Here is a 115343-nt window from a genome sequence, read left to right on the forward strand (position 1 = left end):
CGGGACCGAGGCCGCCATGAAGGCCTTCGCCACCGGGTTCGACAGGACCGGCCACGAGCACGAGGAGGCGGCCACCCACGGGGAGCAGGGAGAGCCCACCCCCGAGATGGCGGAGGAGATGGCGCGGATGGAGAAGAACACGGAGTTCTTCATCGGCTACGAGGTGCCGCCGTTCGTCAGCTACCTTCCCGACGTCGAAGCGCTCCGGGCCTCCTCGGCGCGCGTGGTGATGGTGGCGGGCGAGGAGTCTGAGGGGCAGCCCCCCTACCGGGCCTCCTTCGTCGTCGCCGAGCAGATCGAGGGGCGGCACGTGATGTTCCCCGGTGACCACGGGGCCTTCGGCACCCAGCACGAGGCGTTCGCCGCCAAGCTCGACGAGGTGCTGTCCGATCCCTGAGGTGACCGGCGAGGTGCTTCCCAGCCCCTGAGGTGACGCGGCCCGGCGAGATCCGCACACGGCCGTCTCCTGGCGACCCGGCCCGGGAGACGGCCGTGACCGCGCCGGCCTCCCGTCTGCCGACCTTTCCGGAGAGCCGGTCTTCCGGCCTTTCCCGGCCTTTCCTGGCCTCTTCGCCTGGCCCTTCCGGAGATTCGACGGAGGCGAGGCCGCCTACACCCGGGTGCGGGCCTCCTCGATCTGGCGCGCGATGTTCCTCGCGCCACCGGCCTCGGCGAGGGCACTCGCCTCCTCGGCCAGCGCGAGCGCGTCGTCACGGCGGCCCTGCGCGGCGGCGATGTAGATCAGCCCGACCAGGTTCGCGGCGACACCCGGCAGGAAACCGAGTTCCCGGCGGAGCCGCACCGACTCCTCCAGCCGTTCCCGCGCCGCCTCCAGCCGTCCGGCGGCGTGCGCCGCGGTCCCCAGGTGCCGGAGCGCGTACGACATCAGCAGCTTGTCACCGGCCCGCGCCGCGAGCTCGTGCGACCGTTCGAGAAACGGAACCGCGGTCTCGTCGTCCCCGCGGACGACCTGGTGCAGGAGGCCGACCCAGAGCAGCGACTCGCTCTCGCCGCGCGGGTCGCCGAGCGCCTGATAGAGCTCCGTCGCGCGCTCGAACAGCGCCAGCTCGCGCGGGTCCTCCTTCCCGTCCTCGAAGAAGCGCGCGTGCATGATCCGGCCGCGGGCCAGGGCCAGACCGGCCTCGACCGCGTCCAGCTCCCGGTCGGCCACCTCCAGCACCCCGGCCTCACCGTCGAAGACCGCGCGTTCGTAGAGCAACCTGGCCCGTTCGAGCCTTTCCTCCGCACTCATCCGCCGCATCCTCGTTTTTCGGTAGGTGCGAATGATTGTTCCGGATTCTGTGATTGATGAGACCCCGCGACGAACGCGAGGATGTGGCGACACACCGACGATCACAGGGGGAACGATGGCGGACACGAGCGTGGCGAACAGACCGGCACCCACGGGCGGGCACGGGACCGCGCCGATCGAGGGTCTCACCGCCGGGCACCTCGCCCACCGGGTCGGCGGCCGGTGACCGGCATGTGGGAGACGGTTCCCCGGCTGCTCGGCGACAGCCGTTACCTCGTGCTCGCCACCGCCGATCCCCAGGGGCGGCCGTGGGCCACCCCCGTCTTCTTCGCCGCCCGCGACGAGGACCGGCTCTTCTGGGTGTCGGCACCGGACAGCAGGCATTCCCTTAACATCGCCGAACGCCCGGACGTGGCCATCACGGTCTTCGACTCCCACGCGCCCGTGGGCGGTGCCGAGGCGCTCTACCTTGAGGCGACCGCCGGCCTCGCCGACGACCCCGTCGCGGCCGTGGCGACACTCAACGCCCGCCTCCCCGCGGGCAAGGAGCTCACCGGCGACGACCTCGCGCCGTCCGGCCCCTTGCCGGCCTACAGCGCCGACGTGCGAAGGCACTTCGTCCTGGTCCGGGGCGGGGACTCGCGCTTCGACAACGTCACCGACGCGCGGCTCCGCGTCACACGCCCCCGGTAGGGGACCCCGGCCGTGGCGGCGAGCGTCCCGCGCGGATCGCCGACGGCAGCGATCACCGGCCAGCGCGTCGTTCATGGTGCAACGAGTTGTTGACGCCGTGCGCCGCTACCGGAGGTGCTCGCGCAGGAGGGCTTCGGCGACCTGCCGGGCGTCCTCGACGGCCTGTCTCGGGGAGCTGCTCGCCGGGCGGCGCGACCGCTTCACGCTCGCCACCAAGTTCGCCAACGGTGTCGGCCCGGCCGCCGGGGTGATGGGCATGGCAACAGCCGCAAGAGCATGGTCCAGGCGGTCGAGGGGAGCCTGAGGCGGCTGCGGACCGACCGGATAGACCTGCTGTGGGTGCACCTCCCCGACTCGGTCAGCCCCATCGAGGAGATCGCGTGCGGCCTGGACGACCTGACCCGCGCGGGCAAGATCCTCTACGGCGGTCTCTCCAACTTCCCGGCCTGGCGTACCTCCCGCGCCGTCACCCTCTCCGAGCTCCGCGGCCACGCGCCGATCGCGGCCGTACAGTTCGAGTACAGCCCTGTGGAGCGCACGGCCGACCGGGAGATCCTGCCCATGGCCGAGGCGCTCGGCCTGGGAGCGGCCCTGTGGTCACCGCTCGCCGGTGGGCCGCTCATGGGCCAGCCACACGACGTGGCCGCCGCGCAGACCCAGCACGTCCTCGGCGGCCCGGACATAGACTTCCGCCGCCCGCCGATCCCCGTGGCCTGACCCGCGACACGATTCGCACGAGACCACAGCCACGCCGGTCCCCAAGGGGCCGCGCGGGGTCGCTGCCGGGCCGGGGCTTTCACACGAAGCGGCGTAGGGCGAAGCGGGGGTGGGGGGCGGTGTGGCCGAGGGCGAGGTCCGCGGTCATCCGGCCGATCAGGGGGGCGAACTTGGCGCCGTGGCCCGAGCAGGGGGAGGCGATGACGAAGGGGCCGACGCGGTCGAGGACGAAGTCCTCGTCGGGGGTGATGGTGTAGAGGCAGCTCGCCTCGGTCAGCGGGGCGGGGTCGAGGCCGGGCAGCCACTTCCTGACGTGGGAGGTCACCACGTCGCGGGAGGCCGGATCGACGACGCCGTCCCTGGTGGTGGCGGTGACGGGTCTGCCCGCGTCGTGCTGGGCGACCTTGACCGCGGGCAGGGAGCCGCCGTCGCCGCCCGAGGGGAGCCCGTAGATCTGCGGGCCGTCGGTGTGGACGAAGACGGGCCAGCGGGCCTCCGGGTCGTGCGAGAGGAAGTGGAAGACCTGCTGCTGGGTCACCCGCAGCGGGGGCAGCTCCACCGGCACGCCGAGCAGTCCGGCGAGTTCCGGCAGCCAGGGGCCGGCGGCGACGACGACCGTGGCGGCGGTCACTTCGGGCCCCTCGGTGCGCGGCCGGACGCCCGCGGTCACCTCCGGGCCCTCGGTGCGCAGCCGGACGCGCCCGTCGGGCAGAGGCTCCGCACCGGTGAACCGTACGCCGGTGATCACCTGGGCGCCCAGCTCGGCCGCCCGGGTCACCGCGGCGGCCACCGTCGCGTCGGCGTCGGCCGTGCCCGCCTCCGGGTGGTGCAGCACCGGTCCTTCGAAGCGCATGAACGGCCACCGCTCGGCCGCGGCGCCGGGGGAGAGCAGCTCGTGCGGCACACCCGCCTCCGCCAGCAGGCGGGCGAGCCCCTCGGGGTCGCGTTCCGCGCCGAGGTCGAGGCCGCCGGTGACGCGGAGCAGTGACGTTCCGGTGTCGTTCTCCAGCTCGCGCCAGAGCTCCCCGGACAGGCCGGTGAGGCGCACGTACTCCGGGTCGGCGTAGGCCCGGCGGTAGATCCGCGAGGTGCCGTGCGAGCTGCCGCGCCGGTGGCCGACGTCGTACGCCTCGATGAGGGTGACGGCGTGCCCGCGGCGGGCGAGCTCCCACGCCGTGGCCGAGCCCATCAGCCCCGCGCCGATCACCGCGACCTCTGTCTCGATCCGGTCAGGGGTGTTCATCGGCGGTCTCCCTTCGAGCACCGTCGTCGTCCTCGGCGGCGGGGTTCTCCACGGGGGCGATCCTAGGTGAACGCGCGAGAACCGCCCCGGCCGGGGCGGTACGCGCTCGCGTGCCCGGTCCTTACCGGCCCTTCTCGCCGCCCTCGACGAGGGCACGGACGTGGTCGGTCTCGGGTGCGCCGATGTCGGTGAAGATGGCGAGCGCCTCCCGCCAGTGACGCAGGCCGACATGACCTCCCGAGATGTGGCGCGACGCGGTACCGAGGTGCGTCAGGGCGCGGGCCTCGCCGAGCCGGTGGCCGCTGTCGCGGTGAAGGTCGATCGCCTGCCGGGCACGGTCGATCGTCTCGGCGAGCTCGTCCCGGTTGAGGTGGATCTCCGCGAGCGTCGTCAGCGCCTGGCCCTCCCGGACGCGAAAGTGGGAGTTCCTGGCCATGGCGAGGGCGTCGTGGCCGAAAGCCCTCGCCTCGTCGTGGTTGCCGAGGTGTGAGTTCACGCTGGACAAACCGATGAGCGCTTCCGTCTCGGCGTAACGCATGCTCGCCTTCCGCGCCAGGAGGAGCCCTCGCGTGTAGAGGTCGACGGCCTCCTGGTGACGCCCGAGGCTGTCGTAGGACGCGGCGAGGGCGTTGCAGGAAACGGTTTCCCAGTGGTGGTGGCCGACGTCCTCGCTCAGGCGGAAGGCGGTGCGGGCGAAGTCCAGGGACTCGGTGACCCGGCCCGCGTCGCGGTGGAGTCTGCTGAGGGAGGCGAGCGAGTCGACCTCGCCCGCGTGGTCCCCGGTCCGGCGGGCCAGGTTCATGGCCTCGTACAGGTAGTCGGCGCCGTGGGAGAATCTCCCGAGGTCGTGGTAGACCTGGCCAATGGTGCACAGGGTCATGCACGGCGCGTTTCCGGAGCCTATTCGCCGCGAGACGTCGAGTGCGCGGATGAGATAGCCGGCGGCCTCCTCCAGCCGCCCGCGGATCCGCTCGGTGTCTCCTAGGTTGTTCAGAATGATGACCTGATGGTGTGAAAGCGGGCCGATCCGCTGCCTGAGGTCGAGCGCGCGAAGCAGGTTCTCGGTCGCGTCCTCCAGCTGTCCCAGGTCCCCGTACACGGCCCCGGTGTTGAGGAACGCCGTGACCTGGCCCTCCTCCCAGCCGGCCCGCCGGCTGAAGTCCGCCACGTGGCCCAGGTGCACGATCGCCTGCCGGCGGCGGCCCAGGGTGTGGTACGCGTGAGCGGTACTGAGGTGTAAGGCCGCCTGCCCGTACAGGTCGCCCTCGGCCCGGGCGGCGTCCAGGCCCGCCTCGGTGACGGTCAGCCACTGGATGGAGTGCTGACGTCGTGCGAGGTAACCGCGCAGGGTGTCGGCGAGGAACCACGCGGCCGGGCGCGGCCCGTGCTGTGCCGCGTGGGTGACGGCGGCGACGAGGTTGACGTGTTCGGCGTCCAGCCAGGCCAGCGCGCCGCCGGGCTCGCCGGGCTCGTCGGGACCGGCGGGGGCCGGTTCCGGCGGTGGCGCGTTCCGAGGCAGCCGTATCAGGTGCGGGTACAGCAGTTGCGCGGCCGCGATGGCGGTGCGCAGATAGTGGTCGTACAGCCGCCCGGTCGCGGCGCCGCGCTCGTCGTCGCTGTCCTCGTCGCGGTCGCGCTCGGCGGCGTACAGACGCAGCAGATCGTGGAAGGCGTACCGGCCGGCGGTGTGCTCGCTGATCAGATGCGCGCCGACCAGTTCGGCCAGGAGCGACCGTACCCGTCCCTCGGGGAGGTCGGCCAGACGCGCCGCGGCGCCGATGCCGATGTCGGGTCCCGGATGGATGGCCAGCAGCCGGAACAGGCGCGCCGCCTCGCCGCCGAGGGTGCGGTAGGACCAGGAGAAGACCACCCGTACCTGGGTGGCGGGGTCGCTGCCGTGGAAGGCGTCCAGGCCGCCGGACGCCTGGTGCAACTCGTTGGCGAGGGTGGCCAGGGAGAAGCGGGGGTTCATGATGGCGCGGGCCGTCACGATGGCCAGCGCCAGGGGGAGGCGGGAGCACCGGGCGATGATGGCGTCCACCGCCTCCGGTTCGGCGGCGACCCGCTCGGCGCCGACGCGGCGAGCCAGCAGTTCGCGTCCCTCGTCGGCCGACAGCAGGTCCAGGGCCAGGGAGTGGGCGCCCTCGGTGGCCACCAGGCCGGACAGCTGATTCCGGCTGGTCACCACGACAAGGCAGCTCGCCGTGCCGGGCAGCAGCGGGCGGACCTGCTCGACGTCCCTGGCGTTGTCCAGTACCACCAGGATCCGGCGACCGGCCAGCAGGCTGCGGTACAGGGCCGTCTGCGCCTCGAAGGTCGGGGGGATCCGCTGCGTGGGCACCTGCAGCGCGTCCAGGAAACTCCGGACCGCCTCGGCCGGTTCCATCGCCGAACCGGTCGCGTCGAATCCCCGCAGGTTCACGTAGAGCTGCCCGTCGGGAAACCGGTCGCGAACGCGATGGGCCCAGTGCACCGCCAGCGTGGTCTTGCCGACACCGGCGGTACCCGACACGGCCATGACCGTCAGCGCGGCGGGCTGTTCGGTGGCGGCGGCCCAGAAGGCGTCCAGCTGGGCGAGCTCCCGCAACCGGCCGGCGAAGCCGCGGGCGTCGAGGGGGAGCTGCGCCGGAGCGGCCTCCCGCGTGTTCGCGTCCGAAACCGGCGCGGGTGGGGAGGGGGCCGCCGCGTCCGGTGAGGGCGCCTGGTGCGGTGCCGGTGGCGTGGGCCCGGTATCGGAGCCCGGGGTATCGTCAGGGCGGGCCGAGGCGGGATCGGAGCCCGGGGCATCGTCAGGGCGGGCCGAGGCGGGATCGGAGCCGTTGCCCCCGGAAGCCATGAGAGCCGTGTCCCGTTCACCCGATCCGGGGCCGGGGAACTGCTGGCGGAGCACTTGCAGGTGCGCGGCCGTCAGTTCGTGTCCGGGCTCGACGCCCAGCTCGGCGGCGAGTCTCGCGCGGACGGTGTCGAACAGCCGCAGCGCGGCGGCCTGCTCACCGCCGCCGGCCATCGCCAGGACGAGGCGGGCCTGCAGCCCCTCGTGCATCGGTTCGTCGCCGGCGAGTACGCGCAACTGCGCGGCGGCGCTCCGGTAGTGACCGCTCGCGAACGCGAGGTCGGCGAAGGTCAGTCCGGCGGCTGTCCGGCGCTGGTTGAGCGCCACGGTGGCGGGGTGGTGACGCAGCCGGGAACCGGTGTTGGCCAGCACGGGACCTCGCCAGCACCGCAGGGCCTGGCCGAACAGCTCCCTCGCCGACGTCAGGTGTCCTTCGTCCTGCGCGGTCCTGGCGCGTTCCCAGAGCTCGTCGAAGCGGGTGAGGTCGAGCCGGCCGGCTCCGAGCTCCAGGGTGTACCCGCCCTGGGTCAGCACGATGACGCCGGCCGGTGGGTGGTGCCGTGGCTGGAGCAGCCTGCGAAGGGATCCGATGTGGCTCTGCACCAGGCTCAGGTATGTCTTGGGCGGCCGATCCTCCCACAACACGTCGACGATCTCCTCGCGGGACACCTGCCGCGACGGCTGCACCGCCAGCAGCCCGAGCAGCTCCCGCTGCATGGCGGATCTGATGTCGTGGGGAGCGCCGCCCCTTCGAACGGAAAGTGGTCCCAGCACATCGATGTGGACCGGATCCGCGGTCGCCGGCGTGGTGGCCGCCCGGGCGGTGGTCAGCAATGTCCTGAGGTCGTCGTCGGTGATCCCCAACGCCTTGGCCAGGCGATGTAGCGAGGACGCCCGTGGCCGATTGACACGGTCCGCCTCGATGTCGCGCAACGAGCGCTCGCTCACGCCCGCGAGATCCGCCAATTCCCTCTGGCCGAGGCCCGCGCTCAGACGACGGTCACGGATCTGTATCCCGACTGTGTACCGCACTGGTTCCATAGCAATCACACCCACCATGTTCATGCGCTGCCGGACGGGAGTCTGCCGCTGATTCTGCCGGTTTCTGCCGGTCCCTGTGTGCGACCCCGAGGTCAGGGCGCCGCCTTCGTGACATCGGCCCACGTCACAGCGGAAATGGCCGGGCGGTCATTGTCGCCGGTGCGGGTCGCGCGGATTCATGCCTTCACCACGGCGTCTCCGACGTGCCCCTCTCTTATCGTCTTCCTCAGCGGACGCCGCGACCCATGGAGAAAAGAGAAGGGTGGTCAGTCATATATCACCGGCACCTGCATGAAAGAGACCGAATGGCCGTCGCGTATCACACGTCGTGGCCGGTCATCGGGGACGGCCCGGCGGCCCGTCGCTTCTCTCAATTGCTTCTGTCAATTGTGAACGTGTTACCCGTTGAACGTTGATGCGGGAAGGTGGGGGACTTTCTTACATGACACGGCCCAACGAATTGTCCGCCGGTGAGCGTCGCGATTGGCGGGAGATGATCGCGCGATCGGTGGCCTCGGTGGCCTCGGTGGACGGCCTCCGTCCCGAAACCGGCGGCCTCCGGGCCGAGGCGCATCTCGTCGACCTCGGTATCACCCGGCTGTCGCGGGTGCGATGCGCGTCGTTCGAGGCACGATGCGCCCAGCACCGGATTCGCCGATCCGATCCCGGCCCGTACCAGCTCGCGCTGACCCTCCACGGCCGGTCGGGAACACGGTGGCAGGGCGGTGAGGCCGACCTCGGGGCGGCGGAGTTGCTCCTGTACGACACCTCCCGGCCTTCGCACGCCTGGACGCGGTCCGACGGTCCCGGGGCCCCCATCCAGGGCGGACGCCCGGACGGCCCGGCCGACGGCCTGGTCCTGCAGTTCTCCCGCGAGGTCCTTCCGGTTTCCGACGCCGAGGTCGAACGCCTCCTGGGGGTACGGCTGCCGGCGCGGCAGGGGGTCGGCGCGCTGCTGTCCGATCTCCTGCTCCGGCTGGCCGAGCAACGTGAGCCGTTCCCGCCCCAGGAGGGCGTCCGGATCTCCCTGATCATCCTCGACCTCCTGGCGACCCTGCTGACCCAGGACCTCGGCACGTGCTCGGCGATGTCGCCGAACGATTCGCGCGGGCTGATGGTCATGCGCGTCCAGGCGTTCATCGAGCGGAACCTGGGAGACGCCGACCTGTCTCCATCGATGATCGCCTCCGCCCACCACATCTCCACCCGGCACCTGCAGCGGCTGTTCGAGGAGCAGAACCTCAGCGTGGCGCGCTGGATCCGCCAGCGCCAGCTCGAACGCTGCCGGCGCGACCTGGCGGACCCCCTGCGGGACACCCTGCCGGTCCGCGCCGTCGCCGCCCGGTGGGGGTTCAGCAGCGAGTCGCACTTCAACAGGGCGTTCCGCGCCGCCTACGGCGTGCCCCCCGCGGCCTACCGGCGCGGCCTGCGAGATTCGGCGGACACGGCCACCGCGTGCCGGTTGGCCTCGTTCCCCTTCCACAACGGGCGGGCGGGGGACGCGGCCGGGGGCCCACGACCGGTTCGCGGTGCCGGTGCTCAAGCGGGCGTCAGGCCCTGACCCGGATACATTGACCGCCCGCGCCGTTCTCCTCCATCGGACGAAGGGCGCGAAGTGCTCGTTTCCAAAGTGATCATCCATCGTGGGGGCGGGTTCTCGGGTGAGGCGGCGCGGAGCGGAGCGCGGCGATCCCGGACGAACGAGCGAAAAGGCTCCGGCCGGACCCTTCCGGGTCCGGCCGGAGCCGGTTTTTCCTCGGGGACGCCGATCAGGGGAAGTTGATCGGGCGATGGTGATCACGGGGAACGGTGATCACAGGGTGATGGTCAGAGGGCGCGGGCGGAGTGGCGGTGATCACAGGGGACGGTGGTCACCGGCGCGGTTGTCATGAGCTTCCTGCTTCGTCTGTTCTCTCCTGGGCGGGGAGGGCCTGGGTAATTACGTACAGTAATTACTTGTCGCGCTGCGTGTCCAGCCTTGATTTTGTCACCGCCGCGCCAGTTGTGCCCTTCCTGGCGATCGGGCGTGCGCGGCCCCGGGGGCTCTCGCGTGACGGCCGACCTTCGCCGGTGGCGTCCGAGGGCGGGGGCGGGCACCGCCAAGAAGTCGACCGGTGGTTGAAGCCGATCAACGGAGAGAGCGCTCTCAGATCAGGATAGATCCATTTCTTGATCGTTGGCCGGGAATCGGTGCGGTGTGTGTGGCTCCAGGGTGGCATCACCGCGCGGCGGAACGCCCTATTTTCTGTGCTTACGCCCTCTCGCCTGCATCTCTGTACTTTACCTATTCGTTACCAACGTGAAACATTGACTGCCGTGACGCAGCCCGTTACTTTTCGGTGAGAGAGCGCTCTCTCGTATCGGTCAGCTTCAGAGCCCGATTCCTCTCCCCGGAGGCACCCCCCAATGGATCCCTCGATCCGGACCACGGGTCCGGACAGCGCGCACCCCCGTGAAGGACGACTCGCCCAGACAGCGGCCCGCGTCAGGACTCGCCGCCGCACCCTCGCCGCCGGTGTGGTCGTCGCGATGGTGGCCGGCCTGCTCGGCCTCGGCGCCGCCCGCTCGGCCGAGGCCGCCACGGTCGGCGCGGGCAGCTACGCCGACACCCTCCCGGCCGGCCGCTCGCTGCCGGCCGGCTGCGGCTCCATCTCCACCAACCCCCGTCAGTGGGTGACGTCGAACGCCCCCACGGGGGCCGTGCCCACCAACGACTGGTGGTCGTCGCTCCTCTACAAGAAGACCGACTGCGCGTACAGCGAGCCGCTCCACGCGCACCCGATCTCGTACGACACCTTCGGCAACGGTCTCGGCTTCTCCTACAACACCACCCCGGCCATCAGCGGCACCGCGACGGGCGTCGGCGAGTACCACTACCCGTACGTCGAGAACATCCGCGTCGGCGTCGCGGGGCTGAGCTCGCCGGACGTCAAGGTCGACGGCTGGAGCGACTGGACCGTCACCCCGTACTGGAGTGGCGCGGGCCGGACCATGAAGGCCACCATCGGCCACGGCCTGCCGTTCGCGTACTTCCAGGTCACCGGCGGCGACGCGCAGATCACCACCGCGGGCACCCCCACGGTGTGGTCCAACAGCGGCGCCACCATCGGCTTCACCGCCGGGGGCCGTGACTACGTCGCCTACGCGCCGACCGGCGCGACCTGGTCGGTGAGCGGCACGACGATCAGCTCCGCCCTGGCGGGCAGGGGCTTCTTCTCCGTGGCCGCGCTCCCCGCGGGCGGCGACCGCGCGGCCCTGGCCACCACCTACGGCCAGTACGCGCACGCGCACGTCACCGGCACCCGTGTCTCGTACGCCTACAACCAGGCCGCGAGCTCGCTCACCACGACGTACGCCTTCACCACCACGGCCAGGCAGGGCAGCCAGACCGGCACGGTCATCGCGCTCTACCCGCACCAGTGGAACTACCTGACCGGTTCCACGCCGCTGGCGCAGACGTACGTGTCGGCGCGCGGGCAGATGAAGATCGTCACCGGGACGCAGTTCCAGACGTCGATGAAGTACACCGGCGTGCTGCCCGAGATCCCCGCGGTGGCCGACAGCTCGGGCGCGGACCTCACGACGGTCACCAACCAGCTGAACGCCGAGCTCGGCAACCCGATGGACATCCGGGGCGACGACACCTACTGGACAGGCAAGGGCCTGGGCAGGGCCGCCCGCATCGCGGAGATCGCCGACCAGCTCAACCTGACGTCGGTGCGCACCGCCGCGCTGAACGCCATCCGCGCCCGCCTCAACGACTGGTTCACCGCCTCGGCGGGCAAGACCAGCCGCGTCTTCTACTACAACCCGAGCTGGGGAACCCTGCTCGGCTACCCGGCCTCGTACGGCTCCGACCTGGAGCTCAACGACCACCACTTCCACTACGGCTACTACATCGCCGCAGCCGCGACCCTCGCCAAGTTCGACCCCAACTGGGCGAGGACGAGCCAGTACGGCGGCATGGTGGACCTGCTGATCCGCGACGCCAACAACTACGACCGCAACGACACCCGCTTCCCGTACCTGCGTGACTTCGACATCTACGCGGGCCACGACTGGGCGGCCGGGCACGGCTCGTTCGGCTCAGGCAACAACCAGGAGTCGTCCTCTGAGGGCATGAACTTCGCCAACGCCCTCATCCAGTGGGGACAGGCCACCGGCAACACCGCCGTCCGCGACGCGGGCATCTTCATCTACACGACCCAGAACGCGGCGATCCAGGAGTACTGGTTCGACGTGCGGAACCAGAACTTCCCCTCCGCCTTCGGCCACAGCACGGTCGGCATGGTCTGGGGCAGCGGCGGCGCGTACGCCACCTGGTTCAGCGGCGAGCCGGAGATGATCCAGGGCATCAACATGCTCCCGGTCACCGGCGGGCACTTCTACCTGGGCGACAACCCCGCGTACGTGAACACCAACTACGCCGAGCTGGTACGCAACAACGGCGGGCCGCCCACGGTGTGGCGGGACATCCTCTGGCAGTTCCAGGCGCTGGGCAACGGTGACGCGGCCCTGGCGAACCTGCGCGCCGCAGGCGCCTACACCCCGGAGGAGGGGGAGAGCAGGGCGCACACCTTCCACTGGATCCGCAACCTGGCCGCCCTCGGCACGGTGGACACCACCGTCACCGCCAACCACCCGCTCGCCAAGGTGTTCAGCAAGAACGGGGCCCGTACCTACGTCGCCTCCAACATCACCGCCAGCGCGCTCACGGTGAACTTCTCCAACGGGACCGTGCTCAACGTCCCGGCGGGCAAGACGGTCACCTCCGGCGCCTTCACCTGGAGCGGCGGCAACGCGGGCGGCGGCACCACCAACCCCGACCCGACTCCCACGCCCACCCCGACCCCGACTCCCACGCCGACCCCGGACCCGGGTGGCTTCGCCGCGACGCGCTACCTGCAGAGCGGCGGCGGCCTGCCGGGCACGGCCGGTGCGGCGGGCAGCCTCGCGGTGGCCGCCGCGAACGGCAACCACGACGGCGTGCCGACCAACGCCCGGGTCTTCACGGCGACCGGTCTCACCGCCGCCCACAACGGCGGCACCACCGCGTTCGACCTCTTCGTGGACGCGGGCACCTCGGTCGCGAACGGCACCCAGGTCCGGGTCTCCTACGACCTGACCGGCAACGGGAGCTGGGACAGGGTGGAGACCTACGGGTACTTCGCCACCGACCCGGTGACGGGCTGGGAGCACTACACGCAGGGAACCGGCCCGCAGTCCTCCTCGGGGGCGCTCGGCAACCTGGCGAACGGCCAGGTGAGGGTCGAGGTCTGGAACGCCATCGGCAACGGTGCCGTCAACCTCGGCGTCGGCAACCAGTCGATCGTGAGGCTGCCGTTCGGCTGATCCCCCTCAGCTGATCGGTGAAGGGACGGCCGGGAGCGTGAGCCCCCGGCCGTTCTCGCCGTCCCCGGGGGGCGGCAGGCCGATCGGGTTGGCGGGCGGCATCACGCCCGACTCCAGGACGGCCATGGTCAGCGGGTACAGCAGCAGGGCGAGCTCGGCGGTGCGCTCGTCGCCCAGGGCCCGCCAGGGAACGGCCGCGGCCTCGTCGGTCAGCCGCTCGATCCGCGTGCGCTCCCGCGCGCCCTCGGCCGTCAGCACGCCGGAGTCGTCGACCCAGCCGCGCCCGCGCAGCGCGGCGGCACCGGCCTCCCACTCCTCGTCGTCCCAGCGCCGCGCCAGGCGCAACTGGTCGATGTCCGTCTCGCCCGCCGCGACCTTGAGCAGGTGGGACTGGACGGGGGAGACGCCGTGGGCGACGAGGGCGGCCACGTGCCCGTCGCCCCGGTGCTCGCGCAGCGTGGTCGCGGCCTGCCAGAGCAGCAGGTGCGGCTCGTCGGGCGCGGGCAGCGCCTGGTTGGCCGCGCCGAGCACCCGGCCCGCGGTGTCGGCGTGCCCGGCCGCCTCCCAGGCGAGCCCGGCCGCCGCGCGCAGGTCGTCGGAGCCGGTCACCTTGTCGGTGAGCAGGGTCCGCAGAGCCGCCCCCGCCCCGTCGAGCCGGGCGCGCAGCACGTCGCCGGGGGTCGCGAACGTCCACGCGTCGGGGAGCGCCCTGGCGACCCTGGCCGGGGGGAAGCCGTGGAAGGCCGCCGTGACGACACCGGGGCCGACCGGCCCGAGGGGGGCCGCCCTGCCCGCGAAGTAGCCCATCCAGAAGCCGCGCATGCCGACCGCGTCGGCCGCGGCCCTGGCCTCGGGGGCGAAGTAGGTGACGGCGTGCAGGGGCTCCAGCAACTGCCACATGACACGCGGAACGTTCGGTTCGGGTTCCGGCACGGTCTCACACCCCGTCTCGTGGATCCTGGCGGATCGGCTGCGCATGTTCATACGGTACTCGGCGGAACGACCGGACGATCTCCTGACGAGAGAGCCGCCATCTGGTCGGACCCCTGACCTGATCTGGGAAGACGAAGTCATCTCACCCGTCAGGTTGGGTCTTTTCAAGGGGGGACGGGCGGGTTATCAAGAGCTCAGGACGAACTGTGATTCCAGACATTCCCACTCGCTGGTGACACGGTCGCGTCCGCTCGCCCCACCCCCCTGAACCAATGGAGTACGGCATGCGGCAGTTACGAAGAGTCACTTTCCACATCCTGTGTGTCATCGCGACGCTCACCGCGAGCGTCATCGCGACGGCCACGGGAGCGCAGGCCTCCGTACCCAACCGGTGGGGCTTCGCGGTGGTCAACGTGACCTCCGGCATCCCCGACCCCAACCACCAGGCGGGCAGCTGGGGGCCGGGCTTCAACGTCAGCGTCACCCCGGGCGGGGTCGGGCAGACGTTCGTGCGGTTCCCGCAGATCGCGATCACCGGTGGCGTGGTCCACGTCACGGCGATCTCCGACAACGCCTACTGGTGCCAGGCGCAGAACTGGGGCCCCTCGGGCACCGACGTGGTGGTGGCGGTGCAGTGCTACCGGTACGGAGGGGCCCCGGTCTTCACCCCGTACAGCATCGTCTTCGAGCAGAGCACCGGCACCCTGCCGGCGCCGCAGGCGTTCGGCTACGTGCACTACAACGGCGGCGGCATCACCTCCCAGTTCAACTCGGCCGGGGCCGTGAACACCGTCGGCGGAGGCGGTGGCGTCTGGACGGTCACCCTGCCCGGCCTGGGTTCCTCGGGCTTCGCCGGCAACCTCCAGGTCACCGCGGTCAACCCCAGCCAGCCCGCCCGCTGCAAGGTCGGCGCCTGGGCTCCCGGCGTGGGCGCGCAGGCGGTCCAGGTGCGCTGCCACAACGCGACGAACGTGCCGCTCAACACCGGATGGACGCTGACCTACCACCGTGAGCGCGCCATCACCGGCGCGGCGATCCCGCCGAAGAACTTCGCCTACACCTTCGACAACACCCCGGCCAACCCCGGCCCGTACTCGCCGGTGCCCCCGGCCCTGAACTACAACTCGCAGGCGGGCGTGAACACGGTCCAGAACTCGGGGGTCGGCCAGCGTCTGGTGCTCTTCCCGAGGGTCGGGGTCCTGCAGGACCAGGTCCAGGCCACCGCGTACGGTCCCGGCCCCGAGTTCTGCAACCTGCAGACCATCTGGAACACGAGTGGCGGCAACGCGATCGTCCGCAACGTCGTCTGCTACAGCGCCGCCACCCGCGTCGCCCAGCCCTCGCTGGTCACCTACACCTCGGCCTTCTGACACCTCGGTTTTCTGAAGGCCCCGCGCGGTACCACCCGGTGTCTCCCGGGTGGTACCGCGCCGCTCGTCCGAATGGACGCCCCTCTCCCGGGTAGCCGGAGACGATGGCGACTTATGGCTTTCATTCCTCACACGAGCAGATCCATCCGGCAGAGCTGCTGAAGGCGGTCACACGGGCCGAGCAGGCGGGGTTCGGGGCGGCGATGTCGTCGGACCACTTCTCCCCGTGGAGCGAGCGTCAGGGGCAGTCGGGGTTCGCCTGGTCCTGGCTGGGCGCGGCGCTCCAGGCCACGAACCTGCCGTTCGGCGTGGTCAACGCCCCCGGCCAGCGCTACCACCCGGCGATCATCGCCCAGGCGATCGGCACCCTCGGCGCGATGTACCCCGGGCGCTTCTGGGCCGCCCTCGGCACGGGCGAGGCGAGCAACGAGCACATCACCGGCGACCACTGGCCGCGCAAGGAGCTTCGCAAGCAGCGACTGCGGGAGTGCGTCGACGTCATCAGGGCGATGCTGGCGGGGGAGGAGGTCAGCCACGACGGCCTGGTGACCGTCGACCGCGCCCGGCTGTGGACCCGCCCCGACACCCCGCCGAAGCTGGTCGGCGCGGCGGTGAGCGCCGACACGGCCCGCTGGTGCGCGGAGTGGGCCGACGGCCTGATCACCGTGGGAGGGCCCGTCGACCGGCTGCGCGAGGTCATCGGCGCCTACCGGGACGCGGGAGGCAAGGGCAAGGTGGCACTCCAGGTCCACCTCAGCTGGGCCGAGAGCGACGACGAGGCGATGGCCATCGCCCACGACCAGTGGCGGAGCAACGTGTTCTCGCCGCCGGTGAGCTGGGACCTGGAGACCGCCGAGCTCTTCGACGTGGTCTCCGCGGACGTCTCGCCGGAGAAGGTGGCCGAGGCCGTCAACGTCTCCTCCGACCTGGGCTGGCACGCCGCCAGGATCAACGAGTACGCGGACCTGGGCTTCGAGGAGATCTACCTGCACCACGTGGGCCAGGAGCAGGCCGCCTACATCGACGCCTTCGGCGCGAAGGTGCTTCCCCAGCTGAGCTGAGCTGGACTGGACTGAGCTGGACTGAGCTGACGTCGGCTGGGCTGATCCGGGTTGATGCCGGCCGAGTCGAGCCGGTGCCGAGCCGGTGCCGAGCCGAGCCGGTGCTGGTGCCGGCGCGCGGTCGCCGGGGGTGACGGCGCCGGCGGGTCCCGCAGGCCGAGGGGAGAGGGCGACGGCGCGGCCGGGTTCCCGGCCGGTGGTCGGCGCCCTCGGCCGCTGGGGATCCTGGAGATCATACAGATCGAGGTATGAAACGGATCTTCCTCACTTTTCACGATATGTGATGGAAACAATTGAGGAGGAATCAATTCACAGACGTAGGTGAATGTTCTACATTTGTCATGGGAGCGCTCCCATCAGAAGGAGGCGCAGTGTCTCTCCAGCCCGACTCATCCGCGGCGTCCCTCGACGCCGCCCCCGAGTACGAAGGCGAGTGCCTGCTGCCCGCCGTTCCCGCGAGCGTGCGCGACGCTCGCGCGCTGGTCCGCCGGGAGCTCTCCCTGTGGGGCGCCGACGACCTCGTGGACGACTGCGTGCTGATCGTCAGCGAGCTGGTCACCAACGCCGTCAGGTACGGCGGTGCCGCGTGCGCGCTGCGGATCCAGGGCGGCGGGAGCTACGTCCGCGGCGAGCTCTTCGACCCCGGGGAGGGGGCTCCCCGCGTGTGTGCCCGCGACATGGAGGCCACCGGCGGCCGGGGCCTGCTGATCGTCGACTCCCTCGCCGACGACTGGGGTGTCGCCCATCCCCCCTCCGGAGGAAAGATCGTCTGGTTCGTCCTCGGTCTCCCCGCCTCCGCCCGCCCCCGTCCCGCCGTCGCCCCGGTCCTGCAGTTCAAGTAGGCGCGTGCCTGGAGTGGCCGGTGCCCGCCCCGTCCCGCGGTTCAAGTGGGTGCCCGCCCGGAGCGGTGCGCTGCCTGCGGTGACCTGGTGGTTCCCGCCGCCGGGGGTGGGTGTGCGGCCGCGCCGTCCGGCCCCGTAGTGTGCGGGACGGCCAGCCCTCCAGGGAGAGAAACGCATCGTTCATGACGTACGACCACACCCGCCGCGCCTGCTATACCGGATATGTCACCCAGGCCATCGTCAACAACCTGGCCCCCCTGCTGTTCATCGTGTTCCAGACCCGTTACCAGCTGCCCCTGGAGATGCTCGGGCGCCTGGTGCTGCTCAACTTCGCCACCCAGCTGGTCACCGACATCGTGGCCGTGAAGTTCGTGGACCGGACCGGCTACCGCGTCCCGCTGGTGCTGGCGCACGTCCTGTCGGCGCTGGGGCTGGTGCTGCTGGCGGTGGCCCCGGCGGTGTCGCCCTCCCCGTACCTGGGACTGTGCGTCGCGATCGTCGTCTACGCGATCGGCGGCGGCCTGCTGGAGGTGCTCGTCAGCCCCGTGGTGGACGCGCTGCCCAGCCCGCAGGAGGGCAAGGCCGCGGCGATGAGCCTGCTGCACTCCTTCTACTGCTGGGGACAGGTCGCGGTGGTGGCGGGCAGCACGCTGCTGCTGGCCTGGATCGGCCAGGACGCCTGGCAGGTCCTGCCGGTGGCCTGGGCGCTCGTCCCGCTGGTCAACATGGTGGCGTTCCTGAGGGTGCCGCTGCCCCCGACCGTGCCCGACGAGCACCGTACCTCCCTGCGGGCGCTCTTCGGGGCTCCCGCCTTCGCCGCCGCCGTCGTGCTGATGCTCTGCGCGGGCGCGGCCGAGCTGACCATGTCGCAGTGGTCCTCCCTCTTCGCGGAGGACGGGCTGGGCGTCTCCAAGGTGTGGGGCGACCTGGCGGGCCCGTGCCTGTTCGCGGTCCTGATGGGGATCGGCCGCATCGTCTACGGCCTGTGGGGCGAGCGGATCCCGCTGGTGCCCGCGATGGCCGCGTGCGGCGCGCTGGCGACCGTCTGCTATCTCGTCGTCTGCCTGTCCTCCAACCCGGTGGTCAGCCTCGTCGGCTGCGCGGTGTGCGGCCTGGCCGTGAGCCTCCTGTGGCCTGGTACCTTCAGCCTCGCCGCGGCCCGCTTCCCCCTCGGCGGCGCGGCCATGTTCGGCGTGCTGGCCGTCTTCGGCGACGCCGGGGGCGCGGCCGGCCCCTGGATCGCCGGGGCCGCCGCGGACGCCTCCTCCGCCGCCGGTGGCTTCCTGACCACCCTGTCGGACGCGCTCCCCGGCGACGGCGGCTCCGGCCTGCGCGCCGGCCTCCTCGTCGCCACCGCCTTCCCGCTCGCCGTCGTCGCCCTCACCTTCGCGTACGGCGTCCGGGGGCGGGGCTCGGTGAGCACAGGGAGCACAGGGAGCACAGGGAGTACGGCGGGCACGGCGGGCACGGCTGGCACGGCGGCGGGCGGGACGCCTGGTGAGGCGGCGGGCGAGGTGGAGCGGCCGATCGGCGGGTGAGCCGGATGGGGCATCGGGGCATGACATCCCCTTTTCATGGGCACCTCGTATCCCAGCGGCACCGCACACTTGAGGAGCGTTTCACCATGACCCCGGCACCCATGGACTCTCCGGCGCGTGCCGGGTCCCCGGAGGGTGCGGCCGCTTTTGGGACGGCGATCGCTCATGGGCCCGCGACCGTCCCCGGGGGCGCGGCCGGGACGGCGGGGGCCGGGGTCCCGGAGGTCCCGGAGATCCCGGAGCGCGCGGCCTGGGCGGCGGACGCCGGGGTTCCGGAGCGCGCGGCCGGGACGGGCGGGGCCCTGGAGCGGGCGATCGAGACGATGCCGCTGGTGGACCACCATGTCCACGGCGCCCTCGACGGCGACCTGTCGCGGGGGCGGTTCGAGGAGCTGATCACCGAGTCCGACCGGCCGGTGCCCGGCTGGATGACCCAGTTCGACTCGCAGCTCGGTTTCGCCGTCCTGCGGCACTGCGCGCCCGTTCTCGGCCTCGACCCGCACCCGGACCCGGAGACCTACCTCGCCCGCCGCGCCGAGCTCGGGGCCGCGGAGGCGAACCGGCGCCTGCTGGCCGCGTCCGGCATCGGGCACTTCCTCCTGGAGACCGGCTACGGGGGCGAGGAGATCCTCGGCCCGGCGCCGATGGCGGCCCTCACGGGGCGGCCCGTCGAGGAGATCGTCCGGCTGGAGTCGGTCGCCGAGCGGGTAGTCGCCGAGGGGACCGACGCCGCCGGGTTCGCCGCCCGCTTCGAGGCGGCCCTGTGGGAGAGCGGCCGTACGGCGCGCGGCCTGAAGAGCGTCGCCGCCTACCGGTACGGGCTCGATTTCGACCCCGCTCCGCCCACCCCGGCCGAGGTGGTGGCGGCGGCCGGGCGCTGGCTGCGCGAGTCCGAGCGGACCGGGACGATCCGCGTCGACGACCCGGTGCTGCTGCGCCACCTCATCTGGACGGGCATCGGGCGCGGGCTGCCGCTCCAGTTCCACACCGGGTACGGTGACCCCGACCTCGACCTGCGCCGCTCCGACCCCCTGCTGCTGCGCGGCCTCATCGAGCGCGCCGAGCCCAGGGGCGTCTCGCTGCTCCTGCTGCACTGCTACCCGTACCACCGCAACGCCGGTTATCTCGCCCAGGTCTACCCGCACGTCTACTTCGACGTCGGGCTGGGGGTGAACCACACCGGGGCGCGCGGCGTGGCCGTCGTGGCCGAGAGCCTGGAGCTGGCGCCGTTCGCCAAGATCCTCTTCTCCTCGGACGCCTGGGGCCCCGCGGAGCTCCACCACCTGGGCGCCCTGCTCTGGCGCCGCGCGATGGCCCGCGTCCTCGGCGGGTTCGTCGCGGACGGAGAGTGGAGCGAGCCGCGGGCGATCCGGGTCGCCACCATGATCGGCGAGCGGAACGCCCGCCGCGTCTACGGCCTCGGAGAGACCGGGTAACCGGCTGACCGGCCCCCGCGCCGGCGACGAGAACGACCATCACGCACGACGAGAACGGCGCCCATGTCACCCATGTACCACCGGAACGGCACCAAGCACAGTCAGAGGGAGATCCATGATCGGCACTCACGTCCGCGCGCTCGCCGCGCTCGCCGCACTTGCCGAGGGGGACGCGTGACGGTCAACCGCGACGCTCACCGGTCCGGGGAGCGGCGATGAACGAGATCCACGAGCGGCTCCGCGCCGCCCTGCACGCCGAGCTGCCCGCGGCCTTCCAGCTGCGGCGGGAACTGCACGCCGAGCCGTGCGTGTCGGGGAAGGAGGAGCCCACGCTCAAGCGCGTGCTGGACGCGCTGCCCGAGGGCGACGCGACGGAGCGGGTCGCCACGACCGGCGCGCTCCTCCGCGTCGGCGGCGAGGGCCTCGCCGTCGGGGTACGCGGGGAGCTGGACGCCCTGCCGATCCCCGAGGAGACGGGCGTGCCCTGGGCCTCGCGCAACGGCGCCATGCACGCCTGCGGCCACGACGTGCACCTCGCGGCCCTGGTCGCGCTGACCAGGGCGGTCGACCGGGTACGGGCCCCGGCGCCGATGGTCGCGGTGCTGCAGCCGCGCGAGGAGACCCACCCCTCCGGGGCCCGCGACATCGTCGATTCCGGCGCGCTGCGCAGGAACCAGGTCGGCGCGATGATCGCGGCACACGTCCAGCCGGTGCTCGGCGCCGGTGAGACGGCCTGCACCCCCGGCGCGGTCAACGCCTCCTCCGACGAGTTCACCGTCACCGTCAGGGGACAGGGCGGGCACGCGGCCTATCCCCACCTGTCCCGCGACTCGGTCCTGGCGCTCGCCCAGATCATCGTGGCCGCGCAGCAGCTCGTCAGCCGCGACGCCGACCCGATGACGCCGACCGTGGTCACCTTCGGGACCGTGGCGGCGGGCAGCGCCCCCAACGCGATCCCGGGGCAGGCCTCCGCCCGCGGCACCCTCCGTACGATGTCGGAGCCGTGGCGCCACCAGCTGCACCACCGCTTCCGCGAGATCGCAGAGGGCGTCGCCCGCGTCTACGGCTGCGAGGCGGAGGTGCGGATCACGCACGGGGAGCCGGTGCTCGTCAACGACGCCCGCCTCGCGGAGGAGACGGGCTGCATCCTCGTCGACGTCGCCCACCACATGCCCGCCACGCTGCGTTCCTGCGGTGCCGACGACTTCGCCCACTTCGCGTCGGTCGTGCCGTCGCTGATGCTGTTCGTGGGCACCGACACGGCCTCGGGGCTGCACAGCCCGTACTTCCTGCCCGGGGACGAGACCGTGACGGCGGTCGCCGAGAGCCTGCTCGCCGCCTATCTCGCCGCCGCGCGGGTGATCGGCGCGGGTGGTTGAACGGGTTTTCCATGCTTTTGCTGGTATTCGGCGGGGGTTGCCGAAAAATGCCTGGAACGCTGGAGGTGTGACGGTCGTTGACGTGGGTGAGGCCGGTCACCGGGGGGTGGCCGGGCCCGCGCGGGGATGAGACGACGGTGACTTTCCCCTCGCCGGGCGGGGGCGTTCCACTCTCCTCCGCCGGTCCGCCGGTGGTAAACGGACACCCGAAAATGCGAGACTTTCGACGATTTGTTGTCAGTCCCTTTCGTGGTGTTCGTCGGGAGAGATATTGCTGTTTCCTTCCGTACTACGGCTTGACGGCGTTCCCGTCCGGGAGCGATTCGACTTCTGGTGGGAGGCCGTCGCGCAGTCGGTGGTCTCGGTGGACGTCTCCAGCGACCAGGCCGCCGACTTCTGGGCCGAGATGCGCATGCTCGACCTCGGGGTGGCGCAGCTGTCCCGGGTACGGTGCGTCTCGTTCGACGCGCGCCGCAGCCCGAGCCGGATCCGCCACTCCGACCCCGGCCACTACCAGCTCTCCCTCACCCTCCGCGGCCGGTCGGGCATCCAGCAGGAGGGCCGCGAGGCCGGCCTCGTGCCGACCGACATCACGCTGTACGACACCTCGCGAACGTTCCACGCCTGGACGGTGGCGGAGGAGCCGGGTTCCAGGAGGGCGCGCGGATCGCGTCCGAGCGTGTCCGACGGGCTGATCCTGCAGTTTCCCCGCGACGTCCTGCCGCTCCCGGCCTCGGCCGTCGAACGGCTGCTGGCGGTGCGGCTGCCGGGCAGGGACGGCATCGGCGGGCTGCTCAACGGGTATCTCCACCAGCTGATCACGCAGCCAGGGCGGCGCTCGTCCTCCGACGCCCTGCGGCTGTCGACGGTCGCCCTCGACCTGGTCGCCGCCCTGCTGGCCCACGAACTCGACATGGACACGTCCGGCTCCCTGTCCGACCCCCAGGGGGTCCTCCTCATGCGTGTCCAGGCGTTCGTCGAGAGGGGGCTGGGCGAGGCGGACCTGTCGCCTTCGACGATCGCCGCGGCCCACCACATCTCCGTCCGCCACCTGCACAGGATCTTCCAGTCGGAGGGTGTCACCATCGGAGGCTGGATCCGCCTGCGCCGGCTCGAACGCTGCCGCCGCGACCTGGCCGACCCCCTGATGGACGACCTGCCCGCCCGTACGATCGCCTCGCGCTGGGGTTTCACCAGCGACTCCCACTTCACCCGGACCTTCCGCGCGGCCTACGGCGCCTCGCCCGCGGCCTACCGGCGCCACCTCCGGGAACTGAGATACCCGGCGGACGCCTCCGCCTCCGGTGGGGGCGATGCCGGTTGACAGCCGTCGCGCGGACCTGTAGAAAACCGTCAGGTTATAGAACGAAGTGGTTATAAAGAGGTGAGTGCCGGCCTGACGCATCGGCCTCGCCCGCCTCGCGGTAGGCGAGGCCGACGGTGACGACCGGGGAGAGGGCCGATCGTGAGCCCGGCGGCCCCTTGTCCGCCCGCGCCGGGGGAGGAACACCCGGCCGGAGGCCTCGGCCCGCATCGACACCAGCGCCCGCATCGACACCAGAAGGAGAGATCACATGAACTGGACCCTGGAAGTGGTGGTGGTCCCGGTCAGCGACCTCGACCGGGCCAAGCACTTCTACGCGGAGAGGGTCGGCTTCAGGGTGGACCACGACACGCGGATCGACGGCGGCCCCCAGATCGTCCAGCTCACTCCCCCCGGATCCGGCTGCTCGATCGTCCTGGGGAAGGGGTTCGTCGACATGGAGCCGGGCTCGCTCCGGGGCCTGCAACTGGTGGTCCCGGACATCCACGCGGCCCGCGCGCACCTCGTCGAGCGAGGGGTGGAGGTCGGCGAGGTCCAGGTGATGGGGAGGTCCGGCGCCCGCCCGAGTCGTGAGGGAGACGACCTCAACAACGTGGGGTTCGTCTTCTTCGACGACCCGGACGGCAACGGCTGGGCGGTCCAGCAGATAACCTCCCGCGGCTGACCCCGGTCCACCCTGGTCCACCCTGGTCCACCCCGGTCCACCCCGGTCCACCTCGCGTCCGCTCCGGTCCGCCTCGCGTCCACCGAGGCGGGTGCCGCGCGGGGGGCGCGCTCAGTCGAGCCGGAAGGTCTCCATGAACGTGTCGACGTGCCTCCCGGCCTCGGCCCACTGCCCGGCGGGAGTGAAGAACCAGAACATCGCGGTGCCGCCGGAGTCACGGGTGACGCATCGGGCGTAGAGACGGTGGGGCAGGTTCGACGCGCTCCTGTGCGCGAAGCCGAACTCCAGCTCGGCGCCCTCGCCCCCGGCGACGGGGACCTGGCGCCTGGTGAACTCCCGGTAGGAGCCGGACGCGATCATCGAGTCCTGGAGCGCGTCGCGCAGCTGGTCGAGGATGTCCGCCGGGTCCCTGGTCTCCTTCCTCTTCGGATTCGCGAAGACACCCAGGTACCAGGAGGACGGGGAGAGGACGGAGTCCTTGGGGCGCTCCCAGCTCACCTGCTCCCCGTCCCCTTCCTCGTCCTTCGTCCAGCCGTCGGGTACGGCGATGGAGAATCCGCGGCGGTCGGTGTGGAGGGTGAAGCCGTGCGGCAGCGGGTTCCGGCCCGGGGAAGGCGGCGGGCTCTGGCCGGTGGAGGGGGGCGGGGTCTGGCCGGGGGAGGGTGGCGGGTCCTGCCGGGGGTCGCCGGGGCTCGCCGTGCCTCCGGCCGGGGCCGAAGCCGAAGCCGGATTCGGATCCGGATTCGGATTCGGAGAGGTCGCCGGGTCCTTCCCCGAGGCCGTCGCGGCTCCGCCGGACGCGGGGGTCGGGGTGCCCCCCAGCCCGAAGGTGCCCGGCGACCAGATCACCACGGCGGCCACGGCGGCCGCCGCCAAGCTCACGGCCGCGGCCGCGGCCACCCGTGACGACGGCCGCCACGGGGTGCCGGACCGGCCCGGGTCTCCCCGACGCGCCAGGTCGGTCACGCCGGAGGAGCCGCTTCTGATCCGCCCGCCGCCGTCCGTCGCGCCCGGGTCCTCGGCGGGGCACGGGCGCTCCCCCGGGGTTCCGGCGGCGATCGGCGTGAGCAGCGCGGTGACCTGCGGGGCCGTCAGCCGCTCGGCGGGGTCCTTCCTGAGCATGCCCTCGATCACGGGAAGGAGCCGGTCCGCGTACCGGGCGGGCGCGGGCGGCTGGTTGACGATCGCCGCGATCGTGGCCACCGGGCTCTCCCGGTCGAACGGCCTGCGTCCCTCCACCGCCTCGTACAGCGTCACGCCCGCCGCCCACAGGTCGGCGGCGGCCGAGGCGCGCTCGCCGCCGAGCCGCTCGGGCGCGAGGTAGGGGATCGTGCCCAGCAACTGCCCGGTACCGGTCAGATCGGTGGTGTCGTGGACGGCCGCCGCGATCCCGAAGTCGGTCAGCACGGCCCGGTCGTTCCCGTCGTCTCCGTCGCCCCCGCCGTTCCTGTCGCTCCCGAGCAGGATGTTGGCGGGCTTGACGTCCCGGTGCACGATCCCCGCCGCCTCCGCCGAGACCAGCGCGGAGACCACCCGCAGCCCGATCCGCGCCACCCTCGCCTCGGTCAGCCGTCCCTCGTCCTTGATCACCTTAGCCAGGGACGGTCCCTCCACCAGCTCCATGACGATCCACGGGCGGCCGTCCTCCTCGACCACGTCGTAGACGGTGACGATGCCGGGACGGCCCCTCAGCGAGGCCGCCGTACGCGCCTCGCGGAGCGTCCGCCGCAGCCGCCGCTCGCGGTCCTCGGCGGTCAGCCGGAGGGGCAGCGCCACCTCCTTGACCGCCACGGTCTGGTGGAGCAGCTCGTCCCTCGCCCTCCAGACGACGCCCATGCCGCCCGCCCCGAGGACGGTCAGCAGCCGGTAGCGGCCGGCCAGCACCCGCGACGGGTCTTCCGGAACGTACGGGGGATCTTCCGGCATGCGGACGAACCTACCGCCCGGAGAGGGGGCCGGAGGCGGTCAGTATCCCGTGGCGGGGTCGATCACCCCTTCCAGCGGGCGGCCCGCGCGCAGGTTGCCCACGTTGCGCTCGACCCGCTCGCAGAGCATCCGCGCGACGTACTCGGCGGAGTCGGCGGAGTGCGAGGTGACGAGCACCCGGGGGTCGGCCCACAGGGGGTGCCCGTCGGGGAGCGGCTCGGGATCCGTCACGTCCAGGCCGGCGGCGGAGATCGTTCCCGCGCGGAGGGCCTCGACGAGCGCGCCGGTGTCGATGTGCGCGCCGCGGGCGACGTTGACGACGGCGGCGTGCGGCGGCAGCAGCGCCAGCTGGGCGGCGCCGACGATGTGCCTCGTCTCCGGAGTGAGGGCGAGGGCCAGCACCAGGAGGTCGGTCTCGGGAAGCACGGCGGGCAGAGCCGAGGACGGCAGCGTCTCCGATGTCTCCGGCGTCCCCGGCGTCCCCGGCGTCCCGCCGGAGACGCCGACCTTCTCGGGGTGGCGGCGGACCACCCGGATCCGGCACCCGAACGGCCGCAGGAGGCGGACGAGCTCGGTCGCTATGCCGCCGCCGCCGAGGATCGTCACCCGCCGGCCGTGCAGCGACCGGGGTTCCGTCCGGCTCCAGCCGGGCGTCCGCGCCTGGCGGGAGAGGTCGCGCAGGCAGGCCAGCATCAGCATCAGCGCGTGCTCGGCGACCTGCCCGGCGAACGACCCCTTGGCGCAGCTGAAGACCACGGGGCGGTCGAGCACCCCCGACGACGTGAACTTCTCCACCCCCGCCCAGGGGAACTGCACCCACCCGATCCGCGGATGGGCGTCCAGCGTCGCCCCGAGCAGCTCGGGCTCGCCGGGAACGAGCCACACCAGGCCGTCGGCGTCGGCGATCGGGACGTTGGCACCGCCACCGCGCGACACCGCCTCCTCGATCCCGAGCCGCAGCCGGTCGGGCTCGCCGTCGGCGGCGCCGGGCGTGGAGGGGGCTATCGCGATGCGGGCTTCCATGGACGACATTCTGTCGTAGATCACCTGTCGCGTATCACCGGCCGGAGGGTGATCACACCTGGCCGGCCACTTCGCGGAAGCCCGGGAGTAACCCGGGAATTGACCGCTATCAGGCGGGCGTGTGAAATGCCGAGTCGCGGACACGTGACGCATTCGACGACGTCGTCCGGCGCGAACCCGCCCGATCCCGAGGCGTTGACCAGGGGAGACTCCCGTCCGCGACGACGAGACTCCAGGGGCGCTACATTTTCCTGGGGAAGACGGGGCGTTTCTGGAGGGCGAATCGTTTTGGGCAGAGGAACGATCATCGGCGGCCGTTACGAGTTGGACCCCACGTCACGTCGTTCCGGCGGAATGGGAGAGGTCTGGTTCGGCTACGACAAACGTTTGGATCGGCAGATCGCCATCAAATTCATCAAAGCCGAAAGGTTTCCCGACGGTCGCCGCGACGAGGAACTGGCCAGGCGTTTCGTCCGCGAGTCGCGCATCACCGCCAGGCTGGAGCATCCGGGCGTGCCGACCATCTACGACTGCGGGCCGCACGGCGACGACCTCTACATGGTCATGCAGCTCGTCAGGGGGTGTTCCGTCGAGACGCTGCTCGACGAGACGGAGGTGCCCGTCGCCTGGGCCGTGGCGATCGCCGCCCAGGTGTGCTCGGTCCTGGCCGTCGCCCACGCCAGCTCGCTGGTCCACCGCGACCTCAAACCGGGCAACCTGATGCTCTGCCCCGACGGCACGGTCAAGGTCCTCGACTTCGGTATCGCCGCCGCGCTCGCCTCCGCGGACACGACGAACCTCACGAGGACGGGCGAGGTGCTCGGCACCCCGGCCTACATGGCGCCGGAACAGGCCATGGCCGGGACCGCGGGGCCGCGGAGCGACCTCTACTCCCTCGGCGTGATCCTGGACGAGATGCTCGCCGGGACCAACCAGTTCGCCGCGCCCACCCCGCTGGCCTCGATGCGCAACCACACCGACGCCGCCCCCCGGCCGCTGCGCGCGAGACGGCAGGACGTCCCCGAGGGGCTGGAGCGGCTCGTCCTGCGGCTGCTCGCGAAGACGCCCGAGGAGCGGCCGGCGAGCGCGGACGTCGTCTACGAGCGGCTGCTCGACTTCTGCCGCGAGCTGCCGCCCTTTCCCGGCTACGTCGACCTGAACACGTCCCACCCGGTGCGCATGTACGCCACCGTCCTCGGCCGGATCTCCTCCCCGCCGGCCGACAACCGGCGGCCCGCCCATCAGGTACGGCGGCCGGCGCGGATCAGGCGTGCCGCAGGACTGGCGCAGATCGAGCGGGCCGACATCGAGCGCGCCCGCAAGGAGGCCGACCTGCTCAAGGCGGAGGCCCGCTTCGGCCAGGCGGCGGATCTCCTGGCGGAGGTGGTCGGGCCCGCCGCGGGCTCCTTCGGCTCGACGAGCTCCGCCGTGGTCGACCTGCGGATCGAGCTCGCGGAGGCCCTCTTCCTCGGCGGCGACTACCGCCGGGCGGCGCCCGAGTTCCAGCGGCTCGCGGCCGACGTCGCGAGGGTGGAGGGGCCGGACAACAACCTCGCCCTGCGGTGCCGGTTGATGGAGGCGGGGTGTCACGCGGCGATCGGGGAGACGAACCTCGCCCTGTCCCAGCTCCGGCGGCTGCTGGCCGACGAGCGGCGGTTCGGCGCGGGGGAGGAACGGATCCTGGAACTCCGGCGCCAGATCGGGATGGTGGAACTCGACGCGGGCAACAAGGGACGGGCCAAACGGCTGCTCGGCGAGCTGCTGCCGGACCTCGAACGCCGCTACGGCCCGTACCACCAGAGCGCGGGAGAGGTCCGCGCGATCCTCCAGGGGCTCGCCGATCGCTGACGGGCGCTGACGGGCGCTGACGGATGCGGACGGATGCTGACGGGCGCGGCGGTGTTCAGTCAGGAGTCACCGGCCAGCGCTTCTTCGTTCCTGACCGGTCGTCAGTCTGTCCAGGACCGCGCCCATGTAGTCGAGCGCCTGCCGGTCGGTCAGGCCCGGGTCCGCCGCGCGCCCGCCCACCGCGTACGGCACCAGCAGGCGCGCGGCCATCGCGCCGAACTCGTTGCGCGACTCCAGGTAGGCCAGCATCCGCCCGGCCTCCTCCCGCAGGCCGAGCGCCGCCGTCATGGTGACGAACTCGATGCAGACCACGCTCGCCGCGACCACGTTGTCGGTGGCCACGAGCTCGTCGATGTAGTCACGCAGCAACCGGTACGCGCGCGGGCGGTCGCCGCGCCGGAACGCCGTACGTGCCTGGACGGCCTTTCCCGCCGACAGCGAGCCCTCCGGCAGGTCGATCGTGGCCGCCTCGTCGAAGAACCGCTCGGCGTCGCCGGGGCGGCGCTGGAACGCGGCCGAGTAGGCCAGGGTCTGCAGCGCCCAGTGGTGGAGCGTCGGCGGTCCCTCCGCGCGGTAGCGGGCGGCCAGCACCGTGACCGCCTCGTCCACCTGCGCGAAGCGGCCGACGCCGAGCAGCGTTCCGGCCGCGTTCAGCCGCAGGAACGCCGCCAGGTACGGCTCCCGCTCGCGCAGCCCGGCCACAGCCGGCGGCAGCAGCTGCGCCAGGGCCTGCCCGTCGCCGCGCACGTAGGCGGCGGCGTAGCGGGCCAGCGGGTGGTCCGGCGGGTGGTCCGGCGCGGTCAGGGCGGCGAAGGCGGCCGGGTCGGCGGTCTGGGTGAGCCGCTCGGCCGCCCACAGCAGCCAGAACGCGCGCCGGTCGGCCTGATCGGGCGGGAGCAGGGCCAGCAGGCGCTCGGCCCAGTCGCCGATCTCCTGGGCGGCGCGCAGCGTCAGCTCCGTCACCACCGGGCGGACCAGCGCGTCGGCCGCCGCCACGTCGCCGGTCGCGCACGCCCACCCGAACGCGGCCCGCAGGTTCGGCCACAGCTCGCGCAGCCGGGCCACGCCCTCCTCCTCCCGGGTGCCGCGCAACAGCACGCCGATCTCGGCGACCTCGACGAGGCACCAGCGGGCGTGCCGTCCCGCGGCCTCCCCGGTCGGGCCCTGGGCGGCGGCGAACCGGCGGATCGGCTCCAGCAGCCGGAACCGCGGCCCGGGCACGGTCGACACCATCGACCGCTCGACCAGGGTGCCCAGGAGGGCGTCGTCCCCGGTCACGGCGGCGGCCGCGGCCAGCGGGAAGGGGCCGCGGAAGACCGACAGGTCGCGCAGCGCCACGCGTTCGGCGTCGGTGAGCAGGTCGTGGGACCAGGCCAGGGCGGCGCGCAGGCTGCGGTGCCTGGGGGCGCCGGTCCTGCGCTCACCGGTCGCCGCGCCGGGGCGGGCCAGCAGGTCGCGGGGGCGGTGGCTGCGGACGCGGGCGGCGGCCAGTTCGATGGCGAGCGGGATGCCGTCCAGGTGGCGGCACAGGTCGGCCACGTCGGCGGCGTGCGCGAGGCGGTCGTAGCCGAGGTCGGTGGCGGACGCGCGGGTGTGGAACAGCTCGGCGGCGGCCTCCGGAGCGAGCGGGCCGACGGCCACCACCTGCTCGCCGTCCACGGCCAGCCGCTCGCGTGAGGTGGCCAGCACCCGTACGTGCGGACACCCCCGGGCGACCGCCTGGACGAAACCGGCCGCGCCGTCCGGCACGTGCTCGCAGTTGTCCACCACCAGCAGCGCCGTACGGGAGGCCAGCGCGGCCACGACCGACTCGGTCAGGCCGCGGCCGGGCCGCTGCGCGACGCCGAGCGCGCCGGCCGCGACGCGGGGCACGTCGGCGGCGTCGGTGATCTCCGACAGGTCCAGGAGCCAGGCGGCGCCACCGGTCCGCGACGCCGCCGCCAGGGCCAGCCGCGTCTTGCCGATGCCGCCGGGCCCGACCAGGGTGACCACCGGCGACCCGGCGAGGGCGCCGGCCACCGCCGCCAGGGCGTCGTCGCGGCCGATCAGCGGGCTCAGCCTCGGTGGCAGGTTGCCCTCCCGGGGTTCCTCCTCGCGCAGGATCCGCGCCTCCTCCTCGCGCAGCCGGGGGCCGGGCTCGATGCCGAGCTCGGCGACCAGGTGGCGGCGGGCCCGCTGGTAGGTGGCCAGGGCGTCGGCCCGCCGTCCGGACCTGGTCAGCGCGGTCATCAGCAGCGCCCACAGGCCCTCCCGGAGCGGGTGGCGGGCGACCAGGCCGGTCAGGGTGGCGGCGGCCCGGTGCGGGTCGCGGTCCACCTGGTGTTCCAGAGCCGACTCCAGGGCGCCGAGCCACTCCTCCACCAGGCCGTGCACCGCCGTGGCCAGACCCGGCGCGTCCACTCCGGCCAGCGGGTCGCCGGTCCACTCGGCGAGTGCCGCCTCCGCGTCGCCGTCGCGCAGGTGGGCGCGGAAACGGCCCACGTCGACGGCCTCGGCCGGGAGGTCGAGCCGGTAGGCGGCGCCGGCCCGGCCGATCGCGGCGTGGCCCAGTGCCGCGCGCAGCCGGGCGACGTGCCACTGCAAGGTCTTGGCCACCGTACGGGGCGGCGCGTCGGCCCACACCTGCTCGATCAGCCGCGCGACCGGCACGGGGACGCCGGGCGACAGGGCCAGGGCCGCCAGCAGGGTGCGCGTCCTGGCCGTGCCCACGTCGATCGGGTCGCCGTCGTCGGTCTCGGCGGCCACCCCGCCCAGCAGCCGGATCCGGACCACGGGCCGCCCCCTCGCCCGGCCAACCGCCGGCACACCGTTCGCACACCGTCCCCGGCCAGGGTGGGTGCCGCATCGATCGGACGATAGCGGACATCGCGGTCCTCATCGTCTTCAGTGTCCTCGGAGTTTTGGAGTTTCGAAGTGAGCATGAGCAGACGGACGACGGCCCGGATCGTCGGGGGCCTCTTCATCACCGCGACCGTGGCGGGTGCGCTGGGCGCGATACTGCTGGCAGGGGACCGGTCGCGGGCCGGGGCGCTGCTGGTGGTGGTGATGGCCGCCGCCATCGCGATGATCCCGGCGGCGATCTTCCCGGTGCTGCGCGAACGCGGCGAGGGGGTGGCCGTCGGGTACGTCGTGGCGCGCACGCTGGAGGTCGTGCTGCTGCTCCCGTCGGCGCTCGGGCCGCTCGTCGCCGCGTCCGGCGGGGACGCCTCGTGGTCCGGCACGTACGGCACCTGGGGTTATCCGGTCAGCTCCCTGTTCTTCTGCCTGGCCGTGGTGCTGCTCAACGGGGCGCTGTGGCGGGGCGCGCTGGTGCCTCGGCCGATCTCCGGATGGGCGCTGGTCGCGGTGGTGCCGTACGCGGTGGACGCTCTGCTCGTGCTCTTCGGGGTGGTCGAGGTGTCCGCGCCGGTGCACGCCGTGCTGATCGCGCCGCTGTCGGTCGGCGAGATGGTGCTGGCGTTGTGGCTGCTCATCAAGGGCTTCAACCGGTGATCCGGGCGTCGCGCAGGTTTTTCCACCGATGATCACAGGAACGCTCCCGCCGTTGGCCACGACATCAGAGGGGGCGCGGTGGCGCTGCGCGAGGGGCACCGCCGGACGGGCGAACACCAGGAAGATCAACGATCACACGGCGGACTCTTCCGGAACCGCCACAACCGCAGGAAAACGATCAGGCCAGGTGGCACGTTTCTGGACGAAGGTGACATCGTGGTGACATCGAATGCGGGAAGGTGACGTTCAGACCGGGACGCTGCGGCGGGGCTCACCGGCCGCCGATCAGTTCGTGCGGGTGTTGGGAAGGTGCTCGCCCAGGTAGCCGATCCAGATCTTGCCGGTGGCGCCGCCGGAGTCGTCGTGGAAGTACATCCGGGGCGCGGGGTAGCCGACGGGCCTGAGCTTGACGTGGGACTCCATCAGGACCTGCCCGCCGGGGTTCACCTCGGGCGGGACGGCGAAGGTCCGGCGGTCGCTGAACTTGGCGCGGGTGACCACGCTCTTCGACTCGCGCATGGACACCATCCCGGTGGGGATGGTGAGACGGCCGGAGGAGCCGTGGGAGCACCACTCGTAGAAGCCGCCGGAGAACTCCCCGCCGGACCGCGCCCTCGCGAAGTCCTCCAGGGCGCGCAGCGAGTCCCATGCCTTCGCCGCCCACGTACGCGACTGGGCCGGGTGGTCCAGGTCGAGCCGGGCGGCGGCGCCGTCGGTGTCGCCGACGACGATGTGGCGCAGGCTCTCGCGGGCCTCGATCAGGACCTCGACCAGGCTGGCGGGTTCGAAGAGGGGGGTCTCCTCGGGCACGCCGTACACCGGCTGGCCCGCCTCGGCGAGCCTGCCCTCCAGCCAGCGGACCCGCTCGGCGAGCTTCCTGGCGCTCGTGACGGCCTCGGCGTACTCCTCGGTGAGCAGCCGGTACTCCTCGCGCAGGCGCCTGGCCTCGGTGGCCCGGCCGTCGCTTCCCTCGTCCGTGAGGGGGACGTTCACGAGAGGGCCGTTCGCGAGAGAGCCGTTCGCGAGGGGGGCGTTCATGAGCGGGCCGCTCGCGAGGGGGACGTCCGGGAGGGGGACGTCGGGGAGGACGTCGCCACGCCGTTCCGCGACGATGTCACGCAGGCCGGAGAGGTGCGCGCCGAGCGTGTGGAGCTCGCGCAGAACCCTGGTGAGGTCACCGCCGGAGGTCTGCGACGACGTGGCGAGCCCCAGGGCCGCGTCCAGGTCACCGCGCAGCTCCTTGACCACCATGTCCGCCACCACCTGGGCGATCTCCTCCGCCCCTGAACCGCTCTTCCCGGTCTCCTCATGCTTCTTGGTCTCGTTGGTCTCCTCGGTCTTCTCGATCTTCTCGGTCTCCGTGATGACCGTGGCCTTCTCACCGCCGCTCCCACCGGTCCCACCGGTTCCGCCGGTCGCGGCGGGTGTCGGGCGCCGGGTCATGGCCATCATCCGCCGCCGTAACTCCTCGCGGGCGGGGTCGGTCCGCGCGGGCCGGAGCGCGGCCTCGGCGATCTCGCCCAGGTCGGCGCGTCCGGCGAGCACCCGGTAGACGACGTGGAGCGTCCGCTGGACCTCCTCGGGAAGCTCGCGATGGACGGTGTCGCCGACCGCCCCGGTGACGATCCGGTCCAGGGCGGCGTCACCCTGGTCCCGGATCATGGCGGCGCCCATCGGCGGGTGCCTGCGGGGGTGGCGCTCCTCGGCGGGGTCGAAGGGGGCGAGGTAGGTGCGGATCCCGCCGCCGAACACGCCCAGCTCCCTGCCCATCACCTTGTTGAACCGGTTCTGGGTGCGCAGGTCGGCGAGCCGTACCACCAGGCTCGCGCCGGTGACCGCGCCGGCCAGGTAGTCGGCGTGGGAGCGCGCCGCCTCCGGGTTCTGGGGGTCCACGGAGAGGACGAGGATCGGCATCCTCCTGCGGGGTTCGGTCATCACCGGGACGAACCGGTCCATGCCCTCCTCGTCGAGGACCACCGGGCCGTCCTCCACCTGGACGCCGCCGTCGCTGATGCGCGCGGTGCGCAGGTACGCGGGGAGGAAACCGGGCACGCTCACCACCCCCGGTTCGCGCCTCTCCCGCCGTTCCTGGTCGCGCCTCCCGCGCCGGTACGGTTCGCGCCGGTGCCCTTCCGGCTCGCGCCCCTCGTGCCGGTCCACGGTGACGATGACCCACCCGGTCATGCCCGGTACCGATTCCGCGTAGGTCACCCGGGTCCGCAGGCGCCCTTCCCCGTCCGGCTCGTCCAGCGTGTAGCGGCCGCAGTCACCGCGCCGTTCCATCGTGAGCCGCGCCCGGCCGGCCTCGGCCTCGACCATCGCCCGCGCCGCACCCGGGGGCGGGAACCCCTTCCGCTCGACCCACTCGGAGAAGGTACGGCGCAGCCGGATCGAGATGGGGGCGGCCGGGTCGCGCAGCACCGCCTGATATAACCGCGTCACGTTCGACGCCATAGTCACGACACCTCATATGTCATCAACCTGGGGGATGTACGGCTCATGTCCGATAAATGGACGCCAGTCGTACGGGGTTGGATGTCAGCCAGGCTCCACCGGTTCCAGCGAGTGAGCTTTGTGCACCATAAATGGTGTTTAGTGGTGAATTAAGCGTGTATAAGACATAAATCGGGTTCAGTGGGCGGGGGTGTTGCCGCGATAGGCCGACTTTGTCGCCCCCAGTGTGACGACCTGCCGGTCTGGTGTCGCGGTCTTTCCCCGAGATCGCCGCTCGACGGGCGTTAGGTCTTTCCCTGGGGTCGCCGCTCAGAGGGCGTTCGGGGTGAGCTCTCCGTGCGGGTCGCTTCCACAGGGAAGGCCGATCGGCGGCGTGGCGGGGTGTGCGGTTCGGCGGGGTGGAGTGCACCCGGCCGGGGGTGCCGCGAATCCTGGTGACCGGCCAACCGGCTGTCGGCGGAAATTTCTTAATATGATGTTCTGTGCACCGTGTTCGTTATTCCGTAGGCCGGAGGATTGCCTGTTCGAAGGATTGCCGCCCGGCCCGTGACACGCGCGGGGAAACGCCTCTCGCGGGCGGGCGTCAGGTCTCCACGCCGATGTGTACGGGACCGCCGTCGGGGTCGATCGTGGCGAGCAGGCTCGCCGGGACGCGGAACACCCGGCCGGGGGCGGCCGGCCACCACAGCCGCCTGCGGGCGACGACCTTTCCGCCCTGCCGCAGGACGACGCGGGGGAACGGGACGTAGCGGTCGCTCCACAGCAGGAGCCGCCGACGGGCCGGGGCGGGGTCCCCGGGGCGGAAGATCTCCGGTGACACCCAGCGGAAGGGCGTGTCGGCGAGGAGCCGCACCTGTTCGGCCGGTGGGCTCCTGCCGTCCAGCCAGGCGACGACCGAGTCGGCCACGTGGGCGCCGTCGATCGCCGCGATGTCGGCCGTGTCGACCGGGTGCAGCAGGTTGCCCACGGCGAACACGCCCGGCCGGTCGGTCCGCAGCGCGCCGTCGACCAGGGGGCCGTTCGTGCCGGGGTCCAGGGCGATCCCGGCGGCGCGTACCAGCTCGTGGTCGGGGATCCAGTCGCCGGTGAGGACGAGCGTGTCGCACTCGACGACCCGCCTCTCACCGGTGTCGATGTTCTCGACCTCGACCGCTTCGAGCTCCGGCCGGCCGATGATCCTCGTCACGCGGGTGCGGGTGGCGACCCGGGTCCGGAAGAGGATCCTGCCGGGGACGCTGAAGAGGGCGTAGGAGTCCGCCCGCGGGTACTCGGTGGTCATCAGGACGGTCCGGCACCCGGCCCCGCGCAGGGTCAGCGCGGCCGACCAGCTGACGAGCTCCGCGCCGGAGATGACGGCCCTGCCGCCGACCCCTCCGTTCCGCAGATGGACGATGTTCTGCAGGTGGCCGGTGGTGTAGACGCCGTGGGCGCGGTCTCCGGGGATGAGGCGGGCCGGTCGCGGGCGCTCGCGGGCGCCGGTGGCCAGGACGACGGCCCGTGCCTCGATCCGGATGCGGCCCATCGGGGTGGTGGCCTCGATCGCGTGGTCACCGGCCCAGTTCGTCACGGTGGCGTCCGTCCGGATCGTCGCACCGGCGGCCTCGGCCTGCCGCACGAGCCTCCTGGCGTAGGCGGGCCCGCTCAGGAAGCGCCTCATGTCCCTGATCCCGTAGCCGGGATGGTCGCTGTGCCGGGGAATGCCTCCGGCCGTACCCTCCCGGTCCAGGACGAGCACGTCTCCGTCGACCCTCGGCGCGAGCTCGCGGGCGGCGCTCAGCCCGGCCGGCCCGCCGCCGACGATGACGACGGCCGGGGTGAGGACGGTGACGCCGGTGCCCGTCATCGGAGGGTCTCCAGCGACGCGTGCCGGTCCCCACCGGTCTTCCCGCCTCCGCCTCCGCTTCCGCCTCCACCTTTGCCGTCGCCGTCGCGGATGCCCTCGCTCCCGCCGTCGCGAGTGCCCGCGTCGTCGCGGATGTCCTCGCCGTCGCGGGTGTTCCCGCCCTTGCCGGCCAGCAGCCTCCCGACCTCGGCGCCGCAGAAGAACCCCTGGCAGCGCCCGTTCAGCGCCCGGGTGCGGCGGCGAAGCCCCTCCAGGCCGGCCGGTGGGATCGGTGAGCGCAGGGCGTCGCGGATCTCGCCGGAGGTCACCCGCTCGCAGAAGCAGACCACCTTGCCGTACGCGGGGTCGGCGGCGATCCGGGCGGCGTCCTGGTACGGGCGCGGGTACGCCTCCCCGAGGTTGGGCATGCGAGGCGGTTCCGGCAGGTTCTCCCGCGGTACGAGAGCGAGGCCGGCGTCGCGGGCCAGCTCGGCGACGTGCCCGGCGATGGCGATACCGGCGGTCAGGCCGGTCGAGCGGATCCCGCCGACCAGGACGTAGCGCCGTCCCGGGTCGGCCTCGATGAGATAGTCCGGGTGGTCGCTCGCCGCGCGCAGGCCGGCGTAGGTCGCGGTGACCTCCTCGCGCAGCAGGCTCGGCATCAGTCTCTCGCCCTTGCTCAGGAGGAACTCCAGCCCTCCCTCCGTGGTCCCGGTGTCGGTACGGTCGGTGAGGTCCTCGGCGGTGGGGCCGAGCAGCACGTTGCCGTAGACGGTCGGGCTGATCAGCACGCCCTTGCCCCAGGGGCCGGGCACCGGCAAAATGATCTTGTCGACCAGCGGGCGGGCGAGCTTGTCGTAGACCAGCAGCTCGCCGCGCCGAGGTGTGACGGTGAACCGGTCGTGGCCGAACAGCCGGTCGACGACGTCGGCGCCGAGCCCGGCCGCGTTGACGACCCAGCGGGCGCGCACGTCCCCGCCGGAGGTGCGCAGCACGGTCGAGTCGCCGAGGTCCTCGGCCGACAGGACCGCCCGGTTCAGCAGCAGCGTCACCCCGCGGCCGACGGCGTCCGTGGCCAGGGCGAGGTTGGTGGTCCAGGTGCAGACGATGGACTCGTCCGGAACGGTCAGGCCCCCCAGGGCCCCCTCGCCCAGGTGGGGCAGTTGCCGGTACACCTCGTCGGGGCCGACGATCTCCGTCTCGCCGTACCCGTTCCGCCCCGCCTTCTCCCGCAGGCCCGGCAGCGCGGCGAGCTCCTCGGCGTTCCAGGCCACCAGCAGGGCCCCGGTGCGCTCGACGGGGATCCCGGTCCGCGCCGCGTAGTCGGAGAGCAGGCGGTAGCCTTCGCGGACCAGCCGGGCTTCGAGCGTGCCGGGCTTCGCGTCGAACCCGGTGTGCAGGATGGCGGTGTTCGCCTTGCTCGTACCGTCACCGACGTCGTCCCGCGCGTCCAGCAGCGCGACGCTCAGCTCGTAGGCCGCGAGTTCCCTGGCGACGGCCGACCCGACGATCCCGGCCCCGATCACCGCCACGTCGAACACGGCCGCCGAGGCGGATGCCGTGGCGTCCGCGGCGACGGTGACCTTTCCCGAGGTGTCCCCGGATCCTGAGGTGTTCCCGGATCCCGAGGTGCCCCCGGATCCCGAGGTGTCTCCGGGCTTTCGGGTGATCGCGTCTCGCGTGGTGTTCACCGCGTTCCCTCCCGGGGCGGCGTGATGGCGACGGAGTCTCTCCAGCGGGAGCGGAAGTCGGCCGCCCGATCCGCGGACCATCGGGGCTCGTACGTCGTGCCGGGTTCCCACGCGTCCACCGCGTCCTCCAGGGAGAGCGACGGGTCGAGCGCGGCGCGGGCCAGCGCCACCGCGCCCATCGGGGTGGCGTGCGGGGAGGGATAGACGTCGACGGGGATCCTCGCGAGGTCGGCGACCGCCTGCATGAGGACCCGGCTGCGGGTGAGCCCGCCGTCCACCCGCAGCCGGGTCAGCGGCCGCCCGAGGTCGGCGGCGACGAGGTCGCCCAGCTCGGCGACCTGCGCCGCGATCCCCTGGAGGACGGCGAGCACGAGGTGTCCCGGACCGGTGGAGAGGGTCATCCCGGAGAACGAGGCCCTGGCGTCGGGCCGCCACCAGGGAGCGGCCAGACCCGCCAGCGCCGGGACGCACAGCACCCCCTCGGAGTCGGCCGCCGCGACCGCGTCGAGGTCCGCCGCGGTGTCGACGAAGCCGAGGTCCCGCATCCACCGTACGGCGGAGGCGGCCGTGTAGACCTGACCGTCGAAGCAGTACGAGGTCTCCCCCCGGACCCGCCAGGCGACCGAGGCGGCCAGCCCGGCGGTGGAGCGCGCGGCGGAGGCGCCGGTGTTGGCGAGCAGGAACGCGCCGGTGCCGAAGGTGCACTTCGCCTCGCCGGCCCGCAGGCAGTTCTCGGCGAGCAGCGCCGCCTGCTGGTCGACCACGAGCCCGGCGACGGGGACGCGCCCGCCGAACGCGGTGGTGTGACCGACCACCTCGTCACACGAGACGATGCGCGGCAGGCGTTCCTCGCCGAGCCCGAACAGCTCCAGCAGCTCCGGATCCCATTCGGCGTCGTCGAGCCGGGTGACCAGCGACCGGCAGGCCGTGGCGACGTCGGTGACGAACTCCCCGGTCAGGTGGTGGACGATCCAGGAGTCCGAGGTGGTGACCACGCCCTCCCCGGTCACGTTCCGGCGCAGCCACGCCATCTTCGGCGCGGAGAAGTACGGGTCGAGAACCAGCCCGGTGACGCCGGCGATCCGCTCCCCGGACCCGGCCAGCTCCGCGCAGATGCCCTCCGACCTGCGATCCTGCCAGACGATGGCGGGGGAGAGGTGAGCGCCCGTCACCGGGTCCCAGGCCAGCACCGTCTCGCCCTGGTTCGCCAGCGCGACGGCGTCGACCGGCACCCCGGCCCGCGCGACGGCCTCGCGGCCCGCGTCGAGGACCGAGCCGAGGAGCTCCCCGGGGTCCTGCTCGACCCCGCCCCCGGGCAGGTAGGCGGGGCGGACCGGCACCTCGGCGAGGCCCAGCACCTCGCCGGCGCCGTCGACGACGATCGCCTTGGTGGCGGACGTGCCCTGGTCTATCGCCAGTACGGTGGTCACCCCGGGTGCACCTCCTCCGCGTTCGGCCTGGACGTTTCCGCCAGGACGACCGTCCCGCCCTCGCGGGTGACGGCGTCCCGGATGGCGGACGGCGGCTCCGCCTCGGTGATCAGCCCGGCGAGCTCCCCCAGGTCGACGACCCGGTGCCGGGCGACCAGTCCGAACTTGCTCGAATCGGCCAGCACGTACGAACGCGCCGCGTTCCCGAGGATGACCCTCCGCGTCGCGATCTCGTCCAGGTAGTAGTCGGTCAGCCCGGCCGCCGCGTCGACGCCCCCGGAGCCGAGGAACGCGATGTCCGGGTTCAGGTCCGCGAAAAACGCCTGGGCGACCGAGTTCGAGACCGCGAGATCCCCGGCCCTGAGCCTGCCCCCGCAGACGAGGACCTCGACGCCGGGCCGCTCGGACAGCTCCGCCGCGACCAGCAGGGAACACGTGGCGACGATTCCGGAGAAGTCCAGCGGGAGCGCCCGCGCCACCTGCACGGCGGTGGTCCCCACGTCGATCACGACCGTCTGGCCGGGCCGCGCCAGCCCCGCCGCGGCACGCCCGATGCGCCGCTTCGCGTCCGCGGCGGTCCCGGTGCGCTCGGCGAACGGGGCCTCCTCGCCGGCGGGCTGCCCGAGCGCGATCGTCGCGCCCCCGTGGACGCGCGCCAGCGTCCCCCGGCGTTCGAGCAGGACGAGGTCACGGCGGATCGTCTCCGCCGACACGCCGAGCTCGCGCGCGAGGTCGTCGGTGCTGACGACCCGGCAGGCCCGGAGCACCTCCCCGATCCGCGAGTGCCGCTCAGCGGGCAGCACTATATGACCACTTTTGTGGGTATTTGTGGACTCATAAGGGAAAGTATGCGCCGATGTTGAGACACGGTCAATGTACCCCTGTCACATTCGGATTCTTTACCCCGTCCTGTGATTCCGCCCTTGTACAGGTCGCCTAGAACAATCACTGGGGCGGGTTCGGGCGGTGGCCGTCACCCGGTTGGCGACGGCCTGGCGGCTGAGACGGGTCGCCCGAGTCTTAGTCCTCACCAGGACTTCGATCCCCAGCGAGGTTCCTGTCAGTCCAGGTTGTTTCGCTGACGCACCAGGTTCGCGATCGCCAGGATCTTCGGCCGACCGGTGGCCTTGAACGAGAGACCGTGGCGGAAGATTTCGGGAATCCAGTATCGATCCTCCTCGCGGAAGACGACCCCGTTGTCAGCCAGCGTCTCTAGTTGCCGACTCGGCAACTCGACGCTCTCCGGACTGAAGGGGATTCTCTTCTTGTCCGTGGCGAGGCTGCTGAGGTGCTCGAGAAGCTCTCCCACCTGCGGGCTTTCCTCAGTGATGGCGCGAGTCTTATCCTTGCCGCACTGGGCGAGTGCTTTTCTCATCGCTGCGGGTGTGAGCAGGCGGGTTGGCCATCGGCTCTCCTCCACGGACAGGGAGGCCGACTCCTTGAGAAAGGTCACGATGTCACGCGCCTGGATCTGCTCGTTGAAGTCGGAGAGCGCGGCCAGGAACCATCCGTCCGATCGGGCCTCACGCGATTTGAGTGATCCCATCTTCTCCCCCCATAGGGGATGAAGCATTGTGCTGAGATCCTGATTTTTTGCCGAAGCCACCTTTTCTGAGGTGAGATCGGGAAGGGCTGTGGAACGCTGGGCGACCCACAGGGCGAGCCGTAGGGCCTCGAAGTGGTTCCATTTGAGTTCGTAATCTCTGTATCTGGCGGAGAATTGCCCGTAGTTCTGCCGGATGGCAGACTGCACGAGATCACGCCGGACGAAGATCACCAACCCCAATGGCCGGCCACGGAGACTGCGCAGCCAGTCGAGACAGTCGACGAGAAGGACGCGAAGCGCCTGCCGCTGCACATCACTGTCGAGGAGGTCCCGCAGAAGGTCCTCAAGCCCGTCGGACAGGAAGATCCGTGTGTTCGTCGAGGCGAAGTCGGCCAGTTTTTCTTCGACGTCCTCAGGAGAGGCGTCGATCCCTGCGGCGTGGGCCATGCACGTCAGCCAGACCTGACGCCACTGCGCATTGGTCGGTTCCGAACGCAGTGCGAGATCGATCATGTCATGCGACTCAAGCTGGGTCGCGGGCTCGCCGTTCTGGGAGATCGACGCGTCTCGTTGGATCTTTCCGATCCGCTCGCGAGTGGGATCGCTGAGATCCTTGGAGACGAGCACCGGCGTCAGAAGGGCTTCCAGAGTCACGTCCTCGACGCCGACGTCTCTTGCGTAGTCACGCCATGTCCTGCGGAAGCACATCTGAAGCTGGGTGAAGGTCTTCCCGGAGCCCTTGGCTCCCATGACCACGCACAGTGGTGCTTCGGTCCGGTGGGAGACGAGCGTGTTCCGAAGGGATTCGGCCGGCAGGAAGTCCGTGTCATCCGCCGCCTCGGCGTAGGCCAGCCGTGCGGCGAACTCGCTCAGCGCTCCACGTCGAGAAGCCAGGTCGTCGATCTCCTTGATGACGTGGATCGACTCCGTGGCGAGTCCCTCCTCGGTCACGCCCAGTTCCTTCGAGGGCACCAGGGCGTCGACGAGCGGTGCGAGCGTTTCCGCGAGTCGCAGGCGTCGGACCAGGTCCACCACCGCCTCCCAGGAGGCGGGCAAGGCCAGGAGCCGATCCTGGAGGACACTGAAGATCGGCTCCAGTGTGAGGTCACGGTCGACGGTCCGGTCGCCGTCCTCCTGAGCGATCGGTGTGAGTGTCCTGGAGATCACATCGCGAAGCGAAGCGGCGGCCGAGGCCGCCAGTTCCCGATGCCCCTCCTCGCGGAACTGGGTGATGACGGCCATGCTCGCCGGATCTTCGGCATGGGTCGGCGCACGCAGGCCGAGTTCCTGGACGGTCCGAAGAGTGCCGTACAGCGACTGGTCACTGACGGTGGTGACGAAGATTCGTTGGACGCGGGGGTCGAGCAGAACGGGAGCCGCGAGTTCGCTGCCTCCTGCGCGCAGGTCGACCAGAACCGTACGTGCACCGAGCCGGTTGGCGAGCTCGGCGAGAGACTCGGTCAGATGGTGGATCGATCGATCCGGAGTCAGTAGATCGGTGGGTTCGAGCCGTGGCGGGGCAATATCAAAGGCGCACCGGGTACGCGTTTCGCCATGGCCGGTCGCGCGGTATCGCGAACGGCCAGGCGGCCGCTCACCTCCTGCCCCTTGGACACCTTTCCGCAAAGATCATGCCCGGTTCCCCGGAAGCCTGCCCGCGGCGATGCCGTCGGTCAGGCCGTTGACCAGCTCTCCGCCGACCGTCCCCGCCTCCCGCAGTGACCGTTCGAAGGCGGTGAGCCGCCTGAAGGCCTCGCCGTGGCGGCGCTGCTCCTCAAGGGGCAGCCGCGGCACCTGCAGCCTGCGGACGTCGATGCGGGAGGACGTCGAGGCGTGCGTTCCCGCCTGCCTCGCGTTGGCCGGGGCTCGCAGGCAACCGGCGAGGAACCACGGGTCGAGCAGCGCCGGATCCACCCGCAGGGCGAACAGCTGCGAGCCAAGCACCGTGGGGGCGCCGGTGTCGACCCAGGCGCCGAACGCCCGGTAGGCCCCGACGACCACCACCTCCTCCGGGACGGTCACGGTGAGGGTGCCCGCCGTCTCTCCCGCCGACGTCTCGTGCGCGGGCAGCCAGCCGGACGGTCTGATCCCGGCCGGCACGTCGGCGACGGTCAGCACGGGCACGGCGTCATCGGGGGCGTCGCCGGTGCGTACCTTGCCGTCCGCCGGTTGCTGCCCGGCCCGCATCGTCAGGGCGCCCGCCCGGAGCAGGTCGCCCACGGTCACCGTGCCCTGGCCGGCCGCCTCCTCGCCGCTGAGTTCGAGCGCGGACAGGGTCGCGGACAGGTCCCGCAGCTCGTGGAGCAGGGTGCCGAACCGGTTCCACGAGCGTCGCAGGCCCAGGTCCGTCGAGGTCGCCACCTTGGGGACGTGCCGTGCGGGGGTGAGGTCCACCTCGTCGTCCAGCAGGTCGATCACCGGGACCACGGCGTGGCCGGCCGGCCTGTCCCTGTCCTCGCCTTCCGCCCGGACGGCCGACAGCACGCGCCGCCGCAGGAGGGGCCAGTCGATCGCCGCCCTGCCCGTCCTCTGCGTTCCCCCCGGAGGCTCCGGCTGGACCTCGGCCGCGTCGACCAGGAGCACCCCGGCCTCCGCGCCCGTCCCGCCTTCCGCCGCCGGTGCCCGCAGGACCCACAGGTGCAGCGCGACGCTGTACGGGGGCGCGGACCCCGGCGGGAGGGCGACCACCGCGCGCAACACGCCGCTACGGAGCAGCCCGGCCCGGATCCGGCGGCCCGCCCTGCGGGAGGCGACACCGGGCGGCAGCAGCAGCACCGCCGTCCCGCCGGGCGCCAGGCGGCTCAGCGCGTGCTGGGTCCAGGCGAGCTCGGGCTCGGTGCGGGGCGGCAGGCCGTACGTCCAGCGGGCATCGGTGGCGAGCTCCTCGTACCCCCAGTCACGCTCGTTGAACGGCGGGTTGCACAGCACCACGTCGGCGCGGACGCCGGGGTGGGGATCGGCGCGCAGTGTGTTCCCGGCCCGGACGTCCACCTCCCACGCGGTCTCACTCCCGGGTGGGTGACCGGCGAGCAGGAGCCGTACGGCGGCGAGCGCCGCCTGGGTCGGGTCGGCGTCCTGGCCGAGCAGTCCGAGCGGGACGCCCGAGGGGGGCGCGTCCGTCGTGCCGGCCCACTGCCGGGCGGCGGCGAGCAGGAGACCGCCCGTGCCGCACGCGGGGTCGAACACGGTGCCGACGCCACCGGCTTCGCCGTCGCGCGACAGCTCGGCGACCTCGGCCATCAGGGCGGCCAGCGGACGCGGTGTGACACCGATCTGCCGGACGTGCGTGTCGAGCCAGCGGCCGAGCAGGAAGTCGAAGGTCTCCCGGGCCCCGTGTTTCCTCGACAGGCCGACCGCGCGTTCCACCAGGGATCGCTGGGCCTCGGAGAGGCCTGTGTCGTCCGGAAATCCCCCGGCCGCGCCGGTGTCCGGCGGGTTCACCAGGTGTCCCGCGTCCGGCTGGCCCGCGAGGCGTCCTGCGTCCGGCGGCTTCGTCGGCTGTCCGGTGTCCGGTGGGTTCGCCGGGTGGCCCGCCTGATCCCGGGCGAGCCGGGCACCGGCCGCGGCGATCGCCCTCCCCATCGTGTCGCGGTCCCCGAGCGCCTCGAACTCCGGCCACAGTCGTTCCCGGCTGCCGACCTCGTCCAGCTTCCCCTGCCGCCTCAGCCACTCCTCCACCTGCGACAGCGCGAACTGCGGGCTGGTGTCCGTACCGCCGACCGGCGCGGGGAAGCTGTCGTGGCGGCGGCGCCAGTTGCTGACGGCCGCGCGCCCGACACCGGCGATCCTGGCTATCTCCGCCAGGGTGACGGAGACGGACGGATCGGCAGAAGGAGGCATGGTGTCTCCGGGTAGGGGACAGGACGGTGGCGACCCCGCCGGAAGACACGATGACGACATGCACCCAGGTAGGCACCGTGGCTTCCTAGGAAGGTCCTTTCGCAGCCTATCCGTTGACTCAGTTCACCCGGGAGCCGACCCGGCCGTGGAAGTCCGGCCGAGGGCGATGGCGAGACCCTCTCCGGCCCACCCGGCGCCGTCCCTCCAGATCGTCGTGACGGCGAAGGCCGTGGCCGGCATCGCCGGAGCCCACGCGGGCTCGGGGGCCTGGGGGAGCACGAGGAACCGGTGCTCCGCCCGCTCCCCGCCGACGTGCTCGACCTCCATGATCCGCAGTACGGCCTCACGCATGCGTTCGTAGGTGTGCCCGCCCTCTCCCAGCACCTCGTACAGGACCGTCCCGTCCGGTCCCTTGCAGACGATGTCGGTGAAGGAGGACTGTGAGGGAGCGAGCCGGGCGCCGTGCAGCTCGGCGATGAGCGTGTGGCGCAGCTGCTCGTGGACGTGACACCGCCGGTCGGCGCGGACGCGCTCCTCCAGCGAGGAGACGAAATCCCGGAAGCCGCCGTCCCCGGCCGGCGTGTCGGACTCCATCGTCGTGTTCTCCTCGGCGAGTGGGCTGGGCGTGTCGATGGTGAGCTCGGTGGCGAGCGAAGTGACCGGCACGGTCAGCGCGGGCGGTACGGCCGGCGTCGAGGTGACCGGCGCGTCCGGCACGGTGAGCGTCGGAGCGGCCGGTTCGTTCGTCACGGCGAGTGTCGAGGTGACCTGCTCACCCGGTACGGCGAGAGCCTGCTCACCCGGTACGGCGAGAGCCTGCTCACCCGGTACGGCGAGAGCCTGCTCACCCGGTACGGGAGAGGTCGAGTCCGGTACGGGGAGAGTCGGGCCCCGCCCGGGAAGGGACGAGCCCGGCCCGGGAAGGGACGAGGTGCTCCGCTCACCCGCGATGGCGAGCGCCGGGTCGGCGGGTCCGCCCAGCACGGCCGGGAGCGGCGCCGCGTGCAGCACGCTGAGCGACTGGGTGCACCGGGTGATCGCCACGTAGAGCCGGCGCGGTCCGGCGGGTCCCTGGTCGTGGACGGCGGCCGGTTCGACCACCACGACGTGGTCGAACTCCAGGCCCCTGGCCATGGTCGCGGGCAGGACGCTCACCGGCGGGACGCCGTCCGCCGGAACGGCCCCCTGGACCTCCGTCACCTTCCGCTCCAGCTCCTCCAGCAACGCGGAGCCGTCGGAGACGATCAGCGCGACCGACCGCGACCGCTCCAGACCGGCCGTGGCGAGATCCAGCGCCCGCGACACGGCCTCGTCCGCCAGCCGGTCCGGTTCGGCGCGTGTGATCGTCAGCGACGTCTCGTCCGTGCCGCGCACCGACTCGGGAACCGCGGTGGAGAGGGACACGGCCCTGGCCAGCGGTGCCGCGAACCGCATGACCTCGGCCGGTACCCGGTAGCCCGCGGTGAGCTCGGCCATGTGCCAGCCGTCGCGCCCGCCCAGGATTCCGGCCAGCCGCTCCCACACGTCGTACTGCCGGGCGCCGGTGGTCTGGGCGAGGTCGCCGAGCACGGTCATGGAGCCGCCGGGACAGCGGCGGGCGAGGGAGCGCGCCTGCATGGGCGTGAGGTCCTGGGCCTCGTCCACGACGATGTGGCGGTAGCGGCGCGGCTCGTCCCCGGACAGCAGGTGGCGCAGCTCCTCCAGGCAGACGAGGTCGTCGAGCGTCCAGGGCTCCTCGGAGGCGCGAGCCACCCGGGGGCGCGTGACGGCCTCCCGCTCCTCGGCGGTGAGCAGGCCGGAGGCCGCCGCCCGGAGCACCTCCGCGTCGTGCAGCGTCCTGCGCAGGATGGTCTCGGCGTTGAGGGCGGGCCACACGGCGTTGATCAGGGAGGCCACCCGGCCGTGCTTCTCGATGCCGGACCGCAGGGCGCCGTCCGGGCGCTGGCCGGGCAATGCCTTGGCGTACCTGGTCAGCAGCCGGTCGACGAACGTGTCGACGAACTTGCGGCGGCGTACCAGGTAGGGGCCGCTGGAGTCGCGCGCCTCGACGGCGAGCGCCTCGATCTCGGCGGCCGGGAGCGTCAGGGCGGTGCCCCGGTACGGGGTGCTGAAGACGTCGTCGCTGATGTGGGACGCCAGGGCCTCGGGGCGGACGCCGCTCTCGACGACACGGCGCAGCACCTCGGCCATCCGCTCGTCGGACTTGACCAGGTGCGCCCGCGGGGTGTCCTCGGCGCGGACCTCGCCGTCCCAGAGCCGTGACACCTCCACGGTCGCCACTCCCCGGCTGCCGAGCCTCGGCAGGACCTGGCTGACGTAGCGCAGGAACCCCCGGTGCGGTCCCACCACCAGGACATCGTCCGGGGTGAGCCCCCGGTTCGTCGGGTCCAGCAGCCAGACGACGCGGTGCAGGCCGACCGCCGTCTTGCCGGTTCCCGGGCCGCCCTGGACGACCAGCACCCCGGGCCGCCCGTCGGAGACCAGGTCCAGCTGGTCGCGCTGGATGGTCTCCACGATGTCGCGCATCAGCCCGTCGCGTCCCCGGTCGAGGTCGGCGAGGAGGAAGGCGCCGGCGTCCTCACCGGGCGGCTCGACGGCCCGCGGCTCCTCGGAGGAGGGGGCGTCCAGGCCGTCCGGGAGCGGTGCCGAGGTCCTGCGGTTCGTGACCCGGGGCCGGATGTCGTCGAGGTAGTCGGTCACCGTACGCCCGTGCACGCGCAGCCTGCGGCGGAGCCGGATCTCCCCGGGACGGGAGGAACGGGCCTTCATCCACCGTACGGCCTGGTCGGAGGTCCAGCTGATCACCACGAGGTCGCCCTCGGCGTCGCGGACCGAGCGGCGCCCGATGCGCCAGACGTCCCGGCCGTCGGGGTCGTCGGCGACGTCGACGCGCATGAAGACGAGAGGCCGCCCGCCGAGGTCGTCGTCCGCGCCGAACTCCGGGGGAACGTCCGGCACGAAGGGGAGACCGGTGCCGGAGTGCTCCTGGCCGTGCGTGTTCCTGACCCGGTCGGCTTTCAGCCGCCTCCGCTCGACGCAGTCGTACGCGTGGTCGACGGCACGCTGTTCCTCGGCGATCGCCTCGGCCCGCTCACTCGCGACCGCGGCGGCCCGCTCACCACCGGCGGCGAGCGCGGCACGTCCGGCACTGGCCGCGAGGGCCGCGGGGTTGCCGCCGATCGGCGCGGCGGGACGGTTGCCGCCACCCGCGGCGGCGATGCGACCGGTGCTGTCGCCGTTCGCCACGGTGGCGCGGTCGCCGCTTTCCACGGTGGTGCGGCCGGCGGGGTCGCCGTTCGGCGCGATGGCACGATCGGTGAGGTCGGTGAGGTCGGTGAGGTCGGCAGTGCCCATGTTTCCTCCGAGGTCGGTGCCCGTCGACGTCACCGGCCGGGGGCTTTCTTCGGTGGGACGCGCGGCCCGCGCCGGATCGGAGCGAAATGACTCCGCTCGGTAACCCGATCGGATGTGCGCCGCGTCACACCCATGGAACGTAGACCATTTCCTGAAAAATGTGAACTAAGTGCACAATGATTTTTTGCGTGGACGTGAGATTGAGATTGATGTGCGGACCGATTCACGTCCGTGACGGAACGTTCCCCGGGGTGATCGACTTCGAGGGCGCTTGAGGCTCGGCGGTTCGGAGCGGGTGACGGAATCCGGTTGTCGCGCGGGTCCGTGGAGCAGGGCGATCCAGCTCGCGGTGTCGGCTCGCGGCCGGGTGTCGAGCTTGGGCCGTCAGTGCCGAGCGGCGGAAGGCGGCGGGGCCCGGCGTGCGCGCCGGACCCCGCCGGGGAGTGGCCCGTGTTCAGGAGACCCTGTTGCGAAGCGGGACGTCGCGGATGAGGGGCCAGGTCATCGCCAGGCCGAGCAGGAGGCAGCCGAGGCCCGCCACCAGGGCCGTCGTGACGCCTGGGGTGAGGTCGAAGCCCAGCTCCGAGCTGAAGAACGGCAGCCTCAGGTTTCCGCCGATGGCCGACTCGCCCAGCACGACCAGTGCGACGCCGAACGGCAGGGAGAGCAGCCCGCCGGCCTGCCAGCGGTAGAAGGCCGCCCCCATGAGGGCTCCCGCGACCATCCAGGCGAGGCCCTGGACGAGGTGCTCGGTGAAGATCAGCGGCACCTGTGTCGGCGAGGAGAAGAGGTGGGTGCTCATCAGGGTCTGCGGCCGGTCGAGCAGGTTGTACAGGAGCGCCTCCAGCAGGTAGCCCAGGGTGATCAGGGCGGAGAACGCCGGAGCGTACAGCACGACGGTCACCGCGGCCTGCGCGCCGAACTGCCTGCGGGTCTGCCCGTGCGCGATGTACAGCGGGAGGAACTCCCTCATCAGGGAGACGCCGATGAACAGGACGAGCCAGCGGGGGATCTGTGTCGCGGCCTCCCACGTGCTGATCCTGAGTGTTCCGAACATCGCCACGCCGACCGTGATCAGGACGACCAGCACGTAGAACCCCGCCCACATGAGGGCGGTGTAAATCAGGGGGGCGCCCAGAAGGCGGCTCGGGAATCTCATCGGACGTCTCCGGCGGGCTCGGTGGGGACGGGGGCCGCGGGGGCTGCGGGGTCGGGGTCGGTGAGGTGGACGAACAGGTCCTGCATGGCGATCGGGCCGAGGTCCAGCCCGGCCTGAGCGGCCCTGGCCCGCGAGGTGGCGTCGAGGTCGCCGTAGACCATGGCGACCTTGGTCGGCCCCAGGGTCTTGGTGTTCAGGACCGTGAGCCCGGCGGTGAAGGCGTCGACCTCGGCCACCGGCCCGGTGACCGAGGTGCCGCGCGCGAGCAGGGTCTCGCTTCGCTCGTGCAGGAGCAGCCTGCCCTGGTTGATGATCAGGACCTCCTCGAACAGCGAGCTGACCTCCTCGATCAGGTGGGTGGAGAGGATGATCGTGCGCGGGTGCTCCATGTAGTCGGTGAGCAGGGCGTCGTAGAAGGCGTAGCGGGAGGGGGCGTCCATCCCGATGTAGGACTCGTCGAACATGGTCAGCGGCGCCCGCGCGGCCAGCCCCACCACCACTCCCAGTGCCGACCGCTGCCCCTTGGACATGGCCTTCACATTCGCCTTCCCCTTCAAGGCGAACCTGTCCATCAGCGTGCGGGCGTACTTCGCGTCCCAGTTGGGGCGGAGCGACTCGGCGAAGTCGAGCGCGTCCGCGGCGGTGCCGATGTCGACGGTCTCGCCCGCGTCGCGGATCAGGCAGATGTCACGGGTGACGGCCGCGTTCTCGAACACGGGGCGGCCCCCGACCCGCACCGTGCCGCCCGACTCCCTGCGGAAGGCGGCCAGCACCGACAGCAGGCTGGTCTTGCCCGACCCGTTGCGCCCCAGGAGCCCGTAGATCTTGCCGCCGTCAAGGGAGAACGTGACGTCGTCGACCGCCCTGACGGTGCCGTAGTCGACTCGCAGGCCGTCGGCCACGATGTTCATGCGTGCTCCTCAAGCTCGTTGATCCTCTTGACGATGTCGGTGAGGGGGATGCCGATCACCTTCGCCTCGGCCACCATCGGGGCGACCACCTCGGCGAAGAAGCTCTCCCGCCGCTGGGATCTGAGCGCCTCCCGGGCGTCCGGACTGACGAACATGCCGATGCCTCGTTTCTTGTAGAGAACGCCCTCGTCGACCAGCTGCTGGAACGCCTTGGCCGCCGTGGCGGGATTGATCCGGTAGAAGGCGGCGTACCGGTTGGTCGACATGACCTGGTCGCCGCCGCTCAGCGTGCCGTTCAACACCTCGGTCTTGATGCGATCGGCGATCTGCCGATAGATCGGGCTCTGGTCATCGAACATGGACACCCGCTTAGTTGGTTCATTACTATGGTAATGAACCATAGGAGCGAAGAGGCCGTGCGTCAACATCGGCCGGGTCGACCTGGGCGATCTGGATGCCGCTCACCCTCGCCGCGCGGCCATCGCCGAACGCCGGTCTCCGGGTGCGGGAGGGCCGGCGTCGGCCGCCCGCGAGGAGCGTGACGACGCGGTCGACCGTGCCGCCGATTCAGGACAACGAACTGGTCGCCGAAACCGCTCACCACATCGACCGGGCGCTCAACCACCCCAACGACACGGACCCCGCGGCCTCGAACTAAGAGCATTCCCGGGCTCTGGAACGAGAACGAGGCGCTCCGGAATCGGGCGCGATGGCCGGAGGTGAATTCTCCGGCCCGCGCCGAGCGGGGTGCGAATCCGGTGGAGAGTCCTCCGGCCGTCCCGGCTCACGCCCGCCGGAGGGCCGATCAGGCCCGGCGGTGGGCGTCGTCGAGATAGTGCAGGACGGCGGTGACGCGCCGGTCCGCCCGGTCGGTGGGGGCCAGGTCGAGCTTCGCGAAGATGCTGCGGATGTGCTTGTGGACGGCGCCGTCGGTGACGAACAGCCGTTCGGCGATGGCGGTGTTGCCCAGCCCCTCGGCCATCAGGGCCAGCACGTCGCGCTCGCGGGGGCTGAGGCGGTCCAGCCGGGTGTCGGGCCGGCTGCGGGTGAGGAGTTGCGCGACGACGTCGGGGTCGATGGCCGTACCTCCGTCCGCCACCCGGTGCAGCGCGCCCAGGAACTCCTCGACCCGCCCGACCCGCTCCTTCAGGAGGTAGCCGAGGCGGGAGCTGCCCTGGGCGAGCAACTCGGTGGCGAACGCCCGCTCGACGTAGGCGGACAGCACGAGCACGGCCAGGTCGGGGCGGCGGCGCCTCGCCTCGACGGCCGCGACGATCCCCTCGTCGGTGTGGGTCGGCGGCATCCGGACGTCGACGATGGCGACGTCCGGCCGGTGGGCGTCGACGGCGGCGAGGAAGCCGTCGGGGTCGGCGGCGGTGGCCACGACGTCGAGCGACTCGGCGCGCAGCAGCAGCGCGAGGCCCTCGCGCAGGAGCGGGTCGTCCTCGGCGATCACGATCCGCATGGCAGGCTCACCGTGAGGGTGGTGGGACCACCGGGAGGGCTGTTCAGCATGAATGCCCCGTCGTGTGCTTCGGTACGGCGGCGGATGCCGACGAGCCCCGACCCGCTGTGCTCGTCCGCCCCGCCGTGGCCGTCGTCGGTGATCTGGAGATGGAGCCGGTCGGCGTCGCGGTGGACCTTGACGGTGGCGTGCCGGGCGTGGCTGTGCCTGGTGATGTTGGTGAGCGCCTCGGCCGCCACGAAGTAGGCCGTGGCCTCGACGGAGGCGGCGCACCGGACGGGGATGTCGGCGTCGATCCGGCACGGGATCGGGCAGGTCGTGGCCAGGCCGGTGAGGGCGTCGGCGAGGCTCCGGTCGGTCAGCACCGGAGGCAGGATGCTGCGGGCGACCGCGCGAAGCTCGGCGAGCGCCTGCTCGGCGGCGCTCTGCGCGCGGTCGATGATGACCTCCGCGTCGGACGGGTCGCGTGCCAGCGCACGACGGGCCGCGCCGAGCAGGATGGTGACGGCGACGATCCGGTTCTGGGTCCCGTCGTGCAGCGACCGTTCGATCCGCCGCAGCTCGGCGGCGTGCGCGTCCAGCGCGGCGGCGCGGGTCGCGGTGAGTTGCGCGACCCGCAGCGCGAGGTCGGTGCCGGGATCGGCCGGCAGGAGCCGCCGGCCTGGCCACGCCTGCAGCCGCGCCATCCCCGGTACGAGGAGCAGGGCGAGGACGATCCACCCCAGGCCGAGCAGGCTGACCCCGAGGGCGCCGGGCAGGTCGCGTACGGTCCAGAGCCCCATGGCCGAGGTGGCCGCCTCCTCCGGGGGCAGCAGCCGCCACCACAGCGGGAAGGTGGTGTTGGTCACCGCGCTGAAGGACACCGTGAGGCCGATCAGGCTGAGGAACAGCCCGAGGGTGGCGTGGGTGACCATCCAGCCCAGCTCCCGGCGGACGGCCGGATCGGTGAGGGCGGCGCGCAGGCCGGACGGTACCGGCTCCGGGCCGATGATCTCCGGACCCCAGCGGGAGAGCCGCGCGCGTTCCCGGTCGGCGACGGCGCGCAGCCCGCGCAGCGCGGCGGGCACCAGGAGCAGGCCCACGCCGACGAGGCAGGCCAGCGCGGTGGCGGCCACCAGGAGGAACGCGACCAGCGCCAGGACCGTGGTGCCCAGCCCGCCGACGAGGTGTTCGAACGCGTCCAGGGTGGCGCGGGCACGGGCGAACACGTCCCATCGACGTGCCGGTTTCCTTGCGGCCACGGGGTCAGGGGCCGGCATCCGCACCTCCTGGACCAGGCGAACCTCCTGGACCAGACGATAGGCCACCATTCGGGCCCATCATCAGATCATCGGCCAATGAGTGGCGAGGAGCGCCGAAGAGTACAGCCTGCTGTACCTCGGTTGTCCGGTGGGCAGGATCGCGGCGGGCGGTGATCGTCCGTAGCGTTCGACATGTGACAGGTGACCAGCCGAGCCCGTCGAATCCCGTCAAGTCCCACCAAGCCCCGTCGAGCCCGTCAGGCCTGTCGGGCCCGTCGAGCGCATCGAGCGCATCGGGCCCGTCAAGCGCATCGAGCGAGAAGAGCACCGTGACCGATCTCCACCACATTCCAGAGGCCATTCCAGAGGCCGCCGAGGCGTCACGTCCGGTACGGCCCGCCGGTGTCCTGGGCGGGACGGTGCGTCCCGTGCTGTGGTTCCTGCTGATGGTCAGCGCGGTTCTCAACATGGTGTTCTCGTCCGTCGGCACCAATGTCCTCGCCGGTATCGGGCTCGGGCTGGCCACCCTCGCGTGCGTCGCCGCCCTGATCGCCCACCACTACCGGAACCGGCGCCGATGAGCGCCGTGGCCGGGTTCGGCCGGACGGCGGCGATGGTCGCCTACGGCCTGGCGGTCGCCACCGTCTTCGCCGTCGCCGCTGCCGTCGCCGTCCCCGTGCTCCGCCTCGCCGCCGCCGTCCCCGTGTTCCGTCTCGCCGTGTCCCGGCCCGCTCCGGTCCCCGCCTCACCCCGGCTCGGAGCGGGGGTGGCAAGGGTGACGGAGACGGCGAGGACGGCGAGGACGGCGCGGACGACGAGGCCGATGCCGGCGGGCGGGTCCGAATAATTCTCATATTGAATAGGCGTCGCTTTAGGTGCCGTGTTTGAAGATAGGGAGAAGGGGAAAAGGAATGCCCTCGCGAGCCGGCGGGGGAAGCGTGCTTTTAGCTGAACGCGTTCCCGGCCGGTATTCGGGTCCCCTCGGTCTCACGGCAGGGAGCGAGACCGGGAGTGCGACCGAGATCCGCGTACGCCGTCCGTGCCCGACGAGCAGGGGCGGCGCGGGGCCCGGTCGCGCCGGTGGGCACGATCGCTGTGTTCTGCCTGGTCGCCGAAGCCGGTTGCGAACCGGCCGAAAATAAATCGAGTTCTTCCGGTCATGACACTCGGAAGCCTTCGAGCACACCACGTCCTTCGAGGTACGTGACGCGTCCGGTCGCCATTCTCCGATTCGTGAACACGATACGAGGAGGCCGCGACCGGGGTTCGGTATCGCCTCGTCACATTCGGGAGATCGATTAACGAAGGATAACTGCCTATTCTTGGAATATGGCCGATTCGACGGGGGCGAAGCTGGCCCTTCGCTATCTTCTCCTGCGTCCGCTCGGCCACGGCGGAACGGGCACCGTGTGGCTGGCCAGGGACGAGACGCTCGACCGCGAGGTCGCCGTCAGGGAGGTGCGGATCCCGGAGGGCGGCGATGAGCGGAGCCGCGCCGAGCTGGTGGCCAGGGTGACGCGGGAGGCCGAGGTCGTGGCGCGGCTGCGTCACCCGGCGATCGTCGCCGTACACGACGTGCTGGTGGAGGACGGCAGGCCGTGGATCGTGACGGAGCGGCTGCACGGCCGCGACCTCGCCGACGAGCTCGCGGCCCGCGGCCCGCTGCTCCCCCTCCAGGTGGCCGCGATCGGAGCCTCCCTGCTGGAGGCGCTGGTCGCCGCGCACGCGCACGACGTGCAGCATCGTGACGTCAGGCCGGGCAACGTGTTCCTGGCCGACGACGACCGCGTCGTCCTCACCGGCTTCGGCTTCGCCCGTTCCCCGGACCGATCCACGCCGGCCGGTACGAGCCGGGTCCTCGGAACGCCCGGGTTCGTCGCCCCGGAGCGCCTGGCCGGCGAGAACGGCGATCCGGCCTCGGACCTGTGGTCGCTGGGGGCGACCCTCCTCACCGCGCTGGAGGGTGTCCCGCCCTCCGAGGGCTCTCCCGCTGACGTGATCCAGGCGACGCTCACACGGGATCCGCGCCCGCCGAGGGACGCCGGTCCGCTGCCGTCGCTCCTGCGGTGGCTGATGGCCCGCGAGCCCGAGGCGCGCCCGGACGCCGAGATCGCGCTGGGGCTGCTGCGGCAGATCGCGGACGGTGAGTCACCGCGCGTCACCGCGCCGCGGGCGATCGATCGCCGGACGCGCCGGTGGACCCCGGCGGTCCTGCTCGCCGTGGCGGCGGCCGTGACCTCCGCCGTGGCCGCCATACTGCTCACGAGAGAGCCCGCACCGGCGGACAGGCCGGTGCCGCCGGTGCCACCGGTGTCACCTGTGTTCGAGAAGGCCGTGGACCTCTGCGGAGCGCTGTCCCCGGAACAGGTCACCGGGCTCCTCGGCGCTCCGGCCGGTGGGCGCGCGTCCGGGAACGGCTGCGAGTGGACGATCCGCGGCGCGGGGGTGGAGCTGACCGCCGTCACCGGCCCCGGCACCGCGGACCCGTGGTCGCTGACCCCCGGGTCCGCGCACGAGCTCTTCGCCGCCCTGGAGAGGCGGTGGCTGCACGGCACCCGCGACCTGGATTGGAGCCGGCACGAGATCGAAATCGGGGACGGGCGGCGGATGACCCGCTCCGTTCCCCGCGCGCTCACGGACGTGGGAGACGAGGCGTTCTCCTGGTACGCGACGAACGCCGAGGGGCGGGTCCGCGTGGTCGTGGTCACCTTCAGGCTCGGCAACCTGGTGGCGGACCTGCGCCTCGTCAACCTGGCGACCGGCTCCGGCGACGCCCTGCGGCGGGCGGGCGTCGAGGCGGCCAGATCGGCCGCGACCACCCTGCGAGGCATGGGCTAGAAACCGGCATGGGCTGCCGAGGACGTCGTGCCGGTGGCGCGGTCCGCGGTGGGCGCGCCCGGCGGCTGACCGGGAGTGGCGGCCCTCGTCAGCGGCCGGTACGCGGGCCGTCAGCCGCCTCGGCGAGGGTCGGTCACGTCACTCCCACCAAAACTCCCGCCAGAGGACGTTCGCCATGAATCCCTACCTGGAAGGCCCCTTCGCGCCGGTGAAGGAAGAGGTCACCGCGTACGACCTGCCCGTGTCCGGGCGCATCCCGCCGGAGCTCAACGGGCGGTACCTGCGCAACGGCCCCAACCCGCTGAACATCGAGGACCCGGTGGCCCATCACTGGATGCTCGGCGAGGGCATGATCCACGGGGTCCGGCTCCGCGACGGCCGCGCCGAGTGGTACCGCAACCGGTGGGTGCGCTCGGCCGAGGTGACCGACCGGCTCGGCGAGCCGCGCCGCCCCGGCCGGACCGGTGACGCCGACCCGGCCATGGACCTCGCCCCCAACACGCACGTCATCCGGCACGCCGGCCGCACGCTCGCGCTCATCGAGGCGGGTCCGCGGCCGTACGAGCTGGACGACGAGCTCGGCACCGTCGGGCCGTACGACTTCGGCGGGACCCTCGACGGCGCGTTCACCGCGCACACCAAGATCGACCCGGTCAACGGCGAGCTGCACGCCGTCACGTACTTCCCGCTGTGGGACCACGTCCGGCACCTGGTGATCGACGGGACCGGCACGACGGTCCGCGCCACCAGGATCCCGGTCCCGGACGCCCCGATGATGCACGACTTCGCGCTCACCGAGCGGCACGTCGTGCTGATCGACCAGCCGGTGACGTTCGACATGGAACTCGCGCGGGCGGGGGAGGCGGTGCCCTACCTCTGGGACGAGGCGCACCAGGCACGGGTCGGGGTCATGCCGCGCGCCGGGGGCGGGGTCCGGTGGATCGACATCGAGCCGTGCTACGTCGCCCACACCCTCAACGCCTACGACGAGGGCTCCTCCGTCATCCTCGACCTCGTCAGATACCCGCGGATGGACGTCCGCACCAACACCGCCGAGCCGGCCGTGCTGGAACGCTGGACGATCGACCCGGGGGCCGGGACGACGCACCGGCGGACGATCGACGACCGCCCGCAGGAGTTCCCCCGCGTCAACGAGAACGTCCTGTCGCGCCGCCACCGGTACGGCTACGCCGCCGTCACCGGGGAGATGAACGCGGTCGCGATGCCCCCGGTGGACGGGCCGCTCCCCGACGAGGCGTTCGACAACGCGCTGATCAAGCACGACTACGACCGGGGCATCGCCGAGGTGCACCGCTTCGGGCGCCACGCCAGCGTGGGCGAGGGCGTCTTCGCCGCCACGGGAGCCGCCACGGGAGCCGCCACGGGAGCCGCTTCGAGGGACGCTTCGGGGGGCGTCGAGGACGACGGCTACGTCCTGGCCTACGTCCACGACCCGGACCGCGGCGCGGCGGACCTGGTCATCCTCTCCGCCCAGGACTTCACCGGCGAGCCCGTCGCACGAATCCACCTCCCGGTCCGGGTGCCCCTCGGCTTCCACGGAAGCTGGCTCCCCGACCTGTGACGGCCGCACCGCAGGGTTGAAGGTTTCGGTCTCACGAATCAAGCGGGAACGAGCCAAAGTTTACACAGAGGGTTCAACGATACGGTTTAAGGGGTTGCCGGGATCACCGAGGAGACAGGAGTCACCATGACCGCCGATCCACCGGTACGGGACGACGCGTGGGCGTTCGGCGGCGAGAGCGCCGCCGATCTCGGCTCCGCGATGACGAGCCTTCTCAGGTCGCTTCCCACCAGGCCACGCCTGCTCGGTCTGGGGGAGGCCATGCACGGTGAGGAGGCGCTCCCGCGAACGCGGAACGAGGTCCTCCGGCATCTCGTCGAGCACGAGGGATACCGGTCGATCGCGCTGGAGAGCGACTGCCTCGCGGGCCTGATCGTCGACGAGTACGTCACGGAGGGCGTGGGAACGTTCGACGACGTCATGCGCCACGGCTTCAGTCACGGGCTGGGCGAGCTGGAGACGAGCCGCGAGCTCGTGCGGTGGACGAGGGAGTACAACCGGGACCGTCCCGCGCCGGACAGGGTCCGGTTCTTCGGGTTCGACGGCCCGTTCGAGATGACCGGAGCGGACAGCCCCCGGCGAGCCCTCACCGCGCTGCACGGCTACCTCGCGGCCCGGCTGGAGATCGACCTTCTCCCGTACACCGTGGGCACGATCGATCACCTGGTCGGCCCCGACGAGCGGTGGACCGATCCCGCGGTGACGATGGACCCCTCCCTGTCCGTGGGACTGTCCGCCGACGCCGGGGAACTGCGCCTCATCGCGGACGACCTCCTGGCGTTGCTCACCGCGGAGTCGCCGCGCCTGATCCGCGCGACGTCGCGCGACGAGTGGTGGCGGGCGCACCTGTACGGGCGCACCGCGACCGGGCTGCTCCGCTACCACGCCGTGATGGCCGACACGTCCGAGGCGCGCATGGTACGGCTCATGGGCCTGCGCGACGCGATGATGGCCGACAACCTGCGGGCCGTCGAGGAGCGGGAACGCCGGGCGCGGCGCGGGCCGACACTGGTCTACGCCCACAACCGTCACCTCCAGAGAGACGAGAGCCACTGGCTCCTCCCGCCGGGCTGGGGGCCGCTGGAGGGCCGGACGCTGAGGTGGTGGAGCGCCGGCGCGGTCGTCGGCGCGCGGCTGGGCGACGAGTACGCCTTCGTGGCCTCGGCCCTGGGAGCCGCGCCGCACCACGGGCTCGACGCTCCGCGCCCCGACACCCTGGAGGGGATCCTGTCCACCCTTCCGGGAAACCGCTACGTCGTCGACTCCGCGAGCCTGGCCGAGGCTCTCGGCGCCACGGGGACCGAACCGGCACCGCGTACCGGCACGTCGGCGAACCACGGCTACTTCCCGCTGGATCCCGGCCACCTGCGCGAGACCGACGGGCTCCTCTTCGTCAGGCACATCGCCCCCGGAGCGGACGCGTGACCCGACCGCGCGGGCCGGGCCGGACGCGTGGTGACCCGGCCGCGCGGCCGGGGCCGGTCTAGATCGGCGGTCCCCAGTCGCCGAGGTGGGTACGGATGGTCCGCCCCGCCGCCTGCTCCGGGGTGAGCTGCGGCCTGTTCCCGGGAACCGGGATCGCCGCTCCCGGACCGGAGTCGCGGTACTCGCCGAACCTGGCCTCCTGCCAGGGACAGCCCGAGCTCATGTTCACGTACGGGGCGGTGGTGTCGATCACGGGGCCGAGCCAGGTCTCGCGCACGGTCAGCATCGGGACGGCGGTCGGGTCGCCGCTCGGCCGCCAGGGGCGGGCGAGACCGTAGGAGCCGTCGGGGACGTCACCGGTGACGCGGCACCTGGTGGCGAGGTAGCCGTACGGGTTCGCGGCGGCGGTGCTCGGCGCGAACACGAAACCGCAGGGCAGGAACGACACGTCGCGGGGCAGGGCGCGCAGCTCGCACCGGTCGAAGACCGCGGTGGCGCGGCCGAAGACGAAGTCGACGTCGCCCTCGATGTGGCAGCGACGGTAGTACTGCCGGGCGAAGGCGGCCAGGTCGAGGGTGTCGGCGTACAGCGTGTCCTGATGGCCGAGGAAGTGGCACGCCTCGAAGGCGGAACGGTCGCCCATGACCTTCACGGCGACGGCCTGCGTCGCGGTGATCTCCGGGTGATCGGCGCGCAGCCAGTCGTTGGCGAAGGTCACGTGCGCCGCCGTGAACCCGTCGGCCTGGACCGTGGTGGTGGCGCTGCCGCTGGTCCCGTACGTGCCGCCGCCGGGCCTCGGCGTCCCGGCGGCGTTGTCGAAGACGATGACGACGTCACGGGCGTCGCGGGTGGCGCCGAGGAAGGTCAGGCCGGTCTTGGCCTGGGGGACCAGCACCGTCTCGCGGTAGGTCCCGGCCGCGATCACCAGGGTCCAGCCCCGCTCCGGGGCGTCGGGCGTCGCGCCGACGGCGGCCTGGACGGTCGGGTGGTCGCCCCGGCCCTGGGGGTCGACGTACAGCGTGCGCTCGTTCCGCCGGTGCCGCGGTGATCCGTACGGCCCGAACGGGTGCCGGGTGGCGGCCCCGGCCTCCGTTCCGACCGCCGGGACGAGCGCGAGGCCGAGGGCCGCGGCCGCGGCTCCGGCCAGCGTCCGGCGCCGGCCGAACAGCGGACTCTGGGGCGTCATGGACACACTCCCGTGTTCACATACGTGAAAAGCTTCCTTTGAAGCAACAAAAGGAAGTTAGATAAATCAGAAAGTGGTGTCAATAGTCAGGATTTGTCGCTGATGTGATTTAAGGGGTGAGTCGGGTCGTGCGCGTGATCACAGATGAAGACGCGACGCCGATGTCACTCCCGGAGGAACCAGAGAAAACGACATCCGCCACCTGGGATATGAAACTTTCAGGGACGGCTGGAATGCCTCACACGCCGGTGAAGCCGGCCGAACCAGAGGTGGATCGCTTTCCGCGTGAGCCGGAACGCCGGTCAGGCCAGGGGCGCCACCGGCGAGAAAACCGCTTTCCCGCCCGTGCAGGGCTCAGTACACTCGCCACAGATCACGCGCTGCCACGACACCGTGGCGCGCGCCTTGACCAGTGAGGGGAGCATGTCGTGCGTCACCGCACCGCCGTGGTCGTTCCCCCGTCACGCTATGACGTGATCCTGGTGTCTTCGCCGGTCCCCGGCGCCGGCCGCGCGGCCCGCGCCGAACACCCGTGACGAACCTCTGACCCCCGCCCGCCCGATGGGGCGTGTCCCCGCGTGTCCCCCGTGGCCGTGCCACGCCGGGAGCCGGGCGGGCGCCCCCGCGCCCCGCGCCAGGGGTCTTATCACGACCTGACCTCGGGTCGTGCCGTCCGGGAATCGCGCCGTCCTGTCCGGATCACTCCGAAGGGCCACGGGCCGTGCGTACCGACCTGCGTCACCACATCACCGACTCGCTGACCGGCGTCCGCAACCTGGGCATCCTCGCCCACGTCGACGCGGGCAAGACCACCGTCACCGAACGGATCCTGTACGTCACCGGCGCCACCCACAAGCGTGGCGAGGTGCACGACGGGACGACCGTCACCGACTTCGACTCCCAGGAGCGCGACCGTGGGATAACCATCTTCGCCGCGGCGGTGAGCTGTGCCTGGGACGGCCACCGCATCCACCTGATCGACACCCCGGGCCACGTCGACTTCTCCGACGAGGTGGAGCGCTCGCTGCGGGTGCTCGACGGCGCGATCGCGGTGTTCGACGCCGTCGCGGGCGTCGAGCCGCAGAGCGAGTCGGTGTGGCGGCAGGCCGACCGGCACGGCGTGCCGCGGATCGCCTTCGTCAACAAGCTCGACCGCGCCGGCGCCGACCTCGACGTGGCGGTCGCGTCGATCCGCGACCGGTTGCGGGTGGTCCCGCTCGTCGTCCAGCTGCCGATCGGGCGGGAGGACGGGTTCACCGGCGTGGTGGACCTGCCGCGCATGCGGTCGCTGGTCTGGGCCGGAGGCCGCGACACCTTCGAGGAGGGGCCGGTGCCGGACGCCCTGCTGGAGGAGGCGCGCCGGCGCCGGAGGCTGCTGGAGGAGGCGGTGGCCGAACTGCACCCGGCCGCGCTGGAGGAGTTCTGCGCGGAGTCGGCGATCTCCGCGCCGACCCTCGTCGCCGCGCTGCGCGACCTGACCCGTACGGGTGAGGGCGTGGTGGTGCTGTGCGGATCCGCCTACCGCGACCGGGGGATCGAGCCGCTGCTGGACGCCGTCGTCGCCTACCTGCCCTCGCCGCTGGACGTGCCGCCGGTGCGCGGCACCGAGGACGGTGTCCGGGAAGGCGTGGTGCGGGAGCGGGCCGCCGACCCGGCGGCGCCGTTCGCCGCGCTGGTGTTCAAGGTGAGCTCGACCACCACCGGCAGGCTGTCCTACCTGCGCGTCTACTCGGGGACGATCCGGAAGGGAGACACGGTGCTGGACGCGGGCGCGCGGCGTACCGAGCGGATCGGCCGGATCCTGCGGGTGCAGGCCGACCGGAACACCGAGGTGGACCTCGCGGTGGCCGGGGACATCGTCGCGGTCGTCGGGCTGAAGGCGGCTCGCACCGGGGCGACCCTGTGCGACCCCTCGGCGCCGCTGGTCCTCGAACCGCCGGTCGTGGCCGATCCGGTGGTCTCCGTCGCGGTCGAGGCCCGCAGGAGCACCGACACCGGCCGGTTGGCGTCGGCGCTGGCACGGCTGGTCGAGGAGGACCCCTCGCTGGTGGTCCGGGCCGACCCCGAGACCGGTCAGACGGTGCTGTCGGGGATGGGCGAGCTGCATCTGGAGGTCGCGGTGGAGAAGATCCGCCGCGCCCACGGGCTGGACGTCGGCGTCGGGCGGCCGCAGGTGGCCTACCGGGAGACGGTCGTGCGCGGGGTGTCCGGGCTGCTGTACCGGCATGTCAAGCAGGACGGCGGCGCCGGTCAGTTCGCTCACGTCGTCCTCGACGTGGAACCGCTGGAGCCACCGGACGCCGCCCCGGACGCGGCGGGTTTCGTGTTCGGCTCGGCCGTCGTCGGCGGGCGGGTGCCGAAGGAGTACGTACGGGCGGTGGAGGCGGGGTGCCGGGACGCGCTGGCCGAGGGTCCCCTCGGCGGGCATCCGGTGACCGGCCTGCGGGTCACGCTGACCGACGGGGCCACCCACCCCAAGGACTCCTCGGAGATGGCGTTCCGCGCGGCCGGCCGGTTCGCGCTGCGCGAGGCGCTGCGGGCCAGCGCGATGGTGGTGCTGGAACCGGTGGTCGAGGTCACGGCCACCGTGCCCGGCGACGCCGCCGGTGGGGTGCTGGGCGACCTGGCGGCCAGGCGCGGCCGGGTCTCCGGCTCGACCGCGCGGGCCGGGACGGTGGTGATCACCGCGACCGTGCCGCTGGCCGAGCTGTTCGGCTACGCGACCCGGCTGCGCGGCCGGACCCGGGGCCGGGGCACCTTCACCACCCGGGCCACCGGGTACGCCCCGGTGCCGCCGGGCGCGATACCCGACGGGACGCCACCCCGATAGGACCCGGCAGGGACCAGCAGGGACCGGCGACGGCCTCGCCCTCGGGCGGGGTCGTCGTCCGGCGGCGTGCCGTGCCGCCCTCCCGCCGGGCTATGCTGCCTCATCCCGACGATGATCGACCGGCCGGGATGTGAAATGTCGCAGGCGATCCCTACCATCCGATCGACCGATCAGAAGAGCGGGTGGGAGACCGACATGGGCGCGTGGGGCACAGGACCGTTCGACAACGACGGGGCTCTCGACCGGCTGGACGACCTTGAGGACGACAAGGACACGGACCTGGCGGGCCGGCTCGCCGTGGTGATGCGGGAGATCCTCGACCAGGACGACTACGTGGAGGGGCCGGAGATGAGCGAGGCCGTGGCGGTGGCCTGCCTGGTCGGCGCCCGCGTGATCGGCACAGAACCGGACGTCGCCGCCGCCCGGTGGCTGGAGGGCAACCCCTTCGAGGCGTCCACCGAGCTCCGCGACCTCGCCCGGGACACCGTCGACCGGGCGGCCCGCCCCGGCGACAACGAGCTGTACGAGCTGTGGGACGACTCCGGCTCCCTGGACAAATGGCTCGCGACCCTCGTCCCCTACCGCCAGGCCCTGGCCTGACCCGCTGAGGAGCGGCATGACCGATCGGCGTGAGGCACCCGGGCAGGACGCGGGGGGCGGAGCGGAGGCCGGAGCGGGGCGCGGGGGTCTCGCGTGGGTGGTGACCGAGGTGGCCGCTCCCCAGTACGTCGTGATCGCGCTGCCGCCCGTGGCCGGGCTGCTCGCCCACGGATGGGCGGGCGCGCTGTGGGGTCTGCTCGCGGCGGTCCTGTGCGCCGGTGCGCCGGTGGGGGTGATCGCGGTCGGTGTGCGGCGGGGCCGCCTCGACTCGATGCACCTGGTCGACCGGAGATCCCGTACGGGGCCGATGCTCGTCGGCCTGGTCACCGTGGCGGCCGGTCTGGCGCTGCTCGTCCTGCTGGACGCGCCGGCCGTCGTGACGGCGACGGCGGCGGTGATGTTCGGCTGGGTCGTGGTCATGGGGGCGATCACCCTGGGATGGAAGATCTCCTTCCACACTGGGGTGGCCGCCGGGGCGGCGGTGGTGCTGGCGCACGTGCTGCCCGCCGTCGTCACGCTCGCGGTGGGCGCGGTCCTCGTCGGTGTGATCGGGTGGGCCCGGGTGCGCGTCTCCCACCACACGCCCGCCCAGGTCGTCGCGGGCGCGGCGGCCGGAGCGGGCGTGGCGTGGGCGGTCCTCGCGCTGATGCTCTGACCGCGTCCGAGCGAGACGCCGGGGAGACTCGACGGCACCCGCCCGTACGTCCTCCCGGGGTGTGTCCTCTGGTCAGGAGAGCCGGTGGGCGGCCGCTCTCCGGGTGCGCCCGCAGGTCACGGGAGCCGGTGGGAGCCCGCGCCCGCCGGGCGTGAGGCTCGGCGGGCGCCCGGCGTGTCCTCCGGTCAGGAGAGCTGGCGGGTGGCCAGGCGGGCGAAGAGGCCGTCCCGGTCGGCGAGGAGGTCGTCGTAGGTGCCCTGCTGGACGATCCGCCCCTCGTCCATCACCACGATGCGGTCGGCGGCCACCACCGTGGAGAGCCGGTGGGCGATCACCACCCGGGTGGCGTTGAGGCGGCGGGTGCTCTCGGCGACCCGGCTCTGGGAGGGGTTGTCCAGCGCGCTGGTGGCCTCGTCGAAGAACACGATGCGGGGCCGGGCGACCAGCGCGCGGGCGATCATGAGGCGTTGCCGCTGGCCGCCGGAGAGCGTGCTGGTTCCCTCGGAGAGCACCGTGTGCATGCCCATCGGCATCGCCCTGATGTCGTCGGCGAGCCCGGCCATCTCGGCCGCCGCCCAGGCGTCGTCCACGGTGTGGATGCCGCTGCCGACGATGTTGGCCTGGATGCTGCCCGCCTGCAGCGCGCCGTTCTGGAGCACCACCCCGCACTGGCGGCGTACCGCGGAGACGTCGAGTTCGGCGAGGTCCTGGCCGTCGTAGAGCACGGTGCCCGACAGCGGGGTCTCGAAGCCGAGCAGCAGCCGCAGCACCGTGGACTTGCCGCTGCCCGAGGGGCCGACCAGGGCCACGAACTCGCCGGGCTCGATCGAGAGGGCGACGCCGTCGAGGGTGAGCGGCCCGTCCTGGCCGTAGCGGAACGACACCTTGCTGAGCCCGAGCCGTCCCGACAGGTCGCCGGGGTCGGCCTTGGTGCCGTCGGTCTCCGGCCTGGCCTCCAGGATCGGCCTGATGTTCTCCAGCATCGGCACGACGCCCATCGCGGTGACGGCGGCGGCGGTGAACTGGAGGCTGGAGGCGAGCAGCAGGCTGAGCGCGGTGAAGAACGGCAGGAACGTGGCGACCGAGATCTGGCCCGCCATCGGCCCGGCCACCACCGCGAACACGACCGCCGTGCAGACCAGCGGGAATCCGGCGTTGAACGTGGTCACCGCGTTCTGGATGCGGCGGGCCGAGGCGGTCAGCGAGCGGCCCCTGGTGACCTCGCGCGTCCACTCGGCGAACGCCCGCTCCTCGGCGGCTGCGGCCCGCAGCTTCGGCATCGCGGTGAGCATCTGGAAGACCCGGGCCGACATGGTCCGTTCGTGCTCGTAGGCCTGCCGCTGCCAGCGCAGCTGCAGCCGCCCCGCGACGATGGCGAACCCGAGCCCGAACAGCATGAGCGCCGTGGCGACCAGGGCGAGACGCACGTCGTAGAAGTAGACCAGGACCAGGTTGGCCGAGCCGGTGAGCAGGCCCAGCGTGGCCGTGGTCAGCATCCCGGAGAGCATCTCCTGCGCCGAGCTGATGCCCAGCACCGTGGTGCCCAGCTCGCCGGTCGAGTAGCGGGCGAAGAATCCGGCGGGCAGGGAGAGCAGCCGGGTCCACAGGCCCGACTGCAGGGCCGAGGTGGTGCGGCTCTCGACCCGCAGCACCGCGATGTTCTGCACCACAGACAGGGCCGCGATCACGAACCCGGAGCCGATCACCAGCAGGGAGCCCTCGACGATGAGGTCGAGTTCGGCCCGAACCGTGAACACGCCGAGCACCTTGCCCGTCATGATCGGGACGAGCAGCCCGAGCAGGGCGACGAGCACCCCCATGGCGGCGAACCGCAGCAGGTCACGATGGTTGCCGCTGTCGAGGAACCCCAGGCGCAGCAGCGCGCCGATGGTCTTGACCGAGGCGGGCAGCGGCCGGTACAGCACGTGTGCCCGCTTCTCCAGGCCGCGGGCGACGGTCGCGGTGACCGGGGTGAGCACGCCGTCGTCCACCATGACGTAGCCGTGGCCCATGGTGAGCAGCGCCACGGGACGGCCCGCGGAGGTGCTGCCCACCATGGGTCCCAGGTCCTGTTTCCACCACGGGCCGTCCAGCCGGACCACCCGGGTCCTCACGCCGGAGGCGATCGCGATCGCCTGCAGGTCGCCGATCGGGCTGTCCTGGCCGCCGTGCCGTACCGGCGGCCGGACCTCGAAGCCCAGGTGCGCCGCGACCAGCCGGGCCGCGGCCAGGGCGGGCGGGTCGTTCGCCACGTCGGCGAGCTTGACCTGGACCTCGGTGTCGCGCAGTACGGCGTCGAAGCTCCGTACGGCCTGCGTCAGCACGGTGCTCTCGCGGTCGCGCAGGCCGGTCAGCGCGGCGCGTTCCTCGTCGAGCTGCCGTTCGAGGCGTTCGTCGACGGTGGCGAGCAGCCGGACGGCGTGGGCGGCGAGGAACTCGCAGAGCAGGCCCTCTTCGAAGACCGAGTGCAGCGAGCGGGTCCGCAGCCTGATCCTGGTGCGGGCGGTGAGCCAGTCCCGCTCGGTAAGGCAGATGTCGGTGCCCGCGCCGAGCACCAGGCCCTCGCTGTTGCCGATCCCCACCTCACCCTCCTCGACGCGCACGCAGCGCACGCCGTCGACCGACCGCAGGGTACGGCCCGCGTCCAGTTCGGCGGTCCCGTTGGCGGGCAGCGGGACGAACTGGCGGGGCGGCAGGGTGGCGGGCAGCGCCTCGGCGAGCAGCTCGATGCCGCGGCCGAGCCCCTTGACCAGCCAGGCGGCGGCCTCGGCGGGCAGGTCGTGCAGCATCGCGGCCGGGACGTCGGCCAGCTCGGCGCCGGGCACCGGGCGGGCCACGATCACGTGGCGCGGGCCGGGCGGCACTCCGCAGGCCAGCACCGTGCCCGCCTCGGCCCGGCCCAGGAAGTTCCAGCGCCCCTCCAGCTCGCCGTCGGCGGTCCTGACCGCGAACAGGTCCACCGTGCCCGACTCGACCAGCAGCATCCGCCCGGGGTTGTCGAGAATCGTGAATCGGTCGGTGCCGAGGTCCATCGGGATGGCGATCCCGGCGAGCGCTGTAAGCGCTGTGGGGCTCACAGTCCTCCTCCGGTGTTGAACAGCCGCGTGTAGATGCCGTCGGCGGCGAGCAGCTCCTCGTGGCTGCCGCGTTCGGCGACCCGGCCGCGGTCCAAGACGATGATCTCGTCCGCGTCGCGGATGGTGGACAGCCGGTGGGCCATCAGCAGGCAGGCGCAGCCCCGGCGGCGCAGGTTGTCCATGATGACGCGTTCCGTCTCCGGGTCCAGGGCGCTGGTGGCCTCGTCGAGGATGAGCAGGGTCGGTTCCGCGGCGAGCGCGCGGGCCAGTTCGAGCCGCTGCCGCTGGCCGCCGCTGAAGTTGCGGCCGTCCTCGCGGACGAACGAGTTGATCCCGCCGGGGCGGGCCAGCACGGCGTCGTAGACGGCGGCGTCGCGGAGCGCGGCGAGCACCACCTCGTCGGGGACCGCCTCGTCCCACAGGGTGAGGTTGTCGCGCACGGTCCCGGCGAACAGCACGATGTCCTGGTCTACGTAGGCCATCGAGCTGGCGAGCACGGTGCGCGGGATCTCGTCCAGCGGGTGGCCGTCGAGCATGATCTGCCCGGAGCGCGGTTCGTACAGGCCGGTGAGCAGGCGGCCCAGGGTGGACTTCCCGCTGCCGGAGCCGCCCACGATCGCGACCCGGCTGCCCGGTGTCATGCTCAGCGAGAGGTTCTCGATGATGGGATCGGTGAGCGGGCCGTACCCGAAGGTGACCTCCCGCAGTTCGAGGCGGCCCTCCAGGCGGGTGGTGATCTCCGTCTCGTCGCCGGTGCGCTCGAAGCAGCGGGCGATCGGGTGCCGTTCCACGTCGTGGATGCGCTTGGCGTCGGCGCTGAGGTCCTGCAGGCGTCCGCCGAGGTTGGTGAGCTGGGTGACCGGCCTGCTGAGCGCGGCGAGCAGGGTCTGGAAGGAGATGAGGATGCCGATGCTGAGCAGGCCCTCCACCACCCGCAGCCCGCCGATGAGCAGCATCAGGCCGGTGTTCACGGTGGCGAGCAGGGGCGGTACGACGACCAGCACCGCGGTGGGCACGCCGAGCCGCTGCTGCGCGGAGACGACCTTGGCGAGGAAGCCCGCCCAGCGGGTGAAGGCGTCGGGCTCCGCGCCGGTGGCCTTGACCGTCTCGATCATGCTGAGCGTGGCGAAGGTCGTGCCGGTGAGGTTGCCCCGGTCGGTACGGAGCGCGGTGACCGCGTCCTTGCGCGCGCGGGCGACCCAGCGCAGCACCAGGATGTTCAGCGCCGCCATGCCGACGCCGATGACGCCGAGCAGCACGTCGTAGCGGACCAGCAGGGCGGCGTAGAACACCACCAGCACCATGTTGATCACGGTCAGCGCGAGGTCGCGGGAGAGGATCTCGGCCACGGTGTCGTTGGTGGAGATCCGCTTGGCGACCTCGGCCGGGCGGCGTTGCAGGAAGAACTCGATGGGCAGCCGCAGCAGGTGCCGGAAGAAGCGGGCGGAGCCGACCAGCCCGACCCTGATCTCCAGCCGTAACAGGTAGTACTGCTGCACCGAGGTCAGCACGAAGACGGCCGCCGCGGTGAACGCCATCACGATCAGCAGCGGTGGCAGGACGCCGGGGGAGTTGCCGGTCAGCACCCGGTCGATGAAGACCCGGTAGTAGGCGGGCCCCGCGATGCCGGGCAGGAGCAGCAGCACGCTGGCCAGCAGCACCAGCGGCAGGGCGCGCCCCGACGGCAGCCGCCACTGGAGCAGCGCCTTGCTGAGCTTGGCGCGCTCGCCGCCCCGTTTGAAGTCGGGCCCGGGCTCGAAGGTCAGCATGATCCCGGTGAAGCCGGAGTCGAACTCCGACCACTCCATCAGCCTCGGGCCCGACGACGGGTCGTTGACCGCGACCATGGTCCGGCCGAACCGGGTCACCAGCCCCTCGACCACGATGAAGTGCTGGAACGCCCAGAAAATGATCACCGGGCCCGTCTGGTCGCGGAGCAGCTCGGCCTCGACCTGGAAGCCCTTGGCGATCATTCCGTAGGAGCGGGCCGCCGCGAGCATCGAGGACGCCTTGGACCCGTCCCTGGACACCCCGCAGCGGCCGCGCAGGTCTTCGAGCGGGACGTGCTTGCCGTAGTGGCCCAGGACCATCGCCAGCGCGGCCGCGCCGCACTCGACCGCCTCCATCTGGATCACGGTCGGTACCCGGTGGCGGTTCTTCCTGCGGGGGCGCGGGGGCTGTGGCTGCTTCTTGGACGCGGGCTTGGCGGTCTTGGCGGATTTCGCGGGCTTCAGTGTGGTGTTCGTCATCGGTCCCCTCCTCCGCTCAGCGCCCGAGCACCAGGTCGAACGGCGTCTGCTCGCCCAGATGGATGGAGGCCGACACGGTCACCTGGGAGTCGAGCCGCACGGGCGGGCCCTGCGCGGTCGACCAGGTGTACCCCGAGTGCGCGCCCGGTTTGGGGATCAGGTCCACGATGATCATCAGGGGGGCCTGGACGGCGGCGTACCGCTTGGCGGCCAGGTCGCCGCCCACCAGCCCGGCCAGCGCCTCACCGGTCAGGGGATAGCGGCTGACCGAGGTGACCGTGCCGCGCAGCAGCCCGAAGGCCGCGGCGGGCGCGGTGGACACCTCCAGGTCGACCGGGCGGCCGGGGGCGATCCACGCGGCCCGGTCGGCGGGCACGAACACCATGGCGACCAGGCGGTCGTCGGGCAGGTCGGTCCGCTCGACCGTGGCGACCGTGGTGCCGACGGCGACGACCTGGCCGTCGTTGATCGTGGTGCCGACCACCTGGCCGGTGAACGGGCTCGCCACCTCCCGGGTCTTGCCGTCGGCCTCCTGCAGCTCCGCGACGGACTGGCCGACGATCACCCGGTCGCCCGGCCGGACCAGGACGCGGCGGGCCAGGCCGGAGTAGTGGCTCTGGATGCGGGCGGTGCCGCCCGGGTGGGTGAGGACACCCGGGGCGGCGACCGAGATGCGCAGCTCGGCGGCGAACGCCCAGACCAGCCCGCCGGCCATCACGATCATCACGACGAAGACCGCGATCCAGCCCCGGGGGGTGGCCAGCAGGGTGGGGGAGTCCAGCTCGTCGGGTTCGCGCATCCGTTGCAGCGCCTGGAAGCGGAATCTCATCGCGGTCTACCCCTCTGTCCGGGGCCGGGAGCGGAGTCTCATCGGGGTCTGCCCCTCTGTCCGGGGTCGGTGCTCTGTCCAGGGCCGGTGGTGGAGTCTCGTCACGGTCTACTCCTCCGTCCGGGGCCGGGAGCCGAGGACGAGCTCTCCGACGGTGCCCTCAAGGAGCGGGTCGCGTCCCGAGGCGGTGGCGAAGGCCCCGGTGTCCCCGCCGCCCAGGCCGCACACGGCCAGGTCCATCGCGGTGGCCACCAGGTAGAGGGTCTGGTAGAGGACACCCACGTGCTTGAGCACCAGCGGGTAGGCGACGGTCTCGTACTTCCACATCACCCGGCCGAACCGGGCCGCCACCAGCAGTACCACCTGCGGGTCCGCCTCCATCATCGCGGCGTTCCGCGCCTCCCTGACCAGAGCGTCGGTGGCCTTGCCCGGTTCGGCGACGAGCTCCAGCTCGTGCCGGTCGGTCGCGTAGTGCCACAGCCCGGCAGGCAGTCCCTCGCACGCGGAGACCAGCGGGTAGACCTCCAGCTCGTGGACGGCCCCGCCGCTCGGGTACGGCCGGCTGGCCAGCCGCTGGCCGTCGCTGCCCGTCATGGTGCCGCGCCTGCGCAGGCTCCGGTAGAGCAGCTCGCCGAGCTGGCCGAGGGTGATCGGCGCCTCCTGGTCGTGGGCGCGGATCGAGGTGCGCCGTTCGAGCACCTCGGTGAACGAGGGCTCCCTGGCCGCGATCTCGTCCAGGTCGGGCACCGGCAGCGTGACCGTCCTGAGGCCCGAGGGCTCGGGGGAGACCGGTTCAGGCGGGAAACGGTCGCCGAGGGGGTAGGTCCCGCCGTACCCGGAGGCCGTGGCGGGGAAGCGGGTACGGGAGTGGAAGGCCAGGTCGGCGGGGTGCCACTGCGCGTAGGAGCGCTCGGTCGTCTCCGGGTCCCCGTCCGGGCCGCCCGGGGCCAGCAGGCCGGCCGTGGCGAGCAGCCGCAGCAGCGGGGCGGGCGTCCCGGTGTTCCAGGTCGCCAGCTCGTCGAGCAGCCCGGCGGTCCCCGGCATCAGCTCGACGGCGAGGTGACGGCCGGGGGCCCGCAGGGTCAGCGTGCCGTCCACCATCCGCGCCTCGGCGAAGCGCGACAGCCGTACGGGCCCGGACGGGGCCGCCACCGGCATCGTCGAGCCCCGGCCGACCGGGTAGAGCCTGGCCGTGACGGCGCCGTCCGCCTGCACGGCGTGCTCGACCATCCCGGAGTTGTTCAGCCCGCGGAACAGCAGGTGCCAGCGCAGCAGCCCCGCCTCGCCGTCCGCGGTGGTCACCGCGGCGGCGAGGGCGGCGTCGTCGTGGTCGCCCTCGGCGAGCAGTTTCAGTGCCGTGGCCTGTCCCTGGGACAGGTTCCTCAGGTCGAGGACCGTGGTGACGAGCTGGATGCGCTCGCCGGAGAACGACGCGCCCCGGCGGAGCCGGGAGACGATGATGGGATTCATGGGGACCGTCCGTCTCAGAAGAACACGTTCCAGGAGTTGATCTCGTCCTGGGGGGTCGGGCGGTCGAGCCAGCCGAGCCGCACCGGCGCGTCGTAGAGGCGGCCGGGGGCGAGGCGGCGCCAGAAGTGCCGCAGGCCGGGGGCCATCACCTTGACGACGTTCAGCTCCAGGTCGGGGCGGGTCTGGTCGAGGACGATCACCTCGGAGCCGGCCGCCTCGATCGAGTCCACGCACCGGCGTATGCACTCGGCCAGGTCGGTGGGGGCGGGCGGGCCGACGGCGGTGGACGGCTGGTCCGGGTCCGGCAGCAGCCAGGGCTCCCGGTCGATCACGGCGCCCTTGCACCAGGCGAGCATCTCCGGGTCGTCCACGCGGTAGAGCGTGTTGCCCTCCTCGTCACGCCGTTCCACGCTGGGCAGGAACTGGTTGAGCTCGGTGAGCGCGCGGAACGCCGCGATGCGCGGATCGGGGTGGCTGCCGAAGCCGACCATGATGTCCTCGAACTCGTGGCGGCGCCGGGAGACCGCGGCGAACACCGGGATCCCCACGTCGGTGGTGAGGTCGAGCATCCACAGGTCGCGGTCCATGCCGTCGTAGAAGGCCCGCAGCTCGCCCACGTAGGGGTCGTCCAGCGAGTCGAGGTCGAAGCCGGGGCGGCGCAGCCGGTTGTACCACCACAGCGCCACCGAGTCGCGTTCGACCAGCTCGCAGATGCCCTGCAGGATGGCCTCCTCCAGGGTGTTGCCCGCGGCGCTGCCGTTGGAGTCGGCGATGCAGAAGAAGTGGCCGTAGAGGTCGGGGTGGCCGTACCAGGCGTAGGCGGCCGGGACGAGCCGTTCCTCGTCGCGGGTCAGCGACCAGGCCCGCGACCAGTCGAACGGCACGTCCTCCGGGAACGCGTCGGGCACCTGCTGCAGCCGGTGCGCCGGGTCGGCGTTCCACTCCTCGCGCCCGGCGCGCTGCTCGTCGGAGAAGAGCAGCACCCGGTCCGGGTGCACGGCCGTCGCCGGGTCCAGGTCGGCGTACGCGGCCCTGACGACCGGCTCGTCCCCGCGCCAGACCCCCGAGTAGCGTTCGATCGCCTCGCAGACCGCGCTGACCTTCGCCTGGATCTCCGAGCGTCCCTTGCCGCCGCTCTGGCCGCGCAGGTTGCGGCGGAGCAGGTCCATGCTGTCGTTGACCATGGCGAAGTTGTGTCCGGCGGCGTAGCTGAAGGTCAGGCCGGTGGGGTCGGCGCCGATCGAGATCAGCTTGGTGATCGCGCCGAGGTGCGGGCTGATGTGCCGCTCCAGCCGGTCGTACGTCTCCTGCGGCTGGTTGACCCGGTAGCCGCCGTCGGTGACGTGGTTCGCCTGCCGCGGGGTGAGCACGATCTTGGGGTCGTCGTCGGGCGGGGTGCCGCACGACGGGCACTGCGGCTGGCGGACGAGCACGTGCCTGCTGGTCTCCAGGGTCGCGAGGTTGAGGGCGACCATCTGCCCGCAGAGCGCGCCCGGCTCACCGGTCGCCACGATCCTGGCGACCTCGGCCGCCAGCATCCCGGCCAGCGCGAGCGGCCCCGCCGTGATCTGCGCGCGCACCGGGTGCAGCGGCGTCCGCTCGCCCCGCTTGCCGGCGAGGTAGCGCTCCAGCTGGCGGTTGCCGCCGAGCCGCTGCGCCAGGCACGACCAGCAGCCCGTGTGGTCGGGGTCGAGGTAGGGGCCGAGCCACGGGTGCACGCCGCCGGGCTTGGCGAGCAGCCAGGGCAGCCCGGACGCGAGCTGCAGCGCGTTGCGGCGTTCCAGGGCCGGGTCGAGGTAGTCGTCGACGAGCACGACCGAGACCCCCTCGGCGGGCACCTCCTCGATCGTGCCGGTGCCCACCTTCAGTCCCAGCTCGGTCAGGGCGTCCACGACCGGCGCGGCGTCCACCCCGCCGGCGGCGGAGACGGTGACCGGGGTGCCCTTCGTGACGGCCGCGGGGTCGATGCCCAGCGCGTCCCAGTAGGCCAGCACGCTCTCCGGCAGGTCGGGCCTGCCCTCCGCGAGGTGCCCCGCGGCCTCGTAGCGGCGCAGCGTGGTCAGCACCGTGGTGAACGGCACGCTCCCGGACAACTCCTGGACGATCTCGCTCACGGTCCTGCGACCGTCGAGGTAGGGCAGCACCGCCGCGGCGGCCTTCCCCGGCACGAGGTAGTCCATTCCCTCCGCGTACAGGAAGACCCTGGATCCGTCCACGACCTCGACATGGAAATGAGCCTTCAGCCGTGGACTCTCCATCGTCATCCGCCTTTTTTATATCAAGCTCTCGACACCTTCTTCATTGCGGATTTAAACACGAGGGGACGGCCACGGTGAATGCGCAAAAAATTGTACGCATCGTTCGGCCGATACTTAGGGAGCGGGCGCGGTCGCCTCAGTATCGTCGCGGCAGGCGGCGGAATCGGCCTCACAACCGGATCGCCGCGAAAGACGGGTACGGAACCCGTTGAGATCCAGATCAAGAAAATGGGACGATGAGGCATGGCTCCACTTCTTCACCGAGACAGAGAACTGACTGTATTCGGGGAGGCAATTGACGAGCTTCGGTCAGGAAGGCCGACCGTCGCGTCAATCCTCGGGGAGAACGGGATGGGCAAGAGCTCTCTGCTCGGCGCCATTACCGAGATGCTTCCCCAGCGCAGCCGGGTGCTGCGGGCACGCTGCCACCCGAGCGAGAGTCACTTCGCGTACGGCATGGTCCGCCAGCTCTTCGACCCGGTGCTCGCCTCGGGCGAGCGGACCCGCAAGCAGTTCGACCGCGCCTCGGGCGGCGACGGCGCCGCGACCCACGACCTGCTGCTCAACCTGTTCCACCTCACCCGGGACCTGGTCGCCGACCACCCGGTGGTGATCGCGATCGACGACCTGTCCTTCGCCGACACGCCGTCGCTGCGGTGGTTCTCCTACATCGCGCGCCGCCTCGACGACCTGCCGGTGATGATGGTCGCCACGCTGCCCGGCAGCACCCCGGCCGGGCTGGGCGCGGATCTGGGCAAGCTGCCGTACGCGCGGTTCGTCCAGCTCCGGCCGTTCTGCGCCACCTGCACGGCCGACTTCGTCGCGGAGGCGCTGGGCGCGCCGCCCGACGTGGAGCTGGCCGCGCTCTGCCACACGCTGTCGCAGGGCAACCCGCTGGTGCTGCGCGAGCTGACCAGCCGGATGCGGCAGGCCAGGGTGAGCCCGGGTGAGCCCGACGCCGACCAGGTGCTGGAGATCGGCACGGCGGCCCTGTCGGACACCGTGCTCGAATGGCTGCACGACCACGACCCGGTGGCCTCGGAGCTGCTCACCCAGCTCGCCGTGATGGGACCCGACACCGACATCACCGTGGCGGCGATCCTGCTGAGCCAGGGCGAGCCGCAGATCCGCCAGGCCCGCCGGGCCCTCGTCCAGGCGGGCCTCGTCACGGAGGGGCCGCCGGTGCGGTTCCGCGACCCGCTGATCCGCGCGGCAGTGCTGTCGCGCATCGACAACCAGACCCGGCTCGGCCTGCACGAACGCGGGGCCGCGCTGCTGGACAGGCTGGGCGCTCCGGCCGGGCAGACCGCCGAGCACCTGATGCTCACCGACTCCGACTGGGGGGTCCCGGTGCTGCGCAGGGCGGCCACCGAGGCGGTCGCGGCCCGCGAGTACGACGACGCGACCCGGTACCTGCGCCGCGCGCTGGCCTGTTCCGACGACCCCGCCACCATTCACGAGCTGACGCTGCAACTCGGCATGGTCGAGCTGCGCCACGACCTGGACGCCTGCGTACGGCACGCCGAGGCGCTGGCCACCACCGCGCCCGACCCCGCCCGGCGGGCCAGGTCGCTGCTGAACCTGGCCAGCCCCGCGCTGGCCGCCAGCACGGTGGGTGTCAGGCCGTTCGTCACCGCGGCCCACGAGCTGGCGGCCGTGGCGGACCCGCCGAGGGAGCCGCTGCTGCGGCTCACCGCGCAGGGGGTGCTGTCGGGATACCGCACCGGGCTGCGCAGGTCGCTGCGGATGGCCGTTTCGGGCGTGCAGGACGCGGCGGCGAAGGAGTTCTCCGGCGCGCTGGCGGCGATGGTCGCGGCGGGCGGGCGGTATCCCGACACCGCGAGGCGGCTGGCGATGCGAGCCACCAGGGAACGGTCCCGCAGGGACCGGCCGGTCGGGACCGGCCTGGTGGGCGCCGCGCTGGCGTTCGGCTGGACGGGACGGCCGGAGGAGGCGCTGGACGTGTGCGCCAGGATCCTGCAGGACGCCCGCACCTGGGACCAGCCGGACCTGCACGCGCTCGGGCTGCTCCTGCGGTCGGACGTCGGCCACCGGCGGGGCGAGTCGGCCGACAGCCTGCGGGACGCGCTCGAAGCGCGGGAGGGGGCCGAGCTGATCGGCGCGCGGGTGCTCGCCACGGCGGCCCGCGCCTGTGGCGCGCGTGCCCTCATCCGGCTGGACCGCGTGGAGGACGCCGCGGCGCTGATGCGCGAGACGACGACCCCCGCGGACGCCCACCCCCTGGTCAAGAGCATGGTCCTGGAGGTCCAGGGGCTGATCGCGGCGGCGGCGGACGACCACGTCACCGCGCTGAGCCTGTTCCTCGACTGCGGGCACCGGCTCTCCGCCCGCGGCATCACCAACCCCGCCTGCCTGCCCTGGCGCGCCCACGCCGCCCAGGCGTACACCGCGCTGGGCGAGCACTCCGCGGCCCGTACGATCGCCGCCGAGCCGCCGGGGATCCGGGAGCACGCGCCGGACGCGCAGCCGTCGCACGCCAGGATCGTGCTCACCCCCGCCGAGCAGCGCGTCGTCGAGCTGGTACGGCAGGGCATGAGCAGCATGGAGGTCGCCGAGCGGCTCTGCCTGAGCAAGCGCACCATCGACACCCACCTCGGTCGCATCTACCGCAAGCTCGGCATCCGAGGGCGGCACCAGCTGTCCACCGCCCTCGGACTCTGACCGGTTTTCGATCGGAGCGGGGTCATCTGTTCGGCCGTTCACCTGGGTGGCCTTGATCAGGGCTTGATCAGGGTGAGCCACCGGTTCGGCTGTTCACCGCTCTCCGATCAGCGTGCAGTCATCGGTTCGGCTCAGCGTCCGATCAACGGGGGGCCACCGGTTCGACGGCCTTGCCGATGCCCAGTCTCGGCTCGGTGACCAGGTACAGCCCGGCCGCGTCGCCGGCGTCCGTGCGTGCCGTCCGGCCGTCGGCCTTCCCCGCGACCAGCTCACTGGCGAGCACCATCGCGTCGAGCGGGGCCGCGCCGCCGACGCGGGTGGCGTCGTCGAGGTCGGTCAGGCCCGAGGTGATCGAGGCGAAGGCGCCGTCGGAGGGCGCGGGGGAGTCGCCGCCGCGCTTTCTCATCAGCTCCGGGTACTGGCCCCTGGCCAGGCGCTGGGCCAGCCAGAAGTAGCTGTTCTTGCCCCGGTACTGCTCGTAGAACCCGGCGACCATGGAGAACATCCGGCCGTAGGCGTTGCGGTAGTGGGACTCGTAGAACCCCAGCGCCTCGCGTTCGGTGACCTCCCCGGCGTGGGTGGACAGGATGCTCGCGGCCGCCAGCATGCCGCTGTACATGGCCAGGTGCACGCCGGTGGAGAGCAGCGGGTCGAGGAAGCAGGCGGAGTCGCCCGCGATGAGGTAACCGGGGCCGCAGAAGCTGTCGGCCGAGTAGGAGAAGTCCCGCTCGACGCGGGCCTCGCCCTCGAAGTGGCCGCCCGACACCAGCTCCGCCACCGTCTCCGACTCCGCGACCAGGGCGAGGAACATCGCCTTCCGCGAGGAGAACTCGGGCCTGCGGGCCAGGAAGTGGTCCTGGTGGGTGACGAAGCCCACGCTGTAGACGTCGCCGCTGAGCGGGATGACCCAGTACCAGCCGTTGAGGGCGGAGATCACGTTGATGCCGCCCCGGGGGGTACGGGGGAGCAGGGCGCCACCCCGGTAGTAGCCCCAGATGGCGACGTTGCGGAAGACGTCGTGCGGCCGCCGGTTGCGGAAGTGCTGGGAGGAGAGCACACCGGCACGCCCCGAGGCGTCCACCACGAAGTCGGCGGGGGACTCCCGCGGACGCCCGTCGTGCGTCCACTCCACGCCCATGGCGCGGTCGCCGTCGAAGAGGACCTTCTTCACCTGGGCGCCCTGGAGCACCTCGACGCCCTGTTCGGCGGCGTTCTTGAGCAGGACGTCGTCGAAGTCGGCGCGGTCCACCTGCCAGGACCGCACCTGGTCGCCGAAGAGGTCGGGCCAGTTGATCGTCCAGTCGCGCTCGGCGCCCCAGCGGAGCAGCAGGCCCTCCTTGACCTGGTAGCCGCGGGACTCGATCTTCTCCCGGGCGCCGACGAGGTCGATGATGGCCCGGCAGGAAGAGGAGATCGACTCGCCGATGTGATATCGGGGGAAGAAATCCCGTTCCAGCAGGCGTACCCGGGCACCGGCCCGGGCCAGCAGCGCCGACGAGATCGCTCCCGCCGGGCCACCGCCTATCACCACCACGTCAGGCGCCATGAAATGCCCCTCCCTTGCGAGAACCGCTCACTCCGGAATCATCGCAAGGGTGGGGGAAGCTTGTTAATACGTATTTGTGCTCATCGTGATACGCATTTCTCGACTAATTCATGTCGGTAAGGCCGAAGACCGCGCCCAGGGGGTCGGCGAACAGGCCCGACCCCAGCGGACGGGCCCCGGCGGCCAGGGCCGCCGCCGCGCCTCCGGTGTTCCCGGAGTCTGCGGCGGCCTCGGTGTCTTCAGCGGTCCTGGTGTTTTCGGCGGCCTCGGTGTTTTCAGCGATGTGGGGGGCGCCGAAGAACGGCACCCAGCCGGTCCTGGACGAGGGGCGGATCACGAGGGGCACGTCGCCGTACAGACCTCCGTAGAACTCCTCAGCCGCGTCCGGGCGGGCGGTGTGCAGCTCGCAGGCGCACAGGGCACCGGGCTCGTCCACCAGGACCACGCCCTCGTCCCTGCCGCCCTCCCAGAAGCCGACCGCCGCGCCCGACGGGTCGACGGCCAGGCAGAGGCGGCCGTCCTCGCCCGCCGGCACCGGGCCCATCACGACCCGGCCGCCCAGGACGCCGACCTCCGTCCGGGTGTGGTCGAGGTCCTTGGAGGCCAGGTAGACGTTCCAGGACGAGCCGGGTGTCATGACCGTCGGGCTGGGCCCGAGGCCGCCGATGATCTCCCCTCGCAACGTGATGAGGTGGTAGCCGCGGTCGTTCTCCCTGGTGAACTCCCAGCCGAACAGGCCGCCGTAGAACTGCTTCGCTCCGGTCAGGTCGACGGTGACGTGGTCAACCCAGCAAGGTGTTCCCGGGCCGTACGAGGTCCGCCGGGGCATGGTGTCTCCTGGATCATGTCGTCGATGAGGGCCGCGGCCTCCTCCGCGCCACCGAACTCCGGCATGAGCAGCCGGTAGCGGGGCGCGTCGGCCAGGTCCGAGGTGTTCGGCGGCCAGACGTGCGGCTGGAAGGCCCACGGTTCCAGCCTGCAGCGGTCGCCGTCCCCCTGGCAGAGCCTGACCAGCGTGGGCGGGGCGAGCCTGGCCGTGATGGGGACGATCGGGCCGAGCAGTTCCGGGCGGACCAGGACGGACTCCCCGGCCAGCGTCGGCTGGGCCCGCCGCCAGGTGCCGGGGCCGGTCTCCGGGCCGATCAGGCCGCCGGTCCTGGCCGATTCCAGGGCGCTGCCGCGCAGGTCCAGCGGGACGTGGAAGGGGAGGGTGTGGCCGGTGGACCGGTCGACCACGAGGAGCTGTCCCGACACCGGCCGCCAGGACCGGCCGGCCAGCGCGGCCGCCACGCCGGCGCTGGGTGAGCAGGAGCTGCCGACCAGCGCGACCGTCGCGTCGTCCTTGGCCATGACGACGGCGCGCATCACCAGGAAGAGATGGTCGAGCACGGCGAACGGGGGGAGAGGGGGTGGCATGGTGCTCCATCCGCGGAACACGCGACGCTGCAGCAGCATCCCGTCGGGGCGGTGGACCAGCAGCTCCCCGTCCGACGACTTGCCGGTGAGAAGTTTCACGACCAGCTGTGGTTCGCCGCTCTCCACGAGGTGAGGGCCGAACAGGAACGCCAGGTCGCCGGAGCTGAGCTCGGTGAGCACCATGATGGTCATGCCGAAGAAACTCAACAGCAGGGGCAACTAACCCCCCTTACAGGGTGTCTAACTGTAAACGCTCGTACAATAGCCTCAAACCCGGTCTACTCTCTCAGATAATGTCAGTCCCGCAAATACCGCTTTTGCTGACATTTCCGGCTGCTCTAGCAGGGGAAGGTGCCCCGAATTAGGGATTGTCCGAATATGGCATCCGGGCACCGTCTGCCGCAGCGTCTCCGCGTTGGTCACGAAGGTGGGCATGTCCGCGTCACCGATGATCACCATGGTGTCCGCCCTGATCCTGGCCAGGTCCTCCGGCGGGTGCCGGTGCGCGCTGAGGGCGGCCATCGCCCCCGTGTCCAGCTCGGCCCAGGAGTGCCCGCCGATCACCGCGCGCAGCCGGGCCCTCAGCTCGGGGTGCGCCTCGGTGCCGCGGAAGATGTCCGGCGGGGAGCTCATCCACAGCTCGGCCATCTGCTCGCTCCCGCCGCCCGCCCTGCGCACCATCATGAGTTCCATGTAGCGCCGCCGGGCCGCCGGGTCGGGCGGCGCGCCGCCGAGCGTCGGCGCCGCGAGCACCAGGTTCCGTACGACCTCGGGCGCCTCCAGGGCCATCTGCAGCGCGACGCTGGACCCGAAGGAGAGTCCCACGACGCGGTCCGCCCGCTCGGTCTCGGCGATTTCGGCCAGCCGTAACGCAAGCGTCGGCAACGTCGTACCGGGGCGCAGCGGTTCGGAGCCACCGTGACCGGGAAGATCCACGCCGATGTGCCGCCAGCCCGGCAGCAGCCCCCACAGCGGCCTCCACAACGTGAGGTCCATGGTGTAGCCGTGCACCCACAGCACCGCCGGGCCCATCCCCGACGTGACGACCCGCAACCCGTTCACGCGGTCTCCCCAAGGGCGGTCTCCCCAAGGGCGGGCTCCCCAAGGGCGGGCTCCCCAAGGGCGGGCTCCCTGAGGGCCGGTTCCCCGGAGGCCGGCTTTCCGAAGGTCGCGCAGAACTCCCGGTAGGCCACCACCGCCACGTCCCTGCTGTCGAAGCGGGGGACCGCCCGCGGGTTCAGCCGCTCCCAGATCACCGCGTCCTCCGCCAGCGCGCGCTCGCTGCCGTGGATGAGCAGCGGCAACTCCCCCCGCTGCTCCGGGCGGACCCCGATCGCCACCCGCGCCACGCACCCGCCCCCCTCGTACGGCACGGCGGCGGTGACGATGACCTGCTCCCAGCCCGGCGGCCCGAACCGGGTGACGACCACGCCGGGACTGTAGGCGCGGGCCAGGAACCGCGACCGGACGACCTGCGGCCCGGAGGTGCTCCCCGGCTTCGCCCCCATGACGAACTCGCCCTCGATGACGAGCTCGCCCTCGTCCCCGTCCCGATGCGCCATCCCGCGCAGCCTCGGCACCTTGTGCACCTCGGTGAAGTGGTCGATGTCGAAGGCGTTCTCCACGATCAGCGCCGGGTCGGCGGCCACCGGCCTGACCACGGCCGCCGTGAGCGGGTGGGTCGTCTCCAGCTCCTTGAGCGCCCTGGTGAGTCCCCGGTCGTCATCCGGGCCGTCCGAGAGCCGGACGAACACGGCGTCACCGGAGACGATCACGTGGTGCTCGCGCACCGACAACCGCCCGCCGCCCTCGCCCAGCGCGATCCGGCGGCCGTGGAACGGGCAGACCAGGCAGCCGCCCGAGAGCCGTCCCCCGTACCCGAGATGCGCGCCCCGGTGCGGGCAGTCGGCGTCGAAGACGCGGATCCCCGTCTCGTCGCGTACGGCCACCAGCCGCCGGGTCCCGATCTCCAGGGGGGTCACCTCGGCCGTCAGCTCCGAGGTGAAGGCCGGCAGGTACCAGCCGGAATGCGGTGCTGTCGATTGTTCCGAGTAAGACGTCATCAGCCCATCGCCTCCAGGAGCCGCTCGGCGGCGATCGCCCCGCTGGCGATCGCCCCCTGAACCCACGGCAGTCGCGTTCCCGAGACCGTGGCCTCGCCCGCGAAGAACAGCGTGTCCGCGACCGGTTCGGCCCAGACCCCGGGAGCCCCCTCGGCGCCGAGCAGCGGCGCGGTGAACGCGCCCCGGCTCCACGGGTCGGCACCCCAGTCGGCGATCTCCGTGTCCAGCACCCGGGCCCGCGCGGTCCAGGGCAGGGCCACCGCGAGCAGCGCCGACAGGCCGGGACCGGTCGCGGCGCGCACGCAGGCCGCCGCCGCGTCCCTGGCCACGACCAGCGCCTCGGGGCGCCCCTCGCGGCAGCTCACGAAACCGCCGGCCCCGTCCGCGTCGAACACCGACGCCGTCTCCGGCGCGGGGACGGACAGGGTCGCGACGACGCAGCAGCCGTCCCCACCGGCCAGGGCACGGGCGGCCTCGGCCTTGTGGTCGGGCAGGTCCTTGACGGTGAGCGTGCCGTGGGTCACGACGGAGGGCGGCACGGTCACCACCACCCGCTCCGCCTCCACGGTCCCGGCCGGCGTCTGCGCGTCGACCCGTCCCGGCGACCAGCCGAGCACCTGGACGGGGCAGCCGGTGCGCACGTCGAGCCCCTCGGCCAGCCGTCGCGGCAGCAGGTCGAACCCGCCGGACACCACGAACTCCCCCCGCCCCGCGGTATCCCCCCGCTGGGCCTCGGCCACGCCCCGGGCACTGAGCCGGTCGGGGTCGGCGGCCCAGATCTGACGGAACCACTCGCTCGCCACCGGGTACGGCCCGCCCCTGTCCCCGAGCCAGTCGTTCACCGACTCACCGGCCCCGGCGCCCTCGGCGTTCAGCCTGGCCTCCAGTGCCCACGGCGCGTTCGGCGTGCGGGCCAGCGCCCCCATGGGACGGCCCACCCGCCCGCTGACCACCCGGGCCGCGGTCGGCCGCGGCGCCGTCTCGGTCCCCACGATCCCGTGGACGGGGTTGCGGTCGCCGTGGACGACCTGCGCGCCCAGCTCCAGCGAGGGCCCGCCGTCCGCGGGCCGGAACGTCCGTATCCGGCCGCCCACCCGCGACCTGGCCTCGACCACCACGGTACGTACCCCGGCCTCGGCCAGGCGGGCGGCGCAGGTCAGCCCGCTGACCCCCGCCCCGATCACCAGGACCTCAGTACGCATCCCCGCCTCCCACATCCGCCGGGACAGCGTCCGGACGTACGGGAAGGCCGCCCGGGTGTACGGGAAGGCCGTCCAGGTCCGCTGGAAGGACGCCCGGACTCACGGCGAGGTCGCCCAGGTTCACCGGGAGGGAGCGCAGCCGCCGGGGGATCATGGTCGCGGCCCAGGCGGGGTTCGCGTCGGCCAGCGACGCGGCCGGGAACCGCCTGGCCAGCCGGGACAGCAGCACCGCCCCGGTCTGCCGGACGAGCTGCGCCGCCAGGCAGAAGTGCGGCCCTCCTCCGAAGGCCAGGTGCGGGTTGGGCGTCCGGTCGAGCAGCAGCTCCCCCGGCCGGTCGAAAACGGCCGGGTCCCGGTTCGCGGCGGCGACGACCGCCAGCACCCGGGCCCCCTGGGGAACCTCCCCGCCGGGCAGTGTCACGTTCCCGGCCGCGACCCTCGCCGTGAACGGGATCGGCGCCTCCAGCCGCAGCAATTCGTCCATCGCCGTACGGGCCAGCTCGTCCCCGCCCTCGCGCAGCGCGGCGAGCGCCTCAGGCCGGGGCAGCAGCCAGTACAGCGCGTTGCCGATCGCCTCGGCCAGCGGCTGCCACCCGCCCACCACGGCCAGCCCGAGCACCCCGAGCATCTCCGGCCGGGTGAGCCGGTCGTCGGCGGCGAGCCGGGCCAGCGGGCTGGGCGCGGCGACCGCGCGGTGCCCGTCCAGGAACCGGCTCAGCTCCGCCATGGCAGACCTGCCCAGCGCCGCCACCTGCGGCCCGGCCAGCGGATCCAGATTGATCGAGGCCGCCTGGGCGAGCTGCGCGAAGACCTTCCTGTCACGTTCCGCCAGCCCGAACAGCCGCAGGAAGACCGAGGTGGCGAGCGGGCTCCCGATCTCCCTGACCGCGTCGACCACGGTCCCGCCCGCCAGCCGTTCGAGGAGGTCGTCCACGTCGGCGGCGATCCCCGCGGCCACGGACGCGATCGCCGCGGGTCCGAGCAGCAGCAGTCCCGGCGCGCGCAGCCGCGTGTGGTCGGGCGGGTCCGTGGTGAGCATCGACGGCGGCAGCTCCTCGCCGCGCGCCCGCCCCTGCTGCCCGGCGCTCGCGGAGAACCCCCGGTCACGCAGTACGGCGGCGCAGTCGGCGTGCCCGGTCACCAGCCACAGCCGCGACATCGCGTCGTAGTGGACGGGGGCGCGGGAACGCAGCCAGTCGTAGGCCGGATAGGGATCGGCCCGTCCCGCGGGGGAGAAGGGGTGGGACAGGTGGGCGGGGAGCCGGATCTGAGTGCCTGCCGTCACGCGTCAGTTTCCCTTGCTGTCGCTCGCCCGATCAGCCGCTTCCCGATCTCCCGATCAGCGGTCTGTCTGATCAAGCTTTGGTTCGATCAAGCATTGGTTCGATCGGCGGCCCTGTCTCGTCGACGGCCTGTCCGATCGAGGGCCTGTCCGATCAGTTGCCTGGGTTGATCAGTTGCCTGGGTCGAGCAGGTGTCCGGGTCGAGCAGGTGCCTGGGGGTGATCAGGTGTCTGGGGTTGATCAGGTGTCTGGGGCGATCACCGCACGCGCGCGTTGCGCCAGCCGAACGTCAGCGCGGTGAGCAACAGGCCGCCCACCGCCCACAGCCCGAGGACGAGCGCGACGCGGCCGAGCTCCCAGCTGCCCGCCGGTTCCACGACGGTGAAACCGTCCGGCAGGAAGACCGCGCGGAACCCCTGCGCCATCCACTTCACCGGGAACAGCGCGGCCGTGGTCTGCATCCACGCGGGAAGCTGGTGGAACGGGTAGAAGACGCCGGAGATGAACTGCAGCACCATGAACACCGGCGTCACGATCGCCGCCGCCGAACGGCTGTTCGGGATCGCCGCGCTGTAGGCGATCCCGGTCAGCGCGCACGTGACGGTGCCCAGCGTCAGCACCCAGGCGAGGGTGAACCAGCGCTGCGCGGTACCGGGCAGGTGCAGCCCGAACGCGGTCACCGCGATGCCCAGCAGCAGCGCCATCTCCACCACGGTGGTCACCACGACCTTCACCAGCTTGCCGATGAAGTAGGCGGACTTGGGCATCGGCGTCATCGCGAGCCTGCTGATGAGGCCGGTGTCCCGCTCGATCGCGATGTTGATGGCGAGCCCGGAGAAGGCGGTGCTCATCACACCGGCGGCCACGATGCCCGCCATGAAGACCTGCCGGAAATCGACCTCGGTGCCCTGCACCTTGCCGGTGAAGATCGCGCCGAACACCACCAGCAGGATCACCGGGAAGAACAGGGTGAAGACCAGCGACTGCCTGTTGCGGAAGAACGACTTCAGCTCGACCGACGACCGGGCGACACTGGCCCGCCACAGATCGGGCAGCAACCCGCGGCCGGGCGCGCGTACGGATTCCATGACGCTCACGTGTTCTCCTCCGGCTGCTCGCGGTGCCGGTCGATGAGGTTGAGATAGATCTCTTCCAGGGTGAGCCGGTGCACGGTCAGCTCGGGCAGCTCGGTCCCGGCCCAGGACCCCAGCAGGGTCACCAGCTGGGTCGGCTCCGAGGTCAGCACGGTGACCGGGTCACCCGCGCCCGCCGGCCCCGGTTCGAGCACCGCGCCCCTCGGCAGGCCGGGAAGGTTCCGGCCGGCCAGGGACTCGGAACGCCGGAACGACACGGTCGCCGGGGTCGTCTCCCGCCCGCCCAGCTCGCCCGGCGGCCCGCAGGCCACCAGCCGCCCGCCCGCGATCACACCCACCCGCGTGGCGAGCGTCTCGGCCTCGTCCAGATAGTGGGTCGTCAGCACCGTGGTGCGGCCGCGCCCGGAGAAGAACCGCACCAGCTCCCACGCCTCGCGGCGGGCGACCGGGTCGAGCCCGGTGGTGGGCTCGTCAAGGAAGATCAGTTCGGGGTCGCCGATCACGCCGACCGCCACGTCCAGGCGGCGCTGCTGGCCGCCGGAGAGTTCCGTGGTCCTCTTCTTCTCGTACGTTCCCAGGCCGACCATGTCGAGCACCTGCGTGGGCGGCAGCGGCCTGGGGTACATGGCGGCGAACTGTCTCACCACCTCACCCACGGTGAGATCCGGGTAGGCGCCGGTGGACTGGCTGACCACCCCGATGCGCGCCCGCCATTCCCGCGGGTCCCTGGCCGGATCCTGGCCGAGGACCTTCACGTCTCCACCGCTCCGCCGCCGTACTCCCGTCAGTATTTCGACGGTCGTGGTCTTACCCGCGCCGTTCGGCCCGAGCAGGGCGAACACCTCGCCTGGGTGCACCCGCAGGCTCAGATCGGCGAGCACCGTGTGCTCTCCGTAACGCTTGTTCAGGCCGGTGACGGCGACCGGATCGTTTTCCGCGGCGGCGGAAGCCATCGACTTAATCCTCCGATGGAGACGGGAACGGGAACGGCATGGCGATTTTCAAATGGCTCCGGAAATGTCGCCGGAAATATCGCCGTCGATCAGGTGCAGCAGCAGCAGGGGCAGCAGCAGTAGTAGCAGGCCTCCGCCTGGGCGCCGGCCGAGATGTCGGACAGGTCGCCCTCGCTGAGCTCGGCGGCGTCCACCACCGGCGTCTCAGGGATGTGGAACTCGAACTGCCCGGTGGCCAGGCCCACCTCCCACAGACCGACCTGGACGTCCAGGTTGCCCTCCTCGTGCCCCTCGGGGATGTGGCGGACGATGACGATCTCGGCGTCCTCCGGGACGATCAGCCCGGACTCGGCCAGCGCGGCACGCGGGTTCGCGGTCAGCCGGGCCGCGTACTCCTCGTCCGACCAGGCGGTGATGAGCGTGCGGGTGTAGGCGTTGATGAACTCCGCGCGCTCCTGCGGCTCGAGTGCCATGCGATTCTCCCTCTCGGGTGTTTGCCGCTGCTTTCTGCGTCGGCAACTGAAATGGACTCTCGCATGCCGGGCGGCGCATACCAAGACTTAATTTATTCGCCATTCATGTAAGTATTGATACGTTCTTCGACGCGGTGTTACATTAGCAGCATCCCACAGTACGGATGGAATCATCAATAATACTCAATACGTATATCCGGCCCCCGTGAATACGTAATGGAGATACTTAAGCACGTTGAACGGAGGTGTCGGTGACCACTACCGGCACGCGGTTCCCCCCCGGTCCGTCCGGCCCGGTGGACATGGGAGACATGCGTAGCGATCCGCTGGGGTTCGTGACCGGCCTGGCCCGTCGCTACGGCGACGTCACCGGCCACCACGCGAACGGCGAGACCGTCTTCATGGCGCACCGCCCGGATCTCGCCCGGCACATCCTCAAGGACAACGTCGGCAACTACACGAAGGAGAACACGCCGGACGACCACATGCTGCGCCCGCTGCTCGGAAACGGGCTGCTCACCAGCACCGGCGCGGAATGGTCACGTCAGCGCAGGCTGTGCGCCCCGGCCTTCCGCCGCAGCGAGGTCGCCTCCTTCGACGAGATCATCACCGACGAGACCGCCGCCCTGCTGGCCCGCTGGCGCGGCCCCGCGGAGACCGGCGCCCCCCAGCCGATCGACCACCACCTCACCTCGCTCACCCTGTCGATCCTGACCCGCGCGGTACTCGACGTGGACCTCGGCGCGGCGGGCGACGGGTTCGGCCGGGCGGTGGACGACGTCAACCGCTTCATCGGCCACTACGTACCCGACCCCGATCCCGACCCGGCCGACACGGTCCGCAGGCGGCAGGGCTACGTACGCGCCCGCGCCCTCCTCGACATGATCACGCGTACGGTCATCGCCTCCCGCCGCGCCTCTCCCCGGACCACCGGCACCCTGCTCGACACCATGCTCGGCTCCCTCACGGACACCGACCTCCGCGACCAGGTCCTCACCCTGATCATGGCCGGACACGAGACCACCGCCAAGTCCCTGACCTGGACCCTCTACCTACTCGACCGCCACCCGGAGGAGGCCGAACGGATCCGCGACGAGGTCGACCGGGTCCTGGGCACCCGGCGTCCCACGGCCGAGGACCTGCTCGACCTGCCGCTGTGCCGCCGGGCCGTACAGGAGGCGATGCGCCTGTACCCCCCGGTCTGGCTGATCTCCCGGCGCGCGACCGGACCCGACGAGCTCGACGGCCATCCGGTACCGCCCGGCACGCTCGTCTGCGTCAGCCAGTGGGTCCTGCACCGCGACCCCCGCTACTGGGACCGCCCCGATGCGTACGTACCCGACCGCTTCGACGGCGCCGACCTCCCGAGCCACCTGTACCTGCCGTTCGGCGGCGGCGAGCGCATCTGCATCGGCCGGCACCTGGCCCTGATCGAGGCGACGCTGGTCCTGGCGATGCTCTCCCAGTCGGTACGGCTCACGCTGGAACCCGGCTTCGCGGTGGAGCCGGAGGCCCTGGTGACGCTACGTCCGAAACACGGCATGCGCATGATCGTGAGCCCCCGATGACGACCTCGATCCCCACCCCGGCGCCGAACGCCGGTTCGTACAACCCCGCCGCCACCACGGCGGGCGGGATGACGGGCGAGCTGGCCCGGCTGGAGGCCCAGGCGGAACTCTCGTTCGACGAGGAACTGAGCCTGCTGCGCGAGCTGGGCCTGACCGCGTCGGACGGCCCGCTGGTCGAGGTCGGCGCGGGGTCGGGCGCGATCACCAGGCGGTTGCGCCGGGCCATGCCCGATCTGTCACTCGTCGCCGTGGACATCGACCCGGACCTGCTCGCCCACGCCGAGGGCGCCGGTGCCGAACTGGTCGTCGCCGACGCCGCCGACCTGCCGCTGGAGACGGCGAGCGCGGGATACGTACTTCTCCGGTACGTCCTTCAGCATCTCCCCGACCCCGCACCGGCCCTCGCGGAGGCCCGCAGGATCCTCCGTCCCGGTGGCCGCATCCTGGTCACCGAGGTGGACGCCTCCTGCTGGGGGCTGGCCGAGCCCGCCTACCCGGAGCTGGCCGGGATCCACGCCAAGATGGCGGCGACCCAGCAAGCCGTCGGCGGCGACCGCACGATCGGCCGCCGCCTCACCCGCCTGTTACGTGTCACCGGCTTCACGGAGGTCGCCCTTCGCCCGTTCGCCACGACCAACGACACCCGACCGACGGATGACTTCGCCCCCCACCTCGGCCCGGGACGGCTGCAGCCGCTCCTCACGGCCGGTGTGCTGTCGCTCCGCGAGTTCGCCCTCGCAGCCGACCGCTGGAACCGGTTCCGCGCAGACCCCAACGCCTGGGTGATGCTCCTCGGGTTCACCGCAGCCGGTACCGCCCCCGACGAGCCGCCCGGCGGCCGTCGCACCCCCGAAGGAATCCAGTGAGCACCAACGTCAAGATCTTCATCACGATCTTCTGCTACATCAGCGGCGTGATGGGCATCGTCACCGCCGTCTTCCAGGCCAGCACCACCCCCGCCAACACCCCCGGAGCGATCGGATCCGGGGTGATCGGCGGCATCTTCCTGGTGGCCGGCGTCGCCCTGAGCCGCAAACCCCGCTACTAGAGCCGTCTCCTCGACGGGGTGGTCGGCTGATCGGACGCTTCTGTCCGGCCGGTGATCACCGATTCGACGCGGGACCGGATCGAGCCGCCGACACCGGCCGATCCGGTCCGTGAACGACGGCGGTGGTGCGGAAGCGTGCCCGGTAGGTGGTCGGGGCGATTCCCAGGGTGTGCTGGAAGACACGGCGCATGGTCTCCGCCGACCCGAAGCCGGACTCCTCGGCCACCTTCTCCACGGGATCGTTCCCCGCTTCGAGAAGGGTCCGGGCGGCCTCCAGCCGTACCGATTCGAGGTAGTGCCCCAGGGTCGTCCCCGTCTCGCGGCGGAAGAGCCTGCTGAGGTGGCGGGCGCTGACACCGGCGTCACGGGCCAGGGACTCCAGGCTGTGCGGGGTGGCCGGGTCGGCCACGACCCCGTCCATCACGAGCCGCAGCACCGGGTGCGCCGTCTCGCACGGGGCCAGGCGGGCGCTGAACTGGGACTGCCCTCCGGGGCGGGCCATGAAGACGACCAGCTCGCGGGCGACGTCGCGTGCGAGACCGGCCCCGTGGTCGGTCTCGACCAGGGACAGCGCCAGGTCGATGCCCGCGGTGACGCCGGCGGAGGTGACGACGTGGCCGTCCCTGACGAACACCGGGTCCGGCTCGACCCTCACCCGGGGGTAGGCCGCCGCCAGCTGCGCGGCGAGCCGCCAGTGCGTGGCGGCGCGCCGTCCGTCGAGCACGCCCGTCTGCGCCAGCACGAACGCCCCGGCACACACCGAGGTGACCCGCGCCGAGCGGCGGGCGAGCTCCGTGACCAGGGTGAGCAGGTCCTGGTCGGCCACGGCCCGCCGCCAGTCGTGGCGGCCGGGGACGACGACCGTGCCCAGCCGCGCGGGCAGGCTCTCCAGTGCCCCGTCCACCCCGATCCGCACCCCGGAGGAGGTACGTACGTCCGCGCCGGACGGGGAGACGACCCGGACCTCGTACCGGGCGCCGAAGCCGTTGGCCGTGGTGAGGACCTCGGCGGGACCGGTGACGTCCAGCAGCTGCACGCCGTCGAAGGCCACCACCGCGACCACGTGGTCCGCCCGCCGGCGCGAGGCTACTCGGGCCACGGGGAGTCCAGGATCGTGCGCACGAAGTCCCCGCGCACGAAACCGGGAACGTAGTGGGCGAGCACGTCGGCCTTCACGTTGCCGAACGTGGTCTGCGGCCTGTCCCTGATCCCCTCGGTGAAGGCGCCGAGGATGCGCCGCTTGAAGCCGGGGCGCGGGTGCAGGGCCACGATCGCCGCCCGGTCGGCCTCGCCGATGTCGTCGTAGCCGATGCCCAGCACGTCGTACTCCACCCCCGCCGTCACCAGCGCCACCTCCGGCTCCATGAACTCGGGGATGCCCGGGGTGGTGTGCAGGGCGATCGCGGTCCACACCCGGCGGACGCCGTCCTCGGGCACCCGGTGCTCCCGCAGGAAAAGGCGGGCCTCGTCGGCGCTGTCGACCTCGAAACGCCGCCCGCCGCCGCGGAAGGGCTCGCCCAGGCCAAGGTCGTGGAACATGGCCGCGACGTAGAGCAGCTCGGGGTCGAAGTCCAGGCCCCTGTCGCGCCCCCGCAGAGCGCCGAAGAAGTACACCCGGCGCGAGTGGTCGTAGATCAGCTCGCTCACGCTGTCGCGCACCAGCGCGGTCGCCTCCTTGGCCAGCGTCGAGTCCGGCACCCGTATCCCGGCCGGTGCGGAGAAGTCCCCGATCATCGCCATCACCCCTGCTCACGATGCCCCCGGCCCCTCCGGCGGCACCTCCAATCTACGAACCGCCCAACCGCGACGCCATGACCGTGGGGCCCGGTAACCCACAGATACGGACACCGGTCGGGTCGGAAGGGGTCGGTGCGAATGAGCCTCTTCGAGAGAGGATCCCGCCGGAGAAGCTGGAAAATTCGAGGACGTCCGTGTGCGGGCAGGCCAGACCATGGGCGATGGCGGTGCGTGCCCCCTGTCGCCTGTGCGCTCGCCGGCGATCCGGCCGGCACGCCGTCATGACCGCACGCGACAAACCGGATGGCCTCCCCGGTCGGCATCCGGCTCATCGGCCCCGGACACCGCTTTCACCGGACCTGTCGGGTGCTCCTCGGAGTCGTGGAGTTCGTGGCGGCGGGGGAGCAGCCACGGGTCACGAAGTAGATCTCCATGGAGATCGACCCGTTCGGGGCGGCGAGGTCGTGGAAGTTCCGGGTCACGGCCGTCCCGAAGACGCGCGGGTACGCCTCGCGGATGGCGGCGTTGACCCGCGTGGCCAGGCGGACGCCCGTCCCGGCGCCGTCGCCGGTGCCGAAGGTCAGGACCATGCCGACGCGCCGTCCGGCCAGACGCTCCCCGTGCTTACGCAGTTCCTGACGTACCTGCGCGGACAGCACGTCGTCGCCGGTGCCGGGGGCGACGCGGAACGAGATCGTGGTCGGTTCCGCCCGTACGCCTCCGACGAGATCGGCGCAGGAGGAGGGAAGGGGCCGGGAGCGCGTGCGACCTCCCCCATCCGGGAACTCCTCGCCCTTCTCCCGCCGCTCCTGTGGGAACTCCTCCGCCCGAGGTTTTTCAGCCCCGGGTTCTTCCGCTGAGAGCCGGGTGGTCTCCGGCAGGGATCGGAGGATGTCCGGCCGGAGCCGGGTGGTGTCCGCCACGGCCTCGGCGGGCGGGGGAGGTGGCGCCTGCGTTCCCCACATGACGATCGTGAGCCCGAGCAGCAGGTTGGCGGAGAGCCAACCGGCGATCAGGGGCGAGAAGAGGGTCCTTCGCCGGGTCGTCATCGCGAGGCGGGGATTCGCTCGGCGGCGTCCGAGATTTTGATCATGGCCGAGGTCCGGGTCACGGCGGCGGTGAGGTCGTCACAGGTGCTGTTGATGGCCGCCAGATGCCCGCCCAGGAGTTCGACGGCGTCGCGCACGTCGATCGCGCTGCCGGCCAGCGCGTCCGTGGTCTTCCGGGTGGCGTCCAGGGTCAGGGTGAGCGCCTCGACCAGCTCGGTGTGCACCCTGCGCGCGGTGGTCCCGACGAAACCGATGTCGGCCGCAGTCCTGCTGAGCTCGGCCCCGAACCGCTCCGGGGAGGAGAGCCGCACCTGGCCGAGTACGAGGCTCGCCTGGGTGAGTGCCCCGCGAAGCCGGACGCGAAGGGCACGAAGCGCCCGCTCCTCGGCCTCCTCCCGGTTGCTCCGCGCGATGTTCTCGTACACGGTCCAGCAGATGAGGCAGAGGACACCGGCGAGGGTGCAGAGCGCGACGCCGCCGAACCCGAACAACCAGGGCAGCCTGCCGTCGAAGCCCCGCTGCCACATCTCCAGGAAAGGGCGCCGGGCCGCGTCCGTCCCACCGGTCCCACCGGCGTCGAGGACGTCGCCGTAGGCGTCCGTGGCGATCATCAGCCCGAGCCAGGCGACGAGTACCGGCACGAAGACGAGGACCGGGCCGACGGCGGCGACGAGTCGTCGGCGCCATCGCGGTTTTCCCGGCGAGGGAGTGGTCTCCGCCGGTTCGTCGTCCACGAGGATGCTGTCCTCGGGGGCGAAGGCGGCGAACAGGTCGACCTCGCACCAGCGTCCGGCTCCTCCGGGATCGGTCATCGCGTCCGCGAGGTCGTTCAGCTGGTCCCGGCGGGCCGCCAGACGAGGGTGATCGGCGAGCTCACGAAGCTCGCCCGCGAGCTCCGAGTCCGTCACGGACAACCGACATCCTCTCCTCGATGGCGTCCCCGGTGGCGCCGAGCACCTTTTCGGCAGTCCGGACGGACCGATTCACGGCGCTGAAAGCCATGATCATTTTTGCACAGGACGCGCGCACCGGCGGACGGGCGGGCGGGTGGGTTCACCGGTTCGCGGTCGCGAGGATCGGCCGACCTCGGTGGTACGGGTCCGGGCAGGCTCAGGCCGGGGGGCCCGAGGGCCGGCGGGCCAGGGCGGTGGCCGTGCCGTCGATCAGGGCCCGGAGGCCGTGCTCGAAGGTGTCCTCGCCGAACGAACCGCCGCTCTCCCGGAACGCCGCGATCAGGGTCGCCTCCGTGCCCCCGTCGAGCAGTCCGGCCAGCGCCGCGAGCCGGTCCGGCGGCGCGTCCGCGTCTTCCCGGCGTTCGGTCTGCTCCTGGAGGACGCACCCGTTGACGTAGCGGGTGAGAGCGGTGATCGTACGCAGCGCCAGGACCGGGGTGAAACCCCGGCCGACCATGGCGGTCAGCTCCTCGTCGAACATCCTGATCGTCGCCGGGCCCAGGCTCGCGGCGTTGGCGACGAGGCGGGCGCCGTCGCGGTGGGCGAGCAGGGAGGCGCGGTACGCGCGGGCCCGGCGGGCGAGCCAGTCCTGCCAGGACTCGCCGTCGCGGGGCGGCCCCATCCCGGCGGCCAGGACGATCGCGTCGGCCATCCCGTCGAGCAACTCCTGCTTGTTGCGCAGGTGCCAGTACAGGGCCGGTGACTGGACACCCAGCTCCGAGGCGAGCCTGCGCACCGTCAGACCGTCCAGGCCGACCTCGCCGAGCAGCCGCAGCGCCGTATCGATCATCATCTGCCGGGTTAGGCCGGCTCCCCGCTTGTTCTCGCCCATCGGTTGACACCTTAGCAGCGCTAAGGAAGCATGACGGCGACGCGCACTTAGCGCTGCTAAGGAAAGCTCGCGTACCGGAGATCCAGCGGATGCCGGTCACAGAGGGGGGAACCGTGTCCACCATGCGAGAACAGCGGCTGACGAGGGCGCTGCTGACCTGCGGCGCCGTCGCCGGACCGCTGTTCGTCCTCGTGGTCGTGATCCAGGACTACACACGCGCGGACTTCGACCCCCGGCGGCAGCCGCTCAGCATGCTGAGCCTGGGCGACCTGGGGTGGATCCAGATCGCCAACTTCGTGATCACCGGGCTGCTGAACATCGCGTTCGCGACAGGGCTGTGGCGGGCGCTGCGTCCGGGCCGCGGCGGGACCTGGGGGCCGCTACTGATCGGCGCGTACGGCACCGGCCTGGTCGGGACCGGTGTCTTCCGCTTCGAACCGGCATGGGGCTACCCGCCCGGCGCGCCGGAGGGCCTCCCCGACGACCCCGGCCTCAGCTACATCCTGCACGGCGCCGCCTTCTTCGTGGTGTTCGTCGCGCTGGTCGCCGCGTGCTTCGTCTTCACCCGCCACTTCGCCGTACGGGGAGAACGCGGATGGGCGCTCTACTGCGCGGCCACCGGCGTGGCGCTTCCCGCCCTCTACGTACTGGCGGGACTGCTGTCGGACGACGGCGATGACTCCCGGCCGCTGAGCCTGCTCCTTCGGGCCATCGCGCTGTTGGGCTGGGGATGGGCCGCGGCACTGGCGGTGCGGGTACGCGGGTCGTACACGTCGGCCGGATGAGGCGGAGGGCGGCGAGATCGCTCGGCAGGTCGCCACATGGGGAGTCCACGTCCCTGGAGGGCGGCCCGCGTCCCTGAACCGAGGTTTGGCCAACTCGTGGCGCGGACGAATTCGGGAGCGCGCGCCTCTCAGCCGGTCGTGGCGCGGAGGACCTTCATGAACTCGCGCATCCACGCCGGGTGGTCCGGCCAGGCCCGCCCGGTCACCAGGTTCTGGTCGACGTGAGCCTCGCTGTCGATCCAGGTCCCGCCCGCCTGCTCGACGTCCGGGGCGCAGGCCGGGTAGGCGCTGCTCTCCCGTCCCTTCAGCACCCCCGCCGCCGCCAGCACGATCGGCCCGTGGCACAGCGCCGCGATCGGCTTGCCGCTCTCGGCGAAGTGCCTGACGATCTCCAGGCACCGGCGGTCGTTGCGGATGTACTCCGGCGCCCGGCCTCCCGGCAGCACCAGCGCCGCGTACCGCTCCGGATCGACGTCGGAGAACGCGATGTCCGACCCCCAGGTGTGCCCCGGCTTCTCGGTATAGGTGTCGAAGCCGTCGACGAAGTCATGGACCACGAACTGGAGCTTCTTCACGCTCGGAGCGGCGAGGTCCACCTCGTACCCCTCCTCCAGCAGCCGCTGGTAGGGATACATCACCTCCAGGTCCTCCGCCGCGTCACCCGTGACGATCAGCACCTTCGCCATCTCGTAACACCTCCGTGGCCCGTTTCCCCGATCCTCGCCGCGCGCGTGGGCGAGGTCAATGCGGGATGCTCCACGGCTCGGTAAAGCGGGTGCTCCCGGGAACGCGACCGTTCGGCTCGCGCGCTCGAAGGCGAGGTCAGCCGGAACCCGGCGCGGCTCGCAAGGCTTCGAGTTCCTCGTTCATGGCGTCGAGGAAGGCGGCCGCGGTGCGCAGCTCCTCCGGGCCGAAACGTCGCAGGACGTTGTCCGTGCTGCGGCCGAGCGGGCGGAAGAAGACCCCCGCGAGTTCCTGCGCCGCGTCGAGGTAGTGCAGGTGGACCACGCGCCGGTCGTGCGCGTCGCGGACCCGGCGGATGTGCCCGGCCCGCTCCAGCCGGTCGAGGCACGCGGTGATGGCGCCCGACGTGAGGTTCAGCTCCTCCCGCAGCCGGCTCGGAGTGATCGGCGACGGGGCGTCGAAGATCTTCATCAGGGCCTGGACGTCGGTGGGGTGCAGCCCGTGCTCGTGGGCGAACTCGTGGGCGATGCGGTTGAACTCGGCGGTCATCCGGCGCAGCCGCACCGCGAAGGACAGCAGGTCGATGCCCTCCGTGCCGTCGCCGTCCATACCGCCATGCTACATTAACTCAATCATTGAGTATCTTAATAATTGAGTTATGCGTGGGAAGGGTGATCTCATGGCGCGGCGACCGATCCGCTGGCTGGTCCCGGCGATGCTGGTGCTGGTCTGGCTGGCCGTCGGCGGAGGGCTGGGGCCGTTCGCCGGCAAGCTCACCGAGGTGTCCACCAACGACCAGGCCGCGTTTTTGCCGCAGAGCGCGGAGTCGACCCGCGTCCTGGAGGTGCAGGAGCGGTTCCGCCAGGACGCGACGCAGCCGCTCATCGTGGTGTGGACCGCGGACGGCAAGGACGTCACTCCCGAGCAGGGCACCGCGGCGACCCGGGCGCTCGCCTCGCTGCGCGGCACCGAGGGCGTCGTCGGGACGCCCACGCCTTCCATCCCGTCGGACGACGGCCGGGCGTTGCAGGGTGTGGTCCAGCTCGGCCCCGACGTCGAGGCGCTCGGGGAGGCCCTGGACCGGATCGGCTCGGCGGTGGCGGTCGACGGCCTGCGGGCCCAGCTCGCGGGACCGGCGGCCACCCGGGCCGACCTGTCCGACGCCTTCGCCGGGATCGACGGACTGCTTCTCGGGGTGGCGCTGATCACCGTTCTGATCATCCTGCTGGCGGTGTACCGGAGCGTCCTGCTGCCGATCGTCATCATCGGCGGCGCGGTCTTCGCGCTCGGCCTGGCGTGCGCCGTGGTGTACTTCCTCGCCGACCGCGACATTGTCCGGGTCGACGGCCAGGTACAGGGCATCCTGTTCATCCTGGTCATCGGCGCGGCCACCGACTACGCGTTGCTGCTGACCGCCCGTTTCCGTGAGGAACTGGCCACGACCGGCGACCGCTTCACCGCGGGCCGCGTCGCGCTGCGGCGCTCGTTCGAGCCGATCGTCGCCAGCGCCGCCACGGTGGCCCTGGCCCTGCTCGCGCTGCTGCTCAGCGGCCTGACCAACAACCGCGCGCTCGGCCCGGTGGGCGCCATCGGCATCGCGTGCGCCGCCCTCAGCGCGCTCACCTTCCTGCCCGCGGCCCTCGTCCTGCTGGGCCGCGCCGCCCTGTGGCCGGCGAAGGCGAAGCCGCGTCCGGCGGACGCGTCCGGCACCGAGGGGCGCGGGATCTGGAGCCGGGTGGCCACCCTGGTCGACCGCCATCCGCGCCGGCTCTGGATCGCCACCGTCCTGCCTCTCGTCGGCCTCGCCCTCCTCGCGCCGCAGCTGAACGCCAGAGGGGTGCCGCTGGACGAGACCTTCGTGAACGACGCGCCGTCGGTGGCTGCGCAGGCGACGCTGAGCGAGCACTTCCCCGGGGGCTCGGGGCAGCCCGCGGTCATCGTCGTCCCCGCCGGGCGTGCCGCGGCCGTGGCGGAGACGGCCGGCGGCGTCGAGGGTGTGTCCGACGCCGCGGTGGTGACGCAGAGCGGACGACCGGGTGATCCTCCCAAGGTCGTCGACGGGCTCGTACTGGTGGAGGCGACGCTGGACGACGCGCCGGACGGCGACGCCGCCCAGGACACGGTCAGGCGCCTGCGCGCCGCGCTCGCCCCCGAGAACGGCGTGACGGTCGGCGGTTACAGCGCCCAGCGGTACGACACGACGGAGACCGCGAGGAGCGACACGCTGCTCATCGTCCCGGTCGTCCTGGCGATCATCCTGCTCATCCTGATCGTCCTGCTGCGCTCGCTGGTGACGCCAGTGCTCCTGGTGGTCACCGTGGCCCTGAACTTCCTGGCCACCCTCGGCGTCTCCACGCTGGTCTTCACGCACGTGTTCGGCTTCACCGGCGTCGACGCGTCCGTGCCGCTGTACGGCTTCGTCTTCCTGGTCGCGCTGGGGGTGGACTACAACATCTTCCTCATGTCCAGGGTGCGCGAGGAGACCACGCGCCACGGTGCGCGGGAGGGGTTGCTGCGCGGGCTGGTCACCACCGGTGGGGTGATCACCTCGGCGGGCGTCGTGCTCGCCGCCACCTTCGCCGCGCTGGTGGTGATCCCCCTGGCCTTCCTCGCGCAGATCGCCTTCATCGTCGCCTTCGGCGTCCTGCTCGACACCCTGGTGGTGCGGTCCCTGCTGGTCCCGGCGCTGGTACGGGACCTGGACGCGCGGGCCTGGTGGCCCAGCCGCCTGGGCCGCTCCGGGGAAGGGGAGGAATCCAGGGAACTGACCGAGGCGTCGAGGTGACATCTGGACCGGGCGGCGGGAAATAGGGAAGAAGGAGACGATACGCCGGTGCTAGCCTTCCGGGGTCGGCCGCGGGACTCCGGCGCGACTTCCGGGACCCGCCTTTGAAGCGATGATTCGCAGCTCGTGCCCCCATTCCCCGGTTGACCCCGCACAAGCCCGTGCCCTCATTTCCCGGTCGACCCCGCACACCACCCGGAGGCGGCGATCGAAGCTCACACCGAGACCGTCGCGGACCTGATCGCCGCCGAGGACGTCCTGCTGTTCGTGAACGCGGCGATCACCTCCACCGGCCAGTGCGAGTTCCACTCCGGCGCGGGCGAGCAGGATCTCTCGCTGGACTTCCTGCACAGCTACCTGATGGGCAACTACCGCGACCTGTACGCGGCGACCCTCGCCCTGGACGTCAACGACCACAACGCCGTACTGATCACGAGAAACCTGCTGGTCACGACGGGAGAGGCGGATCCGGGGCAGCGGCGGGCCGAGGGGCGCCTGATCGCCCGGAGGCTCGCCCTGCTGCCGCCGCCCCGGGTGTACCGGCTGTTCCGCGAGCTGCGCCGGGCCAAGGTCAACAACCGGCGTACCCGGGCGATCATGCGGGACTGGCTCGCCGCCCGCCCCGACCTCGCGTTCGACGCGGTGAAGTATCGCGGCGCCGTCAAGGACGCCGTCCGCCACGCTCACCTGAGGCCCGGCGGGGAGCTGGGGCCGTTCCTGTTCACCCCGCACCGGCCGGCCGCCTACGTCACACCGATCCTGGAGACCTGGCGGCGGGCCCACTACGAGCAGGCCGCGCTGTACCGGTTGCCCTACACGGTCGCGGAGGGGTTCGCGGCGAAGCACCGCATCGCGCGCGCCACCTTCCTGGAGCGCATCGCGCCTCAGCTCACCCGGCTGGAGCGGCTGCGGCTGCAGGAGTCGGCGCGCGGCCTGGGGGCCGGCGCGGTGCGGGCCGACCTCACCACGATGCCGCTGACCCGGCTGGCGTCGTACGTGCTCGCCCTCTCCCTGGACGACCGCGTCCGCCGCCGCGACGAGCTGACGGCGGCGCTGCGCGCGGCCGCCCGCCGGACCGCGGGCGACCAGGCCGGGAGCTGGGGCGCGGTGGCCGCCGTCCTCGACGACAGCTTCTCCGCGTACGGTTCGGGGCACAAGCGCCGCCGTCCGCTCGCCGTCGCGCTCGCCTGCCACTTCCTGCTGGAGGCGCTGGCCTCCGAGTACACGCCGCTGTGGCTGTCGGGCCGTACGGACGCGCTGCTCGCCCGTCCGTACGGGGCGACACCGCTCGGCGAGCGCGTCCTCGACGCTCTCGAACGCGGACCCGGGCGCCTCGTCATCGTCTCCGACGGATGGGACAACTCACCGCCGGGGCTCGCGGGAGAGGTGCTGCGGATCTGGCGCACCCGGCTCGACCCGGACCACGCCTGTGCCGTCGTGCACCTCAATCCGGTGTACGACGCCGCCGACTTCGACGTGCGGCGGCTCGCGCCCACTGTCCCGACCGCCGGGATCCGCGACGCCGAGAACCTGGTCGCCCTGGTGGAGCTGGCCCGGTTCGCGGAGGGGCGCACCGGGATCGCCGAGCTGCGCGCCCACCTGGCGCGCCGCGTCGAGGTGTTCCTGCGGGAGGACGCATGACGGACCTCGCTCTCACCGGGCTCTCCACCCACCCCGCCCAGGCGTGGGGCGGCGTACGGCTCGTCCCGCTGGTCCGCGAGGAGCCGATCGAGGACCTGCGGCTCGACGCCCGGCTCTACGACGCGGAGCTCGGTGTCGTCGCGGTGGACGCGCGGACCTCGTACCTCTCCTACATCCCGCACGGGTTCGTGGCGAGCTGGACGCGCGACGGCACCCCCGCCGCGGCGTACGGAACCCAGCTCAGGGGGCCGCAGGAGCGTGACCGCCCGCCCGACCGGATGTCGCTGCGGTTCCACCGCCGGATGGCTCGCCGGGTTGACAAGAACCGCCTGCGTTTCCTGCCCCTGCACCTGGCGCTCGAAGGGTATCTGGCGCTGCACTTCGGCGGTCCGGAGATCGTGTGGGAGGAGTGGTCGCACCGCGCGGTCAGCCGAGGACTCTCGCCTCGCGTCGAGGAGGCGTACGTGGGCGCCTCGGTCAGCGGCCTGGAGGACGCCCTGCGCGTCTTCGAGATCCACCGAGGCCAGTGCGGCGTTCTCGTCTACGTCGCGGACGCGCTCGCCGCCGTGTTCGTGGTGCCGCACCCCGACGACTACCGCGCCCTGCACACCACTCTCGTCCACGACCTGTACGGCGAGCTGATCCACCACTACGCGATGTTCGGCGGGCCGGTGCCCGACTTCCGCGCCCTCATCGCGGACGCGACGGTGCGCTCGCTTGCCGACCTACGCGCTCGGGCCCGCGAGCAGCGGGACGAGTGGGCGGCCTTCCACGACCAGGTCATGGCGGGCGGGCTGCTGGGCACGGACTACACCTACCAGCGCGTCTACGAGATGGGCGGGTATCGCCTGTCCCGCTTCCTGCCGCCCTTCGAACGGCGGCGGGAGAACCACATCGGCGAGCTCATCACCGACGGCGCCGGCCGGGTCGCGTACCTCAAGACCTTCCGCCTGTCGGAGAACCAGATCCGGCGCGGTCACCTGCTGACTCAACTCGCCGCCGCAGGCTGGAACACGGCCGCCACCGCCGCCGCGCTCGGCGTGACCGAGCCCCAGCTCGGCCTGCGCATCGAGGCCGCTGGCTTCGGCCCCCTCCTCCGCCAGGACGTCCTCGACCACTACCGCGCCCAGGCCCGCCGCGCCCGCCGGTGACCCCACCGGACGAGCCGCCTCGGGTTCCGTGGAATCGCTGATGTACCCCGAGAGCCGGCGTTCCTGTCGTGTTCTCCCGGCAGACCTCGTCGGTTGCAGTCTTCTCGTCCGGCCTGATCGCTCAGGGGCTCTGAGGTTCATCACCGGGTTTCCGGTGGGTGCCCTCCGTCGCGTCGGTCGGCGAGGAACCAAGGGTGATGGGTCCGGTGAAGTCATGCCCTTGGAAGACGGGGGCCGTGCACGGTGCCGCCGATGGTGTTCGTCACGGTGTCACGAAATGCTGAAGCCTCTCTGCGTGGCGTCGACACTGGAGGTTTCGCCACGGCCGGTGCTGTGCCTGTCCGGCCAGCTCGCCGCACATTACTCGACAGCCGCCAAAATGCACGGCCACAGTTGCCGGCCGATTTTATCGATATACAACGCGGCCGGTCGGCAGTGTCCGGGAATCTCACACCGCTTCTAGCGCGTTGCCTGCCCACGCTCGCGGACAAGGGCTCATCGGTGACGGTGAACACGCATACGTACCATGCAAAGGTAGAAACGAGCCTATCTCACAGAAGGCGGTCAACTCCACCCGTGACGCCCACGCCTTGAGAGCCCTTGTTCGCGAAGGTCTTTACGCCGGCGCCGACCAGGGCATCGATGAGGCCGACCGCGCGAGCGACGTTCGGTGCGGTGGGTGCGGATGAGCACGGCGTGAAGCCGCGCCGACCGGGACCGTCAGGTTCGAAATGGCTCTGTGTGCAACCGCTGAAAGTCAACGGTTGCACACACTTCTCACTGCTCTTACTGCGGGCCTTTTGTCTTTCCCGCCAGCGGTTCGGAAGGGGGCGACATGGGGCTGCTTGAACCGGGATCGCCCGGCGGCGGCTTGCGTGTTCTTCTCTGGCGGCCCACCCGCTCCGAGCTGTGACTTCAGGGTGAAAAATCTCACTGAAAATATTGTTTACTTTTGCGTCGGACCTATGTGAAGATCGCCAAGTTTGCTACAAGTGTTCAAGAAAGGCTGGAGTGAAAACACCCCCTCCAAGGCCCGGCGTGTTAGCACGTAGCTACCGCCGTATCTCCCTGATAGCCGTTCTTGGGCTATCCACCTCCCTGGTGACGGCACCCGCCATCGCCGACCCCACCCCCACTCTCTCTGCACCTGTACCCGCAGTGACACCGGCCGCTTCCCCGAACCCGGTCGAAACAGCGAAAAAAGAGGCGAAAAAACAAAACAAACGAGTCGAGATCGAGTCCTACCGGGCTGAGAACTCGACCACCTTCGCCAACCCCGACGGCAGAACTCTCTACACCGAACTGCACTCCACGCCCATCCGGGTGCAGAAAAACGGCACGTGGCAGCCGATCGATACCACCCTGGTCGAGGAGAACGGTGTCATCAGGCCCAAGGCCGCCAAGGGCGACCTGACCCTGTCGGCGGGCGGGGACACCGCGCTGGTGAAGGTCAAGGGCGACAAGGGCGAGGCGGTCATCTCCGCTACCGGCAAGCTGCCCGAGCCGCGACTGTCCGGAAACACCGCCACCTACCCGTCGGCCTACGGCCAGGGCGTCGACCTGGTCGTCACCGCCTCACCGACCGGGTTCCAGCAGGAGATCGTGATCCGCCAGCGGCCCACGGCCGCGCTGAAGGTCCACGTCCCGGTCGACCTGCCCACGGGCATGAGCTACGGCAAGGATTCCTCCGGACACCTCGCCCTGCTCGCCGACAAGAGCGGGAAAGAGATCGCCGACATCACCGCGGCGCCGATGGAGGACGCGGCCGCGGCGAAGAACCCCGATGCCGGCCGGACCGGCACCGCACCCATGACGGTCGAGCAAAAGGCCGCCGGGCAGGCACTCGTGATCACCCCGGACCCCGGCTTCCTCAACGACCCCGCGGTCACCTACCCGGTCACCATGGCCGTCGCCTCCGACACCTGGACCGGCACCGGCATCGACGGTGACACCTACATCAACAGCGGCACCCAGCCCAACAGTTCGAACAACAAGAACAAGCAAGATCTCATCGCCGGCATGTCCAACACCGGCAGCGTGGCCTGGCGCGCCTTCATCCGCTTCAACATCAAAGACACCCCGCTCATGGGCGGCACCGTCGAAAACGCCGACCTGCGGCTGTGGAACCACGACTCCAACACCTGCGACTCGCAGATCAACTCCGGCATCCTCGCCCAGCCGATCGTCACCGACTGGAACATCAACACGATGACCTGGAGCAACCAGCCCCAGGTCACCGCCAGCGCCCAGGAAGCCAACAAGGGCGCCTACGACGCGAGCTGTCCCAACCGGGGCGAGGGCGAGCTGTACTACTCCATCGAGACCATGGTCCAGGGCTGGATGGACGGCCAGAAAGACTACGGCGTCCGACTCCGCTCCGTCAGCGAAAGCGACCTCACCAACTGGCGCTGGTACCGCTCCTACGAATACGGCGACTGGGGCAGCGGCAACCCCCGCGGCCCCGTCCTGTTCATCCAGTACGTACCCGCTGCGGAATTCAATGTCGCCTACTCGGTCCCGATGAGCGAAGACCCTCCCGAGTCGTACGAGTACGACCTTGCCAAACACAATGCAGGCTACTCCCTTGATGCGCCTCCGCCTCCGCCCGTGCTGTCGGCGGATGATGCGCGGCGGCAGGGATATGAGTCGGGTAACATTGTCAAGAGCCGCCTCAGCGAACAGCGTTATCCGGAGCATCTCACAGAAGCTGAAGCAGAGATTTGGTCTAACCCTGATATAGGCAGTGACACACCTCCAAGCACGCTTCCTACGGAGAATCCTGAGCCGACGGCACCGGAGCAGGATGACGTTCCGTACAACCGAAACCCGTTCTTTGAATCTGATGTCACACCTTGGACAGCCGAGGGTGGCCACCTGGAGAGATCGACAGAGCAGGCACAGCAGGGCGTAGCCTCGGCACTGCTCACCAAAGATTCAGCGGCAGGTGCGGCAACAGTTCGCTCGGAAAATGACATTGCAGTTTCTGGCGGCGAGTTCTATCAAATAGGTGGCTATTTCTGGCAGTCATCCTCACCTGAAGCCAGGATCAAATACGGCGTTGACTGGTTTTCTGCATCAGGTGAGCTGATTTCTTCGGATCTACTTGATTATACTGTTGGGCAGCAAGCATGGACGCCTGGTGATAACCCGTTCGTGACGGCGCCCGATGATGCCGTCAAGGCGCAGCTTCGTGTTGTGCTGGACGCCGGAAACAATGGTCCGTTGTACATGGACGCTCTTACGATCCTCGGACCTGAGGTCGGCCCCAGCCCGACCGTTACTCCCACCCCGACGGATCCGCCGGACGAGCGGACAGTCTCACTGCCGGCGCAGATGGATACCTGGATCGACGACGAGGGAACGATGGGTCCGGCTAACCCCACATTGTGGGTCGGCTCCTATCAGGGGATCATCGAGCGAGCGTACTTGAAGTTCGATACTTCCTCCCTCAGTGGCAAGACCATCACCGATGCCAGGCTAGAGCTACGGAACAGCGAGGCTTACGGCTGCGGTGGCAGCACCTCGGGAATCAAGGCACAACGCGTCACCGCCTCCTGGAATGCGAACACACTCACCTGGGCCAACCAGCCCTCGGCCACTACCAGCGCCGAAGTGGTGGCCAAGGACCCCGGTGGATGCGCTGAGGGACTGCCGAACGGTGCCGTCACCTGGACCTGGCCGGTGACCGGCATCGTGCAGCATTGGGCAGCGGGTCAAAGCAACCATGGCCTGATGCTGCGCGGGGTCGACGAGTCCGCCTCCGCTCCCCTGTACGAACGTGGTTACCACGCGTCCGAAACCGAGGATGCGGATGCCCGCCCGCCGGTGCTGAAGGTGACCTACACCAACGTCACGACTCCCACGCCTACTCCCACGCCCACGCCCACGCCCACGCCCACGCCCACGCCCACGCCCACGCCCACGCCCACGCCCACGCCCACGCCTACGCCCACGCCTACGCCCACGCCCACGCCCACGCCTACGCCTACGCCCACGCGAACTTATGATCCGCTGTGCGCTCGTAGTCCGCAGTGGAGCCGGGGCACCTCGTACACAGCAGGTACCTATGTCACGCACAACGACTACGTGTGGGAGGCGCTGACGCTGAAAAGCTGGGAGACGCGGGGAGAGCCGGGCGTGGACTCCAAGGGATGGGTATCTCGCGGTTACTGCTGGAGTACCCTCGCCGGTGAGCGTCCCTCGGACATCGTCGCCGGGTTGCAGGACCCGTCGAAGAGCACCGGCCCATCCTCGGACGCCTCAGCGCAGGCCCGGGTGGAGCCGCCACCCACTGCGGCCGCGCGTGACATCAAGCCGTCCGTCGGCAAGATGTGGACTCGTCCGTTCACTACCGAGGGCGGCAACGCGATCACCTCAACGGTCACGCCGCACCTCATGGTCAAGGTGTCCGACCCGCTGGGACGCCACTCAACTGTGGAGTTCGAGGTAGAGCATGATCCGAAGGCGCGGTCACAGGGGCGAGGGCTGATCTGGTCGGGGACTGTCACGGACGTCTCCTCGGGATCCACTGGAACTCTCCGGATTCCGGATGGCAAGCTGTCCGACAGATGGAAGGTGCGCTGGCGCGCTCGCAGTACCGTTGACGACAGTGAGAGCATCTGGTCGAAATGGCAAAACCTGGAGATCGACGTTCCAGCCGCAAGACAAACAGAGGGTAATTCGAAAGGCAAAGCAGGTGTCGCAACCTCTCGAACAGAGGAGCAATCAGCGAATGCGATGGCGACGCAAGACATCTTGCCTGCCGGTCCAACTGCGCCAGAGGATATGAGTCGAGCTGATTGTCAGGCAAGCGGAGATCTGGCGGAACGCTGGATCGGATACGCTAAAAACAGGTTCGCCTGGTGCCAGGCATCTAAATATATAGCCAGCCACTGGGTCCAGACGAAAACCGGCTGGAAGTTGCGCGGAAGAGCATATCTCAATGTTCAGCACAAGATACGTACAGAACAAAATTCTCGGGCCTTCACCGTATATGTCCACGTACTTCCGTACAGATCTTGGGGAACACTGCTAAACCCATACGTCACCATCGGGCATTCGGTGTGGAGCGAATCGCAGACATGCAGGCAGACGGGCTCCGGAGGATCGATCAACCCGCCGGGAGACCTGTATAGCAACTGGGCGGCAGATACATCGGAATGGCAGTCAAGCTGGACCTATCAGACCAGTAAAACTACAAAAGAGGACGGTATAGAGCAGTGTAACCTCACTCCTTTTGTAAAAGTCACGAACGTGGCGCCCTCGTTCAACAAGACCGCTAAGTCCAGCGTGGCGATGCGAGTTCGTTGCGACTCGGCAGCGTACATCGGATACTACCCAAGTGGTGGATGTATCAATTCGAACCACGTCCCGGCTCTTGCGATCACACGGGACGACAAGAACGAGAAGAACCAAACGTGGCCAAGGCAATATGATCACATCCATCACGCTCTTACTCGGAGCGACGGGCTGGTCACAATTCCATCGGTTCCTGGCATAAACTTCCCGCATGAGAATTTTGGGACACAGAAAAATATTCCCGGTGGGAACCGCAGCGAACTCCTCTATCGGCTCGCCGATGAAACCCTTACGACAAGACAACGAAAGCACTCAAAGAAGTTTTGCAAGTCGGAGATCAGAAAGAATTATCAAAGCGATATCTCCAAGTATGGGGCAAAAGCCGTTAACTGCGACGAATTTCCCTTCGCCTCGACCACTGCGGGATCGAAGTACGCGATGCCTGCGTATAACTTCTCGGTGGAACTGATCAGCGCCCAACAGAACCAATGGTTCGGCAACTCGCTGGGGGGCTGGTACCAGAACAGTCGCATCCTCAGAAGTGACGGGTTCTTTATCGACCTCCAGTGATACATTTCGGCTGGACAGGTGTTAGCTGAGCATGGTACGAGTTCCCGATGGCGGGAACTCGTACCATGCTCAATGTCGCTCCGGCGTGCAAGGAATCGATTATCATGACTTCCCTTTCTCCCCAGCAGGTGTCGACTGCGGACGACATCGTGGGTGTTCAATACGGACAATTTCGCATCATGGACGAAGACGGCGCCGCAGGTATTCCAGACAACTCTCCGCCACAGGACCCGAGCACGTATGACGACTGGATGCAGTCGACACCCAACTTCGCGCTCGTCCGGTCATCCTTCGACTCTCACGTGATGGGAGTACGTTTCGAACTGTGGGACGGTCCTCCGCCGGAACCGGAATTTTCGGCTGCAGCAACCAAAGTGCTCGTGTGGACGGGAAAATTTTATGCGAGTTCTGGGCGGGTGCGCACTATGGAACTCGTTGACCCGAGAGCAGATCCTCATACCTTCGATCTCGGTAGGCGTGAGACGGTATGGCAATTGCGCGTCGTCTTAAGCAGGTTAGTGGACGAAGATTGGGAGGAGGATGAAGATTGGGAGGAGGATGAAAACTGGGAGGAAAGCAGTCCGGCCACAGCTGACGGCTTAGAGGAGGTGCTGCTTCAGTTTTGGGCGCCATCTGCAGAGGAGTGACATCGAAAATTCCTACGAGCAGACCAGTCGATGCTTGCGAGGACTCCTCTAAAAGGGCTTTGATGATTGGAGTTGTATGGTCGTTCCTGCTCTGAGGGGATGACGGCGGCTTGTCTGGGGCTATACCCGGTGCATGGGGTATTCCGACAACGGAGGGTTGGCCGCGCAGGAGCAGTGGCGGGGGCGATTGTGATTGCGGGCGGCCGACCTGTTCGTCCAGGGCGTCGGTGACCTCGAGGTGGCTGCGAAGCTTCGGGTGTCACCGATGCCGATTAGCCGATGGCGCGCCATGCCAATCAGGCGGGCGGTGGGCAGGCGCCGTTCTCCCGGGGCTACTGGCATGTGCAAGCTCACCGAGGCGCAGTTGACGGTGCTGGCCGCCGAGCGGTGGGCACCTGGTCGTGGTCTGGGACAATTTGGACACCCACGTGTCGGCTGCGATGAGCGGGGGATTCCGCGACTTCGCTGGTAAGCGATATCCATTTTCTGTCAGGACGGCCGCATGGTCTGGGTGCCGATGACGGTGAGGAGTTTCAGTCTGTCGGCGGCGTCGGTGCCGGGGGCGGTGCTGTAGACGATGATGCGGAGGTCGCTGCCGGGCACGGTGAGCACGTCGCAGTCGAGCGTGAGCGGGCCGACGTCGGGGTGGTGGACGGTCTTGCGGTCCGACTCGTGCACGCCGACGACGTGGGTGTCCCACAGCTCCGCGAAGCGCGGGCTGACGCTCCGGAGGTCGGTGACGAGCGAGCGGAGATCGGTGTCGGAGGGGTAGCGGGCGGTCGCCGACCGGAGATCGGCGACCGCGACCGTCTCGAAGCGGATCTCCTGTTCCGGGGTGTGGCTGACGCGGTCCAGGCCGCTCGTGAAGTGGCGCCAGATCACGTTGCGCTCGCGCCCGACCAGCAGGGAGGGGTCCCCAAAGAGCGCGGCCCACAGCCGGTTCCAGCTGATCAGGTTCCAGGCGGCGTCGTTGACGCTGAGGGGGGTCCCGTCGAGCTGGTCGAGCAGTCGCTGCACGCTCGGGGTGATGTGGGAGGACATGCGTCCGGGGGTGGGCGGTGGCTGTCCCGCGAGGAGGAACAGGTGCTCGCGTTCCTGGGTGGACAGCCGCAGCGCCCGCGCCAGCGCGGTGAGGATCTGCGCGGAGGGAGAGGTCGCCCGGCCCTGTTCGAGGCGGGTGATGTAGTCGGCCGACACCCCCGCGAGCATCGCGAGCTCCTCGCGCCGCAGGCCCGCCGCGCGGCGCGGCCCGCCGCCGGGCAGCCCGACCGCGGCCGGGGAGACCCGGTCGCGCCAGTGCCGCAGCGCGGGGCCCAGTTCTCCGCTTTCGGTCATTCATCCAGTATGCGCCGGTCCCCGGGGCGCTTCCTGGTACCCCCTGTACCAGGCAGGAGGGGGCTCTCCGGGGGCTCCGGGGTGACGCCGCCCGTCCTGGTACCCCCATACCAGGCAGGACGAGGTGCTCTCCGGGGGCTCCAGGGTGACGCCGCCCGTCCTGGCGCACCCTCCGGGACCGCCCTCGACATGATCACCGTGCGGTACGTCAGGGTCTGCCCGATGTCAGGCGCCGGGGTACTTCCTGAGCCAGGCGTCGGTGATCTCGTGGTTCCCGGCCGACCAGGCCGCGAGGTCGTCGGCCAGCTCGGTGACGGTGTCGCGGCCCTCAAGGTGTGCGAGCCATTCGGCGGGAAGCGCCGCCTCGCCGTGGAGGGTCCCCAGGAGGTTGCCGCAGACGGCGCCGGTGGAGTCGCTGTCGCCGGAGTGGTTGACCGCGAGCAGCAGCGCCCGCCCGACGTCACCGGGCGCGGGGTGCGTCAGGGCGCAGTAGACCGCGATGGCGAGTGCCTCCTCCGCGACCCACGCGCCGCCCAGCGACTCCACCTTCTCCGGGCTCGGGCCGCCCTCCGCCGCGAGGGACACGGCGTCGCGCAGCGCCAGGCTGGTCTCCTCGTGCGAGGGGTACGTCGCCAGCAGGTCCATCGCCTTCCGTACGGCCCGCGCCAGCGTCTCGGCCGGTTCGTCCGCCCCGACGGGCTCGTTCTCCGTCAGGAAGTGGACGATGGCGGCGAAGGCGCCGGCGGCGAGGTAGCCGGTGGGGTGGCCGTGGGTGATCTGGGCGCACTCGGCGGCCAGGTCGAAGGCGTGTCGGGGGCTCCACGGGCCCAGGCCGAAGGGGGCCGAGCGCATCACCGTTCCGCAGCCCTTGGAGCCGGGGTTGACCGGTCCGGGCTCGCCGAACGGGACAGGGGCGACGGCCCGGGAGCCGCGCAGGCCCGACAGGCAGGCGTTCCCGGGGGCTCGCTGGGAGTAGAGCCACTTCTGCTCGCGGAGCAGGCCTGTACGGATCAGGTCGTTCCCGGACGGGGCCGGAGCGGGATCGTTCGCCGGACGGTCGTTCATGAGGGAAGCCGGGGAGGCCGTGGAGGCGGGAAGTGGGGAGCGGTGGTGCTGGGTGTCCAGCCAGCGCAGGTAGGCGCGCCGGACCGCGGCGACGTCACCGCCGCGGATCAGCCCCTCCACGGTGAACAGTGTCATCTGTGTGTCGTCGGTGATCAGGCCGACCTTGCCGCGCCAGTCGGGGACCAGGCCGGTCAGCCCTTCGGGGCCGTGCTGCCCGCGGATCCTTTTGATCGACTCGAACTCGACGGGAGCCCCCAGCGCGTCGCCGAGCGCGCCGCCCAGCAGGCAACCCCTCACGCGGTCGCGGTGGTCCGGCAGATCACGAGCGGGAGGACGCACGGACACGATCCTTTCGTTACCGGTTGACATCAACAAAGCTTGAGGTTTGAGACTGTGCGCTAAGCCATCGAGGGAGAGCGATCGATATGCGCATTGTCCAGGTAACCGCGTTCGGGGGGCCAGAGGTAATGGTCGTGGACCGGGTGCCGGAGCCGGTCGCCGAGGCCGGGCAGGTCGTGGTCGGGGTGTCCGTCGTGGACGTCCTGTTCCTTGAGACGCAGCTCCGCACCGGCTGGGGTGTCGAGTTCTTCGGCCAGAACCCACCGTACGTGCCCGGGGGCGGGGTGGGCGGGCGGGTGGTCTCGGTGGGGAAGGGGGTCGATCCCGGCTGGATCGGCCGCGACGTCATCGCCATGGCCGGCGACGGAGGTTACGCCGAACGGGTCGTGGTCCCGGTGGACGCCCTGGTCCCCGTACCGGACGGGCTGGGCGTACGGGAGGCGACGGCGCTGCTCCAGATCGGCCCGGCCGCGCTGAGCCTGGCGGGCGCGGCCGGGCTCAAGCCGGGGGAGCGGGTGCTGGTCACCGCGGCGGCCGGGGGGCTCGGCAGCCTGCTGGTACAGCTCGCCCACGCGGTCGGCGCCCACGTGGTCGCGGCCGCCCGGGGTGGGCGCAAACTCGACCTGCTCCGGGAGCTGGGAGCCGACACCGTGGTCGACTACTCCGAGCCAGGCTGGGCCGAGCTGGCGCGGGAGGCGGCCGGTGACGGGGGACCGCTCGGGACGGCCGGTGATACCGGGGTCGACGTGGTCTTCGACGGTGCCGGCGGGCGGATCGGTCAGGACGCGTTCGGGATCACGGCACGCGGCGGCAGGTTCTTCACGTACGGCGTGCCCGGCGGGAGCTTCGCGCTGATCGACCCTGAAGAGGCCGGACGGCGCGGGGTGAGCGTACGCGGGATCGAGCAGGTGCAGTTCGCCCCGGAGGAGGGCAGGCGGCTGGCCGGTCTCGCGCTGTCCGAGGCGGTGGCGGGCCGGATCAGGCCGGTCGTCGGGCAGACCTTCCCGCTTGAGCGGGCCGCCGACGCGCACGCCGCGATCGAGGCTCGCGACACCGTGGGGAAGACCCTGCTGCTGATCTGAGCACCTCACGCCGCCAGGCAAGCACACACACTCCAAGGGAGAGAAGCATGTCGCAGGCCATCCGCTATGACCGCTACGGCGGTCCCGAGGTGCTCACCCTCGACGACGTCCCCCTTCCCGAACCCGGCCCAGGGCAGGTGCGGGTCGCGGTGCGGGCCGCCGGGGTCAACGGCATCGACTGGAAACTCCGCTACGGGTTCATGGACCCCGGCCAGCCGCCGGCCGGGCCCGTGGGCGTCGGCGTCGAGTTCGCCGGAACGGTCGACGCCATCGGGGTCGGGGTGGGGAGTGGTCCCGCTCCCGCTCCTGGTCTCGGTCTCGGTCTCGGATCGGGCTCAGGTTCAGGGGCGGGCGCCTTTGCCGGGACCGGGACCGGGACCGGGAGCGAGACCCGGACCGGGGTCGGAGCCGGGGGGTGGAGTCTGGGGCAGGCCGTTTTCGGCAGGGTCCTCTCCGGTGCCGCCGCCACCCATGTCACGGTCGGTACGGACGACCTGCTCGCCATGCCCGCCTGGTTGTCCTTCGAGCAGGCCGCCGCGCTGCCGGTGGCCGTCGACACCGCCTGGCGCACCCTGCGGCAGCTCGACGTGAAGGAGGGGCACACGCTCCTGATCCACGCGGTCGCCGGTGGCGTCGGGCTGGTCGCCGCGCAGCTCGCCCGAGCCAGGGGGGTACGGGTGGTCGGCACGGCGAGCCCGGCCCGTCATGACTTCCTGCGCGGGCTCGGCGTGCGGCCGGTCGAGTACGGCGACGGCGGCGACGAGCTGACCGGGAGGGTGCGTGCCGCGGCCCCGGAAGGCGTCGACGCGGTCCTGGACGCCTCCGGCCGTGACGTGCTCGCCATCTCGGTCGACCTGGCCGGCGGGCCGGACAGGGTGGTCACCATCGCCGACGGGCGAGCCGCCGAGTACGGTGTGCGCTTCTCCACCGGTGGTGCCGGCGGGGTCCCCCTGGCGGAGGTGTTCGCCGAGGTCCTCCCCTTGCTGGAGCGCGGCGCGCTGCGCGTGCCGATCGAGAGGACCTTCCCGCTGGAGGGGACCGCCGACGCCCACCGGCTGAGCGAGGAGGGGCATCTGCTCGGCAAGATCGTGATCACCGTCCCCTGACACCGGGTCCGAGGCGACCGGGAGCCCTTGGTTCCCATGCCCTGGACACACGGGCCTGGCGTGTGAAGGGCCGTGGTGCGCGGAGTCGTGATGTGAGGGGCGTCTGTATGAGAACCCGAGCCGGTGCAAGGGGCCGCGGTCATGCGAATCCGCAGTGTGGGGGCCTGCGGTACGCGGGGTCGCGGGGTGCGGGCCCGGCCGGGGGACGAGGTGAAACCCTCGTGAAACCCGTTCCGTCTACTTTGGCGTTGACCAGCACAGATGCCGTCCGCAGACGGCATCCGGGCTGGATGTGAGGTGACGGGGTCGTCCGTACCGGGGCTTAACGACACGACACCGGGGCGGTATGGGTACGGCCAACGGCGGCCGTACCCATACCTGGCACCTCACTTCTCAGTGGGCTGGGCGGGGAGGAAGTTCAACAGCGAGATCCCATACGCGGCACCCGATGGTCGTGGTATTGCTATCGATCACCAAGCCCGCGGGGGTATGGACCGATCTGTTGATGAACGAGGAGAACGATGAAGAAGATCAAGGCGGGGTTGCTGGCGCTGATGGTGGCCGGGCTGCTGGGCGCGAGCGCCACGCCGGCCTCGGCGATCGAGCTGCCGTGTCAGAGCCTCGGGTTCAACTGCGACAGCCACTGGATGGACCCGGGCGAGTAGCCCACCGATGAGGATGAGACCGACATCGCCGGAAGCGGCCGGGCGAGGGACTTCGACGTTCCCGTCCGGCCGTGCGCCAACCCGGCCGGCACGAAGGGTGGGCGGTGCGCAGAGGGCACCGGGGAAGGCCACCGCGATCGGCCGGCACAGGCGGCGTGGAGGTGAAGGGCAGGCGTACGGGCGAGAGGTACGGGTGAGCGTAGAAGCGAGAGGTTGGCGCGGGTAGGTGTGTGAGGCGCGTGGGTGAGGGGTCAGCACGGGGTGGGCGGGGTGGAGAACGTGCCGTCGAGAGCGCGCCGGGCGTCGAGTGCCCGCTCGTGCCAGACCGGCAGGCCGATGTCGGCGAACTCCCGCACCGCCCGGTCCAGCATGGCCACGGCCAGCTCGCGCTCACCGCGTTCGGCGGCGAGCCGCCCGCAGGCCAGGCGGGCGCGGGCCGCGACGAAGGGCTCCCCGAGCCCCTCGGCCAGCAGCAGTGCCGCGTCGAGCAGGTTGGCCGCGTGGTCGAGTTCGCCCGCCAGCAGCTCGGCCTCGCCCATCCCGAGCATGCCGTACGCCTCGCCGATGCGGTCTCCGGCCGTCCTGGCGGCCACCAGCACCTGCTCGAACGCGTCCTTCGCCCGGGCGGGGTCGTTCTGGCGCAGGTGCAGCAGCCCCAGCCTGTTGAGGATCTGCGCGACCCCGCGCGTGTTGCCCAGATCGCGGTAGACGGTCAGCGCCGTCTCCAGGAGCGGGGCCGCCGCGTCGGGGCGGTCGTGCTCGATGTGGATCTGGGCCATGCTGCCGAGCACGTGGGCCTCGGCGTGCCGGTCGCCGACCTCGCGGAGCGTTCGCAGCGCCTGCCGGTAGCTGTCGAGCGAGGTCTCGGCCCGTCCCTCCACCCGCTCGATCAGCGCCGCGTTGCGCAGGGTGAGAGCCTGGCCGTGCCGGTCGTCCACCGCCTCGAAGAGCGGCAGCGCGGCCTCCAGGTACGGCCGCGCGTCGGTGTAGCGCTGCCGGAACAGGGCGAGCGTGCCCAGCGAGTAGCGCATCGCGGCCTCGCCGCGCCGGTCGCCCGCGCGCAGGGCGGCGGCCAGCGCGGTCTCCGAGGTGTGCCGCCAGTCGTCGAAGTGGCCCTGCGCCTCGAACAGGGTGACCGCTGTCATCGCCAGGTCCCAGCACAGCTCGCTCAGGTCGAGCCGGGCGGCCTGCTCCACCGCCGCCACCAGGCCGAGCCGCTCGCCGCGCAGCCAGCCGGACGGATCGGCGAGCAGGCGGTCGGAGGTGGCCTCCCCGCAGTCCCAGCGTGGCCCGTCGCCGTGCAGCACGGTGTAGTCGCCGCCGTACTGCCGCCGGTGCGCCCGTTCGGCGAGCGCGAGGTATCCGCCCGCGAGCCGGGTCAGCGCGGCGGTGGTGGCGCCGGGAGGGTCGTCGGTCTCGGCGCGTTCCCTGGCGTGCAGCCGCACCAGGTCGTGGACGCGGTAGCGGGGTTCGCCGGTGCCGTCCGGGCCCGCGTAGTCGACGAGCCGCGCCTCCACGAGCCCTTCGAGGATCTCCTCGGCGTCGCCCGGTCCGGTGGCATGGGGGCCCATGTCGAGCAGGGCCGCGGCGACCCAGCCGGCGAAGTCGGGGGTGTCGACCAGGCCGAGCCGGCGGAACAGGGTACGGCCGGGCTCGTCGAGACCGGAGTAACCGAGCGCGAGGCTGGCCCGTACCGACAGGGTGCCGTGGGTGAGCTCGTCGAGCCGGTCGTGTTCGGCGGTGAGCCGGGAGAGCAGCCGGTCGACGCTCCAGTGCGGCCGGGCGGCCAGGCGCGCCCCGGCGATCCTGAGCGCCAGCGGGAGGTGCCCGCACAGTTCGGCGAGCCGCCTGGCGGAGGCGGTGTCGGAGGCGAGCTCGGCCCGGCCGGTGATCGTGCCAAGCAGCCGGACGGCGGCGGCGTTCCCGAGCACCCCCAGGGCGAGCCGCTGCGCGCCGGGCAGGGCGGTCAGCGCGCCGCGGCTCGTGATCACCACCGCGCAGCCGTTCCCCGCGGGGATGAGCGGCTCGACCTGCGCCTCGTTCGCGGCGTCGTCCAGCAGCACCAGCACGCGCCGGTCGGACAGGTGGGCGCGGAACACCTCGGCGCGCTCGTCCAGGCCGTCGGGGATGGCCGTCCCCGCCACGCCGAGGGCGCGCAGGAACCGGCTGAGCGCGTGCGACGGCTCGACCGGTTCGGCTCCGGCGCCGCGCAGGTTCACGTACAGCTGGCCGTCGGGGAAGGCGTCCCGCAGGTCGTGGGCGGCCCGCAGGACCAGCGCGCTCTTGCCCACCCCCGGCATGCCGGAGACGGCGCAGATCACCGGCGCGGCGGCGGGGCGGTCGCGCAGGACGGAGACGAGCCAGCGCAGCTCGGTGTCGCGCCCGGTGAGGTCGCCCACCCCGGCGGGCAGC

General features: G+C 71.5%; 82 protein-coding genes and 2 pseudogenes (1 of these 84 running past the window's edge). 37 read left to right on the forward strand and 47 right to left on the reverse strand.

Going from position 1 to position 115343, the window contains the following annotated elements; genetic code table 11:
* Positions 1-397: pseudogene (locus ACSC1Q_RS12410) on the forward strand (hypothetical protein); the annotation flags it as partial.
* A 213-nt stretch (positions 398-610) separates the two neighbouring features.
* On the opposite strand, the gene ACSC1Q_RS12415 reads toward ACSC1Q_RS12410, so the two are convergent.
* Entirely contained in the window at positions 611-1252 is a 642-nt protein-coding gene (locus ACSC1Q_RS12415; protein WP_436758824.1) for a tetratricopeptide repeat protein, read from the reverse strand.
* 231 nt (positions 1253-1483) lie between these two features.
* On the opposite strand from ACSC1Q_RS12415, the gene ACSC1Q_RS12420 reads away from it, so the two are divergent.
* The 3 genes from ACSC1Q_RS12420 (at position 1484) to ACSC1Q_RS12430 (ending at position 2662) form a co-directional block, all read left to right on the forward strand.
* The gene (locus ACSC1Q_RS12420; protein ID WP_436758825.1) at positions 1484-1945 is read left to right on the forward strand and encodes a pyridoxamine 5'-phosphate oxidase family protein; all 462 of its coding nucleotides are present in this window, start codon (positions 1484-1486) and stop codon (positions 1943-1945) included.
* 73 nt (positions 1946-2018) lie between these two features.
* Positions 2019-2249 (forward strand): hypothetical protein, encoded by a 231-nt coding sequence (locus ACSC1Q_RS12425; protein ID WP_436758826.1) that lies wholly within the window; start codon positions 2019-2021, stop codon positions 2247-2249.
* Entirely contained in the window at positions 2222-2662 is a 441-nt protein-coding gene (locus ACSC1Q_RS12430; protein ID WP_436758827.1) for an aldo/keto reductase, read from the forward strand. Before ACSC1Q_RS12425 ends, ACSC1Q_RS12430 begins: the two co-directional genes overlap by 28 nt.
* A 79-nt stretch (positions 2663-2741) precedes the next feature.
* Here the strand turns inward: ACSC1Q_RS12430 and ACSC1Q_RS12435 are convergent, their stop codons facing one another.
* Both ACSC1Q_RS12435 and ACSC1Q_RS12440 read right to left on the reverse strand, forming a co-directional pair.
* Positions 2742-3905, reverse strand: a complete 1164-nt coding sequence (locus tag ACSC1Q_RS12435) for an FAD-dependent oxidoreductase (RefSeq protein WP_436758828.1) — start codon at positions 3903-3905, stop codon at positions 2742-2744.
* Between the two features lie 121 nt (positions 3906-4026).
* Positions 4027-7803, reverse strand: coding sequence for a BTAD domain-containing putative transcriptional regulator (locus ACSC1Q_RS12440; RefSeq protein WP_436758829.1), 3777 nt, complete (start codon positions 7801-7803; stop codon positions 4027-4029).
* A 469-nt stretch (positions 7804-8272) separates the two neighbouring features.
* Here ACSC1Q_RS12440 and ACSC1Q_RS12445 point away from each other — a divergent pair, with 469 nt between their 5' ends.
* Both ACSC1Q_RS12445 and ACSC1Q_RS12450 read left to right on the forward strand, forming a co-directional pair.
* Positions 8273-9340, forward strand: a complete 1068-nt coding sequence (locus ACSC1Q_RS12445; protein ID WP_436758830.1) for a helix-turn-helix domain-containing protein — start codon at positions 8273-8275, stop codon at positions 9338-9340.
* An 845-nt stretch (positions 9341-10185) separates the two neighbouring features.
* Positions 10186-13131 (forward strand): glycosyl hydrolase, encoded by a 2946-nt coding sequence (locus ACSC1Q_RS12450; protein WP_436758831.1) that lies wholly within the window; start codon positions 10186-10188, stop codon positions 13129-13131.
* A gap of 6 nt (positions 13132-13137) precedes the next feature.
* Here ACSC1Q_RS12450 and ACSC1Q_RS12455 read toward each other — a convergent pair whose 3' ends face one another.
* The gene (locus ACSC1Q_RS12455; protein WP_436758832.1) at positions 13138-14109 is read right to left on the reverse strand and encodes an SCO6745 family protein; all 972 of its coding nucleotides are present in this window, start codon (positions 14107-14109) and stop codon (positions 13138-13140) included.
* Between the two features lie 239 nt (positions 14110-14348).
* On the opposite strand from ACSC1Q_RS12455, the gene ACSC1Q_RS12460 reads away from it, so the two are divergent.
* From ACSC1Q_RS12460 to ACSC1Q_RS12495, 8 genes are all read left to right on the forward strand, one after another.
* The gene (locus ACSC1Q_RS12460) at positions 14349-15434 is read left to right on the forward strand and encodes a hypothetical protein (protein ID WP_436758833.1); all 1086 of its coding nucleotides are present in this window, start codon (positions 14349-14351) and stop codon (positions 15432-15434) included.
* Positions 15435-15538: 104 nt separating this feature from the next.
* Positions 15539-16495, forward strand: a complete 957-nt coding sequence (locus tag ACSC1Q_RS12465; RefSeq protein WP_436758834.1) for a TIGR03885 family FMN-dependent LLM class oxidoreductase — start codon at positions 15539-15541, stop codon at positions 16493-16495.
* A gap of 371 nt (positions 16496-16866) precedes the next feature.
* Positions 16867-17337, forward strand: coding sequence for an ATP-binding protein (locus tag ACSC1Q_RS12470; protein WP_436758835.1), 471 nt, complete (start codon positions 16867-16869; stop codon positions 17335-17337).
* A 182-nt stretch (positions 17338-17519) separates the two neighbouring features.
* Positions 17520-18875, forward strand: a complete 1356-nt coding sequence (locus ACSC1Q_RS12475) for an MFS transporter (protein ID WP_436758836.1) — start codon at positions 17520-17522, stop codon at positions 18873-18875.
* 86 nt (positions 18876-18961) lie between these two features.
* Positions 18962-20311 carry an amidohydrolase family protein gene (locus tag ACSC1Q_RS12480; RefSeq protein WP_436758837.1) on the forward strand — a complete coding sequence of 450 codons (1350 nt, stop codon included), beginning with the start codon at positions 18962-18964 and terminating at the stop codon, positions 20309-20311.
* Between the two features lie 215 nt (positions 20312-20526).
* Positions 20527-21690 (forward strand): M20 metallopeptidase family protein, encoded by a 1164-nt coding sequence (locus ACSC1Q_RS12485; RefSeq protein WP_436758838.1) that lies wholly within the window; start codon positions 20527-20529, stop codon positions 21688-21690.
* Between the two features lie 271 nt (positions 21691-21961).
* The gene (locus ACSC1Q_RS12490; RefSeq protein ID WP_436758839.1) at positions 21962-23014 is read left to right on the forward strand and encodes an AraC-like ligand-binding domain-containing protein; all 1053 of its coding nucleotides are present in this window, start codon (positions 21962-21964) and stop codon (positions 23012-23014) included.
* Positions 23015-23264: 250 nt separating this feature from the next.
* Positions 23265-23678 (forward strand): VOC family protein, encoded by a 414-nt coding sequence (locus ACSC1Q_RS12495; protein WP_436758840.1) that lies wholly within the window; start codon positions 23265-23267, stop codon positions 23676-23678.
* Between the two features lie 111 nt (positions 23679-23789).
* On the opposite strand, the gene ACSC1Q_RS12500 is transcribed toward ACSC1Q_RS12495, so the two are convergent.
* On the reverse strand, positions 23790-25604 hold the full coding sequence (locus ACSC1Q_RS12500) for a serine/threonine-protein kinase (protein WP_436758841.1): 1815 nt from the start codon (positions 25602-25604) through the stop codon (positions 23790-23792).
* Positions 25605-25643: 39 nt separating this feature from the next.
* Positions 25644-26627, reverse strand: coding sequence for a D-isomer specific 2-hydroxyacid dehydrogenase family protein (locus tag ACSC1Q_RS12505; protein ID WP_436758842.1), 984 nt, complete (start codon positions 26625-26627; stop codon positions 25644-25646).
* A gap of 324 nt (positions 26628-26951) precedes the next feature.
* On the opposite strand from ACSC1Q_RS12505, the gene ACSC1Q_RS12510 reads away from it, so the two are divergent.
* Positions 26952-28475, forward strand: coding sequence for a serine/threonine-protein kinase (locus tag ACSC1Q_RS12510; RefSeq protein ID WP_436759222.1), 1524 nt, complete (start codon positions 26952-26954; stop codon positions 28473-28475).
* A 66-nt stretch (positions 28476-28541) separates the two neighbouring features.
* Here ACSC1Q_RS12510 and ACSC1Q_RS12515 read toward each other — a convergent pair whose 3' ends face one another.
* Entirely contained in the window at positions 28542-31247 is a 2706-nt protein-coding gene (locus ACSC1Q_RS12515) for an AfsR/SARP family transcriptional regulator (protein ID WP_436758843.1), read from the reverse strand.
* Positions 31248-31394: 147 nt separating this feature from the next.
* Between ACSC1Q_RS12515 and ACSC1Q_RS12520 the strand changes: the two genes are divergently transcribed.
* A complete protein-coding gene (locus tag ACSC1Q_RS12520) occupies positions 31395-31967 on the forward strand; it encodes a DUF4386 domain-containing protein (RefSeq protein WP_436758844.1) in 573 nt (190 codons plus the stop codon).
* 285 nt (positions 31968-32252) lie between these two features.
* Here the strand turns inward: ACSC1Q_RS12520 and ACSC1Q_RS12525 are convergent, their stop codons facing one another.
* The 13 genes from ACSC1Q_RS12525 to ACSC1Q_RS12585 all read right to left on the reverse strand — a co-directional run bounded on the left by ACSC1Q_RS12525 (position 32253) and on the right by ACSC1Q_RS12585 (position 52949).
* A complete protein-coding gene (locus ACSC1Q_RS12525; RefSeq protein ID WP_436758845.1) occupies positions 32253-34409 on the reverse strand; it encodes a hypothetical protein in 2157 nt (718 codons plus the stop codon).
* A gap of 595 nt (positions 34410-35004) precedes the next feature.
* On the reverse strand, positions 35005-36264 hold the full coding sequence (locus ACSC1Q_RS12530; protein ID WP_436758846.1) for an NAD(P)/FAD-dependent oxidoreductase: 1260 nt from the start codon (positions 36262-36264) through the stop codon (positions 35005-35007).
* Positions 36261-37934 carry an NAD(P)/FAD-dependent oxidoreductase gene (locus ACSC1Q_RS12535; protein ID WP_436758847.1) on the reverse strand — a complete coding sequence of 558 codons (1674 nt, stop codon included), beginning with the start codon at positions 37932-37934 and terminating at the stop codon, positions 36261-36263. The genes ACSC1Q_RS12530 and ACSC1Q_RS12535 overlap by 4 nt, the downstream gene beginning before the upstream one ends.
* Entirely contained in the window at positions 37931-39364 is a 1434-nt protein-coding gene (locus tag ACSC1Q_RS12540) for an FGGY family carbohydrate kinase (protein ID WP_436758848.1), read from the reverse strand. Before ACSC1Q_RS12540 ends, ACSC1Q_RS12535 begins: the two co-directional genes overlap by 4 nt.
* Positions 39361-40167, reverse strand: a complete 807-nt coding sequence (locus ACSC1Q_RS12545) for a DeoR/GlpR family DNA-binding transcription regulator (RefSeq protein WP_436758849.1) — start codon at positions 40165-40167, stop codon at positions 39361-39363. The genes ACSC1Q_RS12540 and ACSC1Q_RS12545 overlap by 4 nt, the downstream gene beginning before the upstream one ends.
* A gap of 257 nt (positions 40168-40424) precedes the next feature.
* Positions 40425-42536 (reverse strand): KGGVGR-motif variant AAA ATPase, encoded by a 2112-nt coding sequence (locus tag ACSC1Q_RS12550; RefSeq protein WP_436758850.1) that lies wholly within the window; start codon positions 42534-42536, stop codon positions 40425-40427.
* A gap of 3 nt (positions 42537-42539) precedes the next feature.
* On the reverse strand, positions 42540-44750 hold the full coding sequence (locus tag ACSC1Q_RS12555; RefSeq protein WP_436758851.1) for an N-6 DNA methylase: 2211 nt from the start codon (positions 44748-44750) through the stop codon (positions 42540-42542).
* Positions 44751-44873: 123 nt separating this feature from the next.
* Positions 44874-48104: a HelD family protein gene (locus ACSC1Q_RS12560; RefSeq protein WP_436758852.1), complete on the reverse strand. Its 3231-nt coding sequence runs from the start codon at positions 48102-48104 to the stop codon at positions 44874-44876.
* Between the two features lie 454 nt (positions 48105-48558).
* Complete coding sequence (locus ACSC1Q_RS12565; RefSeq protein WP_436758853.1) at positions 48559-49263, reverse strand: hypothetical protein; 705 nt, start codon at positions 49261-49263, stop codon at positions 48559-48561.
* A complete protein-coding gene (locus tag ACSC1Q_RS12570) occupies positions 49260-50174 on the reverse strand; it encodes an ATP-binding cassette domain-containing protein (RefSeq protein ID WP_436758854.1) in 915 nt (304 codons plus the stop codon). Before ACSC1Q_RS12570 ends, ACSC1Q_RS12565 begins: the two co-directional genes overlap by 4 nt.
* Positions 50171-50533: a GntR family transcriptional regulator gene (locus ACSC1Q_RS12575; protein ID WP_436758855.1), complete on the reverse strand. Its 363-nt coding sequence runs from the start codon at positions 50531-50533 to the stop codon at positions 50171-50173. Before ACSC1Q_RS12575 ends, ACSC1Q_RS12570 begins: the two co-directional genes overlap by 4 nt.
* Before the next feature lie 446 nt (positions 50534-50979).
* A complete protein-coding gene (locus tag ACSC1Q_RS12580; RefSeq protein WP_436758856.1) occupies positions 50980-51639 on the reverse strand; it encodes a response regulator in 660 nt (219 codons plus the stop codon).
* Complete coding sequence (locus tag ACSC1Q_RS12585) at positions 51627-52949, reverse strand: sensor histidine kinase (protein ID WP_436758857.1); 1323 nt, start codon at positions 52947-52949, stop codon at positions 51627-51629. The genes ACSC1Q_RS12580 and ACSC1Q_RS12585 overlap by 13 nt, the downstream gene beginning before the upstream one ends.
* 260 nt (positions 52950-53209) lie before the next feature.
* Here ACSC1Q_RS12585 and ACSC1Q_RS12590 point away from each other — a divergent pair, with 260 nt between their 5' ends.
* From ACSC1Q_RS12590 to ACSC1Q_RS12610, 5 genes are all read left to right on the forward strand, one after another.
* A complete protein-coding gene (locus ACSC1Q_RS12590; RefSeq protein WP_436758858.1) occupies positions 53210-53461 on the forward strand; it encodes a hypothetical protein in 252 nt (83 codons plus the stop codon).
* A complete protein-coding gene (locus ACSC1Q_RS12595; RefSeq protein WP_436758859.1) occupies positions 53458-53727 on the forward strand; it encodes a hypothetical protein in 270 nt (89 codons plus the stop codon). Before ACSC1Q_RS12590 ends, ACSC1Q_RS12595 begins: the two co-directional genes overlap by 4 nt.
* Positions 53728-54209: 482 nt before the next feature.
* The gene (locus ACSC1Q_RS12600) at positions 54210-55718 is read left to right on the forward strand and encodes a serine/threonine-protein kinase (protein WP_436758860.1); all 1509 of its coding nucleotides are present in this window, start codon (positions 54210-54212) and stop codon (positions 55716-55718) included.
* Positions 55719-55893: 175 nt separating this feature from the next.
* Entirely contained in the window at positions 55894-57300 is a 1407-nt protein-coding gene (locus tag ACSC1Q_RS12605) for a carotenoid oxygenase family protein (RefSeq protein ID WP_436758861.1), read from the forward strand.
* Positions 57301-57426: 126 nt separating this feature from the next.
* Positions 57427-58725: an erythromycin esterase family protein gene (locus ACSC1Q_RS12610; protein ID WP_436758862.1), complete on the forward strand. Its 1299-nt coding sequence runs from the start codon at positions 57427-57429 to the stop codon at positions 58723-58725.
* Between the two features lie 58 nt (positions 58726-58783).
* Here ACSC1Q_RS12610 and ACSC1Q_RS12615 read toward each other — a convergent pair whose 3' ends face one another.
* Complete coding sequence (locus ACSC1Q_RS12615; protein ID WP_436758863.1) at positions 58784-59911, reverse strand: pectinesterase family protein; 1128 nt, start codon at positions 59909-59911, stop codon at positions 58784-58786.
* A gap of 721 nt (positions 59912-60632) precedes the next feature.
* Here ACSC1Q_RS12615 and fusA point away from each other — a divergent pair.
* The 3 genes from fusA (at position 60633) to ACSC1Q_RS12630 (ending at position 63996) form a co-directional block, all read left to right on the forward strand.
* Complete coding sequence (gene fusA / locus ACSC1Q_RS12620; protein WP_436758864.1) at positions 60633-62741, forward strand: elongation factor G; 2109 nt, start codon at positions 60633-60635, stop codon at positions 62739-62741.
* Positions 62742-62936: 195 nt separating this feature from the next.
* Positions 62937-63341 (forward strand): DUF4259 domain-containing protein, encoded by a 405-nt coding sequence (locus tag ACSC1Q_RS12625; RefSeq protein ID WP_436758865.1) that lies wholly within the window; start codon positions 62937-62939, stop codon positions 63339-63341.
* Between the two features lie 16 nt (positions 63342-63357).
* Complete coding sequence (locus ACSC1Q_RS12630; RefSeq protein ID WP_436758866.1) at positions 63358-63996, forward strand: hypothetical protein; 639 nt, start codon at positions 63358-63360, stop codon at positions 63994-63996.
* Between the two features lie 185 nt (positions 63997-64181).
* Here the strand turns inward: ACSC1Q_RS12630 and ACSC1Q_RS12635 are convergent, their stop codons facing one another.
* The 5 genes from ACSC1Q_RS12635 to ACSC1Q_RS12655 all read right to left on the reverse strand — a co-directional run bounded on the left by ACSC1Q_RS12635 (position 64182) and on the right by ACSC1Q_RS12655 (position 73885).
* Entirely contained in the window at positions 64182-67073 is a 2892-nt protein-coding gene (locus tag ACSC1Q_RS12635) for an NHLP bacteriocin export ABC transporter permease/ATPase subunit (protein ID WP_436758867.1), read from the reverse strand.
* Entirely contained in the window at positions 67070-69322 is a 2253-nt protein-coding gene (locus ACSC1Q_RS12640; protein WP_436758868.1) for an NHLP family bacteriocin export ABC transporter peptidase/permease/ATPase subunit, read from the reverse strand. Before ACSC1Q_RS12640 ends, ACSC1Q_RS12635 begins: the two co-directional genes overlap by 4 nt.
* 16 nt (positions 69323-69338) lie before the next feature.
* Positions 69339-70151, reverse strand: coding sequence for a biotin/lipoyl-containing protein (locus tag ACSC1Q_RS12645; protein ID WP_436758869.1), 813 nt, complete (start codon positions 70149-70151; stop codon positions 69339-69341).
* A 108-nt stretch (positions 70152-70259) separates the two neighbouring features.
* Positions 70260-71621, reverse strand: coding sequence for a SagB family peptide dehydrogenase (locus ACSC1Q_RS12650; protein WP_436758870.1), 1362 nt, complete (start codon positions 71619-71621; stop codon positions 70260-70262).
* A 14-nt stretch (positions 71622-71635) separates the two neighbouring features.
* Complete coding sequence (locus tag ACSC1Q_RS12655; protein ID WP_436758871.1) at positions 71636-73885, reverse strand: TOMM precursor leader peptide-binding protein; 2250 nt, start codon at positions 73883-73885, stop codon at positions 71636-71638.
* A gap of 237 nt (positions 73886-74122) precedes the next feature.
* Here ACSC1Q_RS12655 and ACSC1Q_RS12660 point away from each other — a divergent pair, with 237 nt between their 5' ends.
* The gene (locus ACSC1Q_RS12660) at positions 74123-76561 is read left to right on the forward strand and encodes an ATP-binding protein (protein WP_436758872.1); all 2439 of its coding nucleotides are present in this window, start codon (positions 74123-74125) and stop codon (positions 76559-76561) included.
* 142 nt (positions 76562-76703) lie between these two features.
* Here the strand turns inward: ACSC1Q_RS12660 and ACSC1Q_RS12665 are convergent, their stop codons facing one another.
* The 10 genes from ACSC1Q_RS12665 to ACSC1Q_RS12710 all read right to left on the reverse strand — a co-directional run bounded on the left by ACSC1Q_RS12665 (position 76704) and on the right by ACSC1Q_RS12710 (position 86591).
* The gene (locus ACSC1Q_RS12665) at positions 76704-78107 is read right to left on the reverse strand and encodes an NAD(P)/FAD-dependent oxidoreductase (RefSeq protein WP_436758873.1); all 1404 of its coding nucleotides are present in this window, start codon (positions 78105-78107) and stop codon (positions 76704-76706) included.
* Positions 78108-78210: 103 nt separating this feature from the next.
* Positions 78211-78936 (reverse strand): VOC family protein, encoded by a 726-nt coding sequence (locus tag ACSC1Q_RS12670; protein WP_436758874.1) that lies wholly within the window; start codon positions 78934-78936, stop codon positions 78211-78213.
* Positions 78870-79742 (reverse strand): hypothetical protein, encoded by an 873-nt coding sequence (locus ACSC1Q_RS12675; RefSeq protein ID WP_436758875.1) that lies wholly within the window; start codon positions 79740-79742, stop codon positions 78870-78872. Before ACSC1Q_RS12675 ends, ACSC1Q_RS12670 begins: the two co-directional genes overlap by 67 nt.
* A gap of 48 nt (positions 79743-79790) precedes the next feature.
* Positions 79791-80585, reverse strand: coding sequence for an alpha/beta fold hydrolase (locus ACSC1Q_RS12680; protein ID WP_436758876.1), 795 nt, complete (start codon positions 80583-80585; stop codon positions 79791-79793).
* Positions 80582-81586 carry a Rieske 2Fe-2S domain-containing protein gene (locus ACSC1Q_RS12685; RefSeq protein WP_436758877.1) on the reverse strand — a complete coding sequence of 335 codons (1005 nt, stop codon included), beginning with the start codon at positions 81584-81586 and terminating at the stop codon, positions 80582-80584. The genes ACSC1Q_RS12680 and ACSC1Q_RS12685 overlap by 4 nt, the downstream gene beginning before the upstream one ends.
* Positions 81586-82788 carry a flavin monoamine oxidase family protein gene (locus ACSC1Q_RS12690; protein WP_436758878.1) on the reverse strand — a complete coding sequence of 401 codons (1203 nt, stop codon included), beginning with the start codon at positions 82786-82788 and terminating at the stop codon, positions 81586-81588. The genes ACSC1Q_RS12685 and ACSC1Q_RS12690 overlap by 1 nt, the downstream gene beginning before the upstream one ends.
* Complete coding sequence (locus tag ACSC1Q_RS12695) at positions 82778-84073, reverse strand: cytochrome P450 (RefSeq protein WP_436758879.1); 1296 nt, start codon at positions 84071-84073, stop codon at positions 82778-82780. The genes ACSC1Q_RS12690 and ACSC1Q_RS12695 overlap by 11 nt, the downstream gene beginning before the upstream one ends.
* A gap of 255 nt (positions 84074-84328) precedes the next feature.
* Complete coding sequence (locus tag ACSC1Q_RS12700; protein WP_436759223.1) at positions 84329-85159, reverse strand: ABC transporter permease; 831 nt, start codon at positions 85157-85159, stop codon at positions 84329-84331.
* A gap of 5 nt (positions 85160-85164) precedes the next feature.
* Entirely contained in the window at positions 85165-86118 is a 954-nt protein-coding gene (locus ACSC1Q_RS12705; RefSeq protein WP_436758880.1) for an ABC transporter ATP-binding protein, read from the reverse strand.
* An 89-nt stretch (positions 86119-86207) separates the two neighbouring features.
* On the reverse strand, positions 86208-86591 hold the full coding sequence (locus ACSC1Q_RS12710) for a hypothetical protein (protein ID WP_436758881.1): 384 nt from the start codon (positions 86589-86591) through the stop codon (positions 86208-86210).
* A 311-nt stretch (positions 86592-86902) separates the two neighbouring features.
* Between ACSC1Q_RS12710 and ACSC1Q_RS12715 the strand changes: the two genes are divergently transcribed.
* The 3 genes from ACSC1Q_RS12715 to ACSC1Q_RS12725 are packed head-to-tail and all read left to right on the forward strand — an operon-like array spanning position 86903 to position 89207.
* Positions 86903-88159: a cytochrome P450 gene (locus ACSC1Q_RS12715; protein ID WP_436758882.1), complete on the forward strand. Its 1257-nt coding sequence runs from the start codon at positions 86903-86905 to the stop codon at positions 88157-88159.
* The gene (locus ACSC1Q_RS12720) at positions 88156-89025 is read left to right on the forward strand and encodes a class I SAM-dependent methyltransferase (RefSeq protein WP_436758883.1); all 870 of its coding nucleotides are present in this window, start codon (positions 88156-88158) and stop codon (positions 89023-89025) included. The genes ACSC1Q_RS12715 and ACSC1Q_RS12720 overlap by 4 nt, the downstream gene beginning before the upstream one ends.
* A complete protein-coding gene (locus tag ACSC1Q_RS12725; protein WP_344742640.1) occupies positions 89022-89207 on the forward strand; it encodes a hypothetical protein in 186 nt (61 codons plus the stop codon). Before ACSC1Q_RS12720 ends, ACSC1Q_RS12725 begins: the two co-directional genes overlap by 4 nt.
* A 55-nt stretch (positions 89208-89262) precedes the next feature.
* Here the strand turns inward: ACSC1Q_RS12725 and ACSC1Q_RS12730 are convergent, their stop codons facing one another.
* The 5 genes from ACSC1Q_RS12730 to ACSC1Q_RS12750 all read right to left on the reverse strand — a co-directional run bounded on the left by ACSC1Q_RS12730 (position 89263) and on the right by ACSC1Q_RS12750 (position 93778).
* Positions 89263-90306: a GlxA family transcriptional regulator gene (locus ACSC1Q_RS12730; protein ID WP_436758884.1), complete on the reverse strand. Its 1044-nt coding sequence runs from the start codon at positions 90304-90306 to the stop codon at positions 89263-89265.
* Positions 90294-90947 carry an HD domain-containing protein gene (locus ACSC1Q_RS12735; RefSeq protein ID WP_436758885.1) on the reverse strand — a complete coding sequence of 218 codons (654 nt, stop codon included), beginning with the start codon at positions 90945-90947 and terminating at the stop codon, positions 90294-90296. The genes ACSC1Q_RS12730 and ACSC1Q_RS12735 overlap by 13 nt, the downstream gene beginning before the upstream one ends.
* A gap of 347 nt (positions 90948-91294) precedes the next feature.
* On the reverse strand, positions 91295-91993 hold the full coding sequence (locus tag ACSC1Q_RS12740) for a hypothetical protein (protein WP_436758886.1): 699 nt from the start codon (positions 91991-91993) through the stop codon (positions 91295-91297).
* Complete coding sequence (locus ACSC1Q_RS12745; protein WP_436758887.1) at positions 91990-92901, reverse strand: hypothetical protein; 912 nt, start codon at positions 92899-92901, stop codon at positions 91990-91992. The genes ACSC1Q_RS12740 and ACSC1Q_RS12745 overlap by 4 nt, the downstream gene beginning before the upstream one ends.
* Positions 92902-93103: 202 nt before the next feature.
* The gene (locus tag ACSC1Q_RS12750; RefSeq protein ID WP_436758888.1) at positions 93104-93778 is read right to left on the reverse strand and encodes a TetR/AcrR family transcriptional regulator C-terminal domain-containing protein; all 675 of its coding nucleotides are present in this window, start codon (positions 93776-93778) and stop codon (positions 93104-93106) included.
* Between the two features lie 122 nt (positions 93779-93900).
* Here ACSC1Q_RS12750 and ACSC1Q_RS12755 point away from each other — a divergent pair, with 122 nt between their 5' ends.
* Positions 93901-94563, forward strand: a complete 663-nt coding sequence (locus tag ACSC1Q_RS12755) for a DUF998 domain-containing protein (RefSeq protein WP_436759224.1) — start codon at positions 93901-93903, stop codon at positions 94561-94563.
* A gap of 128 nt (positions 94564-94691) precedes the next feature.
* Here ACSC1Q_RS12755 and ACSC1Q_RS12760 read toward each other — a convergent pair whose 3' ends face one another.
* Both ACSC1Q_RS12760 and ACSC1Q_RS12765 read right to left on the reverse strand, forming a co-directional pair.
* Positions 94692-95249: a DJ-1/PfpI family protein gene (locus tag ACSC1Q_RS12760; RefSeq protein ID WP_436758889.1), complete on the reverse strand. Its 558-nt coding sequence runs from the start codon at positions 95247-95249 to the stop codon at positions 94692-94694.
* 136 nt (positions 95250-95385) lie between these two features.
* Entirely contained in the window at positions 95386-95856 is a 471-nt protein-coding gene (locus ACSC1Q_RS12765; RefSeq protein WP_436758890.1) for a MarR family winged helix-turn-helix transcriptional regulator, read from the reverse strand.
* Between the two features lie 70 nt (positions 95857-95926).
* On the opposite strand from ACSC1Q_RS12765, the gene ACSC1Q_RS12770 reads away from it, so the two are divergent.
* The 3 genes from ACSC1Q_RS12770 to ACSC1Q_RS12780 all read left to right on the forward strand — a co-directional run bounded on the left by ACSC1Q_RS12770 (position 95927) and on the right by ACSC1Q_RS12780 (position 100824).
* Positions 95927-98032, forward strand: coding sequence for an MMPL family transporter (locus ACSC1Q_RS12770; protein WP_436758891.1), 2106 nt, complete (start codon positions 95927-95929; stop codon positions 98030-98032).
* Positions 98033-98299: 267 nt separating this feature from the next.
* On the forward strand, positions 98300-99673 hold the full coding sequence (locus tag ACSC1Q_RS12775) for a hypothetical protein (protein WP_436758892.1): 1374 nt from the start codon (positions 98300-98302) through the stop codon (positions 99671-99673).
* Complete coding sequence (locus ACSC1Q_RS12780; RefSeq protein WP_436758893.1) at positions 99670-100824, forward strand: ARPP-2 domain-containing protein; 1155 nt, start codon at positions 99670-99672, stop codon at positions 100822-100824. The genes ACSC1Q_RS12775 and ACSC1Q_RS12780 overlap by 4 nt, the downstream gene beginning before the upstream one ends.
* Before the next feature lie 581 nt (positions 100825-101405).
* On the opposite strand, the pseudogene ACSC1Q_RS12785 reads toward ACSC1Q_RS12780, so the two are convergent.
* Positions 101406-101492, reverse strand: a pseudogene (locus ACSC1Q_RS12785) (IS5/IS1182 family transposase); the annotation flags it as partial.
* A 433-nt stretch (positions 101493-101925) separates the two neighbouring features.
* Between ACSC1Q_RS12785 and ACSC1Q_RS12790 the strand changes: the two are divergent.
* Entirely contained in the window at positions 101926-106692 is a 4767-nt protein-coding gene (locus ACSC1Q_RS12790) for a DNRLRE domain-containing protein (protein WP_436758894.1), read from the forward strand.
* A gap of 65 nt (positions 106693-106757) precedes the next feature.
* A complete protein-coding gene (locus ACSC1Q_RS12795; protein ID WP_436758895.1) occupies positions 106758-107339 on the forward strand; it encodes a hypothetical protein in 582 nt (193 codons plus the stop codon).
* A 489-nt stretch (positions 107340-107828) separates the two neighbouring features.
* On the opposite strand, the gene ACSC1Q_RS12800 is transcribed toward ACSC1Q_RS12795, so the two are convergent.
* Complete coding sequence (locus ACSC1Q_RS12800) at positions 107829-108674, reverse strand: helix-turn-helix transcriptional regulator (RefSeq protein WP_436758896.1); 846 nt, start codon at positions 108672-108674, stop codon at positions 107829-107831.
* A 225-nt stretch (positions 108675-108899) separates the two neighbouring features.
* Complete coding sequence (locus tag ACSC1Q_RS12805) at positions 108900-110078, reverse strand: ADP-ribosylglycohydrolase family protein (RefSeq protein ID WP_436758897.1); 1179 nt, start codon at positions 110076-110078, stop codon at positions 108900-108902.
* 86 nt (positions 110079-110164) lie between these two features.
* Here ACSC1Q_RS12805 and ACSC1Q_RS12810 point away from each other — a divergent pair, with 86 nt between their 5' ends.
* From ACSC1Q_RS12810 to ACSC1Q_RS12820, 3 genes are all read left to right on the forward strand, one after another.
* Positions 110165-111160 (forward strand): zinc-binding dehydrogenase, encoded by a 996-nt coding sequence (locus ACSC1Q_RS12810; protein WP_436758898.1) that lies wholly within the window; start codon positions 110165-110167, stop codon positions 111158-111160.
* Positions 111161-111207: 47 nt separating this feature from the next.
* Positions 111208-112266: an NADP-dependent oxidoreductase gene (locus ACSC1Q_RS12815; RefSeq protein ID WP_436758899.1), complete on the forward strand. Its 1059-nt coding sequence runs from the start codon at positions 111208-111210 to the stop codon at positions 112264-112266.
* Between the two features lie 521 nt (positions 112267-112787).
* The gene (locus ACSC1Q_RS12820) at positions 112788-112931 is read left to right on the forward strand and encodes a hypothetical protein (protein WP_436758900.1); all 144 of its coding nucleotides are present in this window, start codon (positions 112788-112790) and stop codon (positions 112929-112931) included.
* 251 nt (positions 112932-113182) lie between these two features.
* Here the strand turns inward: ACSC1Q_RS12820 and ACSC1Q_RS12825 are convergent, their stop codons facing one another.
* Positions 113183-115343, reverse strand: partial view of an AfsR/SARP family transcriptional regulator gene (locus ACSC1Q_RS12825; protein WP_436758901.1) — the 3' portion only. It continues 809 nt past the right edge of the window; the window shows 2161 of its 2970 coding nt (coding positions 810-2970); the start codon falls outside the window, past its right edge; its stop codon occupies positions 113183-113185.

It is taken from the genome of Streptosporangium heterodermiicola (genome assembly GCF_051390675.1).
Classification (GTDB): domain Bacteria; phylum Actinomycetota; class Actinomycetes; order Streptosporangiales; family Streptosporangiaceae; genus Streptosporangium.

Excerpts from the sequence above, each read along its gene's own strand:
- ACSC1Q_RS12415 (WP_436758824.1), bottom strand. The coding sequence starts at position 1,252 with ATGAGTGCGGAGGAAAGGCTCGAACGGGCCAGGTTGCTCTACGAACGC.
- ACSC1Q_RS12420 (WP_436758825.1), top strand. The coding sequence starts at position 1,484 with ATGTGGGAGACGGTTCCCCGGCTGCTCGGCGACAGCCGTTACCTCGTG.
- ACSC1Q_RS12425 (WP_436758826.1), top strand. The coding sequence starts at position 2,019 with ATGGTGCAACGAGTTGTTGACGCCGTGCGCCGCTACCGGAGGTGCTCG.
- ACSC1Q_RS12430 (WP_436758827.1), top strand. The coding sequence starts at position 2,222 with ATGGTCCAGGCGGTCGAGGGGAGCCTGAGGCGGCTGCGGACCGACCGG.
- ACSC1Q_RS12435 (WP_436758828.1), bottom strand. The coding sequence starts at position 3,905 with ATGAACACCCCTGACCGGATCGAGACAGAGGTCGCGGTGATCGGCGCG.
- ACSC1Q_RS12440 (WP_436758829.1), bottom strand. The coding sequence starts at position 7,803 with ATGAACATGGTGGGTGTGATTGCTATGGAACCAGTGCGGTACACAGTC.
- ACSC1Q_RS12445 (WP_436758830.1), top strand. The coding sequence starts at position 8,273 with ATGATCGCGCGATCGGTGGCCTCGGTGGCCTCGGTGGACGGCCTCCGT.
- ACSC1Q_RS12450 (WP_436758831.1), top strand. The coding sequence starts at position 10,186 with ATGGATCCCTCGATCCGGACCACGGGTCCGGACAGCGCGCACCCCCGT.
- ACSC1Q_RS12455 (WP_436758832.1), bottom strand. The coding sequence starts at position 14,109 with ATGCGCAGCCGATCCGCCAGGATCCACGAGACGGGGTGTGAGACCGTG.
- ACSC1Q_RS12460 (WP_436758833.1), top strand. The coding sequence starts at position 14,349 with ATGCGGCAGTTACGAAGAGTCACTTTCCACATCCTGTGTGTCATCGCG.
- ACSC1Q_RS12465 (WP_436758834.1), top strand. The coding sequence starts at position 15,539 with ATGGCGACTTATGGCTTTCATTCCTCACACGAGCAGATCCATCCGGCA.
- ACSC1Q_RS12475 (WP_436758836.1), top strand. The coding sequence starts at position 17,520 with ATGACGTACGACCACACCCGCCGCGCCTGCTATACCGGATATGTCACC.
- ACSC1Q_RS12480 (WP_436758837.1), top strand. The coding sequence starts at position 18,962 with ATGACCCCGGCACCCATGGACTCTCCGGCGCGTGCCGGGTCCCCGGAG.
- ACSC1Q_RS12485 (WP_436758838.1), top strand. The coding sequence starts at position 20,527 with ATGAACGAGATCCACGAGCGGCTCCGCGCCGCCCTGCACGCCGAGCTG.
- ACSC1Q_RS12495 (WP_436758840.1), top strand. The coding sequence starts at position 23,265 with ATGAACTGGACCCTGGAAGTGGTGGTGGTCCCGGTCAGCGACCTCGAC.
- ACSC1Q_RS12500 (WP_436758841.1), bottom strand. The coding sequence starts at position 25,604 with ATGCCGGAAGATCCCCCGTACGTTCCGGAAGACCCGTCGCGGGTGCTG.
- ACSC1Q_RS12505 (WP_436758842.1), bottom strand. The coding sequence starts at position 26,627 with ATGGAAGCCCGCATCGCGATAGCCCCCTCCACGCCCGGCGCCGCCGAC.
- ACSC1Q_RS12520 (WP_436758844.1), top strand. The coding sequence starts at position 31,395 with ATGAGCAGACGGACGACGGCCCGGATCGTCGGGGGCCTCTTCATCACC.
- ACSC1Q_RS12530 (WP_436758846.1), bottom strand. The coding sequence starts at position 36,264 with ATGACGGGCACCGGCGTCACCGTCCTCACCCCGGCCGTCGTCATCGTC.
- ACSC1Q_RS12555 (WP_436758851.1), bottom strand. The coding sequence starts at position 44,750 with ATGCCTCCTTCTGCCGATCCGTCCGTCTCCGTCACCCTGGCGGAGATA.
- ACSC1Q_RS12560 (WP_436758852.1), bottom strand. The coding sequence starts at position 48,104 with ATGGGCACTGCCGACCTCACCGACCTCACCGACCTCACCGATCGTGCC.
- ACSC1Q_RS12565 (WP_436758853.1), bottom strand. The coding sequence starts at position 49,263 with ATGAGATTCCCGAGCCGCCTTCTGGGCGCCCCCCTGATTTACACCGCC.
- ACSC1Q_RS12570 (WP_436758854.1), bottom strand. The coding sequence starts at position 50,174 with ATGAACATCGTGGCCGACGGCCTGCGAGTCGACTACGGCACCGTCAGG.
- ACSC1Q_RS12575 (WP_436758855.1), bottom strand. The coding sequence starts at position 50,533 with ATGTTCGATGACCAGAGCCCGATCTATCGGCAGATCGCCGATCGCATC.
- ACSC1Q_RS12580 (WP_436758856.1), bottom strand. The coding sequence starts at position 51,639 with ATGCGGATCGTGATCGCCGAGGACGACCCGCTCCTGCGCGAGGGCCTC.
- ACSC1Q_RS12585 (WP_436758857.1), bottom strand. The coding sequence starts at position 52,949 with ATGGTGGCCTATCGTCTGGTCCAGGAGGTTCGCCTGGTCCAGGAGGTG.
- ACSC1Q_RS12595 (WP_436758859.1), top strand. The coding sequence starts at position 53,458 with ATGAGCGCCGTGGCCGGGTTCGGCCGGACGGCGGCGATGGTCGCCTAC.
- ACSC1Q_RS12600 (WP_436758860.1), top strand. The coding sequence starts at position 54,210 with ATGGCCGATTCGACGGGGGCGAAGCTGGCCCTTCGCTATCTTCTCCTG.
- ACSC1Q_RS12605 (WP_436758861.1), top strand. The coding sequence starts at position 55,894 with ATGAATCCCTACCTGGAAGGCCCCTTCGCGCCGGTGAAGGAAGAGGTC.
- ACSC1Q_RS12610 (WP_436758862.1), top strand. The coding sequence starts at position 57,427 with ATGACCGCCGATCCACCGGTACGGGACGACGCGTGGGCGTTCGGCGGC.
- ACSC1Q_RS12615 (WP_436758863.1), bottom strand. The coding sequence starts at position 59,911 with ATGACGCCCCAGAGTCCGCTGTTCGGCCGGCGCCGGACGCTGGCCGGA.
- ACSC1Q_RS12625 (WP_436758865.1), top strand. The coding sequence starts at position 62,937 with ATGGGCGCGTGGGGCACAGGACCGTTCGACAACGACGGGGCTCTCGAC.
- ACSC1Q_RS12630 (WP_436758866.1), top strand. The coding sequence starts at position 63,358 with ATGACCGATCGGCGTGAGGCACCCGGGCAGGACGCGGGGGGCGGAGCG.
- ACSC1Q_RS12640 (WP_436758868.1), bottom strand. The coding sequence starts at position 69,322 with ATGACGAACACCACACTGAAGCCCGCGAAATCCGCCAAGACCGCCAAG.
- ACSC1Q_RS12645 (WP_436758869.1), bottom strand. The coding sequence starts at position 70,151 with ATGAGATTCCGCTTCCAGGCGCTGCAACGGATGCGCGAACCCGACGAG.
- ACSC1Q_RS12650 (WP_436758870.1), bottom strand. The coding sequence starts at position 71,621 with ATGAATCCCATCATCGTCTCCCGGCTCCGCCGGGGCGCGTCGTTCTCC.
- ACSC1Q_RS12655 (WP_436758871.1), bottom strand. The coding sequence starts at position 73,885 with ATGACGATGGAGAGTCCACGGCTGAAGGCTCATTTCCATGTCGAGGTC.
- ACSC1Q_RS12660 (WP_436758872.1), top strand. The coding sequence starts at position 74,123 with ATGGCTCCACTTCTTCACCGAGACAGAGAACTGACTGTATTCGGGGAG.
- ACSC1Q_RS12665 (WP_436758873.1), bottom strand. The coding sequence starts at position 78,107 with ATGGCGCCTGACGTGGTGGTGATAGGCGGTGGCCCGGCGGGAGCGATC.
- ACSC1Q_RS12670 (WP_436758874.1), bottom strand. The coding sequence starts at position 78,936 with ATGCCCCGGCGGACCTCGTACGGCCCGGGAACACCTTGCTGGGTTGAC.
- ACSC1Q_RS12685 (WP_436758877.1), bottom strand. The coding sequence starts at position 81,586 with ATGACGTCTTACTCGGAACAATCGACAGCACCGCATTCCGGCTGGTAC.
- ACSC1Q_RS12690 (WP_436758878.1), bottom strand. The coding sequence starts at position 82,788 with ATGCGTACTGAGGTCCTGGTGATCGGGGCGGGGGTCAGCGGGCTGACC.
- ACSC1Q_RS12700 (WP_436759223.1), bottom strand. The coding sequence starts at position 85,159 with ATGGAATCCGTACGCGCGCCCGGCCGCGGGTTGCTGCCCGATCTGTGG.
- ACSC1Q_RS12705 (WP_436758880.1), bottom strand. The coding sequence starts at position 86,118 with ATGGCTTCCGCCGCCGCGGAAAACGATCCGGTCGCCGTCACCGGCCTG.
- ACSC1Q_RS12710 (WP_436758881.1), bottom strand. The coding sequence starts at position 86,591 with ATGGCACTCGAGCCGCAGGAGCGCGCGGAGTTCATCAACGCCTACACC.
- ACSC1Q_RS12715 (WP_436758882.1), top strand. The coding sequence starts at position 86,903 with ATGCGTAGCGATCCGCTGGGGTTCGTGACCGGCCTGGCCCGTCGCTAC.
- ACSC1Q_RS12720 (WP_436758883.1), top strand. The coding sequence starts at position 88,156 with ATGACGACCTCGATCCCCACCCCGGCGCCGAACGCCGGTTCGTACAAC.
- ACSC1Q_RS12735 (WP_436758885.1), bottom strand. The coding sequence starts at position 90,947 with ATGGCGATGATCGGGGACTTCTCCGCACCGGCCGGGATACGGGTGCCG.
- ACSC1Q_RS12740 (WP_436758886.1), bottom strand. The coding sequence starts at position 91,993 with ATGACGACCCGGCGAAGGACCCTCTTCTCGCCCCTGATCGCCGGTTGG.
- ACSC1Q_RS12750 (WP_436758888.1), bottom strand. The coding sequence starts at position 93,778 with ATGGGCGAGAACAAGCGGGGAGCCGGCCTAACCCGGCAGATGATGATC.
- ACSC1Q_RS12755 (WP_436759224.1), top strand. The coding sequence starts at position 93,901 with ATGCGAGAACAGCGGCTGACGAGGGCGCTGCTGACCTGCGGCGCCGTC.
- ACSC1Q_RS12760 (WP_436758889.1), bottom strand. The coding sequence starts at position 95,249 with ATGGCGAAGGTGCTGATCGTCACGGGTGACGCGGCGGAGGACCTGGAG.
- ACSC1Q_RS12765 (WP_436758890.1), bottom strand. The coding sequence starts at position 95,856 with ATGGACGGCGACGGCACGGAGGGCATCGACCTGCTGTCCTTCGCGGTG.
- ACSC1Q_RS12770 (WP_436758891.1), top strand. The coding sequence starts at position 95,927 with ATGGCGCGGCGACCGATCCGCTGGCTGGTCCCGGCGATGCTGGTGCTG.
- ACSC1Q_RS12780 (WP_436758893.1), top strand. The coding sequence starts at position 99,670 with ATGACGGACCTCGCTCTCACCGGGCTCTCCACCCACCCCGCCCAGGCG.
- ACSC1Q_RS12795 (WP_436758895.1), top strand. The coding sequence starts at position 106,758 with ATGCTCAATGTCGCTCCGGCGTGCAAGGAATCGATTATCATGACTTCC.
- ACSC1Q_RS12800 (WP_436758896.1), bottom strand. The coding sequence starts at position 108,674 with ATGACCGAAAGCGGAGAACTGGGCCCCGCGCTGCGGCACTGGCGCGAC.
- ACSC1Q_RS12810 (WP_436758898.1), top strand. The coding sequence starts at position 110,165 with ATGCGCATTGTCCAGGTAACCGCGTTCGGGGGGCCAGAGGTAATGGTC.
- ACSC1Q_RS12815 (WP_436758899.1), top strand. The coding sequence starts at position 111,208 with ATGTCGCAGGCCATCCGCTATGACCGCTACGGCGGTCCCGAGGTGCTC.
- ACSC1Q_RS12820 (WP_436758900.1), top strand. The coding sequence starts at position 112,788 with ATGAAGAAGATCAAGGCGGGGTTGCTGGCGCTGATGGTGGCCGGGCTG.